Origin of the sequence: Paenibacillus sp. S-38, assembly GCF_049942825.1 — a bacterium.
In the GTDB taxonomy this organism is placed as follows: Bacteria; Bacillota; Bacilli; order Paenibacillales; family NBRC-103111; genus Paenibacillus_G.
Genome location: NZ_CP187970.1, coordinates 4,356,531 through 4,471,873, shown reverse-complemented (window position 1 = coordinate 4,471,873; position 115,343 = coordinate 4,356,531). Strand labels below are relative to the sequence as shown.

Annotated in this window: 71 protein-coding genes and 1 pseudogene (2 of these 72 cut by a window edge); 63 read left to right on the top strand and 9 right to left on the bottom strand. The window is 61.4% G+C overall.

The window, feature by feature from the left end; genetic code table 11:
• The 5 genes from ACP26L_RS19885 to ACP26L_RS19865 form a co-directional block, all read left to right on the top strand.
• Nucleotides 1-252, top strand: partial view of a hypothetical protein gene (locus ACP26L_RS19885; protein WP_426445700.1) — the 3' portion only. Its footprint begins 1,473 nt before the window's first position; only the last 252 of its 1,725 coding nucleotides appear in the window; its start codon lies off the left edge, out of view; the stop codon is at nt 250-252.
• A gap of 363 nt (nt 253-615) precedes the next feature.
• On the top strand, nt 616-1,890 hold the full coding sequence (locus tag ACP26L_RS19880; RefSeq protein ID WP_426445698.1) for a ribulose-bisphosphate carboxylase large subunit family protein: 1,275 nt from the start codon (nt 616-618) through the stop codon (nt 1,888-1,890).
• A complete protein-coding gene (locus ACP26L_RS19875; protein ID WP_426445696.1) occupies nt 1,887-3,317 on the top strand; it encodes a four-carbon acid sugar kinase family protein in 1,431 nt (476 codons plus the stop codon). The genes ACP26L_RS19880 and ACP26L_RS19875 overlap by 4 nt, the downstream gene beginning before the upstream one ends.
• 15 nt (nt 3,318-3,332) lie before the next feature.
• Nucleotides 3,333-6,518: a glycoside hydrolase family 2 TIM barrel-domain containing protein gene (locus ACP26L_RS19870; protein WP_426445694.1), complete on the top strand. Its 3,186-nt coding sequence runs from the start codon at nt 3,333-3,335 to the stop codon at nt 6,516-6,518.
• A gap of 87 nt (nt 6,519-6,605) precedes the next feature.
• Nucleotides 6,606-10,559 (top strand): hypothetical protein, encoded by a 3,954-nt coding sequence (locus ACP26L_RS19865; RefSeq protein ID WP_426445693.1) that lies wholly within the window; start codon nt 6,606-6,608, stop codon nt 10,557-10,559.
• A gap of 310 nt (nt 10,560-10,869) precedes the next feature.
• Here ACP26L_RS19865 and ACP26L_RS19860 read toward each other — a convergent pair whose 3' ends face one another.
• The 5 genes from ACP26L_RS19860 to ACP26L_RS19840 form a co-directional block, all read right to left on the bottom strand.
• The gene (locus ACP26L_RS19860; RefSeq protein ID WP_426445691.1) at nt 10,870-12,036 is read right to left on the bottom strand and encodes an RCC1 domain-containing protein; all 1,167 of its coding nucleotides are present in this window, start codon (nt 12,034-12,036) and stop codon (nt 10,870-10,872) included.
• 103 nt (nt 12,037-12,139) lie between these two features.
• Entirely contained in the window at nt 12,140-14,119 is a 1,980-nt protein-coding gene (locus tag ACP26L_RS19855; RefSeq protein WP_426445689.1) for a beta-galactosidase trimerization domain-containing protein, read from the bottom strand.
• A gap of 37 nt (nt 14,120-14,156) precedes the next feature.
• On the bottom strand, nt 14,157-15,821 hold the full coding sequence (locus ACP26L_RS19850) for an extracellular solute-binding protein (RefSeq protein ID WP_426445688.1): 1,665 nt from the start codon (nt 15,819-15,821) through the stop codon (nt 14,157-14,159).
• Nucleotides 15,822-15,950: 129 nt separating this feature from the next.
• Nucleotides 15,951-17,603, bottom strand: a complete 1,653-nt coding sequence (locus ACP26L_RS19845) for a response regulator transcription factor (protein ID WP_426445686.1) — start codon at nt 17,601-17,603, stop codon at nt 15,951-15,953.
• Nucleotides 17,581-19,356 carry a sensor histidine kinase gene (locus ACP26L_RS19840; RefSeq protein WP_426445684.1) on the bottom strand — a complete coding sequence of 592 codons (1,776 nt, stop codon included), beginning with the start codon at nt 19,354-19,356 and terminating at the stop codon, nt 17,581-17,583. Before ACP26L_RS19840 ends, ACP26L_RS19845 begins: the two co-directional genes overlap by 23 nt.
• 177 nt (nt 19,357-19,533) lie before the next feature.
• Here ACP26L_RS19840 and ACP26L_RS19835 point away from each other — a divergent pair, with 177 nt between their 5' ends.
• Nucleotides 19,534-20,442, top strand: a complete 909-nt coding sequence (locus ACP26L_RS19835; protein WP_426455018.1) for an ABC transporter permease — start codon at nt 19,534-19,536, stop codon at nt 20,440-20,442.
• Between the two features lie 31 nt (nt 20,443-20,473).
• On the top strand, nt 20,474-21,349 hold the full coding sequence (locus ACP26L_RS19830) for a carbohydrate ABC transporter permease (protein ID WP_426445683.1): 876 nt from the start codon (nt 20,474-20,476) through the stop codon (nt 21,347-21,349).
• Nucleotides 21,350-22,278: 929 nt separating this feature from the next.
• On the opposite strand, the gene ACP26L_RS19825 is transcribed toward ACP26L_RS19830, so the two are convergent.
• Both ACP26L_RS19825 and ACP26L_RS19820 read right to left on the bottom strand, forming a co-directional pair.
• Complete coding sequence (locus tag ACP26L_RS19825; RefSeq protein WP_426445681.1) at nt 22,279-24,987, bottom strand: family 78 glycoside hydrolase catalytic domain; 2,709 nt, start codon at nt 24,985-24,987, stop codon at nt 22,279-22,281.
• Nucleotides 24,988-24,993: 6 nt separating this feature from the next.
• On the bottom strand, nt 24,994-26,025 hold the full coding sequence (locus tag ACP26L_RS19820) for a hypothetical protein (RefSeq protein ID WP_426445680.1): 1,032 nt from the start codon (nt 26,023-26,025) through the stop codon (nt 24,994-24,996).
• Between the two features lie 209 nt (nt 26,026-26,234).
• On the opposite strand from ACP26L_RS19820, the gene ACP26L_RS19815 reads away from it, so the two are divergent.
• From ACP26L_RS19815 to ACP26L_RS19560, 52 genes are all read left to right on the top strand, one after another.
• Nucleotides 26,235-27,428 carry an iron-containing alcohol dehydrogenase gene (locus ACP26L_RS19815; protein WP_426445679.1) on the top strand — a complete coding sequence of 398 codons (1,194 nt, stop codon included), beginning with the start codon at nt 26,235-26,237 and terminating at the stop codon, nt 27,426-27,428.
• 13 nt (nt 27,429-27,441) lie between these two features.
• Nucleotides 27,442-28,341 (top strand): 4-hydroxy-tetrahydrodipicolinate synthase, encoded by a 900-nt coding sequence (gene dapA / locus ACP26L_RS19810; protein WP_426445677.1) that lies wholly within the window; start codon nt 27,442-27,444, stop codon nt 28,339-28,341.
• Nucleotides 28,342-28,531: 190 nt separating this feature from the next.
• The gene (locus ACP26L_RS19805; RefSeq protein ID WP_426445675.1) at nt 28,532-29,170 is read left to right on the top strand and encodes an SGNH/GDSL hydrolase family protein; all 639 of its coding nucleotides are present in this window, start codon (nt 28,532-28,534) and stop codon (nt 29,168-29,170) included.
• 144 nt (nt 29,171-29,314) lie between these two features.
• Complete coding sequence (locus ACP26L_RS19800; RefSeq protein WP_426445674.1) at nt 29,315-32,050, top strand: family 78 glycoside hydrolase catalytic domain; 2,736 nt, start codon at nt 29,315-29,317, stop codon at nt 32,048-32,050.
• Between the two features lie 46 nt (nt 32,051-32,096).
• Nucleotides 32,097-33,401 carry an alpha-L-fucosidase gene (locus tag ACP26L_RS19795; protein WP_426445672.1) on the top strand — a complete coding sequence of 435 codons (1,305 nt, stop codon included), beginning with the start codon at nt 32,097-32,099 and terminating at the stop codon, nt 33,399-33,401.
• Between the two features lie 50 nt (nt 33,402-33,451).
• Nucleotides 33,452-36,166 (top strand): hypothetical protein, encoded by a 2,715-nt coding sequence (locus tag ACP26L_RS19790; protein ID WP_426445671.1) that lies wholly within the window; start codon nt 33,452-33,454, stop codon nt 36,164-36,166.
• A 129-nt stretch (nt 36,167-36,295) separates the two neighbouring features.
• Nucleotides 36,296-38,779, top strand: coding sequence for a glycoside hydrolase family 95 protein (locus tag ACP26L_RS19785; protein WP_426445669.1), 2,484 nt, complete (start codon nt 36,296-36,298; stop codon nt 38,777-38,779).
• The gene (locus tag ACP26L_RS19780) at nt 38,779-39,777 is read left to right on the top strand and encodes a sialidase family protein (protein WP_426445667.1); all 999 of its coding nucleotides are present in this window, start codon (nt 38,779-38,781) and stop codon (nt 39,775-39,777) included. The genes ACP26L_RS19785 and ACP26L_RS19780 overlap by 1 nt, the downstream gene beginning before the upstream one ends.
• Nucleotides 39,778-39,923: 146 nt before the next feature.
• Nucleotides 39,924-42,137, top strand: coding sequence for an MGH1-like glycoside hydrolase domain-containing protein (locus ACP26L_RS19775; protein WP_426445665.1), 2,214 nt, complete (start codon nt 39,924-39,926; stop codon nt 42,135-42,137).
• A complete protein-coding gene (locus tag ACP26L_RS19770; protein ID WP_426445664.1) occupies nt 42,124-43,188 on the top strand; it encodes a sialidase family protein in 1,065 nt (354 codons plus the stop codon). The genes ACP26L_RS19775 and ACP26L_RS19770 overlap by 14 nt, the downstream gene beginning before the upstream one ends.
• Nucleotides 43,189-43,507: 319 nt before the next feature.
• The gene (locus ACP26L_RS19765; RefSeq protein WP_426445662.1) at nt 43,508-44,425 is read left to right on the top strand and encodes a helix-turn-helix domain-containing protein; all 918 of its coding nucleotides are present in this window, start codon (nt 43,508-43,510) and stop codon (nt 44,423-44,425) included.
• A 189-nt stretch (nt 44,426-44,614) separates the two neighbouring features.
• Nucleotides 44,615-45,640 carry a dienelactone hydrolase family protein gene (locus ACP26L_RS19760; RefSeq protein WP_426445660.1) on the top strand — a complete coding sequence of 342 codons (1,026 nt, stop codon included), beginning with the start codon at nt 44,615-44,617 and terminating at the stop codon, nt 45,638-45,640.
• A 142-nt stretch (nt 45,641-45,782) separates the two neighbouring features.
• A complete protein-coding gene (locus ACP26L_RS19755; RefSeq protein ID WP_426445658.1) occupies nt 45,783-46,904 on the top strand; it encodes an ABC transporter ATP-binding protein in 1,122 nt (373 codons plus the stop codon).
• A gap of 16 nt (nt 46,905-46,920) precedes the next feature.
• Entirely contained in the window at nt 46,921-49,908 is a 2,988-nt protein-coding gene (locus tag ACP26L_RS19750; RefSeq protein WP_426455017.1) for an extracellular solute-binding protein, read from the top strand.
• Nucleotides 49,895-50,869 carry a carbohydrate ABC transporter permease gene (locus ACP26L_RS19745; protein WP_426445656.1) on the top strand — a complete coding sequence of 325 codons (975 nt, stop codon included), beginning with the start codon at nt 49,895-49,897 and terminating at the stop codon, nt 50,867-50,869. Before ACP26L_RS19750 ends, ACP26L_RS19745 begins: the two co-directional genes overlap by 14 nt.
• Before the next feature lies 1 nt (nt 50,870).
• Entirely contained in the window at nt 50,871-51,770 is a 900-nt protein-coding gene (locus ACP26L_RS19740) for a carbohydrate ABC transporter permease (protein ID WP_013918423.1), read from the top strand.
• Nucleotides 51,770-53,272 (top strand): DUF5060 domain-containing protein, encoded by a 1,503-nt coding sequence (locus ACP26L_RS19735; RefSeq protein WP_426455015.1) that lies wholly within the window; start codon nt 51,770-51,772, stop codon nt 53,270-53,272. Before ACP26L_RS19740 ends, ACP26L_RS19735 begins: the two co-directional genes overlap by 1 nt.
• On the top strand, nt 53,269-54,768 hold the full coding sequence (locus ACP26L_RS19730; RefSeq protein ID WP_426445653.1) for a DUF5060 domain-containing protein: 1,500 nt from the start codon (nt 53,269-53,271) through the stop codon (nt 54,766-54,768). The genes ACP26L_RS19735 and ACP26L_RS19730 overlap by 4 nt, the downstream gene beginning before the upstream one ends.
• The gene (locus tag ACP26L_RS19725) at nt 54,740-57,100 is read left to right on the top strand and encodes a glycoside hydrolase family 95 protein (protein ID WP_426445651.1); all 2,361 of its coding nucleotides are present in this window, start codon (nt 54,740-54,742) and stop codon (nt 57,098-57,100) included. The genes ACP26L_RS19730 and ACP26L_RS19725 overlap by 29 nt, the downstream gene beginning before the upstream one ends.
• 1,251 nt (nt 57,101-58,351) lie before the next feature.
• Nucleotides 58,352-59,446: a Gfo/Idh/MocA family protein gene (locus ACP26L_RS19720; protein WP_426445649.1), complete on the top strand. Its 1,095-nt coding sequence runs from the start codon at nt 58,352-58,354 to the stop codon at nt 59,444-59,446.
• A gap of 14 nt (nt 59,447-59,460) precedes the next feature.
• Complete coding sequence (locus ACP26L_RS19715) at nt 59,461-60,333, top strand: sugar phosphate isomerase/epimerase family protein (RefSeq protein ID WP_426445647.1); 873 nt, start codon at nt 59,461-59,463, stop codon at nt 60,331-60,333.
• The gene (locus ACP26L_RS19710; protein WP_426445645.1) at nt 60,323-61,969 is read left to right on the top strand and encodes a hypothetical protein; all 1,647 of its coding nucleotides are present in this window, start codon (nt 60,323-60,325) and stop codon (nt 61,967-61,969) included. Before ACP26L_RS19715 ends, ACP26L_RS19710 begins: the two co-directional genes overlap by 11 nt.
• A gap of 14 nt (nt 61,970-61,983) precedes the next feature.
• On the top strand, nt 61,984-65,073 hold the full coding sequence (locus tag ACP26L_RS19705; RefSeq protein ID WP_426445643.1) for a glycoside hydrolase family 2 protein: 3,090 nt from the start codon (nt 61,984-61,986) through the stop codon (nt 65,071-65,073).
• Nucleotides 65,028-67,142: a hypothetical protein gene (locus ACP26L_RS19700; RefSeq protein WP_426445641.1), complete on the top strand. Its 2,115-nt coding sequence runs from the start codon at nt 65,028-65,030 to the stop codon at nt 67,140-67,142. Before ACP26L_RS19705 ends, ACP26L_RS19700 begins: the two co-directional genes overlap by 46 nt.
• Nucleotides 67,139-69,205 (top strand): beta-galactosidase, encoded by a 2,067-nt coding sequence (locus tag ACP26L_RS19695; protein ID WP_426445639.1) that lies wholly within the window; start codon nt 67,139-67,141, stop codon nt 69,203-69,205. Before ACP26L_RS19700 ends, ACP26L_RS19695 begins: the two co-directional genes overlap by 4 nt.
• Nucleotides 69,202-72,462 (top strand): glycosyl hydrolase, encoded by a 3,261-nt coding sequence (locus ACP26L_RS19690; RefSeq protein ID WP_426445637.1) that lies wholly within the window; start codon nt 69,202-69,204, stop codon nt 72,460-72,462. Before ACP26L_RS19695 ends, ACP26L_RS19690 begins: the two co-directional genes overlap by 4 nt.
• A 2-nt stretch (nt 72,463-72,464) precedes the next feature.
• Nucleotides 72,465-74,612 carry a YIP1 family protein gene (locus ACP26L_RS19685; RefSeq protein WP_426445635.1) on the top strand — a complete coding sequence of 716 codons (2,148 nt, stop codon included), beginning with the start codon at nt 72,465-72,467 and terminating at the stop codon, nt 74,610-74,612.
• A complete protein-coding gene (locus tag ACP26L_RS19680; protein ID WP_426445633.1) occupies nt 74,609-76,888 on the top strand; it encodes a DUF5696 domain-containing protein in 2,280 nt (759 codons plus the stop codon). The genes ACP26L_RS19685 and ACP26L_RS19680 overlap by 4 nt, the downstream gene beginning before the upstream one ends.
• Entirely contained in the window at nt 76,885-77,751 is an 867-nt protein-coding gene (locus ACP26L_RS19675; RefSeq protein ID WP_426445631.1) for a carbohydrate ABC transporter permease, read from the top strand. Before ACP26L_RS19680 ends, ACP26L_RS19675 begins: the two co-directional genes overlap by 4 nt.
• Before the next feature lie 45 nt (nt 77,752-77,796).
• A complete protein-coding gene (locus ACP26L_RS19670) occupies nt 77,797-78,762 on the top strand; it encodes a carbohydrate ABC transporter permease (RefSeq protein WP_426445629.1) in 966 nt (321 codons plus the stop codon).
• Nucleotides 78,763-78,799: 37 nt separating this feature from the next.
• Nucleotides 78,800-79,525 (top strand): hypothetical protein, encoded by a 726-nt coding sequence (locus tag ACP26L_RS19665; protein WP_426445627.1) that lies wholly within the window; start codon nt 78,800-78,802, stop codon nt 79,523-79,525.
• A gap of 13 nt (nt 79,526-79,538) precedes the next feature.
• Nucleotides 79,539-80,252, top strand: coding sequence for a hypothetical protein (locus ACP26L_RS19660; RefSeq protein ID WP_426445625.1), 714 nt, complete (start codon nt 79,539-79,541; stop codon nt 80,250-80,252).
• A gap of 198 nt (nt 80,253-80,450) precedes the next feature.
• Complete coding sequence (locus tag ACP26L_RS19655; protein WP_426445623.1) at nt 80,451-81,770, top strand: ABC transporter substrate-binding protein; 1,320 nt, start codon at nt 80,451-80,453, stop codon at nt 81,768-81,770.
• 44 nt (nt 81,771-81,814) lie between these two features.
• Nucleotides 81,815-82,900 (top strand): hypothetical protein, encoded by a 1,086-nt coding sequence (locus tag ACP26L_RS19650; protein WP_426445621.1) that lies wholly within the window; start codon nt 81,815-81,817, stop codon nt 82,898-82,900.
• Between the two features lie 76 nt (nt 82,901-82,976).
• Nucleotides 82,977-84,308, top strand: a complete 1,332-nt coding sequence (locus tag ACP26L_RS19645; protein WP_426445619.1) for an ABC transporter substrate-binding protein — start codon at nt 82,977-82,979, stop codon at nt 84,306-84,308.
• Nucleotides 84,309-84,339: 31 nt separating this feature from the next.
• Nucleotides 84,340-85,746 carry an S-layer homology domain-containing protein gene (locus tag ACP26L_RS19640; protein WP_426445618.1) on the top strand — a complete coding sequence of 469 codons (1,407 nt, stop codon included), beginning with the start codon at nt 84,340-84,342 and terminating at the stop codon, nt 85,744-85,746.
• A gap of 894 nt (nt 85,747-86,640) precedes the next feature.
• The gene (locus ACP26L_RS19635; protein ID WP_426445616.1) at nt 86,641-87,351 is read left to right on the top strand and encodes an ABC transporter ATP-binding protein; all 711 of its coding nucleotides are present in this window, start codon (nt 86,641-86,643) and stop codon (nt 87,349-87,351) included.
• A complete protein-coding gene (locus ACP26L_RS19630) occupies nt 87,332-88,366 on the top strand; it encodes an efflux RND transporter periplasmic adaptor subunit (RefSeq protein ID WP_426445614.1) in 1,035 nt (344 codons plus the stop codon). Before ACP26L_RS19635 ends, ACP26L_RS19630 begins: the two co-directional genes overlap by 20 nt.
• A 12-nt stretch (nt 88,367-88,378) precedes the next feature.
• Nucleotides 88,379-91,309 carry an ABC transporter permease gene (locus ACP26L_RS19625; RefSeq protein ID WP_426445612.1) on the top strand — a complete coding sequence of 977 codons (2,931 nt, stop codon included), beginning with the start codon at nt 88,379-88,381 and terminating at the stop codon, nt 91,307-91,309.
• Nucleotide 91,310: 1 nt separating this feature from the next.
• The gene (locus ACP26L_RS19620; protein ID WP_426445610.1) at nt 91,311-92,195 is read left to right on the top strand and encodes an ABC transporter ATP-binding protein; all 885 of its coding nucleotides are present in this window, start codon (nt 91,311-91,313) and stop codon (nt 92,193-92,195) included.
• Nucleotides 92,196-92,775: 580 nt separating this feature from the next.
• Nucleotides 92,776-96,177 (top strand): S-layer homology domain-containing protein, encoded by a 3,402-nt coding sequence (locus ACP26L_RS19615; protein WP_426445608.1) that lies wholly within the window; start codon nt 92,776-92,778, stop codon nt 96,175-96,177.
• A gap of 196 nt (nt 96,178-96,373) precedes the next feature.
• On the top strand, nt 96,374-97,684 hold the full coding sequence (locus tag ACP26L_RS19610; protein ID WP_426445606.1) for a Gfo/Idh/MocA family protein: 1,311 nt from the start codon (nt 96,374-96,376) through the stop codon (nt 97,682-97,684).
• Between the two features lie 3 nt (nt 97,685-97,687).
• Entirely contained in the window at nt 97,688-99,703 is a 2,016-nt protein-coding gene (locus ACP26L_RS19605; protein ID WP_426445604.1) for an alpha/beta hydrolase family protein, read from the top strand.
• A 13-nt stretch (nt 99,704-99,716) separates the two neighbouring features.
• On the top strand, nt 99,717-100,421 hold the full coding sequence (locus ACP26L_RS19600) for an aspartate/glutamate racemase family protein (RefSeq protein WP_426445603.1): 705 nt from the start codon (nt 99,717-99,719) through the stop codon (nt 100,419-100,421).
• 249 nt (nt 100,422-100,670) lie between these two features.
• Nucleotides 100,671-101,981, top strand: a complete 1,311-nt coding sequence (locus tag ACP26L_RS19595; RefSeq protein ID WP_426445601.1) for a Gfo/Idh/MocA family protein — start codon at nt 100,671-100,673, stop codon at nt 101,979-101,981.
• 46 nt (nt 101,982-102,027) lie between these two features.
• On the top strand, nt 102,028-102,951 hold the full coding sequence (locus ACP26L_RS19590) for a dihydrodipicolinate synthase family protein (protein WP_426445599.1): 924 nt from the start codon (nt 102,028-102,030) through the stop codon (nt 102,949-102,951).
• The gene (locus ACP26L_RS19585) at nt 102,948-104,741 is read left to right on the top strand and encodes an L-fucose isomerase (protein ID WP_426445597.1); all 1,794 of its coding nucleotides are present in this window, start codon (nt 102,948-102,950) and stop codon (nt 104,739-104,741) included. The genes ACP26L_RS19590 and ACP26L_RS19585 overlap by 4 nt, the downstream gene beginning before the upstream one ends.
• Before the next feature lie 655 nt (nt 104,742-105,396).
• Entirely contained in the window at nt 105,397-106,668 is a 1,272-nt protein-coding gene (locus tag ACP26L_RS19580; RefSeq protein WP_426445596.1) for a hypothetical protein, read from the top strand.
• Nucleotides 106,669-106,736: 68 nt separating this feature from the next.
• Nucleotides 106,737-107,462, top strand: coding sequence for an ABC transporter ATP-binding protein (locus tag ACP26L_RS19575; protein WP_426445594.1), 726 nt, complete (start codon nt 106,737-106,739; stop codon nt 107,460-107,462).
• On the top strand, nt 107,449-108,201 hold the full coding sequence (locus tag ACP26L_RS19570) for an ABC transporter permease (protein WP_426445592.1): 753 nt from the start codon (nt 107,449-107,451) through the stop codon (nt 108,199-108,201). Before ACP26L_RS19575 ends, ACP26L_RS19570 begins: the two co-directional genes overlap by 14 nt.
• Nucleotides 108,202-108,218: 17 nt before the next feature.
• The gene (locus ACP26L_RS19565; protein ID WP_426445590.1) at nt 108,219-109,670 is read left to right on the top strand and encodes an ATP-binding protein; all 1,452 of its coding nucleotides are present in this window, start codon (nt 108,219-108,221) and stop codon (nt 109,668-109,670) included.
• Complete coding sequence (locus ACP26L_RS19560) at nt 109,671-110,375, top strand: response regulator transcription factor (RefSeq protein WP_426445589.1); 705 nt, start codon at nt 109,671-109,673, stop codon at nt 110,373-110,375. It begins immediately after the preceding gene.
• Between the two features lie 131 nt (nt 110,376-110,506).
• Here ACP26L_RS19560 and ACP26L_RS19555 read toward each other — a convergent pair whose 3' ends face one another.
• Nucleotides 110,507-110,965, bottom strand: a complete 459-nt coding sequence (locus tag ACP26L_RS19555) for a CBS domain-containing protein (protein ID WP_426445588.1) — start codon at nt 110,963-110,965, stop codon at nt 110,507-110,509.
• Nucleotides 110,966-111,233: 268 nt separating this feature from the next.
• Between ACP26L_RS19555 and ACP26L_RS19550 the strand changes: the two genes are divergently transcribed.
• The 4 genes and pseudogenes from ACP26L_RS19550 (at nt 111,234) to ACP26L_RS19535 (ending at nt 115,039) form a co-directional block, all read left to right on the top strand.
• Nucleotides 111,234-111,968 (top strand): hypothetical protein, encoded by a 735-nt coding sequence (locus tag ACP26L_RS19550; RefSeq protein WP_426445586.1) that lies wholly within the window; start codon nt 111,234-111,236, stop codon nt 111,966-111,968.
• Nucleotides 111,969-112,067: 99 nt separating this feature from the next.
• Nucleotides 112,068-112,763: pseudogene (locus ACP26L_RS19545) on the top strand (response regulator transcription factor).
• Complete coding sequence (locus tag ACP26L_RS19540; protein WP_426445584.1) at nt 112,760-114,391, top strand: HAMP domain-containing protein; 1,632 nt, start codon at nt 112,760-112,762, stop codon at nt 114,389-114,391. The pseudogene ACP26L_RS19545 and the gene ACP26L_RS19540 overlap by 4 nt, the downstream one beginning before the upstream one ends.
• A 219-nt stretch (nt 114,392-114,610) precedes the next feature.
• The gene (locus ACP26L_RS19535) at nt 114,611-115,039 is read left to right on the top strand and encodes an SRPBCC family protein (RefSeq protein WP_426445583.1); all 429 of its coding nucleotides are present in this window, start codon (nt 114,611-114,613) and stop codon (nt 115,037-115,039) included.
• A gap of 151 nt (nt 115,040-115,190) precedes the next feature.
• On the opposite strand, the gene ACP26L_RS19530 is transcribed toward ACP26L_RS19535, so the two are convergent.
• Nucleotides 115,191-115,343: the 3' portion of a site-2 protease family protein gene (locus ACP26L_RS19530; RefSeq protein ID WP_426445581.1), read on the bottom strand. The gene runs 1,026 nt beyond the window's last position; only the last 153 of its 1,179 coding nucleotides appear in the window; its start codon lies off the right edge, out of view — the gene reads right to left on this strand; it ends in the stop codon at nt 115,191-115,193.

Sequence of the window (115,343 nt, the reverse complement as noted above, 5' to 3'; positions counted from 1 at the left end):
AACCGGCACTTCCTGCAGCTTGGGTCCGCACAGGCCGGCGAGCGCATTACCGTGACCTTCCCTCTCTCGATGCGCCGGACCATCGAGACGGCGATGAACCAGACCTTCGAAGCGCAGTGGCGCGGAGACGATGTCGTCGATCTGACGCCGAGAGGGACGAAGCATCCGCTCTACAGCGGACGCAAGGTGTTCGACCGGGCACCGATGCGGGAAGGACAGTACCGCCGTCCCGAGAAGGAATGGGTGTGGTAAGGGCAGATCTAGCGAATGGGCAGAGAGATCTAACGGGGTAGGCGAGATGATGAGAAGGATGGTCAGGATGATGAGCAGGAGTGCGGGTTGGTACAGAGCTCTGGTTCCGTCAGAGATCGGGGGAAGCGGATGGGACGATAACGCTCCTCGACGGAACATGACGATGGAACGGCGGGGAATGAGAGAACTCCGAGCTCCGAAGATCCGCAGAGAAGGAAGGAGAGATCGGCATGCAGGTTGAACAGCCGGCGGTGGTCCATAGGGCCGAACTCCCCTACTACCCGGAACGGGCCGGAGCGGCTCGATCGCAGTTCATGTTAGTGAACGGTGCCGCCGAACATCTGCCGAAAAGGAGGGATTGGCATGCAAAATGAGCGGGTGACAGCGGTCTATCTGGTCGAAACCCCGTACTCCCTTGAACGTGCCGCAGAAGTGATGGCCGGGGAGCAGTCCACCGGCACATTCACTGCAGTGCCTGGGGAGACCGCCTCCCTCAAGGAAAGGCACGGGGCCGCCATCGTTACAGTGGAAGCGCTGGAGGAGGCGGATGCCCCGTCTCTGCCCGGCACAAAGGTGCCCGGCGGGCATGATGGGAAGTACAGGCGGGGCCTCATCAAGGTGAGCTTCCCGCTGCTGAACTTCGGACCTTCGCTGCCGAACCTGATGTCAGCTGTCGCAGGGAATCTCTTTGAGCTGCAGGAGCTTTCGGGCCTGCGCCTCATGGACCTGGAGCTGCCGGAAGCTTTTGCCGCCGTCTATCCGGGGCCGAAGTTCGGCGTGGAAGGGACCCGGCGGTTGACCGGAGTCTACGGCCGGCCGGTGATTGGAACGATCGTCAAGCCGAGCGTCGGTCTCTCGATGGAGCAGCTCGGCAGCCTCGTCCGGGAGATGGCGCTGGCCGGGGTTGATTTTATCAAGGACGACGAGCTGAACGCGAATCCCCCTTATGCCTCGCTGAAGGACAAAGTGAAGGTGGTTATGGCCGAGATCGAGCGGGCGGCCGACGAGACGGGGCGCCGGGTGATGTATGCGTTCAACATTACCGGAGACATAGATGAACTGCGGAGAAACCACGATCTGGTGGTCGAATCCGGCGGGAACTGCGTGATGGTCAGTATCAACAGCATCGGGATAGCCGGACTCTCCTGGCTGAACCGCTACAGCCAGGTGCCGATTCATGCGCACCGCAACGGATGGGGGATGATGACACGCTCCCCGCTGCTCGGTATGGAATTCACGGTATACCAGAAGCTGTGCCGGCTTGCGGGGGCCGATCATCTGCATGTGAACGGACTCGGGAGCAAGTTCTATGAGAGCGATGAATCCGTGGTGCGCTCGATCCGGGCGTGCAGGCAGCCGCTGTTGGGCGGTTACGGGACCATGCCGGTGGTCTCGTCCGGTCAATGGGCGGGTACAGCCGGGATCACGTACGAGCAGACGGGGACGACCGACCTGATGCACCTTGCCGGAGGCGGCATCCTGGCCCACCCGGACGGCCCGGCGGCCGGCGTCGAGAGCATGAGGCAGGGATGGGAAGCCGCCGTCAAGGCGGTTGCGGCAGAGGAGTATGCCGTGACGCATGGAGCGCTCCGCCGGGCGATCGATCGGTTCGGAGCAGTGGAGGGACGCAGGGCATGAGGCAGGAAACCGGCGAAAGCACTCCGCTCCTCTGCTACTATGGCGATGACTTCACCGGCTCCACGGATGTGCTGGAAGCGCTCTCGTCGGCCGGGCTGCAAACCGTGCTGTTCCTGGAGGCGCCGGATGCCGAATGGATCGGCGAGCGCTTCCCCCATGCCGACTGTATCGGCGTGGCGGGGGTCAGCCGGTCCATGACCCCGCAGGAGATGGAGACGGAGCTCTATCCGATCTTGGGCAAGCTGAAGGAGCTTCGCCCCAAGCTGATGCATTACAAGGTATGCTCCACCTTTGATTCTTCCCCGGAAGCGGGAAGCATCGGCAGAGCGATCGAAATCGGCAGGTCGGTGTTCCCGGCGGGCCGGTTTGTTCCGCTGCTGGCGGGGGTACCGGCCCTGGGCCGGTATACGGTGTTCGGCCATCATTTTGCGGCCGGTTCGGGCGGCAGGGAAGTGTACCGGCTGGACCGCCACCCCACGATGTCCCGCCATCCCGTTACGCCGATGGATGAAGCGGACCTGCGGGTGCATCTGAGCCGGCAGACCCGCCTGCCGGCCGCGCTGATGGACCTCCTAGCCTTGGAGGGCCCCTTCCCGGAAGTGGAACAGCGGCTGGAGATGCTGCTCCGTCACAGCCCCGGCATCGTACTGTTCGATGCCCTCGACGAGAGCAGGCTGGCCGCCGCTGGACGGCTCATTTGGGAGGAGGCCGGGAGAACCGGCGGCGAAGCGCTATTTGCAGCCGGGTCGTCCGGCATCGAATATGCGCTGACCGGGTACCTGCGGGCAGCGGGCCGGCTGCCGGATCGTCCTTCCGGTTCCACCGGCGGGTCCCTTGGCCGGGCGGAGCAGCTGCTCGTCGTCTCGGGCAGCTGCTCGCCCGTGACCGGGACACAGATCGCAAGTGCCCTTGCATCCGGCTTCGCTGGGATTCGCGTTCCGGTGCCCGCGCTGCTGGGACTGGACGGCGGGGAGCAGGCGGCCCGCGATCTGCTGGCGGCTTCCTCGGCATGCCTGCGGGAAGGCCGGAGCCTCGTGCTGTATACGGCTGACGGTCCGGAGGACCCGGCCGTCAAGGAAGCGGAGGGGCTTGCCGCAGCCGGAGGGATGGCACCGCCCGAGTGGAGAAGACTGCTCGGCGTGCGCCTGGGCGCCTTGGCCAGGGAGCTGGTCCTGGCGCACGGCTTGAAGCGCCTTGCTGTTGCCGGCGGGGATACGTCCGGGTATGTGACCCGCGGACTCCGCATCAGCGCGCTGGAATGGCTGGCGTCCGCAGCCCCCGGAGCCCCGGTATGCCGGGCGTACAGCGAGGATTTGCGCCTCGATGGACTGCAGCTGATCCTCAAAGGGGGACAGATGGGGGGCGAAGGCTTTTTGGCGGATGTGCTCGAAGGAAGACAGATGAAGATCAACGGGCATCTGAAGTAGGGAGGGATGACACGAATGAACCAAACAGGCACAGCCGGGGTTCACGAAACGAAAGCAGCAGAAAGCCCGGCGCAAGGCCGGATAGAAGACTGGAACGATCCGCAGATGCTCGGACGCGGTGGAGGGCGGCCCCATGCGCTGTCCGTTCCGTATGCGGACGAAGAATCCGCGCTGCGCGGGGAGCGGGAGAACTCCTCCTATGTGCTGCCCCTGAATGGGGTGTGGCGCTTTTATTATGCGGAGAGTCCGATGGAGGCTCCGGAGGCATGCGAGCTGGCGGGTTATGACGATACGCAATGGACGGACCTTCCCGTACCGTCGAACTGGCAGCTGCACGGCTATGGGACTCCGCTCTATTCCAGTTGTCCGTACCCGTTCCCCGTCGATCCTCCGCATGTGCCGAGGCGCAACCCGACAGGGATCTACCGCTGCCGCTTCCGGCAGCCTGAAGACTGGAGCGGACGGAGGACACTGCTCGTCTTCGAAGGGGTGGACGCCGCCTTTCATCTCTATGTGAACGGGGAGCAGGCGGGCTACGGCCAGGGGAGCCATTACCCTCACGAGTTCGACATCACCCCGTACCTGTGTTCCGGGGAGAATACCATCGCCGTCCGCGTCTATCAGTGGTGTGCGGGCAGCTACCTGGAGGACCAGGACAAATGGCGGCTCAGCGGAATCTTCCGGGACGTGTACCTGGTGTCCGTTCCTGCGGCCGGGCTCCGGGACGCTGCCGTGCAGGCGGTACCCACCGGCAGCGGCGGCGGACTACTGACGGTGGACGTGACGTTCACCTACCGATCCTCCGATCCCCAGACCGGCTGCACGGTACAGCTGAAGCTGGTGGATGAAGCGGGGGAACCCATCCACGAATCCCTGTTAAGTGAGGCTCCCCTTACTCCGGAGCCCGGTGAGGAGGTGGAGCTGCGGACCGTTGTCGACTTGAACGGTGTACGGAGCTGGTCGGCGGAGGAGCCCGTCCTGTACACCTTACTGCTGACGACCCGGGATGCCCACGGCGCAGTGCAGGAGGTGCGGAGAGTGCCGGTCGGCTTCCGGGACCTTGCCGTGCGGGATGGGAAGCTGCTGGTGAACGGTACGCCGGTGATTCTGAAGGGCGTGAACCGCAACGAGTTCGATCCGGACCGGGGCTTCGCGGTGACCTATGAGTCGATGGTCCGCGACATTGAGCTGATGAAGCAGCACAACATCAATACGGTGCGCACCTCACACTACCCGAACGACCCGCGGTGGCTCGACCTGTGTGACCGTTACGGGCTCTACGTGATCGACGAAGCCGATCTCGAGACCCACGGCTTCGTGCTTGCCGGAGGCAACGAGAGCCGTCTGTCGGAGGATCCCGAGTGGAGAGCTCCTTATGTAGACCGGATGATCCGGCTCGTCGAGCGGGATAAGAACCATCCGTCGGTGATCGTCTGGTCGCTCGGCAACGAGTCCGGATACGGATGCAATCACGATGCGATGGCCGAGTGGGTACGGGGCAGGGACGCCTCGCGCCCGATCCATTATGAGCGCGCGTACGAAGCGCCGGTGGTCGATATCGTCAGCTCCATGTACCCGTCGGTGGAGATGCTTGAGGAGGAAGGGAAGAAGGAAGACCCGCGTCCGTACCTCATGGTGGAATTCGGCCATGCGATGGGCAATGCGCTGGGGAACCAAAAAGAATACTGGGATACCATTCACCGGTACCCGAGGCTGCTCGGCGGCCTGATCTGGGAATGGTGCGACATGGGGCTTCGGCGGAAGGGTGCAGGAGATCAGCCGTCCTACGCCTATGGCGGGGACTATGGCGATGAGCCGCACAGCGGCCACTTCTGCATCGACGGCTTAGTGTTCCCCGATCGGACGGTGAAGCCCGCTCTCATCGAATACAAGAAGGCGATCGAGCCTGTCACGGTCGTTCCGGTGGAGCTGGAGCGCGGGCTGGTGCAGGTGACGAACCGCTACAGCTTCTTGGACCTGTCGCACCTGCACACGGAGTGGACGCTGTACTGCGATGGCGACGAGGTGGAGAGCGGGGAGCTGGCGGAGCTGGCCGTGGCGCCGGGGGAAGAGCGCACGGTCCGCATTCCTTATCGCGGCGGGCCCCAGAACAGCGGCAGCGAATATTGGCTGCGGGTCCGCTTCGTCCTGCGGGAGGGCACGCTGTGGGCACCCGCCGGGCACGAGGTCGCCTGGACGGATCTGCCGCTGAAGAGGGAGATTACTGCGGTGACGTATGGCACGGGCTCCAGTAAGCTGCCTGAGCTGAAAACGGAGCTGAAAACGAAGCTGGAAGGCAGGTCTCTTGTGGCGTCCGGGCCTCACTTCCAGGCGACCTTCACGCTGGATACGGGGCAGCTGACCGGGTGGATCAGCGAAGGCATCCCGCTGCTGCAGGACGGGCCGGTCATCCGGCTGTGGCGCGCGCCGGTCGACAACGATGTCCATCTGGCGAAGGAGTGGCGCAAGGCGAAGTATGACAAGCTGAGAGCCGAGGTCCGAAGCGTGGACTACCGGACGGTGGGGAACCAAGCCGTGCAGGTCCGCGTGCGGGAGGTGATCGGGGCGAAGGGAGAGGCCGTGGCTTTCACGGCGGAGCGGATCTATACCTTGTATGGGACCGGTGAGCTGACACTGGACGTGAAGCTGACGCCAGCCCGGGAAGAGCTGCCGCCCCTGCCGCGATTCGGGGTACTCTTGACTGTACCGGAGAAGTTCGACCGCGTCGCCTGGTTCGGTCTGGGGCCCCACGAATGCTATCCCGACCGCAAAGAGAGCGGGAAGCTCGGTGTGTACGCCGGCTCCGCAGCGGAACAGTTCGTTCCCTATATCAAGCCGCAGGAGAACGGGAACAAGGCTGATGTCCGCTGGGCGGCGGTGACGGATCCCACGGGAGCCGGGCTGCTCATCGCCGGGATGCCGCTCGTCGATGTGACGGTGCATGGAGTGGCGCCGGAGGTGCTGACAGCAGCCAAGCACCGGGAAGATCTCGTGGCCGCGGACCGGACCTTCGTCTATATCGACAGCACGCAGAGCGGGCTCGGCAATCACAGCTGCGGGTATGCTCCGACGCTTGATGCTTACCTGCTGCCGGCCGGGGAAGAACGCAGTCTGCGCTTCCGGCTGAAGCCGCTCGCTGCAGGCCAGTCGCCGATGGCTGTCTCCAAGGGGGAACCGGAAGCGATCGCTTGGGAGGACTAAGGAATCGGTCGTATGGAGGATGCGGAGCTGCGGCTTGAGAACAAAGGCTAGGATTCGATAGAGGTACAAAAGAGAGGCGGGTACAGCATGGAGGAACTGAAGCGAAGGTTCGCGGAAGGGGATCCGCGGTTCGGGCCGGTACCCTTCTGGTGGTGGAGCGGCGAGACGGTCACCGAGGAACGGATTGTCTGGCAGATGAGCCAATTCCGCAGAGGAGGGCTGCGCAATATCGGGATCATCAACCTGGCCCCGACCGGGCCGCAGTACGGGTGCGCCGCCGACAGTCCCCCATATGCCAGTGAGGCATGGTGGCAGCTGTTCGCTGTGGTGCTGCGCGAAGCGAAGCGGCTCGGGATGTATGTCTGGTTCTACGACCAGATCGGCTTCTCGGGGGCGAATCTGCTCGCTCGGATCGTGGCCGAGAAGCCGGCGTATGCCGGTTATCAGCTGCGCAGAGCGGGAAGGGGCGAGGGGCTCCCGGAGGGCTCGCTGATCCTTCACGAGGACGTGGAGACGGAGACGGTCTATGCGGCTGTGCGGCAGGGCTTCAACTGGCTGGACCCCGCAGCTTCGACCGAGCTGCGGGCCAGGGTGCACGGCGAGATGGAGCGGCGGTTCCCCGAGGAGCTCGGGCGCACGATTGCCGGCAGCTTCCAGGATGAGCTGCCGCCGCTGCCCTTGTGGACGCCGGAGCTGGATGCCCGGTACCGCGAACGCTATGGCACGGAACTGGGGCCTCTTCTGCCGGCCTTGTTCGACCCGGTGCCGGATGCCGCAGCCATCCGGCACCGGGTGTACCGGCTGGCTGCTGAGCTTGCCGAGCAGTCCTGGTTCATCCCGCTCGGGGAGTGGCACCGGAGCCGCGGCATGCTCATCGGCTGTGATCAAGCCGGTCCGGCCCGCCGGGGCGATCCGAACGGCGCGCAGCGGCTGTACCTGGACTACTTCCGCACGCACCGGTGGTACAATGCGCCTGGGGCGGACATGGACGGGGAGATCAAGCCCCATTCCTCCATGGCCCATCTTCACGGCGGCTCCAGGGTGTGGCTTGAAGGATTCCATACCAGCGGGTGGGGCGGGACGCTGGAGGAGACAATGCACTGGCTCCTCCCCTGGTTCCAGGCGGGGGCGACCCTGTACAGCCCGCACTCGGTATATTACAGCACCCGGGGCGGCTGGTGGGAGTGGGCTCCTCCGGATACCGGGTGGCGGCAGCCCTACTTTGAGCACTATGCGGTCTTCGCCGATACGGTCAGCCGGGTGTGCGCTCTGCTGAGCGAGGGTACCCATGTATGCGACATCGCGGTGCATTATCCGTCCTACGCGGTCAGCGGGCACTTGTCGCTCAGCGATGGCGGTGTTACCGAGCATCCGATGGGCGTGGCCAACCGGGAGCCGAATGAGCGGGTGACCCATATGCAGCGGGTGTACCGGGAGCTGGCCTTCGGCTGGAACCGCAGGGATCAGGCGAATCCCGGCGTGCTTCGCAGAGCGCACCTGGACTTCGACATCGCCGATGACTCCGCACTGGCTCAAGCCGTGCCGCACGGCAGTAAGCTGAGGATAGCGGACGAGTCCTTCTCGGCGCTTCTGCTGTGCGGGACGACGGAGATGGATGAAGAGGCGCGTGCCCGCGTGGAAGCCTGGACCCGGCAGGGGGGACTTGTCGTGGGGGTCAGCGTACCGCCGGAAGAACAAACCCTCGCGGGAGCATTGTATGTGGACCGCGCCGAGGAAGCGCTGACGCTGATCGGCCCCTGGCTGCCGCAGAGAGTAGAAGGGCCGGGGGCTTCGCTGCACCGCCGGACGGCGGACGCCGACATCTTCCTGCTGCTGCCGCAGGATGGAGAGCTGCTTGGCATGCACGAGCCGGCCAGAGTGGACCGGCAGGGGCCGCGGAAGGCGCTGTACCGGCTGCATACGGACCGGGTGCCTGAGCTTTGGGACCCGGTAACCGGACGGACTGAGCCGCTGTCCTTCCGGCGGGAATGCGGGTGGATCGAGGTGGAGCTCACGTTCGAGTCCTGGCCGGCCGCGCTGGTCGTCTGTACGAACCAGGCGGAGCAGCAGAACGGCGATGAACAGGAAGCTGTTTCAGCTTCGGATCCGGCACGGGCTTTGATAAAAACGGAAGAAAGAGGAGCATCTTACCGGCAGCTGGCGGCTGCTCTGGAAGCCCCTTCGCTGAACCCTGCTTCTGAGAGGTATTCGGGGGAGACGGGAGAGACCTCGGCAGCCCCGTGTCCCCTCCGTGTGGAGGATTGGCAGGTCAGCGCCGTGCCCACGCTCGACAACCGCTACGGTGATTTCGATCTCCATGGGCCGGAGCGGGGGCTGCTGCCGGTCGAGCGCAGGATGGTCCGTGTGAAGACGGAGCTGTCCGGTGAAGGTGAAGGAGAAGAGGAAGGATGGCAGCTGCCGGCATGGGATAACTCCGGTTGGACCGAGCTTCTGTGGAGTGAGGCCGCCTACTTCCGGCTCTGCCGGGGAGAGCGCTTCGTGGAAAGCGAATCGGTTCCGGTGGTGTACAGCGAGACCTTCGGCGACCTGTCGGTCCGTCCCTGGGCGGGCCGGATGGGGCGGGTGCCGCGCCGGTTCCTGAACCTGGGGAAGGCAGTCCCGGGGGAAACCGTGTGGGCCCGGACCTACGTGATGGCACCGGCGGAGGGAATCTATTGGCTGCGGGTGGAGAGCAACACCGATCTGACCGGCACGGTGAACGGATACCCCATCCGATGGGAGGGCGGCCCGGAAGAGCAGACGGCAAAGCTTCCGCTGAAGGCAGGGCCGAATGAACTGCTGCTGCGAGCACTGCCCCTGGGCAAGGGAGCGATGAGGGCATCGGTAGATGTGAGTCCTGAAGCCCGCCCGCCGCTGCCGAAGTGGCTGTACAGCCGGCACCCGAACCCGGGTTCCCGCCTCTCGCGCAGGCTGCTTGCACCGTCCGGACAAGGGCCTCTGCGCGTCCGCATGGTCTTCGCCGCAAGAGGCCGCGCAGCGCTGCTCGTCAACGGGGTGAAGGTCACCGAACACGGCGACTATAACCCGTATATCCGGCAGGGCCAGGAGGAAGTGGACGTTACCGCCTGGTGGCGCGACGGGGAGAATGAGATCGCGCTCGTGCTGCCGGAAGGCAAGGGCGAAGTATTCATCGACGGAGCGGCCGAGTACACGGGAGGAGCGTCCCAGCTCTTCTTCACGGGGGCGGACTGGCAGGATGAAACCGGGTCTGAGCCCGGCATCTATCATGCTTCGGTGCTGCAGTACGCGGAGACGGAGTCTCTCTGGCTGACGCCGAGGCCGCATCCGCTGCCGGACGTCGGATGGCTGATGCCGGAGAGCGTGCCCCAGCCAGCTCCGCTTTCACTTCTGGCCGATCCGGAGGAGATCGGGCGGCCGGTTTGGCTGCGCTTCCCGCTGCCGGTGGGAGCGTGTACGATGGCACTCGACTGTGCGGGAGCATTCCAAGTGTGGGTGGACGGCAGGGAGGCTGAGGTGCACGGAGGCAGGGCCTTATTCCCTGCCCAGCGGGCAGGCGTTATGGCAGCCGTCCGCGTGGTTCCCGAGGGGGCGAAGACCGGAGCGGCCGTCCTGCGGAGCCCCATCCGCTTCGAGATCGCACAGGTCCCGGGCGATCTTGGGGACTGGAGGACGGTGCTCCATCTGCCTCATCACAGCGGAGCCGTCGAGTATGAGGCAGAGTTTGACACATCGCAGGCGCTGGCTGCAGGGTGCATTGACCTGGGCCATGTAAGGGGCACGGCCGAAGTGTGGCTGGACGGCCGGCCGCTTGGCGTCCGCCTCTGGAAGCCGTACCGCTTCCGGCTTAATGAGCTGCTGGCCGCGGACACGCACAAGCTGCGCGTTCGCATCACCAGCACGCTGGGGGCACACTACGAGATCGGCCGACCGACGCTGCTTGCCGGCGGCAGCCCGGAGATGACCTACTGGAGTAAAGGGAGAACGGAAGAAGAGGCCTGGCAGCCTTGGTTCGCCTCAGCCGGACTGTACGGCCCGGTAACGGTAACAGAGGAGGCATGATCCGCCCGGTCAGCCATGGGGCGCAGTCGAGCCGCATGGCTTGAACCGGCGGCGAGCTTGCTGCCGTCAGCATTTGACATATGACAGAGAAGCGTCCGGACGTTCCTGGCGCTTCATCAGGCTGCAGACCAAGTCCATATCCCCGTTCAATGCCTCCACTCGTAATTTTCATATAACGCATCGGAGTTCCGTTCATTCTTTGTTCTCAGATTAATAAGCATCAAAAAAGCCATCCTTCCTGCGGACCTGATCCGGCGGGAGAGGATGGCTGCTTTCGTCTTGAAAGGACGGCGAAGCCCGTTATCTTGCGTCACTTTTTACATTTGTTCTTGGAGCAAACCTGGAACGGGGTGGTGCGGTCGTAGCCGCCGCCAAAATAGCCGTCGCCGAGCTGGCCGTAGGTATTATTCCCCCAAGCCCACACGGTTCCGCCGCTTTGGACCGCCAAACCATGGAGAGTGCCCGCAGCAACGGAAGCCACGGAACCCAGCTGGGTTACCTGAACGGGAGCGGAGCTGCTTGTCGTGGTTCCATTGCCGAGCTGCCCGGATGAATTGGTTCCCCAAGCCCACACGGTTCCATCGCTCTTCAGCGCCAAGCTGTAGTCACTTCCTGAGGAGATCGCAGCGGCTGATGCCATACCGGTTACTTGAACGGGAGACGGACTGTTAGATGCCGCGGTTTCACCGCCGAGCTGTCCGCTGTCATTCGCCCCCCAAGCCCACACGGTTCCGTCGCTCTTCAGTGCCGAGCTGAACGTATTGCCTGCAGAGACGGAGACGACCGAACCGAGATCGGTTACCTGTACCGGAACGGAAGTTTCCGTGTAGGTACCATCCCCGAGCTGCCCCGACCAGTTGGCTCCCCAAGCCCACACGCTGCCGTCGGCTTTGACCGCGAGGCTGTGCCCGGAGCCCGCTGCCACAGCGACAACCGAATCGAGACCCTGCACCTGAGCGGGGGTGGAGCGAGCATCGGTGGTTCCATCGCCGAGCTGGCCGTACGTATTCCATCCCCAAGCCCACACGCTGCCGTCGGCTTTGACCGCCAAGCTGTGTGAGTAGCCCGCATCCAGGGCGACAACCGATTGGAGACCCTGGACCTGCACGGGAGTCAAGCGATCATAGGTGGTCCCGTCGCCAAGCTGGCCGAAAAGATTCGATCCCCACGCCCAAGCCGTACCATCGCTTTTGACCGCGAAACTGGCGGCTCCGCCGGCCGAGATGCCGATTACCGAATCGAGGTTCTGCACTGGAATGGGGGAATAACGGTCGGTTTTCGTTCCGTCACCGAGCTGCGCATTGCTGTTCGCTCCCCAAGCCCACACGGTTCCATCCTTTTGGAGAAAGAGAGAATGACCCGAGCCCCCGGCAGCAGCCGCCACAGGAGTCTTGGAACGGTCCGCCGCCACCGCCGTGTTGGCTGTCAGCGCAAGAGAGAGACAAACGACTGCAAACATTCGAGAGAGTCTTTTCATGGAATTTTCCCTCCAGATCAATGGGTATGGAATGGTCAGGCTCATTCAGGCTCACTTTGGATCAAATGAATGCACGCTGCATGTATCGTAGCTGTTCCTTCTTTCACACCTCCAGCACCACCATCTGATGGCCCTCGATCCTCGGCACGCGGATACGTACCGCTCCATCTGGATCACCATCGAACGGCAGCTCATCCAGCTGCGGGGCAAGGGATACCCGCTTCACCGGTACTCCCAGCCGAATCGTAACCTCCGTGTCATACAGCGGGATTACATCCTCGATGACTTCGATCCCGCCGCCACGGCGGACCGGGGAAGCATACAGCAGATGAGCCACATACCGCTTCTTCACGGGCTGCTCCATCAAGGTGACAATTCCCTGCGCCGGCAGGCTCGTCTCCAGGGTTCGGCCGGTCCCGAGCAGCCGCTCCAGTGCGTACAGCACCGTCTCCTTCTGGGCCAAGCTTCCCTTCAAGGCATAATCTTCGAAGACGTTCCATGCGATATAGATGCCGTCCCGGCCTTCGACCATCCCGGGGCCGCCGTCTTCCAGAGTGCTCGGCGTATGCTGATGAGAGCAGAAGGTGAACGCATCCCGGTTGAAGTAAGGATTCTCCCGGACGCCAAGAACGGTGCCGACGCCTGCCGCCTCCACCACACGGCCCTGAGCATAAAACACATACGAAGCCTCCGGCAGGCTGCGGAGCGCAAACGAAGGGCGGAAATAATCCGGCCTATACGGATTCTGGCCCACGTAGCGGACACCCAGATCGAGCACAAAGCCGGTGCCCTCCGGGTTCAGACCGGAAGCACCCGTGGCCAGAAGCCTGCCTCCCCGCGCGGTATAAGCATCCAGCTTGGTCTTCAGCTGGCCCCAAATCCCAATATGATCCGGCAGAACCAGGACGCGGTATCGGAAAAAATCACTGTCGGGATCAATGACGTCGAACAGCAGCTTGCCCTCGAGCAGGATGCGGACCGCACCGCTGTCGCTCACGTTCATCCGCTCATCGGGTATCCTGCCCAGGCGGGATTGCACGGCCTCCACGGACAGCAGCGCGACATCCGCTACATTCCGGACTCCTGTGCACCAAGGCTCCTTACGCTCCACATCGGCATAAGCGGCCCCGATGAGCGAGTAGGAGGCCTTGTCCATGAGCCCGGACGGATGCAGCTGGTCACCGATGGAGCAGCGAGCGCCGCTGGCCAGGCACAACGATGTCTCATACCGGAGGGCATTCGGATGCTTGTAGCCTCCGAACTCTCCCCAGGACGTATGGAACCTGCCCGTCATGCCGAGATAAGGCATACCGAGACCCTGCACATAGCGGGCGGAGAGGGGAAAGTGGTCGTAGCCCCAGCCCCCGGTAGGCAGCGATTCCAGCTCGAGATGAGTGTTCATCCCGGCCAGGTCCCGTCGTCCCCGCTGGATATGGCCGCCGTTATGAAAGACGGGAAGACCCGGCTTCACGGCATCGACCGTCTCGCGGACCCGGCGGGCATAGGCGGCGTACGTGCGCTCCCCGAGCTCCAGCACAGCCTCCGGGTCGCGTGGGTCTATGCCCTCCGCCAGCAGGGCGGCCCTGCAGGTGTGACAGTAACAGCTGCGCACCCCGGCAATATCCAGGAACAGCCCGTCGGCATCGTAGTGGCGGACCACCTCGTCAATCTGCCGCAGCAGAATCTCCAGGTAAGGGGAGTTCAGGCAGAGCAGGTGATAGCCGGGCTTCATGAACCCGTCCACCCAGCTCGTACGGTCGTCCGCGTCACGGATCAGCCATTCGGGATGCCGGCGCGCGAGCTTCTCGTCGAGTCCCGCGGAGAGATAGACGGGCGTCCGCACCCCGATCTCATGGGCCGCATCGATCATGACGCCGAGCAGATCGAACTTCAGGTGGGGATGCATTTCATTGGCCATCGAGGGATGGTAGGCCCAGCCATGGTGGCACTTGGAGAATAACGTGATGGAATCGACATGGCCGAGCCGGAGCATCTCCTGGAACTGACCGGGATCGAAGCGATCCCCGATGCCGGGAATCGCCTCCGAGGTATGAAAATCGAGATGAACCTGACGAAAACGCATGAACCATTCCTCCCGGGATTTGCGGCCGTCCTTTTCGTTATTTGTGTCCGGCGGCCTGGTACCAATCGTTGACTTCCTTCGTGATCTGGTCGCCTCCGGAGGCTTTCCACTTTGCCACGAAGTCATCGAAGGCCGTGAGCGGCTCTTTGCCGTAGATGATCTTGGTAAACACTTCGTTCTCCAGCTTGCGGAGGGCTTCCATCTTCGTGCTCATGGTCGGTGTGGTGGCCCCCTTGAACTCATTCTGGATACCGAACGAAAGCTGCTTCTGCATGATCGCTCCCGGCACATGGGCATCCTTGTAACCCACGTTCCCCTGATCGAATCCATCTCTTGGAGCGGCTCCAGAAGCCAGGTGGGCGAGGGAGTTCACGTTCCTCTCCGGGATCATCGGCGTTCCGTTGCCGAGCAGAATCTGGTCGACCCGCTGGTCCGGCACGGCTACCGGCGCGCCGTTCTCCATCTTGTAATCATAGCCTTCGATGAAGCCGTTCTCGACATCCGACCCTTTCTCCTTGCCCCCGGCCTGAAGCATCTTGTTGAGATACGCCTGGAGGGCTTCCGGCGTCTTGTAGTTCTTGTTAATCAGGTAGACGCCGAGCAGAGAGTCGCCTCCGTTAAAGCCGGGTTTGCCGCTGGGACCTGAGGGCAGCATGACCGGAAGCATGCTGGAGCCCGGCACATTCTTCTTAAGATCCGGCAGCGGCCAGATCGGCAGCCAGTAAGGGCCGTCTATGACGCCCGTTCGTCCGGCCGTCACGAGCTCGGAGGCTTTGGCGGGATCCTTCATGGCAAACTCCGGATCGAGGTAGCCCTTCTCGTACCAGAAGCGCAGCTTCGCGAGCGCCTCCTTAGTCCCCGGCTGTACCGAGCCGTGCTGCAGGGAGCCGTCCGCGCCCTTCAGCCAGTAGGTCGGGACGGTGCCGTAGGCACCAAAGATCCACCCCGTGCTCGCGAATCCCTCCAGCCAGTTGTTCTTCACGCCGAGCGCCAGCCCGTACGTATCCTTTTTACCGTTGCCGTCCGGGTCCTTGTTCACGAAGGCATCCATGACCGCCTCCAGCTCATCGATTGTGGCGGGCGGCTTCAGGTTCAGCTTCGTCAGCCAGTCCTCCCTCAGGTAGAGCACCGGGGAGTTGACGTACGGGTCGGCGGTGTGCGGGATGCCGTACCGCTTGCCGTCTTTGGCGGCAAAGGCCCACAGCTCCGTATGCGCTTTCAGAATCTCCTTGTAGGCGGGAGATGCATGCTTCTCGAAGACTTCGCCGATATCCATGAATTGGCCGGTCTCGATGAGATCGGCGAGGATGGAGCGCCCCTTGGCATCCACACTTACATAGACCACATCGGGCAGCGGCTCGTTCCCGGACAGGGAGAGACGCATTTTGGTCAGGCAGGCGTCGTTCTCCCACGGCGTGGTCCACAGGTACTGGATCTGGATGCCGAGCTTTTCCTTGACCCAATCGAGGCCTACATTTTTCTCAAAGGATTGGTTCTCCTTGTATTTGTAGGTCGCGCTGTAGCACCCCCATGAGGTCATGGTGACCGGCGGGTCGAACCTGCCGTCCTTCAGAACGGAAGCCGGTGCGGTGTTTCCGCCGGTCCCGGGCTCCCCCGCCCCGGAGCATGCCGTCAGGAGGCCTGCCGACAGCAGGACGGCCAGCGCCGCTTTGCCTGCCCGCGGCTGGTATGGGCTTCCCACATCAATTCCCCCTCTTTCAAATGAAAACAGCCTTTGCAACATTTACTTTACTGGAGCTGCCGGCGGCGGTACAGAAGAATTCCTTTACCTTTTGTTATACTTTTTATGGAAAAGGGTGGAAGAAAGGCGTCATTCCGTCTCTTCACGGCCGTCCCTGTACTCCTGGGGGGTGACCCCGTAATGCTGCTTGAACACCTTGATGAAATAAGGGGGATACTGGTAGCCGAGCCTTGCGGTGATCTCGTAGATCTTGAGCTCGGTCGAGCGCAGATAATAGGCGGCCTGCTCCATCCGCAGCTTATAAATTGTATCGCTGATGCTCTCGCCGGTCTCGAGCTTGTAGATGCGCGAGAGGTAGGACGGGTTCAGGCCCACATGCTCCGCAATGGCCTGAAGCGAGATGTCCTTGTCGAGCATCTCCTGCGCATACCGCTGCACCTTCCGCACGAGCTCGCTGCGGGAATCCCTGGCTTCCCGCTCCATTTCGCCTTCGAGCCGGGCCAGCTTCTCCCGGGACCAGTCCGCCAGCTGCCGCGCGGATCGGGGGTATCCGCCTGGCGGCAGACCGCCGGAGGCGGACCAGAGGCCCGGCAGCGGGCGGCCGTGCTTGTGGCTGAGATAGGCGAAGGCGGCGGCGATGCTCCAGAACGCTTCGAGGTGAACATCCAGCGGCCCGCCCGCAAGCCGATCCACCTCCGCCAGGATGTCCTCAAGCTTGCCCTTCGCCTCGCTCCAGCGGCCGCTCTCGAGCAGCTGGCTGAGCGTCGGGGGCTGATAGATCGACTGGAGGGATCCGGGCCGGACGCCTTCGGCGGGAGGCTCCTGGTAGGTGAACAGCAGCTCCCGTTCCCCGCCGATCCGGCTGCGGAAGCAGGTGAGGGCGGAGCCGTAGGAGGCTGCGAGCTCGCCAGGATACCGGCCCCAGGGACCGATGAGCAGGGAGAGGCCCGCCTTCAGGTAATTCTTGACGCTGCTCTGCACCTCGGCGGCAAGCTTCTCCAGCAGCTGCTGGCACAGGGCCAGTTCGGCTTCCCGCTGCAGGCCGGATTCGATCTCCTCCCGCACCGGCTGGGCAAGGAGCACAAGGTAATCGTGCGCATCCCGGCAGGACCAGAGCCGGAAGTAGGGATGAAGCACTTCCTCCGCGATGTTGAGGACGGCATATTCCAGGAGAGCAGGATCGTCCGGACCGGCATCCGGGGGTTCCCCCTCGAGGCGGATCATTATCATGCCGCTCGGCTCGCCCGGGATGAAGGGGAGCTGCAGGGTCGCCTGCTTGTGCGCCAGGAGCTCCAGCGGGAAGGTCTTTCCGCTCAGGAGATCGTTCAGCAGCCGGCTCCTCAACAGCGGAAGATGCTCCCTCAGCGCATAGACGGCGCTCAGCAGCGAATGGCGCGCCTGCCATTCCTGCCGCTTGCGCTCCAGAATGCTCCGCAGAGCCGCCGTCACGCTGTCGTTGCGGAACGGCTTCAGGATATAATCAGCCGCCTGAATCTCGACGGCATGGCGTGCGTATTCGAAGTCCGCATGGCCGGTCAAAAAGACGACGCTGATCCCTTTCCACCGCGAGCGGATGACCGCGGAGAGCTCGATCCCGGACATCTCCGGCATCCGGATATCCGTCAGGACGATATCCACGGGGTGGCGGTTCAGAATCTCCAGCGCTTCCTGAGCGGAATAAGCTTTGTGTACCGTCTCGATGTTCAGTTCAGCCCAAGGCAGGGAGACCTCCAGGCTGTCGGCGACGGACGACTCATCGTCAACCAGCAGAATGTGATACACGGACAGTCAGCTCCTTTCGGTCTTTGCGTTCCTTATTGCTTACCGGCCATTTCAATTCCACGCCTAGGCCGCCCAGCGGGGAAGGAAAGAACGAGACGCCCGATTCCGGGCCGAATTCCAGCTGGAGGCGCTGATTCACGTTCCAGAGACCGCAGCCGGTTTGCTCCGTCAGAGGGGTCTGAAGCTTTTGCTCCAGGGAGGCCAGCGCTTCCCTGGAAAGTCCCTTTCCGTTATCCGATACGATCAGGCGGCACCAGCCTTCTCCGAGTTCCCCCCGGATCTCCACCGCTCCGGCGCCGAGGCGGTTCTCGATGCCGTGCACCACCGCATTCTCGACAATCGGCTGCAGCAGGATGCGCGGGATCTCCAGCGTCTCCATTTCCTGGGGAATATCCATCTCAAAAGACAGGCGCGGCATGCGGAGCTGCTGAATGGACAGGTAGCTGCGGACGAATTCGGCTTCCTCCCGGACCGCAGCGAGCCTTTTTTCCGTACGTGTCGTGTAGCGGTAGAAGTCCCCGAGGTTGACAATCATACTCTCCACCGCCTCCACGTTGCCGAGGATCGACATTGTCTTGATCGTATTGAGGCTGTTGTACAGGAAGTGGGGATTGATCTGCGACTGCAGCTGCTTGAGCACGGCCTCGCGGGAGCGCAGCTTCTCCTCATACACATGCTCGATCAGCATCTGAAGCTCGGCGGCCATCCCGTTGTACCGGTCGAACAGGTACTCGAACTCGGCTCCCCCGCGGTGCCGGATCCGGTACGAATAATCCCCCTGCTTCAGCCGCTGCAGCGCGCGGACCAGCACCAGGATCGGCGTCTGGACGTGGCGGTGGAACAGGAGCGAGCCGATGAGGGAGATGAGCAGGAGCGAAGCGATCGACAGGTAGAAGATCGTCCGGCTGTTGTGGACAGAGGAGAACAGGGACTCTTCGGGATAGTAGTCGGCCAGATACATGCCGAGCCTCTCGGAATAGATGAGGTACACCAGATAGCTGCCGTTCTCCGTGCGGATATCCTGCGTCCAAGAGCGGTCTTCCGGCAGCGAGCCGAGCATACCCGTGATGAGGGACACAGTCTCCACGTCAGAGGTGCGGCTTCGGATCGGATTGGTTCCCGGACGATAGAAGAACGGATCACCGGGTCCGCCGGCTTTGAACTCATCGAGCATGGAGACCAGGCTCCGTTCGGGGAAACCCACCTCGATAACGAAGCTGGCATCGCGCGGCCGTACTCGATAGGAAGCAGGCTCGATCAGGTGGTAGACGAAGCCGGGCATCTGCGTTCCGTACAAGGTGAACTTCCGGCGGACCCATCCCGGCTCCAGGGGATACTCGAACAGCGATTCGTCGTAGGGGGACCCGTCCGTGGAGATGATTTCCTTCGAACCGGGGAGATACAGGTTCATATGGTTTTCCCAGGGGCTCGAGGAGCTCAGCAGCCGGAGCTTCTCCGACAGGCTCGTGACGCTTTTCCACTTGCTGAACGCATCGGAATCCAGGCTAGAAGCCTGGAGCTCGCTCATGGTGGGATCGCGGGCAATCTGGGCGGAATAGTAGCTCATCTGCTCCAGCTTTGTTTCTACTTGTGACAGGAAGAAGCGGAGGCGGCCGAAAGTGGACTGTTCAATCTCGCGCCGGATATGGCTCTCTGACACGTGATTGAAGTAGATGTACAGCAGGATGACGGGAAGGAGAAGGACGACGATCAGGATGATCATTTTGCTGAAGATGCTGCCCTTGACAGGCATGGCGACCCTCCTTCAAGGTATACCTCATGAAATCATCATGGGATGTAAAGGATTTCTTCTATCAGGCCCCCGATATCATTAATACAATATAACAAAAAGTGGAAAAGCAAAAGAGAGAAGGGGAGAAGTCCTGTGCGTGAGGCAGACGTTCCCAATCCTGGACAGAACGGGGCGGCTGTGAAGCCCCAGCCTGCGCCAAGAAAAAACAGAACCGCTGTCTTTCATCTGATGCTGCTGCCGGCAGTCCTGCTGACCCTGGTCTTCGCCTATCTTCCGATGGCGGGGCTCATCATGGCGTTCCAGGATTATAAGCCCTGGCTTGGATTCGCGGGCTCGCCCTGGGTGGGCCTGGACCACTTCCGCTATCTGCTCGAGAGGGAGGACGGCCTGCAGGTCATCTGGAATACGCTGGTGATCTCAGGGTTCAAAATCATCCTGCACCTGCTGGTCCCGCTCTTGTTCGCGCTGCTGCTGAATGAAGTTCGGCACAAGGTCTTCCGGCGCCTGGTTCAGACACTGGTCTATATGCCGCATTTCCTGTCCTGGGTCATCTTCGGCGGGCTGCTGCTCGATCTGCTGTCCGTGAACGGCCTGGTGAACCGGCTCCTCGCGGAGGGACTCGGGCTCGGCCCGCTCCCGTTCCTGAGCGACGGAGACCTGTTCCGGTGGACTGTGATCCTCACCGATGTGTGGAAGGAGTTCGGCTTCGGTGCGATCATCTTCCTAGCGGCGCTGGCCGGGGTGAACCCGGCGCTGTACGAAGCCGCCGAGATGGACGGGGCCGGCCGCTTCAGGATGACGATTCACATCACGCTGCCGGCGATTCTGCCGATCGTGATCGTGCTGCTGACGCTGTCGCTCGGGAGCGTCCTCAGTGCCAATTTTGACCAGATCTTCAATCTTTACAATGCGCTAGTGTATGACAAAGGGGACATCATCGACACGTTCGTCTACCGGGTGGGTCTGATCGACGGCCAGTTCAGCTTCGCGGCGGCGGTCGGCATGTTCAAATCCGTGGTCAGCCTGATCCTGATCGCCTCCGCGTATTGGGCGGCTTACCGGTTCGCAGGCTACAGAGTGTTCTAACAAGTAGGCGTGTGAAAAAGGAGGTTCAGCCGTGTACCATAAATCTCCATCTTACCGGGCAGCCTATGTGCTGATCCTGGCATTCCTCGGGCTGCTCGCGCTGCTCTGCCTGCTGCCCGCCGTCCACCTGCTGGCCGTGTCGCTGAGCGGCAAAGCCCCGGCATCGGCCAATCTCGTGACGCTATGGCCGATGGATTTCACGTGGGCCTCCTATCAGAAGACGCTCAGCAATGAGAACTTTCTCCGCTCCCTGTGGAATACGGCCGAGCGGGTTCTCCTTGGCGTCGGACTCGGGATGATGCTGACCGTCGTAACCGCGTACCCGCTCTCGAAGGATGACCGGATCTTTCCCCAGCGGAGCCGGTATATCTGGTTCTTCGTGGTGACGATGCTGTTCAGCGGCGGCCTCGTTCCGAACTATATCCTGATCCGCATGCTGCATCTCACGGATACGGTCTGGGCGCTGCTGCTTCCCCTACTTGTGAACGTGTGGAACATTCTGCTCCTGCTGAACTTCTTCCGCACCCTCCCGAAGGAGCTCGAAGAGGCCGCGCTCATCGACGGGGCAGGGCATTGGAGAACCCTCTTCTCTGTGTATGTGCCGGTGTCGCTGCCCGCGATCGTGACGCTGTCTCTCTTCACGATGGTGACCCACTGGAACTCGTGGTTCGACGGGATGATCTACATGAAGCAGGCAAACTGGCCGCTGGCCACCCTGCTGCAGTCGATCATCGTGCAGGTCGACTTCACCAAGCTGGCCGCGAATCCGGCGGAGTTGTCCCAGCTGTCGGACCGTTCGCTGAAGGCATCGCAGATCTTCATCGGCGCGCTGCCGGTGCTCTTGCTGTATCCGTTCCTGCAGCGGTACTTCGTCAAGGGCGTCGTGATTGGCGCCGTGAAGGAGTAGAGCGTGGGGATCCTGTTCGTCCGAATATTCAGAGAGGATCATACGCATTCGCTTCGCTTCTACGGGCGCGCTAGCAGTCTATGAAAAATAGCGGAAGTACAGTGCGTTATTCCCACTTTTCGATGGTACCTGCCAGCAATAAAGGAACTCAGATACGCTATGGTAGGGATGAGCGCGGTTTCCGGACCTTTTCCCCCAATATAAGGTATCTGAGTTCCGCTATTTTGCGGGAAATGCTGGGAAATACCCCAATAAGATACCTCGCATCCGCTATTTTAAACGAACGTTGGGGCGCCTTGCCGAAACGCTCTGGATGCCGCGATCCGCGATATCCAGTTCGAACCGGAAGGTATGCGTTCAGCCTCATCTGCCGGGCTGCGCAATCAATACGGTTAAAACTTCATGACCGAAACGCAGACGGCGCGCTCGCTCCTCAATGCGAAGACCACCGAGATCAAGCTTTACCGGCGCAATTAGCGGATCAGCTCCGGCTGCAGCTGAGACCCTCTGTCCGGCAGGCGTACTCACCGCACCTCTATCCCCGTATGAACAGCGGTGAGATAGGGATTCTGCCAGATTAGGAGCCTCCCGGCGGTCCAGGCACTTTTAATATGATTAATAAGTGCACCGTCCTCTAATGGGCGCCGACTGGCGCTCTTCATAGAGGGTTCACTCCTGTGATCCGGCTTCGTAAGGCGGGACGGAGGGAGAGTAGGAGTGAGTTTTATCCCGCTCATGACGCAAAGAGGCAGCTGCTGGTATGCAGTCTGCCTCTTTTTGCTGTGCGCGGGCGGGGAGGATGTAAGGAGATCAGTAGAGGGGGAAGAGGAAGATGGCACGCGGGGCGGGTACAAAGGTGAGGGAGGGGGGACGTGGATCAGTGGCATGTGAATAAGGGGAAACGGGAGGAGCGGTTTGCCCTGCTGCGCTTACAGAGTGCTGTGGAACCGGTATGTTCCGGAACCCAGCCGCAGCACCGCACAGCCGTCCTCCCAGGTCGTGCAGCTTATCCCATGGGCCTCCCGAAGGGGGCTGCCGTTCTCCGTAACGGCGTCCACCGATGATGCCGGTATGCGGAGCTCGGCCGTGCTGTTCATAGGGACCTCCAATTCGAGCGTGAGCCGGCCGGCCCCCGTTCTCTCCCAGCCGACGCGCACGGTGCCGCAGGGCAGCCGGTGGGAAGCGCGGACATACGACAGCCCTTCCGGGAAGGCGGGCCGCAGATCCAGAGCGAACCCTTCGGCCGCCGGGTCGAACCGGTACCGGATCCCGGCGAGACCGGCATAGAACCATTCTTCGATGTGGCCCAGCATGAAGTGGTTCTGCGACTTGCCGACGGTCGGCCCGTCCCAGGCTTCGGTGAGCGTAGTGGCCCCGTGCAGCAGCTGATAGGCATAGCCGGGGGATTCCGACTGCCGGGCCATTCCGTACACGAGGTCCGAATGCCCGGAGCGCATCAGAGCGAGCAGGACATACCGGTGGCCCACATCGCCCGCCGTGGTTCGGAGTCCCTGCCGCCGGATCACATCCGTCAGCCCGGCCAGCAGGGCGGGTTCGTGCTCTTCTGCAGCAAGCCCCAGCACCAGCGGCATCGCGTACGAGGTCTGGCTGCCCTCCGCATACCGGCGCACCTCCTCGTCGAAGAACGCCTCCCGGAACGCATTCTTGATTCGGCTGCACAAGCCTCGATAGAAGGAGGCGTCCTCCCGGCGTCCGAGCAGCTCGGCGATGTCCGCGAACACGCCGGTCATGTGGTAATACATGGCCGTCTCGGTTAGGGCCACAGGCGTGTTCTGTGTGAACCCCGGTCCGTTCGGCCCCACATCATACCAGTCGCCGAGGCCGTAATCGACCAGATGCCCCTTCGATTTTCCGGCAACATAATCCACGTAGGCTTTCATCCCGTCGTAATGCTCTTCCAGTTGGCGTCGGCTGCCGTACAGCTTGAGCAGATTCCACCCGGTCAGCACATAAGCAGCCCCCCACGAGACGGAATCGCGGAACACCTCCCACGGCTCGGGAAAGACAACATATTCGGGGGCCGTGGTTGGCACCATGCCGCCGGGCAGCTGGGCGTCCCGGATGTCCTCCATGGTTTTGACCAGCAATCGCTCAATGTCATGGTTGTACGCGGCGGCGGGCCCCATGAGATGCACCTGCTCCAACCAGCCGAGCTTCTCGCGGTGCGGGCAGTCGGTGAAGATGCTCTTGGCATTACTGAGGATGGCCATATTGATGATCTCATGCGTCCGGTTCAGGAGGGCGTCCGAGCATTCGAAGCTGCCCGCCGTCTCCATATCGGGGTTGATCATGGAGCCTTCGAGTTCAAGCAGCTCGGTGGAGGCATCCGGCGCGGAAGCGGCTTCAGGCCGGCCTGCACCACCAGAGGGCACGGCTCCTTCCACCTGCACATAGCGGAAGCCGTAATAGCTGAACCGCGGCGACCAGATCTCCTCGCCGTCCCCGCGCAGCGTGTAGTGGAACCGGTAAGGGGAACCGGTCCACTTCTGGCTGACGGTGCCGTCCTCCTTCAGCAGTTCGCCGGGGGAGAGCGTGATCCGTGTGCCGGCTGCTCCGCGCACCCGGATCCGGACCCAGCCGGCGAAGTTCTGCCCGAGGTCGGCGACATACACGTCAGGCCGCGGGCGCGTATACCCGGCCGGGTGGAAGACGCGGCGTACCTGCAGCGGCGGTGAGGCCTGCGCTTTGAGCCTGCCAGCCGGAGGCGCTGCACGGAGGGCAGAGGTCCAGCCGCCGTCTTCGGCATATTCGGCCATATCCCAGCCGGGCCGTTCAAGCCGGGCGTCGTAATCTTCTCCGCCGTAGATGCAGGAGAAGGTCAGGGGGCCTGGGGCGGTCTTCCAGCCCTCCCCGCTGACAATGGTCACCCGGGAGCCGTCGCCGAGCTCCGCCTCCAGCTGCACAAGACATTTCGGCGTGCCGAAGGAGCCTTTGTATTTCGTGTACCGGCCGCCGGCCACATGGTAGAAGCCATTGCCGAGCAGCACGCCGGCGGCATTGGCCCCTTCCTGCAGGTACTCCGTAACGTCATAGACGGAGTAGAGGCAGGTCCGGTGGTAGTTGGTCCAGCCCGGCTCGAGCACCCGGTCGCCGACCTTCCTCCCGTTGAGCCGAAGCTCATAGTGGCCGAGGCCGCAGACATAGACCCGAGCGGACTTCACCGGGAGGTCCAGCCGGAATTCGGTGCGGAAGAGGGGCAGCGCTTCCGGCTGAGAGCTTTCTGGTGCCTGATCCCCGCCGGCTGGTGCCTCCATCCAGGAGGCCTTCCAATCCGGCTCGTGCAGCAGGCCGGTCTCGAACCAGGAGACCCTGCTGCACAGCGGCTCCCCGGAGGCCATTCGCACTTCGACCCGCCAATAATACCGGGTACGGGAGAGCAGCGGGGGCCCTTCATACGGAACATGCGCGCAGTTCCGGCTGTCCGTGAATTCGCTGTCCCACACTGTCCCCGTCCCGCTGCCGGCTTCCTGTTCGCTCAGCGCAACCACGATCCGGTAGGCAGCCTGAAGCTGCCCGCGTCCGGCATCCCCGGCGAAGCTCCACCGGAAAGCGGGAGAGGGCACGTCAATCCCGAGCGGTTCCTCCGACGACTCCACGTACATGCGGTCGATATGCACCCTCGCTCAGCCTCCCTGCACCGGGCAGTCCCGCCCGATCGGCTGCGAAGCGGCTACCGAGATCGTCCGGAATTCCCGGCCGTAATTCACGGTCGGGTCGCCCGGCCGGGTAGGCCGGCATGAACAGTAAAAATGGTACAGCACCCCGTCGTGCGTGATGACGGAGGGCTTGTGGGCAAAGATCGAGTCGATGCTTCCTTCCTCGCCGACACGGAGAATCGGAAGCGGGTGCTTGGTCCAGTGGAGCAGATCCGAAGACAGGGCGATGCCCTCCTGGGCTTTACGGTAATCGAAGCCGAAGTAGTACATGATCCAGCCCGCATCGTCCTGCAGCACACACGGATCACTGACAAATCCGCTGTCCCACGCGTCCGGGGTGACCTTCAGCACAGGGTTCCCTTCATACCTCTTCCAGTTGAAGAGGTCCGTGGAGAAGGCGACGCCGGTCTGCTCCAGCCAGCGGCCCTTGTTCTTATTTTTGGCGTTATAGAACAGGTAAAAGCGGCCTTCGTGCTCGATCAGGCATTCCTTGTACAGGCCGCCGCGTTCCCAATCCGCACCTTCCTCGGGCGTCAGGATCGGATCGGGCACCCGGTGCCACTCCAGCAGGTTCTCATCCTCCGTCCAGGCCAGCCCGATCTTGGCCGAGCCTTCCTCATAGCCGTAGTCGGGATACGCATGGTAGACGAGCCAGTACTTGTTCTTCCACTTTTTGAGCACCGGCGGGGCATCAATCCGGTTCTCCTTGAGAATCCAGGTGCCCGCCACATTTCGGGCATCCCATCGGTCCTCCTCGCTTCTGGACAGGATCACGGCCAGGTGATTCCAATCGAGCAGATCATCACTCGTGGCCAGGGCCGTCTGGTACCCCGTCCCGTCGAATCCCACATACATCATATAAAAGGCACCGTTATGGCGGAAAACGAAAGGGCAGTCCACGCCATTCAGGTCAAAACTCCCGGGCTGTCCCGAGCCGACGAGTACGGGTTCCCCCAGCTTGAATGGCGTCAAATAAGGTTGGATGTTCAAAGGCCACACTCCTCGGTTTGCGTGTCTGCCGTCGCCCGCTTCCGGGCTTCGGCTGCCATCGGAATACTTTCAGGATAATATCCGTGCCTGTGTTGATGTGGGGGTGGAACGAATCCGAACTATAGGGGGATCACACCCTGAGGCTCCAACCGCATTGACTAGCGCCCGGGGCGGGCGTAGGATGGGGGCAAATCCGCAAGCGAAACAGGAGAATGCTTATGACGATAGCAAAAGAACCCGCCTTGTACGGCTTCCGGACCGCCGGCAGCATCCTGGTCGGCCGCCATGCGCTGGAGGGGCTTCCGCAGCGGCTTCGCGAGCTGGGGCGCTTCCGCCGGGCGGCCATTGTCGCTCAGCCGTCGGTGCTGAGGCAGGGGACGGTCGACCGCATGACGGCCATGCTCCGGGAGGAGGGAATCTCCTCCTTTTGTTCGACGGAAGTGCAGCAAGAACCTACTGTAGACAATATCCGGGGAGTGACGGAGAAGATTTCCGCCGAGCGGCCGGATCTTATCATCGGCATCGGGGGAGGCAGCGTGCTTGACGCCGCCAAGCTGATCTCCGTGCTGCTGACCGATCCGGCGGACCTCCATACCCTGATCGGTATCGACCGGGTGGCCCGGCCGGGACTGCCCACCGTGCTCATCCCCACGACGTCGGGAACCGGATCAGAGGTGACGCCCAATGCCATCGTTACCGTGCCGGAGCAGGAGCTCAAGGTCGGGATCATCTCCCGGCACCTGCTTCCGGCGCTCGTCATTCTCGACCCGGTGCTGACCCTGTCTCTGCCGCCGCAGATCACGGCGGCGACGGGAATGGATGCGTTCACACACGCGTTCGAATCGCTGATCTCGAACAAAGCGAACCCGCTCAGCGACATGTTCGCGATGGAATCGATCCGCTTGATCTCCCGAAACCTGCTGATTGCTTACCACGACGGCGGGGATCTCGAAGCCCGGGAGAGCATGCTCCTCGGCTCGATGTACGGCGGAATGGCCCTGACAGCCGCCGGGACAGCGGCCGTTCATGCGCTGGCCTATCCGCTTGGCGGCAAGTTCGGCATCCCGCACGGGGTGGCGAACTCGATGCTGCTGCCGCATGTAACGGCCTATAACCGGGATGCAATCGGGGGCCGATTGGTCCTGGCGGCGCAGGCGATGGGGCTGGCGGGCCCGCACCTGCCGGAGGAAGAGGCCGCAGACCGGGTGATTCTCACCCTCCAGGAGTGGACACGGCAGCTCGGCATTCCGCAGGACCTGCGGACCTATGGAGTAAGTGACGGAGACGTGGACGCGCTGACCGCGGCAGCGCTTCAAGTGACAAGACTGCTCGCCAACAATCCCAAAGCGGTGGACGCCGAAGCGGCTGCGGCGCTGTACCGCAAGCTGCTGCCTCAGCCTGCAGACCAATAAGGAGATGAAGAGAATGACTTGGAAGCCTGCCGGGATCATCCCGGCCCTGATTACCCCCTTTGATGCCGGCCAGCAGCTCGATGAAGCCGCACTCCGCCGGTTGGTCCGGCGTCTTGCCGCCTCGGGGGTGCACGGTCTGTTCGGACTGGGCACGAATGGCGAATTTTTCTCCTTGACCGAAAGCGAGAAGCTCCGAGCGGCCGAGATCATGATGGAAGAGGCCGGAGGGCTCCCGGTGTATATTGGTGCAGGCTGTGCAGCCACTCACGAAACGATCCGGCTGGCCCGTCAGCTGGAGCGTCTTGGTGCTAATGCGCTGACCGTGATTACCCCTTACTTCCTGTCGTTCACCCAGCAGGAGCTCATCGGGCATTTTCGCGCGGTGGCGGAGGCCACGAGCCTGCCGATCCTTCTCTACAATATCCCGGCACGTACAGGCAACGCGCTCGCGCCAAAGACAGTGTGGGAGCTGAGCCGCATCCCCAATATCGTGGGGATCAAGGACAGCAGCGGCAGCTACGATACCATCCTGCAGTATCTGGAGTACGCGGGGCCGGAGTTTGCCGTTCTGGCCGGTACGGATTCGCTCATCCTGTCCACGCTGATGGCCGGGGGCCAGGGGGCTGTTGCGGCTACAGCCAACGTGTTCCCGGAGACCGTGCGTTCGATCTATGAGCTCTGGCAGCAGGGGCGCCTGGCGGAAGCGGAGGAGCAGCAGCGGAAGCTGCGTGCCCTGCGGAGCGCCTTCGCGCTCGGCACGCTGCCGTCGGTGCTGAAAGAAGCGATGAACCGGATCGGGCTGCCGGCCGGCCTGCCGCGTCTGCCGGTGCAGCCGCTGGGACCGGATGCCCGGGCCGAGCTGTACGCTGTCATGGACCGTTACCTGGCGGAGGGAATGCAGCCGCAGGCATGACGCAGCTGCCGGCCGCAGCTTTTGCCGGCAGCCCGAAGGCCTGCTGGTCCGGCCTAGCAGGCATTGCAGCCAGGCCGGCATGCGGCTGCTCAGACCACTCGATAACAACCCAATAGCCCGATCATTTAACGCCCCTGTACACCGGGTGCATTTGATTTTGTCACTTTACCCTCAAGGAGGATTTCATTCCATGCCCTTCCAGGCCAAGGACCGCATCGTATTCATCGGTGACAGCATCACCGACAAGGGAAGAAAGAAAGATCCGCTGAAGCTCGGCACCGGCTACGTCCGGCTGCTCCGCGATTACCTGATCGCCGCCTACCCGCACCTGTCGCTCAGGATCATCAACGAAGGCGTATCCGGCAACCGGGTGACCGATCTCGAGAAGCGTTGGACGCTGGATGTGCTCGACCACCGGCCCCAGTGGGTTTCGATCTCCATCGGCATCAATGACGTATGGCGGCAGCTCGATTCGCCCGATATGGAGCAAGTGTATCCGCAGCGGTACGAGGAGGTCTACGCCCGGCTGCTCGAGCAGGTGAGGGAGATTCCGGGCTGCCGCCCGATCCTCATGGAGCCGACGGTGATCAAGGAATACCCGGAGTCGACAGGCAACAAGCTGCTGCAGCCTTATGTGGAGGCCGTGCACCGGCTGGCGGACCGCTACGATGCTATTCTCGTACCGACCCACAAGGCGTTCCTCGACTATCTCCGCTGCGACACCGGGCATGACCTCACCACCGACGGCGTCCACATGAACCCGCTCGGCGACATGCTCATGGCCTCCACCTGGCTGAAGGCGGTTACCGGTGCGAGCGGCCGCCTATAATCATGACCTGTTCGGCCTATAACCGGGGTGCCGTATTCCTGTAAACTGAACCCAGTCACGGCGCACCCCTCCATGGAGACCCGGCACGGGCACTCTGCAAAGGGGACGAAGTGGTTCAACTGAACGATACAGGGGAGTGAATCCATGAGAATCTTCGGGCTTCGTACGGAATATGCCGAGAACCCGCTCGGTCTTGATACCCCAGCCCCCCGCCTCAGCTGGCTGCTGGAATCCGGGCGGCATCACGATGTGCAGTCGGCTTACCAGGTGCTGGTCGCAAGCCGGCCGGGCCTGCTGCGCGAGGGAACGGCCGATCTGTGGGACAGCGGCCGGGTGGACACAGACCAATCCGCACATGTCATCTACGGGGGAAGACCTCTTGAATCGAAACAGCATTATTATTGGAAGGTTCGCGTATGGGACGGGGAAGGGGAGGCTTCCGGCTGGAGCTCCAGCGCCTATTGGTCCACCGGCTTCCTGAACGGGGAGCCTTGGCAGGCCGGCTGGATCGGGAGGAAGCTGCCCGGGACGGAAGACGCCTCGGCACACACGCTTCCGCCTGTACCTTACCTGCGCAAGGCGTTCCGGGTGCAGGGGCCGGTCCGCCGGGCGATGGTGTATGCCACAGCGCTCGGCGCGTATGAGCTCCACCTCAATGGAGAGCGGGTTGGAAGCGATTACCTGGCGCCCGGCTGGACGGATTACCATACCCGCGTCCAATACCAGACGTACGATGTCACGGGGCACCTCTCCGAAGGAGAGGCCGTAATCGGCGCGCTGCTCGGCACCGGCTGGTATGCCGGCCATGTCGGGATGTTCGGAGCCCACCGGTACGGTAATACGCCTTACCTGCTCCTGGAGCTGCATATCGAGCTGGCGGACGGCACGCGTCAGATAGTGGCATCCGACGGGACTTGGAAGGTCTTCGCAAGCCCGATCCTGTATTCGGATCTGCTCAAGGGAGAGGCCTATGATGCGCGGCTGGAGCCCGAGGGCTGGAATCGGCCCGGGTACGATGACGGAGGTTGGGATACCCCCGCCGTGCTGGAGCGCTATACGGGCATTCTGACCGCGCAGGTCGATCCCCCGGTCCGGGTCATGGGCGAGCTGCTGCCTGTCAGCATGAAAAAGACCGAGAGAGGCACCTACTTGTACGACATGGGCCAGAACATGGTCGGCTGGGTACGGCTGCAGCTGGAAGAGACCCGGGAAGGGCAGGAAGTGATCGTAGGCTGTGCCGAAATGCTCAATGAAGACGGGTCGCTGTATACGACCAATCTCCGGGAGGCGGTGCAGGAAGAACGGTACCTGCTGCGGGAAGGCGGGCCGTGTGTGCTTGAGCCCCATTTTACATTCCACGGCTTCCGGTATGTCGAGGTGACAGGCCTGACGGCCGCCCCTACGCTTCACACGGTTGTCGGCAGGGTGGTGCATTCGGGGGTGACGGACACAGGCAGCCTGGAGACGTCCGACCCGAGACTCAACAAGCTGCTGAGCAACATCCGCTGGGGCCAGCGGGGCAACTTCCTCAGTGTGCCGACGGACTGCCCGCAGCGCGACGAGCGGCTCGGCTGGACGGGCGATGCCCAGATCTTCGCCCGCACGGCGAGCTACCAGATGGATGTGGCGCGTTTTTTCCATAAATACATGCTCGATGTCATCGACGCACGCCTTCCCTCCGGAGCTTTCCCTGACGTCGCACCGGATGCCGGCTGGGAAGCGTTCAAGCATGCGAGCGAGGTGCTGAACTGGCATGCGCCGGACAACGGCGGCTGGGGGGATGCGGGAGTCATCATTCCCTGGACCGTCTACCAAATGTACGGGGACCAGCGGATTCTCGAAGCCTGCTATCCGGCCATGAAGACGTGGGTGGATTATTTGGAGCGGCATTCGCCGGGTCTGATCCGCCCCGGGTATTCGAATTACGGCGACTGGCTGTCCATCGGCGCGGATACGCCGAAGGATGTGCTCGATACGGCTTATTTCGCCTACAGCACCGCCTTGACGGCCAAGACCGCCGGGGTGCTGGGCCTGGAGGATGAGCAGACGCAGTATTACGGGCTGTTCCAGCGCATCTGCGACGCCTTCCGCACCGCCTTTGTCAGCGGAGACGGCCGGATCAAAGGGGAGACCCAGACGGTCTATGCGGTGGCACTGCAGATGAACCTGCTGGAGGGAGAGCTGCGCCGGAAAGCGGCGGATCATCTGGCCGCTAACGTGCGTGCCCACGGCAGCCGCCTGACGACGGGCTTCCTTGGCGTAGGATACCTGCTTCCCGCCCTGTCGGAGAGCGGGCATGAAGACACCGCTTTTGCCCTGCTGACGCAGGAAGCGTTCCCTTCGTGGCTCTACTCCGTCAAGCACGGCGCGACGACGATCTGGGAGCGCTGGGACGCCTGGACGGAGACCGGGGGCTTCCAGAACCCGGGCATGAATTCCTTCAATCACTATTCGCTCGGCTCGGTCGGGGAATGGATGTACGCGAACCTGCTGGGGCTTCGTCCATCCGAAACGCACCCAGGCTTCAAGCGGTTCGACATCCGGCCGCGACCGGGCGGCGGGCTCACCTATGCCAAGGGCGAGTTCAAGTCGGTCTACGGCACGATCCGGATCGGTTGGAAGCTGGAGCGGTCCCTGTTCTCCCTGCAGGTGGAGATTCCCGCCAACACGGCAGCCGACGTCTTAGTGCCGGGAACAGTGCTCCCGGACGAAGTCTCAGATGGGGACGATGCCCGTCTGATCTCTACCGGGCCGGAGGGCACCGTCTATCGGGCCGGGTCGGGCAGCTATACGTTTGTATCGCGGCTTGCAGCTGCCCATGGCGAAGCTCTCTCGGAGGGTGCTGCCGCCGATCCGGCAAGCGAAGAGATCGGAGCGTGAGCCGGGAATCCCGGCTCCGCCTATACAGACAAGGAGGAACGTGCGCATGACGTATGATGTTCAGCCGACGACCGGGGACAGCGGATGGTTTACGCGGGACCGGTTCGGTCTTTTTATCCATTGGGGATTGTATTCACTCGGGGCCAGGCATGAATGGCTGCAGTCGAGGGAGCGGTCCAGCACGGAGGCGTACGGGGCCAAATATTTCAAACGCTTCGATCCCGATCTCTATGATCCCGAGCTCTGGGCGCAGCTGGCCCAGGAAGCGGGCATGACCTATTTCGTCGCCACGACGAAGCACCATGAGGGCTTCTGTCTGTGGGACAGCGAGCTGACCGGCTTCAAGGCGCCGAATACGCCGGCCCGCCGGGATGTGCTGCGTCCGATGGTAGACGCCTTCCGGGGACGGGGGATGAAGGTCGGCTTTTACTACTCGCTGCTCGACTGGAATCACCCCCATTATACGGTCGATCCGAAGCACCCGCTGCGGGAGAACGCCGCGTTCATCGAAGAGAGCGGCAGACGGGACTTCTCCCAGTACCGGGATTACCTGTACGGCCAGACGGAAGAGCTGCTGACCCGCTTCGGAAAGATTGATCTGCTCTTCTACGACTTCTCCTTCCCGGGAGAGGGCGAGCTGGCGGGCAAAGGAAAGGACGACTGGGGCAGCGATGCTCTGGTCCGCCGTATCCGTGAGCTGCAGCCGCAGATTCTGCTCAACGACCGTCTGCAGGTGGGGGGAGACATTACGACGCCGGAGCAGTACATACCGAAGGCCTGGGTGAACGTAAACGGGAGGAAGGTCGTCTGGGAGACGTGCCATACGTTCAGCGGCTCCTGGGGCTACCACCGCGAGGAGTCCTCGTGGAAGAGCGTCGAGATGCTCGTCAAGATGCTGATCGACGTCGTCTCCAGGGGCGGCAATCTGCTGCTGAACGTGGGGCCGACCGGGCGCGGGGAGTTCGACGAGCGGGCGGTCGACCGCCTGAAGGGCATCGGGACATGGATGCGGCGGCACAGCCGTGCCATCTACGGGTGCACCCAGGCGCCCGAGTCGTTCCCGTGCCCTCCGGACTGCCGTCTGACGTACAATCCGCAGACGAACCGGATGTATCTGCATGTGTACAGCTGGCCGTTCCGCAACATCCATCTGCCGGGCTTCGCCGGCAAAGTGGAGTATGCGCAGCTGCTGCATGACGCTTCGGAGATCCGCATGAAGGAAGGCTTCGTTGCCAGCGGCATCGAAGAAGGCGCCTTCCGCGAAGGGCGGGATGAGACGACGCTGACGCTGTCCATTCCCGTGAAGCAGCCGGATGTGACCGTTCCGGTGATTGAGCTGTTTTTAAAATGAGAGGGCCGACGGTTCAGCACCGGATGGCGATAGAGAAGGGAGCACCCGAGATGAGAGCAATAACGGTCGCACTTGCGCCGGATGCTGCGCCCCGCGTGGCTTACGGGGTCCGCAAGCTCCGCGAGGCGCTGGAGACCTGCGGCTACACGGTCCATGTGGAGGAGACTTCCTGGACATGGGACGGCTACCGGGAGGTGCCAGGGACGAAGATCTATGCGGGGAACCGGAAGGAGTCCCCGCTGCTTCAGGAACTGGAGGCACGGGATGTACTCCTGTATCATACTCCGGACCCGGAGGAGGAAGGCTTCTATCTGGCCTCGCTTCCGGGAGGGCTGACGGCCGTATCCGGAGGGAACGATTCCGGGGTGCTGTACGGATGCCTCGAGCTTGCACGCCGGGTATTCGCCGCAGGCCGGCTGCCGGACGAACTGGCCTTCGGGGACGCCCCGCAGATGAAGCTTCGGGGACCAGCGATCGGCCTGCAGAAGACCACGGTCGAGCCGCCGCGGCTGACCTATGAGTATCCGGTCACACCCGGCCGCTTTCCCTGGTTCTATGACCGGGGGCTGTGGACCGATTTTCTCGATATGATGCTGGAGGAACGCTGCAATGTCGTGTACTTGTGGAGCGGCCATCCGTTCTCGTCCTTCGTCAAGCTGGACGATTATCCGGAAGCGCTCGAGGTGACCGAAGAGGAATTCCTCCTGAACACCGAGATGTTCCGCTGGATTACGGAGGAGGCGGACCGTCGGGGGATCTGGGTGGTACTGAAGTTCTACAACATTCACATCCCGCTCCCCTTCGCGGAGAAGCACGGTCTGAAGCAGCACCAGCCGAAGCCGCTGCCGATCACGGCCGATTACTACCGCAAGTCCATCGCCGCCTTCGTAAGCACCTATCCGAATGTCGGACTGATGGTCTGTCTCGGAGAAGCTCTGCAGGGACAGATCTACGGGGTGGAATGGTTCACCGAAACGATCCTCGCGGGCCTGCTCAACGGGCTGGCGCGCTCGCAGGTGAAGGAGAAGCCGCCGATCATCCTCCGTTCGCATGCCATTGAGCCGATGAAGGTCATCGAGGCGGCGCTGCCGCTGTACCCTCGCCTGTTCACGGAAGCGAAGTACAACGGGGAGTCGCTGACCACCTTCACCCCGAGGGGCAAGTGGCAGGAGACCCATAACCGGCTCGGCTCGCTCGGGTCGATCCATATTGTCAATGTGCACATCCTGGCCAATCTGGAGCCGTTCCGCTTCGGCGCACCGGCATTCATCCAGCGCTGCATGCAGGCGGCAAGATACAGGCTCGGCTCGAACGGACTGCATCTGTATCCGCTGTTCTTCTGGGATTGGCCGTATTCGCCGGACAAGGTCCAGCCCCGGCTGCGGCAGCTCGACCGCGACTGGATCTGGTTCGCGGCCTGGTTCCGCTATGCGTGGAATGCGGACCGCGACCCCGAAGCCGAGAGTGCATACTGGAGCGGGCAGCTCGCGAAGCGTTACGGCAGCCGGGAAGCCGGGGAAGCGCTGCTGGACGCCTACGAGGCGTCGGGGGCGTGCGCGCCCAAGCTGCTTCGCCGCTTCGGCATCACGGAAGGTAACCGCCAGACGATGAGCCTCGGCATGACGATGAGCCAGCTGACGAACCCGGAGCGGCATATGCCGTGGCCGGACCTGTGGGAATCCCAGTCGCCGCAGGGCGAGCGGCTGGAGGCCTACGTCCAGCGGGAAGTCCGGGGCGAGCCGCACCTCGGGGAGACGCCGCCGGAGATTCTGGAGGCGTGCCTGCGGCATGCGGAAGAAGCGGCGGACGCCGTCGAACGCGCACGGCGCCATGTGAACGACAGCCGGGAGGAGTTCGAACGGCTGGCGGACGACGTGGCGGCGATCCGGCTCATGGTCCGTTCTTACGCTTGCAAGGTTAAGGCGGCGATCCGGGTGCTGACCTACAAGCATACGGTGAAGGGCGACTACTTCCAGCGCCTCGATCTGCTCGAGTCGGCGGCGGAGCTGCTGGAGGAGAGTCTGGGATACTACCGCGAGCTGGCACAGCTGACGGCCCGGACATACTCCTTTGCGAACAGCATGCAGACGCCGCAGCGCAAGGTGCCTGTCCGGGGCGGCCTGGAGTACGGGCACTGGCAGGCCTGCCTGCCGGTATACGAAGCCGAGCTGGAGCACCTGCGCCAACACATCGGCGAGCTGACCCGCGGTGATCTGCCGCAGGCGCTTCGATCCCTGGAGGAGGCGATCACCGCGTACCGCGAGGTTCCGTTCACGCTGCTGACCAAGGAGGCCGAAGTGTACCGGGTCACCAAAGAGGCCTGCGTCTTCACCGACGGCGATATTCATATCGTCGGCACTGCGGAGGAGCTAGACGGGCTGACCGGCATCCGGTTCAGCCAGATGGCGGCAGGCCGGGAGGGCGTGGCTCTGGAGCTGGAGCTCCATCAGCCGTCTAAGGTGCTCATCGGCTACTTCAATTCGAAGGATGAGCAGTGGCTGCAGGTGCCGAGCCTCGAGGAGAACACGCATGCGGACGACCAGGGGGGCTACGCGCCCGTCCTGCGCAAGGGGCTGCGGCTGTACGCCTATCCGTCGGTGAATGTCCACGCCTTCCGTTTCGGAGCGGGCCGGCATACGGTCGACCTGGGAAGAGGGGCTTACCTTGTGTTGGGCGTGATTGCGGAGGATCAGGAGCTGCGGGCAAGAGACGTGGAGCACAAAAACAACGGCGTCGACACGCTGGATTGGCTCTACGAGGCTTGAGCCAGGAGGCAAGTCGTGCAGCTACGGAGCGGGGGAATGGGGGATCGGGGATCGGATGGTCCCGAGGCCCCCTATTCCCTTTTGCAGGAAAGGAATGGACAACAGCCTGAGAGGAAGAGGAGGACCCCTATGAGGAGCCAAAGAGAGCGATCGGTCCTGTGGTACGAACAGCCGGCCGACAACTGGTTCGAGGCGCTGCCCGCCGGCAACGGAAGGCTCGGTGCCATGGTATTCGGCGCTACCGGGCGGGAGAGAATCGCCCTGAACGAGGATACGCTGTGGTCGGGCGAGCCCAGAGATACCGTGCGGGAGGACGCACATCTCCATTTGGACCCTGCAAGAAAGCTGATCTTCGAGGGACGCCACGCGGAGGCGGAGGAGATCATCGAGCAGTACATGCAGGGGCCGGATATCGAATCTTATCTTCCGCTGGGCGATCTCGAGCTTCAGTTCGACAAGGAAGGGGAGATCACGGACTACCGCCGGGAGCTGATCCTGGATGAAGCGGTGATCCGCACGCAGTACAGGGCGGCCGGGGCGTTCCAGACCCGGGAGCTGTTCGTCTCGGCGGCCGATCAGGTGCTGGCGCTCCGGATCGAGAGCGAACAGCCGCTGAACTTGACGATCTCGCTGGGCAGTCCGCTGCAGTACGCCGTCCGCCGGACAGGAAGCAGCGGCATGGCCCTGTCGGGCCGCTGCCCCGTCCGGGTGCTGCCGAACACCGTGCGCTCGGATGAACCCGCACGGTATGAGGAGGGCCGGGGCATCGCATTCGAGGCGGCCCTTCACGTCACGGCCGAGAAGGGTCGGATCGAATCCTCCGGCGGCCGGATCCGGGTGGTCTCCGGCCGGGGCGTTACGCTGCTGCTTGCCGCAGCGACAAGCTATGACGGCTTCGACCGTGACCCGGCAGCAGCCTCGCTCGCCGGGCAGCCCCGCGCCGTGTGCGCGGAACGGCTCCGAGAGGCAGCCGGGCTGGGCTACAGCCTGCTGAAGGAGCGGCACATCCGCGAGCATGCGGAGAAGTACGGGCGCGTGGACCTGGAGCTCGGCGGAAGCGGAGCGGACTACGGAGTGGATGCGGCCGCCCTTCCGACGGACGCCCGGATCCGTGCCGCAGCCCAAGGCGCGGACGATCCGGGGCTTGCGGCACTCTTTTTCCAGTATGGACGCTATCTGCTCCTGTCCAGCTCGCGGCCCGGCACGCAGCCGGCCAACCTGCAGGGGATCTGGAACGACAAGCTGCAGCCGCCCTGGTGCAGCTCCTGGACGGCGAACATCAACGTGCAGATGAACTACTGGCCGGCGGAGGCCGCCAATCTGGCGGAATGCCATGAGCCTCTGCTGCGGTTCGTGGACGACCTGCGTGTGACCGGCCGCCGGGCCGCTTCCGTGCACTACCGGAGCCGGGGCTGGACGGCCCACCACAATATTGACCTGTGGCGGACCGCCACACCGGTCGGCGGGTCGCCGAGCTGGGCGTTCTGGCCGATGGCCGGCGCCTGGCTGTGCGAGCATTTGTGGGAGCATTACGCCTTCAGCCGGGATGAGGAGTACCTGGCCCGGGCGTATCCCGTGCTGAAGGAAGCGGCGCAGTTCGGGCTCGACTGGCTTGTGGAAGGGCCGGACGGTTTTCTGGTGACGTGTCCGTCCACCTCGCCGGAGAACCATTTTCTCACCGCGGACGGAAGCCAGGGCTGCGTCACCTATGCCTCCACGATGGACATCGCGCTGCTGCGCAATCTCTTCGGCCGGTGCATGGAAGCCAGCCGGCAGCTGCAGAAGGATACACCGTTCCGCGCGCTCCTGGAGCAGACGCTCCGGCGGATGCCGCCTTACCGCATAGGCAGGCACGGCCAGCTGCAGGAATGGGCCGAGGACTTCGGGGAAGCGGAGCCGGGGCACCGCCACACGGCGCATCTGGCCGCGCTCCATCCGCTGGAGGAGATCACGCCGGAGGGCGAGCCCGAGCTGGCCGAGGCGAGCCGGAAGGCACTAGAGAGACGGCTGGCGCACGGCGGCGCGCATACCGGCTGGAGCTGCGCCTGGATGATCTCCCTGTGGGCCAGGCTCGGAGAACCGGAGACCGCGCACCGATTCCTGGGCGAGCTGCTGGCGGGGCTCCACCCGAACCTGACCAATGCGCACCGCCACCCGAAGGTGAAGATGGACATCTTCCAGATCGACGGCAGCCTGGCGGGCACGGCCGGCATCCTGGAGATGCTGCTGCAGAGCCACCGGGGAACCGTACGCCTGCTCCCGGCCCTGCCCGAGAAGTGGCGGGAGGGGCGGGTCCGGGGGCTGCGGGCCCGCGGAGGCTTCGAGATCGACATGGAATGGAAGGACGGCAAGCTGATCCGGGCGGTGCTGATCTCCCGGGCAGGCCAGCCATGCCGCCTGTCAGCGGGTGTGCCTGTCGTGATTACAGGAGACGACGGGGCACTTGTCACCGTGGAGGCGGAGCGGGACACGATCGTCCGGTTCCCGACCGAGGCGGGAAGGCGGTATGAAATCACTGCCTCGGTCCAGCAAAGGGCATCTGACCCTCCGGAAGTCTCAACAACTTCCACCGCATCCCGTCCCTCAGCCGCATATCAAGGAGGCGAACTCTAATGACCGTTCAGCTGCGCGTGACCGATCCGTGCAAGGAATATATCTTCGAAGACGAGCGGCCCTTCGCGAGCTGCCATGCGTCCACAATTGAGCTGCTGCCGGATGGCGGCGCCGTCGCCTCCTGGTTCGGCGGCTCGAAGGAAGGCGCCGGGGACGTGGCGATCTGGGTCGCGCACCGAGGTGCCCAGGGCGGGTGGACCGCACCACACCTGGCCGCAGGCTATCCCGGCACGCCCCATTGGAATCCGGTGCTCTTCCGCAGGGAAGACGGCACGCTGCTTCTCTACTACAAAACGGGTATACGCATCGAGCATTGGTCCACGCTCGTGATGGAATCCACAGATGACGGACATAGCTGGTCAGGGCCAGCCGAGCTGGTCCCGGGAGACCGGGGCGGGCGGGGGCCCGTCAAGAACAAGCCGGTCCGCCTGACGGACGGCACCATCGCCGCACCGGCATCCCTGGAGCCGGCCTGGGACTCCTTCGTCGATCTGTCACTGGACGGCGGACGGACGTGGACCAGAAGCGGTGACGTGCCGATGCCTGCGGACCGCAGTGCGTTTCTCGGCAAGGGCATCATCCAGCCGAGCCTGTGGGAGTCGGAGCCGGGCTGCGTGCACATGCTCACCCGGAGCACGGCAGGCGCCGTCTACCGCAGCGACTCCGCCGATGGGGGACGCACCTGGTGTCCGGCTTATGCGACCTCCCTGCCGAATAATAACAGCGGCCTCGACGTGGCGAAGCTGGGGGACGGCACGCTGGCGCTGGTCTGCAATCCGACCCGGCCGGAGCCCGGCAAGCACAAGGGGCCGAGATCGCCCCTTGTGCTTCTGCTCTCGCGGGACAACGGCGTCAGCTGGTATGGGGAGACGGTGATCGACGAAGGGGAGAAGCAGTATTCGTATCCCGCAATCGTCGCGAGCGGCAGCCGGGTCCATGTGACCTACACCTGGAAGAGGGAGCGGATCGCCTACTGGTCTGCGGATCTGATCCCCTGAGCCGCTTCGCCTGTAAGCAGAATCGCCCTATACATTGAGACGATAACCACCTCGGAACAACCATTGGGATTTTTTATAATTAATGATAATAATAACCTCAGTATAGAGAGTAGGGCGAGAGAACAATGATGTCAGGAGCAAAGCGATTGGACGATGAGCTCCAGGCCGGGAGAAAATCGCTCCGTACGCTGCCGGGAGCGCTTCTGCTCGGGTCGACGGGGGCCCGCTTGTGGGCGGATTATCTGGATCCGGTCCCCGGTTTCGAGGGACGCTTTGATTTTATCCACAAGGTGAACCTTCCCCTGCTGTTCGCGGTGCGAAGCAGTCCTGCCGTAACCTTCGAGCCCTGCCGGACGAATTGGCGGCCGAGCCATCTGAGCATGGAATTCGAAGCGAGCCGGCTGGCGTTCTCCGAGCGCAAGTTTATCACCTGGAACGACTGTGCCGTCTCCTGCCAGACATGGACGAACCGCAGCGGGGAGGAGCTGGTGCTCCGCCTCGATACCTACGGGGAGGCGTTCGGGAAGCGGGAGGGAGACCGGCTGAGCGGGTCGTTCGCCATCGAGCACTACAGCTTCACGATTACGGGAGTGATTGCCGTCAGCGACCGTGATCTGCTGGACGGGGTAAGGGTGCCGCCCGGTCAGTCGCGGACCTTCATCATTGCCGCGGCCTTCGGCATCGATGGGGTGGATGAGCCCGGCACGCTCTCCGAACGCGCCGCCTCCATAGCAGAAAGCGGCCGAACCGCAGAGGAGGTCTTGGAGGCCCAGCAGAACGAATACGAAGCCTGGTTCGACCAAACGCCCGGCTTCTCCAGCAGCGACGAGCTGCTCGACCGTACCTGGCGGTACCGCTGGTTCCTGATGCGCCACAATCTCGCCGATCCGAAGTACGGCAACCTGGCCCACCCGCTGTTCTACGAGGGGCGGTCCCACAAGAAGAGCAAGACCCCCTTCGGCAAAGGGGGCTGGGAATTCAGCAAGCTCATCAACCTCTCCGTTCCCCTGCATACAATGGACGCCCGGTGGCACCATGACCCGGACTATGCGCTCGGCGCTTACCGCAATATGATGGCGGCCCCGGGGGAGGACGGCATGCTGAGCTGTCTGACCGTGGACACGGTGATGCATTCCTTCGCGAACTTCGGGAGCTGGGCGGTGTATCAGCTGTTCCTGGTCCACCCGGACCGCAAAGCGGCGGAGGAACTCCTGCCTGCCCTGAAGCGGAATACCGAAGCCTGGTGCACCGTGTACGGCAATGAGCGGGACGCCCTGATGATCGAATACAAGCATACGCGTACGGGCAAGGAATACCAGCCGAGCTACTGGTATTTTCACGATTACCCGAGGAATCCCAAGGACAAAGCGACGTACACGCCGCTGAAGCGGGTGGACCGCACCGTGTACCACTACCTTAATCTGCTCGGCATTGCGGGGTTGTGCGAAGAACTCGGCGACCCGGAGGCGGAGCGGTACCGGGAGCAGGCGGAGGCGGTTAAGGCCGATGTGCTGGACAAAATGTGGGACGGCGAGTCGCAGTTCTTCTACGACCTGCACCACGAAACCGACGAGAAGGCGCTGGTCAAAAATATCGTCGGCTTCTATCCCGCCTGGGCCCGAATCATCGATGAACGCCATGACGGCCTGATGGAGCATCTGTTCAATGAGCAGGAGTTCGGCACGCGCTGCCCGTTCCCGTCCGTCTCGGCCGACTGCCCGGCTTATGCGAAGGAAGGCGGCTGGATGGGCCACTTCGTCAAGGGGCGCAACGGCTGTGTCTGGGACGGTCCGACCTGGCCGTATACGAATTCGGTCACATTGGACGCGCTGGCGAAGGAGAGCAGGCGAAGAGGCCACCGCTATGACGGGGAGTTCGGCCACTACCTCCGTGAATATGCGTTCCTGCATTTTCAGTACCGCGACCTGAACCGTCCGGGGCTCGTCGAGCACTACAACAGCGCCACCGGCGAAGCCCTGAGTGATGAACAGGAATACAACCATTCGTATTTTATCGACCTCGTGGTGTCCCACGTCGCCGGCTTGTCGGTCGGCCGGGAAGGCATCAGGCTCGATCCGCTGGATATCGGACTGGACTGGTTTGACCTGGACCGCGTGAAGGCGGCCGGCACGATGCTGCGTATCACTTACCGCCGGTCCGCAGAGACCCCCGTTACACCGGGGGCGCCGGAGATCGAAGAAGGCTTCCGGGTCTATGCCCATGGCCGGCTCGTGTTCCAGGCCCCCGGATTGACCGGGACGAAGCTGAACTGGGAAGTCCTGAACGGGCAGGAGCCGGGGACCGAAGGAAGCGGGGAACAAATACCAAGCAGGGAGTGCTGCACATATGACCCGATTTAACGGAATTGTTACGCAACATGAAACCGATCCGAGGGTACGGGAAGCATTCCTGCCCGTCCTGCATCCGAATGACAGCCATGCGGCCAATCTGCTTGCACTGGATAACGGGGATCTGCTCTGCACCTGGTTCACGGGCAGCGGGGAAGGCAACCCGGACACGAATGTCGTCCTCTCGAGGCTTCCCGCCGGCTCGGACCGGTGGACCCCCCCCGAACAGCTGTCCTCGGACCCCGAACGCTCCGAGCAGAACCCGGTGCTGTTCCAGGCGCCGGACGGGCGGCTGTGGCTGCTGCATACCTCGAACGAACCCCACAACCAGAAAACTTCGCGCATTGTCCGGCGGCTCTCCGAGGACCGCGGGCAGACCTGGGGACCGGCTGAGGTGATCGCGGACCATCCCGGCATCTTCCTGCGTCATCCGCCGGTTGTGACCGGCAGCGGGGACTGGGTGCTCCCGGCTTATTACTGCCGGCTCGACGGCCACTACAGCGTGGTGCTCCGCAGCTCCGACCAGGGCCGGACCTGGACGGAGACGGAAGTGCCGGGCAGCGTCCACCGGGTGCAGATGAACATCGTTCCCCGCAGCGACGGATCGCTGCTGGCCCTGTACCGCAGCCGGCTGGCCGACCGCATCTACATGAGCGAATCGGTTGACGATGGACGTACTTGGAGCCCGCCGGTCAAGAGCACGCTCGCGAACAACAATTCCTCCACGCAGGCGGCAAGGTTACCAGACGGCCGCATCGCGCTTATCTACAATGACTCGACGATGGAGCGCGACCAGTTCCGCTGGGTGCAGCGAAAGGGAGAGACCCGGAAGAAGCCGCTGCGAACGCCGCTTACGCTCTCCATCTCCGAGGATGACGGCCGCACCTGGCCCCATACCCGCAACGTGCAGATGGCGGATCTGGAGTACAAGGAATCGGAGATCGGCTACTCCTATCCTTCTATTATCGCGCCGGGGGACGGCCGGCTGCACATCGCCTTCTCCTATTTGCGCAAGGGAATTAAATATGTTTGTGTTCCGGAAAATTGGTTGGTTGAGAACTGAGCGAATTCGGTGGAATGTGCCGACAGTAATCGTCAAAAACGATGCTGACGGACAGCTCTGGGAGAACTTTGCAATATTCTGCGGAAAAATACAGTCTTTTCGGCCGCCTGTCGACAATCGGTTAACCGGCGGCCGAAAAGGTTGGCTGCAGTACAGCAGGTTCTTCAGTGCACAAGAACGGTAGACGACTCAACAAATACGATTTGCGTATCGAAAAACGGAATTGATGATTGTAATGTATGCGTTTACATGTCATATTGGGGTACAACATTTCCACCGGAATACAGCCTGGGAATCCGATCGTCGGAAGGGTGTCGAAATGCAAACTTTACCTGGGGTGATGATCATGACCGGGAGAATCGGACATTTAAGCGGAGACATGTTTTTTGAGGAAGATCTCGACATCTTCGTCAACCGGGAGCAGGAGTCGTTTACGCTGTCCCAGCATACCCACGATTTTATCGAAATTTGTTATGTCGGCGAAGGCTGCGGCTACCACTACATCGAGGACCGGGTCCTTCCCGTGAAGCAGGGGGACTTGTTCGTCATTCCCCTGGGCACCTCGCATGTGTTCCGGCCGTCTTCCCCGACGCAGGACAAGATGCTCGTCATCTACAACTGCATCTTCCGCAGCGGTGTGCTCGACCGTTGGAAGGGAATGCTGCAGGAGCATTCGCGCACCTACCACGCCATCTGCCATCCGGCGGAACTCGGCGAGCCGTGGCTGCACATACAGGACAAGTACGACACCTTCCAGACGCTGATCGGCTCCATGCATAGCGAATACCTGAAGCGCAGCACCGGCTTTGAGACCGTACTGTCGGCCCTGCTGGTCCAGATGCTGGTCATGCTGCAGCGCTTCGAGCAGCAGAGTGAGGCGGAGCCTGTGCCGTCGCGCATGCTGGAGGAGGTCGTGCATTTCATCAAATCGAACTATACCCAGAACATCACCGTACAGCATGTCGCCGATTATTTCTTCCTCAGTGCCAGCCATTTTCAGCGTCTGTTCAAAAAATCAACGGGGTTTTCGTTCACGCAGTATCTCCAGAATGTGCGGATTCAGAAGTGCTGCGAGCTGCTCAAGACCACCGACATTCCGATCTACCAAATCGCCAACCAGGTTGGCTACCAGGATATGAAATTTTTCCATGCGCTCTTCCGAAAAAAGACAGGAGTCACCCCCCGGCAGTACCGGCAGAACTTCCAGGAGATTGAAGAGAACGCGTTATCCTTGTAAGCGTTAACATAGGAGAGAAACAGAGGGGAGACGAGAGAAACATCCCCGTGCAGAAATTCATACTTGCCTTACTTACCCGATGCGTACGGGGTTGAAACGACATGCGGTAAAAAAATTTTGCCGGAAGGCGCGGCACTAGAGAGCGGTGTCCGACGATTGCAGATACCAGAAGAGGAGGAGGGCGGACCCATGTGGAATCCGGATCACTATTTGGAGGAGGCCTACCAGGCGGCCCGCGGACAGGCTGCGGGGAAGCAGCACTCTTGGAAAGAGAGGCGGAGCGTCTTGCGTGCGGCCCTGCTTGAGGCACTGGGACCTGTGCCGGCTTCCGACGCTCCACTGGAGCCGGAGGTCATCGGGCGGTGGGAGCTCGGGGCCGGCAGGCTGGAACGCGTCGTCTACACGACGCACGCGGGGCTGCGGATGCCTGCCTTTGTGCTGGTGCCGGCGGGGCTGAAGGGCAGGGCACCGGCGGTTATCGCCTGGCACGGCCACGGTATCGGCAGCCGGGAGCTCGTCGGCCTGCGCACCGATGATACGCCGGCAGAAGAACGGCCCGATGGACGGCGTCCCGTGGCCCAGCAGCTCGCAGAGCGGGGACTCATCGTCATCGCCCCCGAGATCGTCGGCTTCGGCGACCGGAGGCTGGCCGCCGACCTGCCGAAAGACCCGCATACGACCAGCTCCTGCTTCGCGCTGGCCTCCCGTCTGCTGATGTGCGGGCAGACGCTGGCCGGTCTGCGCGTGTTCGAAGCGTCGCGGGCGCTTGATTATACCGCAGGACGCGGCGATGTCGATCCGCAGCGGATCGGCTGCATGGGCTTCTCAGGCGGAGGCCTTGTTGCCGCTTTTGCCGCAGCGCTGGATGACCGCCTGCAGGCGGCCCTGCTGTGCGGCTTCACGAATACGTTTGCCGGCAGCCTGTGGAAGCGGACCCACTGCATCGACAATTATTTACCCGGCATCCTGAAGGCGGCGGAGCTGCCCGAGCTCATCGGACTCACCGCCCCGCGGTCCCTGTTCGTGGAGTCCGGTGAGAGGGACGGGCTTTTTCCTGCGGCTTCCTTCCGGGAGACGGCGGCGGTACTCGAGGCCATCTATCAGGAAGAAGGGGCTCCGGAGCGCTTCGGCTCCGATCTCTTCCCCGGCAAGCATGAAGTATCGGGCCGGCTGTCGTTCGACTGGCTGGCGCAAAGTCTGAAGCGCAATGCCTAAAGCGCAATGCCCCTATAGAGTAAGCCACCACCGCCTATAATCGTCTCACAGGCAGACGATATAATGAAGGTCATTCGGGGAGATTGTAACCGTTCACACTAGAGATAGAGTCAGTAGAGAAGAGCTTGTGGGAGGTGCGGAAGTGGGAAGAATCCTGTTAAAGCAAATTGAAAAGCGCTTCGGCAAGGAACGGGGCTATGCCGTAAGAGATTTTAACCTGGAAATCAAGGACGGCGAGTTTCTCGTCATGGTCGGCCCCTCGGGCTGCGGCAAATCGACCACCCTGCGGATGATCGCAGGTCTCGAGGACATCACCTCGGGCGAGCTGTACATCGGCGACCGGCTGGTGAACCACCTGCCCCCGAAGGACCGCGATATCGCGATGGTGTTCCAGAACTATGCGCTCTATCCGAATATGAGCGTCTTCGAGAACATCGCCTTCGGCCTGCGGCTGCGCAAATCGCCCAAGCATGAGATCGAGCAGTCGGTCAAACGGACCTCGCGGACGCTGGAGATCGAACCGTTCCTGGAACGCAAGCCGAGACAGCTGTCCGGCGGGCAGCGGCAGCGTGTCGCGCTGGGCCGGGCGATCGTGCGCAATCCCGAGGTGTTCCTGATGGATGAGCCGCTCTCGAACCTGGATGCGAAGCTGAGGGTGCAGATGCGGACGGAGATCATCTCCCTGCACAAGCAGCTGGGCGTGACCATGGTGTACGTGACGCATGACCAGGTGGAAGCGATGACGATGGGCCACCGTATTGTGGTCATGAAGGACGGCCTGATCCAGCAGGTCGACACCCCCCAGCGAATCTACAACCACCCGGCCAACATGTTCGTCGCGGGCTTCATCGGCTCGCCTCCGATCAATTTCCTGGAGGGCAAGCTGCTGGAAGCGCCGGACGGCGGGCTGGAATTCCATACGAAGCAGTACTATCTTCGCGTCCCTGAGGGCGCCTCGGAGAGACTCAAGGAGAAAAAGAAAGTGAACCGCACCGTGTTCCTCGGCATCCGCAGCGAGCACATCGGGGTCGCTGCTCAGAGAGACGGTGCGCAGCCGCATGACGCCATGATGGGAATCCACAAGTTCGGCGAGCTGATGGGGGCCGACCGCTTCGTGTATGCCGATATCGGAGCCTCGAAGCTTCTCGTGGCCCGCACCCCGTCCGACCAGGATTTCGCAGATGATGAGAGGGTTATGCTGATCCCCAATATGCAGAAGGCGATCTTCTTCGACGGAGAGACCGAAGAGAATATCCTTGATTAAGAGCAAAGGCGGAGGGATGGAGTTGAAAGCGTTAAGTCGAATACGGACGCGGCTGGCAGCCCTGCTTGCCGTCGTTCTCACGCTTGTCACTGTCCTGTACGGCACGGCTGATCCTGCAGGGGCGGCGGACGGCGCCAAACCGGCAGAAGGACAGACCAAGGGGCAGGCGGCGGGCGATGCAGAAGGCGGGGCGGGACTCACCGGCCGGAACGATCCGTATTATTCGGAAGTGCTGGAGCGGTGGAAGAAGGAGGGAGCGTCCGCCGATCATACAGCGCAGATCCTCATCCCCGGTTCCCGGATCGCCGGGCATGCCGAGGGAGCGAAAGTGCAGACGGGCGCTTACGAGGGCAAAGACAATGTCCTAATCTGGAATGCGGGACGAAACGAGTGGATCGAGTACGAGGTGGATGTGCAGCAGGGGGGATTATATACCCTCACGATGTCCTACCATCCATTCGTCGATTCGAAGAACCGTAAGCCGATCGCGCTGAATATCACGATCGACGGGAAGAGCCCGTTCCTGGAGTCGAAGTCGATCGAGCTCTACCGGCATTGGAGGGATAAGCTTCCGGTGCGGACGGACGACCGGGGAGATGAGATCCGTCCGGTGGCGGAAGACATCTCCGGATGGCAGACCTGGGAGCTGCGCGACAAGGCGGGCGCTTATGCGGACGCCCTGCAGTGGTATCTGCCGGAGGGCCGGCATAAGATCCGGCTGAACGGCAGCGATCCCCTGGCCCTCGAATCGATCCTGCTGCAGCCGCCGGCCAAGACGGAGGCCTATGCAGCGGTCAGGCAGAGCCAGCCGGCTGCCGGCGCAGTAACGGCACAGCCGGTGACCATTGAGGCCGAGCGGGTGCAGTGGAAGAGCGATTCCTCTCTATCGCTGGCCTATGACAATGATATCGCCAATACCCCTTATGTCCAGGGCAGAATCACCTATAATACGATCAACGGGGAACGGTGGAACGCCGGGAACCAGGAGATCTCCTGGAGCTTCGACGCGCCGGAGACCGGCTATTACCATATTGCGATGCGGGCCCAGCAGGGTTTCGTATCGAACCGCTCTTCGTTCCGCACGGTGCTCGTCAACGGGAAGGTGCCGTTCTCCGAGCTGAAGGCGTACCGCTTCCTGTATGCGTCCGGCTGGCGCGGGCTGACGCTCGCGGACGAGGAGAACCGGCCGTATGAGTTTTATCTCGAGAAGGGAACCAACACGATCTCCATGCGGGTCACGTATGCTCCGCTGAAGCCGCTCGCTGTCGAGCTGGAAGAAGTGATCGGAGAGCTCCGTAAGCTCTTCGCAGACGTATCGGCGCTGACCGGGGGCGTGGACGACAAGAACCGGACCTGGGACATGGAGCGCGATCTGCCGGGCTTCGTCGAAGGACTGCAGGCTACCGGGGACCGGATCGACGCGATTCGGGAGAAGCTGACCGAGCTCAACGGCCGGCCGGACTCCGTCTCGCAGGGGCTGGTTACCGCGCGCAAAGATATCGACGCCATGCTCGCGGATGCGGACGAGATCCCTTATGATCCGGGCCGCCTCGTCGAGATCCAGGGCAAGGTCGCCGATCAGATCGAGGCGCTGGGCTCCCAGCCGCTGCAGCTTGACCGCCTGTTCGTAGTCCCCGCCGGGCAGCCGCTTCCGAAGATGGAAGCGTCGGCCGGAGAGAAGTTCTGGGGCGGGGTGGCCAACTTCTTCGACTCATTCAAAGCCAAGGGCAAGTGGAGTGAAGACAATGAAGAGGCGCTCGACGTCTGGATGTTCCGCGGACGGGATTACGTGAACCTGCTTCAGGGTCTGGTGGATGAGCAGTTCACGCCGCAGACCGGCATCAAGGTCAAGGTCAATCTGCTCAAGGACGAGAAGCAGCTCGTGCTCATGAACGCAGCGGGCATAGCGCCTGACGTCGCTCTCGGCATGCCTCAGGACATTCCGTTCGACTACGCGATCCGGGGCGGCATCTATAACCTGAAGCAGTTCCCGGACTTCGAGAATTTCTTCGGGCGGTTCGCACCCGGCTCCTGGACTCCGTTCTACTATGACGGGGGCTATTACGGCGTGCCCGAGACCCAGTCGTTCCAGATGATGTACTACCGCAAAGATATTCTCGACCGGCTCGGCCTGAAGGTGCCGGATACCTGGGAGGAGCTGTACCGCATCCTGCCGGTGCTGCAGCAGAACGGGATGAATTTTACACCGGTGGAGCACAATGCGTTCATGCAGATGCACGGCGCCGAGTATTATACGCCGGATGGCACGAAGACCGGGCTCGGCTCGGACAAGAGCTACGAAGCGTTCAAAATGTGGACCGACCTGCAGAACAAGTATGCCGTGGACCAGCGGATGGACAGCTTCTACATGCATTTCCGCGAAGGTTCGTACCCGATCGGCATTGCGGACATCAATACGTATATCCAGCTGACGGTAGCCGCTCCGGAGCTGAACGGACTGTGGGGGCTCGCTCCCGTACCGGGCGTCCGGCAGGCTGACGGGCAGGTGGCCCGCTGGCTCGGAGGCAGTATGCAGTCTTCGGTCATCATGAAGAATGCAAAACGGCCGGCCGAAGGCTGGGAATTCATCAAGTGGTGGACCTCCGCCGCCGTGCAGGAGCGGTTCGGCACGGATCTCGAGACGCTCAACGGCGTCACCTTCCGGTGGAACACGTCGAATATCGAAGCGTTCACGAAGCTGCCGTGGCGAGATGACGATCTGACGGCGATCATGGAGCAGTGGAAGTGGTTCCGCGAGATCCCGAACGTACCCGGCAGCTACTTCATGGAGCGGGAGCTGCGCAACGCTTGGACACGGACCGTCATCGGAGGCATGAACTACCGGACTTCGCTCGAGACGGCCGTGAAGGAAGTGGACCGCGAAATCCGGCGGAAGGTCCAGGAGTTCGGCTTCATCAGCCCGGATGGAACCGTGATCCGCCGAATGAATCTGCCGTCCATTACGAAGCCTTGGGAAGGAGTGGAGCCGTATGTCCAAAAGTGAATTGATCGTGCAGGCGCCTGGCATCAGCCTGGGGCAGCGGCGCAAAGGCAGGCTGGCGGAGCTGCTTAAGACCCTCTGGTCGTACCGCGTATCCTATTTGTTCATCGCCCCGTTCATGATCTGCTTTATCTTGTTTATTCTGCTGCCGGTCATTGCCGCCGTAGTGCTGAGCTTCACCCACTACAATTCGATCGAGCCTCCGCGCTTCGTCGGCTGGGATAACTTCCGCTACATGCTGACGCAGGATCTCATCCTGATGAAGCATGCGCTGCCGAATACCCTGACCTTTGCGCTCATCGTCGGTCCGGGCGGCTATGTGTGCGCGTTCCTGCTCGCCTGGCTGATCTCGATTTTGCCCGCCGTCTTCCGCAAGTGGTTCACGCTGGCGATGTATACGCCGTCGCTGGCGAGCCTTGTGGCGATGAGCATCATCTGGACGCCGCTGTTCTCCAGCGACCGGATCGGGTATCTGAACCATTTTCTGCTGAACCTGAATCTCATCAGCGAGCCCGTACCGTGGGTCACGAGTAAAGATCATCTCATGACGTCCATGGTCGTGGTTACCTTATGGAAAAGCATGGGCATCGGCTTCCTCGGCATGCTGGCCGGCCTGCTGAACGTCAATCCGGAGATGTATGAGGCCGGCAAGCTGGACGGCATCCGCAGCCGGCTGGAGGAGATCTGGTACATTACGATCCCGGCGACGAAGCCGCAGATGCTGTTCGGGGCGGTCATGGCGGTCGTAGGTGCGGTCCAGATCAGCGAGATCGGTACAGTGCTCTCCGGCATGAATCCGACGCCTGAATATGCGGCGCACATGATCACCACACATACCGACGATTATGCATTCACCCGCTTCGAGCTCGGCTATGCCACGGCGCTGACGGTGTGCCTGCTGACGATCGTCTACCTGGCGCAGAAGCTGTGCTGGAAGCTCTTCGGTACGAAGGAGGACGAATAACATGAATCTCGCGGCCAAACTGAGCGGATGGGTGCCCTGGCGGAGGCGTTCGAAGCTCGGGCGCTGGAGTCCGACCGAGCGGGTGGCCTTCGTGCTGCTCGTGCTCATCAGCATCTTCATGATGCTGCCGATCGTGTACATTTTCAACCACGCGTTCAAGCCCTACCAGGAGCTGTTCGTGTACCCGCCGAACATTCTCGTCCGCGATCCCTCGATCCAGAGCTTCATCGAGCTTCTGGCTTCGACGAAGACGACGGCCGTGCCGGTGACCCGGTATATGTTCAACAGCTTCGTCGTAACCGGGCTGTCCGTCACGCTCATTACGCTGTTCAGCGCGATGTGCGCCTACGCGATCTCCAAGCACCAGTTTCCGGGACATAAGGTGGTCTTCGGGACCATTCTGCTGACCCTGGTCTTCGTCCCCGAGACCGTGGCCATTCCGAAGTATCTGGTGGTGAGCCAGCTCGGTATTTTCAATACGTATTGGGGGCATGTGCTGCCGCTGGTGGCCGTTCCCACGGGGGTATTCCTGATGAAGCAGTTCATCGATCAGGTGCCCGGCGAGCTGCTCGATTCCGCGAAGATGGACGGGGCGAAGGAGTGGACCCTGTTCGTGCGCATCATTATTCCGGTCGTGCTGCCGGCGATCGCCACGATCGGCATTATCGCCTTCCAGAGCGCATGGCAGAATACGGAGACGTCGATCTCCTACATGCAGGATGAAGAGATGCGGACCTTCCCCTTCTACGTCGAAACGCTGACGAGCGGCATGGCTAACAGCGTGGCCCGGCAGGGCGCGCTGGCGGCGGCGACGCTGCTGCTGTTCCTGCCCAACCTCATTATCTTCCTTGCCTTCCAGAGCAAGGTGATCGCCACCATGGCGCATTCGGGGATCAAATGATGGAGAGGAGAACGATCGGCGTGAACAGAGTAGGGACCGCTGTGGCTGACAGCCGGGAGACGGTAGAGCAGTGGGGCCGGTTCGAGCTGGTTCTGGAGGGCCCGCAGGAAGGCAATCCGTTCCAGGACGTTCGTTTGTCGGCCCGGTTCCAGTACCGGAACCTGACGATGGAGGCCGAGGGCTTCTATGACGGGGACGGGGTCTACCGGGTCCGCTTCATGCCGGACCGGCCGGGTGTCTGGCGGTATGTGACGCGAAGCAGCTCTCCGGAGCTTGACGGTCATACGGGCGAGTTCGCCTGCACGCAGGCGGGCGAAGGCAATCATGGCCCGGTCCGGGTGAAGGGCCGGTACGGCTTCGCTTATGAGGACGGAACGCCTTATATGCCGTTCGGCACCACCTGTTATCACTGGACGCACGGGGGGAATACGGCGCAGGAGGAGCTGACCCTGCAGTCGCTCGCTGATTCACCCTTCAATAAAGTGAGAATGTGCCTGCTTCCGACCCGGGATATGCAGCCTCCGCTGCAGACGGTCTTTGCCGGCTCCTCCCCGGAGGACCTCGACCGGACGCGGTACAATCCTGCATTTTTCCGGCATCTCGAGCACCGGCTGGAGGACCTGCTGAAACTGGGGATTGAGGCGGACCTCGTGCTCTTCCATCCGTATGACAAAGGGTGGTGGGGCGTCGACAACATGGAGGGGCAGCAGGACGAAATGTACCTGCGGTACTGCATCGCAAGGCTCAGCTCCTACCGCCATGTGTGGTGGTCGCTGTGCAACGAGTTCGACTTCAACAAATTCAAGACGGTGGCGGACTGGGACCGGCTGCTGCAGCTGACCCAGCGGTTTGACCCTTACCAGCATCTGCGCTCGATTCACAACGGGACGAAAATGTACAAATCGTCCAACCTCTACGACTTCACGAAGCCCTGGATCACGCACCAGAGCATCCAGCACTGGGACGCGGAGCTTACGAGCCAGTGGCGGCTGACGGCGGCCAAGCCGATCGTCATCGACGAGATCTCGTACGAGGGCAACAGCTCGCGGCGCTGGGGGAATATCTCGGGCCGGGAGCTCGTGCACCGGTTCTGGGAAGGAGCGAGCCGGGGCGGCTTCGTCGGACACGGGGAGTCGTTCATCGACCGGGAGACCCGGGCGTGGATCTCGACGGGCGGCCGTCTGTACGGAGAGAGCACGGCACGGATCGCCTTCTTGCGGCGCATCCTGGAGGAGGCCCCGCCGGAGTGGATCGAGTCGCCGGGCGAAGGAAGCTGGCGCCTGGTGTACTTCGGACGGCGTCAGCCGGGCTGTCACTGGCTGGAGCTTCCGGCGGAGGGGGATTATCAGGTTGAGCTGATCGACACCTGGGAGATGACCATTCTGCCGCTCGAAGGGTTGTTCCGCGGGCGGTGCCGGATCGGGCTGCCCGGCCGGCCTCAGATGGCGCTGCGCGCCCGTCCGGCGGGCGCGGGATCAACGGAAGGAGGGGAGCGCGGGTGAACGTTCAGTCGAAGGTGGAACGCTGGGGGCTGTTCGAGCTGAAGCTTCGTGGCCCTTCGGAGGGGAATCCCGGCGAAAAAGTGAGTCTGTCGGCCGGCTTCACCAGCGGCAGCCGGTATGGGGAAGTGGAAGGCTTCTATGACGGAGACGGAACCTACCGGATCCGGTTCATGCCGCAGGAAGAAGGGACATGGACGTACCGGACGCAGAGCAGTGCTCCCGAGCTTGACGGCCTGACAGGTCAGTTCACCTGTGTCGGCCCGTCTGCGGGGAACAGGGGACCGGTAAGAACGCGGGGTGAAGCGCATTTCGCTTATACGGATGGCACCCGCTTTATCCCTGTCGGTACCGTCTGCAGCCAGTGGCACCTGCAGAATGAAGAGCGGCGGGCTGCGACGCTGGAGGCGCTTCGGACCTCGGCGTTCAATAAGGTGCGGATGAGCATCCTTCCGTTGAGCGGCGAGCTGTCCGGTGGGCTGCCCGGAGAGGTACCGGAGCCGTTCGGCCGGCACCCGGATGGACGGGTGGACGGCAGCCGCCTGCAGCCGGAGTACTTCCGGATGCTCGACGAGCGGATTGCCGAGCTGAGAGCTTGCGGCATCGAGGCGGAGCTGGTGCTGCTGCACCCGGGTGCCTTGGGAGCCGGGGACATGAGCACGGAGAACGAGGAGCGCTACGTGCGTCACTGTATCGCGCGTTTCGGTGCCTGCGCCGGAGTATGGTGGTCGGCAGTGGAGGAGCCTGAGGGCTTCGCCGGTCGGACACCGGGAGACTGGAACCGGCTGCTCCGCCTGATCGCGGAGCTGGACTGCGGCGGGCACCTGCGTTCGGTCCGCAGCCGGCCGGGGGCCTGGGATTTCGGCTCGCCTTGGACGACGCATATCAGCCTGGATACCCCGGATGTCAAGGCAGCATCGGACTATACCCGGGCTTACGGCAAGCCGGTGCTCATCGACGGCGCGGGAAGCGAGGGGAACCTGAATCATCCGGAGGCCAGCCTGACACCCGAGGAAATGGTGTCCCGCCTCTGGGAAGGGGCGGCCCGCGGAGGCTACGTGAGCTGCGGGGAGGCGTATGAGGAAGAGGACGGCGGGCCGCTCTGGTGTATGCATGGCGGGAGGCCCCGGGGCGAGAGTTCCGCACGTGCTGCCTTTCTTCGGCGGGTGCTGGAGGAGCTTCCGGACGGCATGCGCTACAACAGCGACCGCTATGATGCGGCCACGCTCGAGATCCGCGGCGAGTGCTATCTGCAGTACTTCGGTCCGCACCGCTTTGCCTTCCGGGGCTTCGAGCTGCCGGAAGGCCGCTACACCGTGGACCTGATCGATACCTGGCAGATGACGGTTGAACCGCTTCCCGGCGAGTATGAGGGGCGGTTTCGGATCGATCTGCCGGTGAAAGAAGACTTAGCCCTGCGCATTCGCAGAATACCCGGAGCCCTGAGCGGACCGGCGGAGGAGGAAAGAGATGGAACAACGGAGAGCATCCAAGCATGACAAGCTGTGGTACGAGAAGCCGGCCCGCGCCTGGACCGATGCCCTGCCGGTCGGCAACGGCCGGCTCGGCGCCATGGTATTCGGCAAGGTCAACCAGGAACGGCTGCAGATCAACGAGGATTCCGTCTGGTACGGCGGCCCGCTGAACGGGGACAATCCCGACGGCCGGAAGTATCTGCCCGAAGTGCGGCGTCTGCTGCTGAAGGGCAAGCAGCTCGAAGCGGAAGAAGCGGCGCAGATGGGGCTGATGTCGATTCCCAAGTCCATGCGCCCGTACCAGCCGCTCGGCGATCTTCATATTTACCATGACGGCGAGAAAAAGATGATCTCGAACTACTACCGCGACCTCGACATCGAGGAGGGCATCGCCCATGTGGGCTACTGCCTCAACGAGGTGCCGCACGTGCGGGAAGTGTTCTCCAGCGCGGTGGACGGGGTGCTCGCCGTCCGTATCACCTGCGGGCCGGACGCCAAGCTTAACCTGCGGATGAACGTCAGCCGCAGGCCGTTCGACGAGGGCACACAGCAGCTCGCGCACGATACCATCGCCATGTGCGGGGAGAACGGCAAGAACGGCGTAACCTACTGCATGGCTGTGAAAGCAGTCCCCGAAGGCGGCTGGGTCAATGCCTTCGGCGATTTCCTGGCCGTCCGGGATGCGAATGCCGTGACGATCTACATCGCAGGCGGCACGACGTTCCGCTCGGAAGATCCGATGGCCGAGTGCGTGCGCCAGCTCGAGCAGGCGGAGCGCAAGGGCTATGATGCGATCAAGCGCGACCATGTCGCCGATCACCGGAGTCTTTACCACCGGGTGAAGCTGGAGCTGGACCAGGAGCAGGTCGCGGGTCCCGATCCGTCGACGCTGCCGACCGATGCGCGCCTTCAGCGCTTCCGGGAGGGCGGGGAAGATGCGGGACTGTTCCGGCTGTATTTTCAGTACGGACGCTATCTGATGATGGCGAGCTCGCGCCCGGGCTCGAATCCCGCGAATCTGCAGGGCATCTGGAACGAGAGCTTCACCCCTCCCTGGGAATCGAAGTATACGATCAACATCAATACGGAGATGAACTATTGGCCCGCCGAGAGCTGCAATCTCCCGGAGTGCCACGAGCCGCTGTTCGACCTCATCGACCGGATGCGGCCGAACGGCCGCAGGACCGCCGAGCAGCTGTACGGCTGCCGGGGCTTCGTCGCCCATCATAACACCGATATGTGGGGCTCCACCCAGGTCGAGGGTAACTATATGCCGGGCTCGATCTGGCCGATGGGGGCGGCCTGGCTCTCGCTTCACCTTTGGGAGCATTACCGCTACGGCCTCGAGGAGACGTTCCTCCGGGAGCGGGCTTATCCGGTGATGAAGGAAGCGGCGGAGTTCTTCCTCGATTACTTGTTCGAGGACAAAGACGGGCGCCTGGTTACAGGTCCTTCCACCTCGCCCGAGAACAAATTCATCATGCCTGACGGCAGCGTGGGCACGCTGACCATCGGCCCGTCCATGGACATCCAGATCGTATTCTCGCTGCTGCGGGCCTGCTCGGACGCAGCGGGGATTTTGCGCACCGATGACCTTCTGCGCGAGAAATGGGAAGAGGTGCTGCGCCGGCTGCCCCCTCCGCAGATCGGAAGGCATGGCCAGCTGCAGGAGTGGACGGGCGACTGGGACGAGGTGCACCCGGGCCACCGGCACATCTCCCACCTGTTCGCGCTGCATCCCGGCGAGATCATCCATGTGCGGCATACGCCCGAATGGGCGCAGGCGGCACGGGTTACGCTGGATCGCCGGCTGGAGAACGGAGGCGGCCACACGGGATGGAGCCGCGCCTGGATTCTCAACTTCTATGCCCGGCTGGAGGACGGTGTGAATGCGTACGCGCACCTGCGCGCGCTGCTGGCACAGTCGACGCTGCCGAACCTGTTCGACAATCATCCGCCGTTCCAGATCGACGGCAACTTCGGCGGCACGGCAGGTATCGCCGAGATGCTGCTGCAGTCGCACCGCGGCGAGATCGCGCTGCTGCCGGCACTCCCGCCGGCATGGCGGAGCGGCCGCGTGTCCGGCCTGCGTGCGCGGGGAGGCTTCGAAGTCGATCTGGAGTGGGCGGACGGTGCGCTGGTCCGCTGCGTGATCCGGGCGGGCCGGGACGGCGAATGCCGGATCGCCTGCCGGCAGCCGCTGTCTCCCCTGCGGGTGGAGGCGGACGGAAGCGCCGTGGGCACGACGGACGAAAGCGGGCTCACCCGCTTTGCCGTCCGTGCCGGGGGCACGTACGTGCTCGCGCCGGAGCCGCTCGCCGAGCCTGCGCCGCAGCAGATTGCCGGGTCGGTGTAAAAGCATATGCAGATTGGGAGGACCGCCGGGAGGCGGTCCTTTCGCGCTGCTTGGGGAAACTGCAGGGTTAGCTTGAAGCTGGTGAGAGGCTTATGAGGCAGGAGAGGAGCGGCACGGCGGGTGGGAGCAGGGCTCACCCGCTTCGCTGTCCGTGCCGAGAGCACGTATGTGCCTGCGCCGGAGCCGCTCCCCGAGCTCGCGCCGCAGCAGATAGTTGGTGCGTGGGAGGAATGAGGGCCAGGGGAGAGGGCCCCCGGGACGCGGTCACTTACATCTTCCGGCCAGTACCGATAGCCGAACCTGAACTCCCCAAACGCATGGCAGTATGAGAGGCTGGGAAGCAGCGAATTGAAAATAAAGGAACTCAGATGCCTTATTCGTGTATTTCCCGGTATTTCCCACAGTTTAACGGAACTCAGATGTCTTATTGGTGATCGTTTCCTCAAAAACCATCATCAAATATCGAAATAGCGAACCTGAGTTCCTCTATTTCTAAAAATCACGTTCTACCTACGATCATAGCGAATCTGAGTTCCGTTATTTTCTTTGTTGGACCCGAAACTGGCTGCTGTCAGCCTTACCCCTGTGCCGAAAATCAGCTAGAGGACAGGCGGGAAGCGGTCCTTTGAAATGCCCCGTCCGCATGAGGGCTGTAGGGTGTTCCCGAAGCACCGTGCAGTGCTTATATGCCGCAGTTGCTTCCAGGCAGGACTCCTGTGTGCGGCCCATGTACGAAATTCCCTATAGGCTTGCCGGAACCCAATCAAGAGTGGCCTGCAGATAATAGTTTTATTTCCTTACAGATGGTGATCCCTTAATTGGTGACGTCCACCCGGATTTCAGCAAGCAGGCAACCTTCGTTGCACACCTTCTCGGACTGTGGAGTCCAAACGGGTCTATTAAAGGGTGACAAGCTCCTGAGTTTGAACAAACTAGTTCCCTGTGTTTTTTACTTTCGCAGACTGGGAAACTCGTGCCGGCTCATCAATCCGCAGACATTGACCCGGACTTCAGCCGGGCCGCCCCCTGCGTATTCACCCTCACATTCTTTAAGGCTCACGCCGGTTTTTGGCTCCTTTTGAACTCCACCCGATCGCAAAGATTCACGCTGTGCAAGCGTATCCACCCCGGCAGTCGAGGCCTTATTCTTATGCACCTGCCCAGGTGCACGAATGCTCCCCAATCTAAGCAGAAATCGCCTATAACCCCTTGCGCGGAACGGTGTATTGTTAGATGCAGAGAGGTGAGCTTATGGAATTCATCAGACCTGAACATTATGCACCCGGTAAGCTGAAGACAGCGGACGGGAAATCATACGGAATCGGCATCATCGGCTGCGGGAGCATCGCCAATACGGCGCATCTGCCCGCGTACCGCAAGTACGGCCTGCAGGTAGTCGCCTGCTGCGACGTCAATGAGGAAGCGGCACGGTCCACCGCCGAAGCGTTCGGCATCCCGTTCTGGACGAGCGACGTGAGAAAGCTCCTGGAGCGCGAGGATGTGGGGATCATCGATCTTGCCATCCATCCGGAGCCGAGGCTGCAGGTACTGCGGCTGATCGCCGAAGCGCCGAGGCCGGTTCTGTGCCAGAAACCGCTGGCACTGGATCCGAAGCACGCGCAGCTGCTGGCAGACGAAGCGGAACGGCTCGGGATCGTGCTCGGCGTGAACCAGCAGGCCCGCTGGGCACCGGCCCACAAAGCAATGAAAGCGGTGCTGGAGCAGGATCTCATCGGAGAGGTGTACAGCCTGCACCACGTGCTCCGCTCGTTCCAGGATCAGGCCGGCCGGTGGTGGACGACCATGAAGGATTTCAATATCGTTGACCACGGCGTGCATTATATCGATCTCTGCCGACATTTTAACCCCTCATCGGAGGAGTGGTCCCGGGTGCACTGCACAACGGCCATGCTGCCCGGCCAGAATGCGGTCGATCCGCTGATCTATTCGGCTAACGTGGAATTCGGGGCGGCAGGGGGAAGAAGTCCGCTGATGGCTTCGCTGCAATTTAACAATATCGTCAAGGCCAGCCGTTCGCACAGTCATACGTGGTGGATCGACGGGACGGAAGGCAGCCTCTGGTGCACGCAGGATACCTTGTACATGGCACTGAACAAGCACAAGAATGTCATCCACGAGATCAAGCTAAAAGGCTCGTGGTTCCCGGACGCCTTCGCCGGGTCGATGATCGCCTTCATCAACGCGGTCTCGGAGGGCCAGGCTCCGCCGGTAACGGCCCGGGACAATCTGCAGACCGTTGCCCTGACGGCGGCTATGGTCATCTCGAGCAAGGAGGGCCGGGTCGTCGAACGGTCCGAGATCCTCGGAAGGACGGTGACGGCATGAACCCGCTGGGTTTTATGAGTTACATCTATATGGGCCTGTCGGCGGAGGAGATGCTCATGGAGGCCCAAAGACACGGATTCCGGTACATCCAGCTTGATCCGAGGCAGAAGCTCGACGTGATGGACGAGGAACCGCTGTCCCCGGAACGTGCGCAGCGTCTGCGGGCCCTGTTCGAGGAAGCCGGGATCACGGTCGTCGGCTTGTCCGGCTACACCAATCTGATGCAGCCCGACCCGGCCAAGCGGGAGCAGAAGCTCCTCCAGCTCGAGAAGATGATCGACCTATGTCCCCACTATGGAACAAGGTATATTCTGACGGAAACCGGCAGCCTGCATCCGACCAACTCGTGGCGGGACTGCCCGGAGAACCGCACAGCGGATGCCTGGGAACAGCTCGTAGGGACGATCGGCAGGCTGAGAGACCGTGCGGTGGACAATGGAGCGGTGCTCGTGATTGAAGGCTTCGTGAACAATGTGCTCGGCAGTCCCCGTCAGGCGGTACAGTTGACACAGGAGCTCGGGGCCGAAGGGCTTGCAATCGTAATGGACCCGTTCAATTATTTGACGCAGGATGACCTGCTGCGACAGCGCGATGCGATGACAGAGCTGTTCGATGCGGCTGGGCACGACTGCCCGATGGCGCATGCCAAGGATGCCCTGTACGCCGAGGACGGGACGTTTACGACACCGCAGGTGGGCACGGGCCAAGCGGACTGGCCGCTCTACGCCGAATTGCTGGCCCAGCGGCTGCCCGAAGTTCCCTTAATCCTGGAGCATGCGAAGCCTGAAGAGGTGGAGGAATGCCTCGAACGGATCGCCGCAGCATTCGCCGCAGGCACGGCGCGGAGGCTGCCGGCCGGGGAAGGGACGGCCCGCCATGGCGCATAAACCGAGACTGGGCATACAAGGTCCCGTTGTGGGCTGGCCCGATCCTTGGGCGGGCGAAACATCGGATGAGATCATGCGGACTGGAACGGGAAGCCTGGTTCCATCCCAGGATCCGCGGCCGGAGCCGAAGCACTTCATGAAGGCGCTGTCGGAACTGGGAGCCGACTTCTATGTCCATCACGTAATGCCGGACGCAGAGGAAGTTCCGAAGCTGTTGGCGGACGCGGAAGAAGTGGGACTGGATGTGTGCCTCGGCAACGAATACGGCAACATCAACGGGTCATGGGTGGAAGGCACGAACCGCTACGACGTGACGGACACGGCCGTTGAGCAGGCCGCGCGGTCAGGCCGGTGCATCGGGCTGCTCTACGACGAGCCGGAGCACCTGCAGATCAACGCCGCGCAATACCGCAAAGACGGCTGGTACCCGCATTGGGGTTCCGTCGACGGCCTCGATCTGAACTCCGCCCGCCGGAGAATCGAGGAGGAAGTCGAGGCCAGAGGCCGCCAGGTACAGCATCTGCTGGAACAGGCAGGAACGCCGGTTGCGTCCATGCCGCTGATCAGCGAGCACGTCTTCCCGGTGATGTTCCACACCTTCGCCAGGGCAGGCATGGACGTATGCCCCAAGATCATGAAGGAATCGTTCCAGTCGCTCCAGCTGGCGACAGCGCTCGGGGCCGCCAAGCAGTACGGCCGCTCTCTCTGGATCTGTGCCGACCTGTGGGGGCCCGACGCAGGAGCCTGGTTCACGCGCTATCCCGGCTTCCCCGGCCACTCGCCGGAGGAATTCGAATCCGCGCTGAAGCTGGGCTACCTGATGGGACCGAGCCACCTGTTCGTCGAAAACGTGGACGTCCTGCTGCGGCACACGCCGCAGGGCTTCCGGAAGACCGAATACGGTGAGGTGTGGGAGCTCTTCACCCGCTCTTTCGTTCCCGCACATCCGCTTGCCTGGAACCACACCCAGGCGGAGGCCGATATTGCAGTGATCCACTCGGATGACGCGAACTACGGACAGAACGAGCGGGTCTTCGGGAGCCGGACGCTTGATTCCGGGGAAGCGCAGCAAAGTGTGTTCCACATCTGGCACCTGCTGAGCCGGGGAACCATTCCTTCCCATGGCAGCTGCATGCACATCCCGGGCTATGAATTCCCGCGGCATGAGCTGAAGCGCACAACGGCACCCGAGGCCTTCCCTCTGGAGAAGGGACGCGTGATAGGCGGCGAATCTGTCCATGGGCTGTTCTACCCGGCTCGCAGCGTACTCGTGTTCGATGAGAAGGTCACGGCGAAGACGCTGTGCAAGCCGAGTTTGACCTTAGCCGGGGGCAGCTCCCTCTCACCGGAGACCTTCCGGGCACTTGCTGCCCGCGCAGAAGAAGGCGGGGTTGTGATCATCGCCCGGTGGCTGCTTCCGGCGGACTGCCCTACGGAGCTGAAGATAAGCGGCCGCAGAGGAGCGGGCCGTTGGATCGTGACAGACCACTTTCTGGAGGATGTGGTGAGGGAAGCCGTGGAGCCGCACCTTGGCGAGCCGGGGTGCTGGACGCAGCGGTTCGGCGCATCGGAAGTGAGAATCACAGCGAAGAATAAGGAAGGAACCCGGCTGGAGTTTGAGATGGCAGGGAAGTGACGGGAGTGAGATTGATGAGCGTGCAGCCTGCACCACACGGGGATGCGTTCGCGGAGATTGCCTTCCGCGAGCATCCCGGCAGCCGGGACGGAATAAGCGAAATTCCGCCCGCCGCCTATGAGAAAAGCTTTTTTAACCCGTCCGCGGAAGCGGCTCCGGATAGCGCGGAACCGCCGTACGAGGCCCGGCTGCACGCTTACCGTGAAGAGCTGAAGGGTCTTCGCGAAGCCTATCGTCCGTTCATGCGCAGTCTGATCCCGCCGCCGCAGCTGCATCGCAGCAGACAGAGCTGCAGGCAATTCGATTTCCGGTATCAGACGGCCGAGGACGCCGATTTCAACCGGGTGCTCGAAGGTGCAGGAGACTGGGATTCCGTCACGGTACCCGACTTCCGCGGACCGACTGGGGAGAAGGGGCGGTGGACGGGGTTCTACCGCACGGAATTCACCCACGCTCCGGTACCCGAGGGAAAACGGGTCTACCTCGTCTTCAAGGGAGTCGACTACAAGACGGTGGTGTATCTGAACCGCAAATGCATCGGCAGCCATGAAGGCTTCTTCGCCCCGTTCGAGTTCGATGTGACCGATTATCTGCAGATGAACAATACGCTGGTGGTGGAGGTTCATAACGACTACCCGATGATGGGGGTCGGAGGCACGAAGCTCGACGGCGACAAGCTGTATGCGGCCACCGGGCCGGGCTGGGACGATCCGTACAGCGGGTGGAACCATTGTCCGCCGGGGGCCGGCATCTACAATCAGGTCTATCTGGAGGAGCGGCCGGCGCTGTTCGTGCAGGACGTATTTGTCCGCCCGGACATCGACGGGGGCTTCGTGGAGGTATGGATCGACGTATTCCAGACGGAGAGCGGGCTCAAGGAGAACTTCGGCCTGCAGCTGCAGATCATGCCGAAGAATTTCGAGGGGCCGCACCTTGGCCCGATGACCTTCCCGGTGGCCTATGCTGGGCCGGGACTGAATTATTACCGGTACAAGGTCGACTTCCCGTCCTTCCTTCTCTGGCGGCCGGAGACGCCTTACCTGTACACAGCCCGGATCGAGCTGCTGGAAGACGGCAGTCCGAGGGACAGCTTCGACCGCACCTTCGGTATGCGGAAGTTCCATATGGACGAGAGCGGTTCCCTCAAAGGAACGCTGTACCTCAATAACCGGCCGGTGATCCTGCGGGGGGCCAACGAAATGGGGCACCTGCAGCAGTGCGTCATGAAGGGGGATTACGAGCAGCTCATCGACGATATTCTGATCGCGAAGCTGGCGAACCTGAACTTCTACCGGATCACACAGCGCCCGGTGCAGGAAGAGATCTACGATCACTTCGACATGCTGGGCATGATGCACCAGTGCGATCTGCCCACCTTCGGCTTCATCCGCCGGAGCCAGTTCGTCGAGGGCGTGCGCCAGGCGGCGGAGATGGAGCGGCTGATCCGCAGCCATCCTTCGTCAGTCATGGTTTCCCTGATCAACGAGCCCTCCCGAACGGAGAAGCGGCGCAAAGGCCACCGGCATCTGCACCGCAGTGAGCTCGAAGCGTTCTTCGTCGCCTCGCGGCAGGCGATCTATGTGGAGAACCCGGACCGGGTCGTGAAGAACGCCGACGGCGATTACAACCCGCCCACCCGGGAAGGGCTGCCGGATTTTCACTGCTACAACATGTGGTACACGAACAATGGCATCTCCGTGGGCAAAATGTATAAGGGCTACCTGCCGGCGATCCGCGACGGCTGGAAGACAGGCTGCGGGGAGTACGGGACCGAAGGGCTGGACCGCCTCGAGCTCATGCAGGCCAAGTACCCTGCGCAGTGGCTCCCGGCTTCGGAGAAGGAGCGCTGGTTTCCAAACCGCATTCATGGAGCCCAGTCGTATTCCCTGCACGGGGACTGGTATCCCGAGCAGGAAACCGTGGGGGAGTGGATCGAGGCCAGCCAGAAGCATCAAGCGCTGGCGGCCCGGCTAATGACCGACGCTTGGCGTCGGAGAGCTGACCGGGTCGTATCGACGGCAATCCACCTGCTCATCGACGCTTGGCCTTCCGGTTGGATGAAAGCGCTTGTCGGTGTGGATCGTGTGCCGAAGCCCGCCTTTTTTGCATACAAAGACAGCCTGGAGCCAAGCCGCGTGAGCCTGCGCTGCGACCGCTGGAAGGCGTATGAGGGAGAAACGCTAGAGATTGAAGCCTGGCTGCTGAATGATACGCCGGAGGAGCTGGAAGGCTGCCGAATACTCGCTACGCTGCGGGATGACGAAGGGGATTATGCTCATTATGAAACCAAAGCAGGCGTGCAGGCGGCAGCGGCCGGGTATGCGGGGACGATCCGGGTGACCGTCCCGCAGACCGGGGACCGCAGGGCGATGTATGTGGATGCCTGCCTGCTGGATGCGCAGGGCCGGCGGCTGGCTCTCGAGCGCTTCGCCTTCGAAGCGTTCGCCAGATCATCGGAGGCATGCCCGAAGCCGGCCAAGGTGATCGCGGCCGACAGCGGCGCGCGGATGCTGTGCACGCTGCTGGACCTCCCGGCCGAAGGGCCGACAGGAGCAGGGCTGCCCGACGGACCGCTGCTTGTCACTTCCCATGAAGCGTATGAGGCCAACCGGACCGGGATCCTCGATCGGGTGAAGGCCGGAGGAACCACGGTGCTGGTGCTGTCCGGCGGGGCGGACAAATCGGAGTGGGACCTCGGGGGCTCCTCCGTACGGGCCGTGAAGCTCCGCGAGGTGTATACGCTCGCCTGCAGTCCGGCCGCTGATGAGGAAGCGCTCGGGTGGATGAAGGCGGATGACTTTGCTTACTTTTACAACCTCACACAGGACCGGCTGGACGGAATCGCCGGCTGCTGGCTCGAGGGCGAAGGGATCGAGCCCATTCTCTGGAGCTACCGCTCGGAGGGGGAAAAGGACGGCAAGCGCAGGCTGCCGGTGGCTGGTGTAAAGCAGCTGGGCCGGGGACGCTTGTACCTGATCTGTATGCCTCTCGCCGGAAGGGCCGGCTGCAATCCGACCCTGGACCGTCTGCTGATCTCGCTGCTGGGGAGGAAAGGAGAGTGCGAGCCGTGCATGCCATCGTCAGCCGGGACGGACGAAAGCTAGCCGAAGCGGGAGCCCATGCTGAGGGGGGCAGACTGCGCCTTGGCCGGCGCGGAGCGCAAGGGGATTCGTGGTTCCTCGATGAGCCGCTGGAGAATCTGCTGACCTTCTCAGAGGGCGTGCCTTGGCGGACCGCCGCCGTCTCTCTGGAGGATGTGTATGTCTGCCCCTCCGGAGAGGAGCCCAGGCTGCGGATCAGCGCCGTGGCCAATGGGGTGCTCCGCATCAAGCTGGAGCTTGCCTTCGATGATCACTCGCTGCTCCGGCTTCAGGTTTCGTGGACGAATATTTCCGCGCGGACCCTGCAGGATGCCGCGGCAGGCCTGCTGCTCCCTCTGCCGAAGGGAGAGCAGAGCAAAGTGACGATTCCCCACATGCTCTACAACGACAACCCCTCCTCCGATCTCCAGCGGATCGTGCCGAAGCTTGGGATGGGCCCCGGCAGAGGGGTCATCTGCGAAGAGCACAGGCTTCCGATCCCCGGGGTGAATGTCGAGTGGCAGGAGAGCAGGGAAGGGGAAACCGCCTCCTGCTTCTCGCTGTTCTCGATCCCTTCCTATTCGGAAACGGAAGAGGGGACCGTGCACTACGGTTCGCTGGGAGCGATAGACGAAGAGAAAAGCATCGTGGCCGCCGCCCTGAGCGGCGTCGTGATGTTCAACGGAGAGAAAGATGTCGTCTGTACGGCCAAAAGCCGGACGGACAACTGGCGCGGCGGTTATCTAAGCCTTGCCCCCGGGCAGACGCTGGCGAAAGAGTATGCGCTCGACTGGAGCGATGGGGTTCTTCCGGGACGTGGTTTCCGGGAGCTGGTCCGGCGGGCGCCCTATCTGTACGACCCGCGCGGGGCTGAACCGCTGACGGTGGAAGAGATCGTCCGCCTGAAGACGAACGCGCTCGACGGACGCTGGAGAACCGGCGGAGGCGGAGAGGCCGGCTATGTCAAATTCGCTCCGGAGGCCGTTCCCGGCCGGGCGCCCAAGCATCCGCCGCACTTCATGTACGGCTGGACGGGGCAGTGCCTGAAGCTGGCCTGGTGCGACCTGAAGCTCGGCCTGCGGCGCGGGGAAGAGGACCGCATCGCAAGGGCGGTGCAGGCGGCGGATTTCTACCTTCACGGCAGCCGGACAGCGGCACAGGGGCTGCGGTACGGCATGTTCAACCTCGCCGAAGGGCGGTGGGATCACTACCGCTGGAACGGCGAAGAGGTGGTTCCGAGCCGCGCGCTCGGCGAGACGATCGCCGATCTGGCCGATCTGGCGCTGGAGCTGCGCAGCCATGGCCGGGAGATCCCGGCGGGCTGGACGGAGGCGGTCCGCGAAGCGGCGGACTGGTTCCGGCGCAGCAGGCTGCCGTCGGGCGTCTATCCGGCCGCCTGGCGGACGGACGGCACCCCGGCCGACGAGATGATCACGGCCGCAGGCCTGCCCTGCACGATCGCCCTGGCCAAAGCCTACCGGTTGGGCGGAGACCCCGCCGATCTGGCTGCGGCGGAAGCCGGCCTGCGAAGCTATTATGAAGCGCATGCGGCCTCGTTCGACCGCCCGTTTGCCCGCTCAACGCTGGATGCGAGATGCGAAGACAAGGAAGCGGGGATGTACTATTTCCTCGCGGCTTATGAACTCTACACCCTAACAGGCCGTGACGAGTACCGGGAGTGGACTGAGATCGGGGCGGACTGGATCCTGACCTTTGTGTTCCACTGGAATCCGGTGTATGACCGCGGCACTCCGTTCCGGGAGCGGAACTTCCTGGCTGCAGGCTGGCCCGGGGTCAGTGTGCAGAACCATCATCTCGATGTCTATTTTCCGACCTATGAGCTGTGGAAGCTCGGCCGGATGACCGGCCGGTCCGATTATGAGCGGATGGGCCGGATGTCCTTCGGCGTCATGGGCCAGGGCATCTGCACCGAGTCCGGAGAGTATGGATTCAGCAGGGCGGGAGAGCAGGGGGAAGGATTTTTTCAGACGAATTGGAACGGCAGAGGACACAGCAACACGTGGAACCCGTCCTGGGTGATTGCGCTGGTGCTGCAGAATGCCCTGCGGTTCAGAGAGGAGGAGAGCGGATGACGGCAGTCCGGTTCGGCAAAATCCGGTTCGGCGGCGACTATAACCCGGAGCAGTTTCCAAGAGAAGTCTGGGACGAAGATATGAAGCTGTTCGGCGAGGCGGGCATCGATATCGCGACAGTCAACGTGTTCTCCTGGGCACTGAACCAGCCCGATGAAGAAACGTACCGGTTCGAGTGGCTGGACGAGGTGCTGGACCTGCTCCATGCCAGCGGCGTTGAAGTCTGCCTGGGCACCGGAACAGCAGCCCATCCCGCATGGATGGCCCGCAAGTACCCCGATATTCTGTCCGTTGCCTATGACGGGAAGAAGCGGAAATTCGGGCGGCGTCACAACTCCTGCCCGCACAGCCCTGCGTTCCGGCGGTTCGGACCCGAGATGGCGAGGCGCCTGGCGGAGCGGTACCGGGATCATCCGGCGGTATCACTCTGGCACGTGAACAACGAGATCGGCATTCGCTGCTACTGTGCGAACTGCGAAGCGGCATTTCGGGAGTGGCTGAAGCAGCGGTACGGCACGCTCGATGCCCTGAACAGCGCCTGGTACACCCGTTTCTGGGGGCATACCTATTATGATTGGGAAGACATCGTGCTTCCGAGCGGGCTCAGCGAAGGGATGCAGGGAGGCAACTCCGACCAGACCGCTTTCCAGGGGATGACGCTGGATTATTACCGGTTCAACTCGGACAGCTGGCTGGAGTGCTATCTGCTGGAAGCGCGGGCGATCAAAAGCATCATTCCGGATGCCGTGGTGACCACCAACTTCCAGGGGAATGGCACGTACAAGCCGCTGGATTACTTCCGGTGGGCGCCCCACCTGGACGTGATCGCCCTCGACATGTATCCGGAGAACGACACGCCGGCGAGCGTGATGGCGCTCCGGTACGACCTGATGAGGGGGTTAAAAGGCGGAGAGCCCTTCCTCCTGATGGAATCGACCCCTAGCGTGATCAACTGGAAGACGGTGAACCCGGCTAAGCCGCCTGGCGTCATGCGGCTGCGGAGCTGGCAGGCGGTGGCCCGCGGGGCCGATTCGGTCATGTTCTTCCAGCTGCGCCGCTCACTGGGCGCTTACGAGAAGTTCCACGGCGCGGTCATCGACCACTGCGGGCATGGGAACACCCGCGTGTTCCGCGAATGTGCGCAGCTCGGGGCGGAGCTTCACCGGCTTGGCGGCCGGCTGCCTGGAGCCCGCACGGAGAACCGGGTGGCCCTGATCTTCGACTGGGACAACTGGTGGGCCGTCGAGATGGGCGGCGGACCGTCCGCCTATCTCAAATATGTGGAGCTTATCCAGCACTATTATGACGCGCTCTTCAGCAGCGGCATCGGGGTGGATCTGATCCCGCTGGACAGCGATTACGAGCGGTATGACGTGGTGCTGGCGCCGCTGCTCTACATGGTGAAGCCGGGAATCGCGGAAAAGCTCGAAGCTTACGTCGGGAACGGCGGCACGCTGGCGGTTTCGTTCTACAGCGGCATTGCAGATGAGCATGACCGGGTCGTGCCCGGCGGCTATCCGGGGAAGCTGCGGCGGCTGCTCGGCCTGTGGGTCGAGGAGATCGACGCCCTGTTCCCGGACCAGCGCAACGGATTGCGGCTGCTGCAGGACATCGGCGGGATGCCGAAGGGAGATGAGCATGCCTGCGGCCTCGTCTGCGAGGTGGTCCATCCGGAAGGCGCGGAGACGGTGGGCGTCTTCACGGACCGGTATTACCGGGATGCGCCCGCACTTACGCGGCACTGGTTCGGCCGGGGTGAAGCGTGGTATACGGCGACCCGCCCGGACCCCGCCTTCATGCGGGAATGGCTGCGTCATCTCTGCGAAGGGAAGGGGATCCGCCCGATCTATGATGGGGTGACCGGTGTGGAGGTAACCCGCAGGGAACGGGACGGGAAAGCGTACACCTTCCTGCTGAATCACAGCGATGAACCCCGGGAGGTTCATCTGGGAAGCGCGGTGGTGCAGGACCTGCTGAGCGGAGCCCGAATCAGCGGCACCGCGGTCGTGCCGGCCCAGGGCGTCCTTATCCTGAGCGCGGAAGAAGGGGGTGACGGCTCATGAGCAGCACGGAAACCCTGCGCGGACGGTTCGATAATCCGCCGGCCGAGTTCCGTGCAGCACCGTTCTGGGCCTGGAACGACGCGCTGCAGGAAGAAGAGGTAATCCGGCAGATCGGGGAGATGAAGGAAGGCGGCATGGGCGGCTTCTTCATCCACTCCCGCGACGGGCTGGAGACTGAATACATGGGCACGGAGTGGATGAAGCTCGTCCGGGCGGCCGTCGAAGAGGCGGAAGCCCAAGGCATGCAGGCGTGGCTCTACGACGAGGACCGCTGGCCGTCGGGCTTCGCGGGCGGACTCGTGCAGGCGCGCGGCGGCGATGACTATCGGGCGAAGGGATTGACGCTCGAGGTCGTCCCGGCGGAGAAGGAAGGCTTGGGCCGCCTGGCCGAGAGGCTGGCTGACGGGGCACCCGTGGCGGTCTTCCGCGCGGTGATAGCAGAGCGAAGCCTGCTGAGCTGCAAGCGCCTGTACCTGCAGGCGGAACCCGTAAGCGAGATGGAAGCAGCAGCGGCTGCGGAGAACACCGTGCTGGCGCCGATGACGGAGCCGCAGCAAGAGCATGAAACCGTATTTCTGCTCTTCCGCGTGGAAGTATCCGAGCGGAGCGAATGGTTCAACGGCGAGGCACCCCCCGATCAGCTCAATCCGGATACGGTGCGCACGTTCATCGATCTCACCTACGAGGCCTATGAGCGGGAGATCGGCAGCAGCTTCGGGACGGCGGTGCGCGGTGTGTTCACCGACGAACCGAGCATCCATGACCGGCACTGCCGGTTCACCGCAGGCCGCGGCTGGCTGCCGTGGAGCGGATCGTTCCCGGCATTCTACCGGGAGCGGAGGGGCAGCGACGTGCTGGATACCGCCCCTTACCTGTTCTTCGACGGAAGCCTGTCGCCGCAGGCCCGCCACGACTACTGGCGCACGGTGACGGAGCGGTTCAGCGAAGTTTACTCCGGGCAGATCGGGGAGTGGTGCGGCAGCCGCGGTCTCGCTTTTACCGGGCATTACCTGTGGGAGAACAACCTCGGCACGGCTACACGAGTCTGCGGGGCGGTCATGCCGAACTACCGGTACCAGCATGTGCCCGGCATCGATATGCTTGGGGAACAGACGAATGAGACGATCACCGTCAAGCAGTGCACCTCCGTCGCCCATCAATACGGCCGCAAGGTGGTGCTCAGCGAGACCTACGGCTGCACGGGCTGGGGCTTTACCTTCGAGGGACAGCGGTGGGTCGGCGACTTTCAGTACGTGCTCGGCGTGAATCTGCGCTCCCAGCATCTCGCCCTGTATTCGATCAAGGGCTGCCGCAAGCGCGATTATCCGCCGGTCTTCCACTACAACACGAGCTGGTGGAAGTACAGCCGGGTGATCGAGGATTATTACGCGAGGCTCTCGGCGGTACTGACGGAAGGACGCCCCATCCGCGATGTCCTGGTTCTTCACCCTTCCACCACCGCGTGGAGCATGGTCGGCACGGGGCCATACGGATTCCCGGCCCGGGGCAAAGACCGGGACGTGTCCGCCGCCAACCGGTACGGGCATGAATTCAATGCCTTCCTCCGCGGGCTGCTCGGCGCCCATTACGACTTCGATCTGGGAGACGAGATCATCCTGTCGGAGATTGGGAGCGTCCGGCAGACGGAAGGGGCGGCGAAGCTGGCGGTGGGCGGGGCGGAATACCGCACGGTGGTGCTGCCGGAGATCCGCACGATGCTGCGAAGCACATTCGTGCTGCTGACCCGCTTCCTGGAAGCCGGCGGCAGGGTGGTTGCTGTGGGCCCGCCGGCCGAGCTGCTGGAAGGGCGTCCCGCACCCGAGCTGTCCCGGTTGTACGGTCACCCGGGCCTCACGCTGGTCCCGGATGACGCCTCCGCAGCCACAGCAGCCGCAGTCGCAGCCCTACTTGAGCCCATCCTGCCCCGCCGCGTCAGCATCAAGCACCGGACGCCGCAGCAGGCGGAACCCGCGGAGGCCGGCCAGATGCTCTACATGCTGCAGGAAGCGGAGAACAGCAAGGTGCTGTTCCTCGTCAACAATGACAAGGAAGAGGAACAGCAGGTGACAATCACCGTAGAGGGAGAGGGCCTGCTCGAAGAGTGGAATGCGCTTACAGGCAGGGTGACGGTCATTCCCGTCCGGCGCAGCCGAGAAGGCCTGCTGCAATTCGACGCAAGCTTCGGTCCGGCCGATTCCAGGCTGTATGTGCTGCATACGAACCGGGCAGCGGAAGAAAGCCAGGCTGCAGCGCCGGGGTCCGCAGCCGAAACGTCCCTTGAACCTGCCGTCACCATCCGTATGGAGCTCCAGGAACCTGCCGGCTTCAGCCGCACGGCGCCCAATGTGCTCACGCTGGACCGCTGCTCCTACCGTCTCCAAGACGGGGAGTGGTCCGGGGAGATGGACGTATGGCAGGCCCAGCGGGCGATCCGCGAAGCGCTTGGCATGCGCCAGGTATATGGCAACGGACTGGAGCAGAGGTACCGGTGGGTGCATGAAGCCCACCCGGGAGACGGTACGCCGGCCGCGTTCCGGTTTCATTTTGAAGTAACGGACGTTCCGGAAGGGGAAGTTCATCTGGTGGTAGAGTCCGCAGGAGACTATGAGCTGCGGCTGAACGGCACCCCGGCTCCAGCGGTGCCGGACGGCTGGTTCCTGGACCGCTCGTTCGACCGCGTGCCCCTCAGGGGGCTGCAGGCGGGCCGCAATGAACTGATCCTGATCTGCCGGTACCACCAGCGGATGGAGGTCGAGGATCTCTATCTCATCGGGGATTTCGGTGTGGATGAGGGCAGAAAGATCATTCGCGAACAGGAGAAGCTGCAGCTCGGCGACTGGTGCCTGCAGGGCTACCCGCATTATGCCGGAAGCATGGTCTACCGGTTCACGGTGGACGGAGGCCCGTCTCCGGGCGGGACGGCATGGCTCGAGCTCGGCAGCTTCCAGGCGGTCACGGCAGAGGTCCGGATCAATAGAGAAACCGCGGGCCACGTGCCATGGAGGGCCGCCGGACGGCTCGACATCAGCGGACGCCTGCGGGAGGGAGAGAACCTCATCGAGGTGGAGATTATGGGAAGCCCGCGCAATCTGCTCGGCCCGTTCCACCACACCACAGGGGATCCGTCCATTACCAGCTGGTCGTCCTTCCGGAAGGAAGGCGGCGATTACAGCCCGGCTTACCGGCTGCGGCCTTACGGCTTATTCGGCGGAATCAGGCTGTACCGCGTACAGGAGCAGGGAGGAGAGGGAGGTTAAGCATGAGAAATACTGGCAGCTGGCGGAGGCTCATTGCGGCCCTGATCATCCTGTGCACCGCGCTGATGCCGGGGGCCGCACAAGGCGAAGTGAAATATCCCACGTTTACGAAAGACAGCTACGGCAACCTGATCTGGCTGCAGCCGGCTTATTATCCGTTAGGCGTTCTCGGGGGCGACCTGACGGCGCCGGAGGGTAATGGCAGCACGGCTCGGATCCCTTCGCCGATGCGGAATCCGAAGGATATTTTTATCGATACGAACAACGAGGTCTACATAGCTGATACGGGGAACAACCGGATCGTTCACATGACGGAGCAGGGGAAGCTGATCCGCTACCTGACCCTGCCGGAGAGCCCGCTGCAGAAGCCTGAAGGGGTCTTCGTGACAAGCAAGGGCGAGATCTACATCGCGGATACGGGGAACAAACGGGTCGTCAAGCTGGGCCCGGACGGAAAGCTGCAGCAGGAATTCGGACGTCCGGATTCCCGATATATCTCGGAGACGTTCACCTATGACCCGGCAAAGGTCATGGTCGATGAGCGGGGATTCCTGTATATCGCGGTGCACGGCGGGTATGAAGGGCTGGTGCTGCTCGATCCCCGCGGCAAGTTCCAGGGCTTCTTCGGCGCCAACCGGACGGCCTTGTCCCCGCTTGACGCACTGAAGCGGATGCTGTACACGAAGCAGATGTACGCGAACGAGGTCGCGAAAAAGCCGGAGACGATCAACAGCGTGGCGACAGATCAGAACGGCTACATCTATACCGTCACCGGGGGAATGACCAAGAGTGATCAGCTTAAGAAGCTGAACACCAAGGGAGCGAACCTCCTGCGCAGCTCGGTCAAATCGTTCGGCGAGTCCCGCCCGGGTGATGCTGCGGCGGCCGCGGCGGCTGCCGCCTCCACAACAACGCAGGGGGCGGCGGCTCCACAGCTGATCGACGTGGCGGTGGACCGCAGCGGGAACATGATCGTGGTCGACCAGCAGTTCAAGTATATCTCGCATTACGACTATGCCGGGAACCTGCTGTACTTCTGGGGCGGCCCGTCCGCCGCTGGCTCTTCGCAGGTCGGGCTTCTGAAGAGCCCGGCGGCACTGGATGTCAATTCACGCAGCGAGCTGTTCGTTCTGGATGATCAGGAGAATATTGTCCAGGTGTTCCGCCTCTCGGAGTTCGGCCAAAAGGTCGACGAGGCCAACCAGCTGACGCTGGCGGGGAACTACAACGGCAGCGAAAAGCCGTGGGGGGATGTGCTGCGGATGAACGCCCAGTTCACGCCTGCGATCCTCGGACTTGCCAAGGCCGCCTTCCACAAGGAGGACTACCCGAAGGCCCAGGCGCTGTTCAAGGAAGCCGGCGACCGCGAGGGCTACTCCGAATCGTTCTGGCAGATCCGGATGCTCTGGTTCCAGAGCAACTTCTCCTGGATTGCCAGCTTGACGGTGTTCGGCAGCGTGCTCTACCTGTCGGCAGGCCGGTGGACGGCCGGTATGTCCTTCCGGGCCCGGTGGAGCCGGAGAAGCGAGCCCCGCAGCTCCTTCCTCCGCAGCCTGAAGCACGCGGTCTATATCCTGAAGCATCCGGTCGACGGCTTCACGGCCGTGCGGTACGAAGGCAAGGGCACCTATGCCAGCGCATTGGTTCTGCTCGCCGCCGTCTATCTGGCCCTGGTGTTCAAGGAGACCGTGACCGGGTTCGCCTTCAATATGACACGCATGGTAGACGTGTATACGCTTTTTCTGCAGTGCTTCATCGTGTGGGCGGGGTGGGTCTTCTCGAACCATCTCGTGAGCTCCATCTACCGCGGGGAAGGACGCTTCCGGGACATCGTCATCGGCAGCTCTTATGTGTTCGTTCCGTATATCGTCGTGGGTGTTCCGCTGGCGCTGCTCTCGAACGGCATGACGCTGTCCGAAGAGTCCGTCTACTCGATGATCCTCACCGGCATGACCCTGTGGACCGGCCTGCTCCTGTTCTGGAAGGTGCAGTTCATTCACAATTACAGCGTCGGCGAGACGGTCATCAACATCGTACTTACGCTGTGCACCATGCTCGTGATCGGCGTTCTGCTGTTCGTCACGGGCGGGCTGACCAGCGATCTGCTTTCCTTAATCCGTGAGATGCTCCAGGAGGTGGTGAACCGATGAGCAGGTTCCGAATTCCCGGTAAGAAAAACATCATCATCGCGGTCCTTCTCGCCGCCGCCCTGATCTATGGAGCCGTCAGCGTGCCCGTGGAGTTCAAGCCGGCGGCAGGCAGCCGCACGGCTCTGGGCGCGGCGGAGCAGGGGACCGCGGAGACCCCGGCGCAAGCCGTGCAAGCCCGGCTTCCGGAGGAGCAGGACTTCAAAGTGATGTCTGAGTCCGATGCCCTGAAGCTGAAGCTTGACGCGAAGACGGGGCATTTCATCATCGAGGACAAACGCACGGGAAGCGTGTACCGTTCTTATCCCGAACCGAAGTTCTGGGCGCAGGAGAAGATCTCCGAGAACTGGAAAAAGCATCTGGCCTCCCCACTGATGGTGCAGTATGTCGACTTCTCGAAGAGCAACGTGCAGGCCAAGGAGACGAACATGGCGGCAGAGGGAGGGCAGATCAAGGAAGTGAAGGAGATCCCGGGCGGGTTCTCCCTCGTCTACGAACTGCCTGCCACCGGCTTCCGGATTCCGGTCGAGGTGACGCTTCAGGGAGATTATGTCCAGACCAAGATTCCGCGTGACGGCATCCAGGAGACGAAGATGGGGCTGATCTGGGTCCGCCTGTATCCGTTCCTCGGGGCGGAATATTCCGCAGGCCAGGACGGCTACATGTTCATTCCGGACGGCGCGGGAGCCCTCATCCGGTACAAGGAGAACGGCAACAACGTCAACAAGATCTACGATGAGAGCGTCTACGGGCAGGACCAGACCTTCGCCGGACTCGGCAGCAACCGCAACAAGATCATCATGCCGGTCTTCGGCATGAAAACCGGTGCCAAAGGATTCCTGGCCGTGCTGCATGAAGGGGAAGAGTATGCCAATATCGTAGCGGCTCCCGCCGGCGTGCTCAGCGGCTACAACTGGGTGACGGCGCAGATGAATTACCGCGCGAGCTTCCTGCAGTTCACGAGCCGCAATTCGCCGGACGAATGGGGCTATGTCGACTACAACCGCGACGAGCTCTTCGGAAGCGACCGGGTCGTCCGGTATTATATCCTCGGTTCCGACAAAGAGGGATATGTCGGCATGGCACAGACCTACCGCGACTATCTCATGAAGGAGAAGGGGCTCAAGCCCCGCGAAGGCGAAGACAAGAACCTTCCCCTGCACGTCGACCTGATCGGCGGGGACCGGGAGGAGGGCGTGGTCAGCGACCGGTATATCAAGCTGACGGATACCTCCGATGCCTCCCGCATGGTCGACACGCTTACGCAGAAGGGTGTTCCCCGGATGTCCCTGACTTATATGGGCTGGCAGAAGGGCGGATACAGCTCCTTCGGCCGTTCGCTCCCGGCGGATTCGTCCATCGGCGGCAGCGCAGGAATGAAGTCGTTCATCGATAAGGCCCGCGGATACGGGTATCCGGTCTACCTCGATACGGAGCTTGCGGCTAACAATACGGGAGGCGGCGGCTTCGACGACCGGTTCCACGCCAAGGTCAACCTTGCCGGCCGCAATCTGTCGCTCGGACTGCTCTATAACGGGGAGCGGGTGCCTGCGGTCAGCGACAAGTTTGCGGAGCAGAGCCTGGTGGCCGCGCTGCCGGATTATAAGGAGCTCGGGGTCAGCGGTCTGGTCATGAACGGGATCGGGCAGCGCCTGTACAGCGACTACAATACGGGCTTCGGTGCTCCCCGGGACGAGGCACGGGATGTGCAGGAGCGGGTGCTGGGAAGGGCCAAAGAGACGCTGGGCAGCGTCGTAGGGACCCAGTCGAACTTCTATGCCCTGCCGTATATCGACCACATCCGGAAGCTGGTCTACGACCATTCCTACGATCTCTTCACGGATGAACCGGTGCCCTTCGCGCAGATTACGCTGCACGGTCTCGTTTCGTATTCCTCCGAATATGTGAACAACCGACAGGAGGACGTGAACGACTTCCTCCGTGACATCGAGTACGGGGCGGAGCCCTCGTTCATCTTCACCCAGGCACAGACCCAGGCCTTCGTGAACGCTTACGGCATCCGGTATTACAACACGTACTTCCCCGCTTGGGAGAATGAAGCTGCAGAGCAGTATAAGCGGTATAACGAAGCGCTCGGCCCCGCGCAGAACCAGTTCATCACGAACCACCGGACGCTCGCGCCCGGCGTGAAGGAGACGACCTACGCGAACGGCAGGAAGCTGATCGTGAATTACAACCGGGAGCCTTACCAGACCGCTGACTACACGGTTCCCGCACAGAACTTTGCGGTCCTCAAGGAAGGAGGGGGAGAGTCGTGAAAAACAGGCTGAGAATGAACTCATCGCTTACGGAGTATCTCGAAGGCACGCTCTTCATCGCCCCTTGGCTGATCGGGTTCCTGGTCTTCATGGCGTTCCCGATCGGCTACTCCCTGTTCATGAGCTTCCAGAACGTGACGATCACCGCCTCGAGCACGACGACGGAGTTCATCGGGTGGACGCATTATCGGACCATTCTCTTCGAGAACGGAAGCATCCTGTATAACGATCTGCTGCCGTTCCTGCGGCAGGCGCTGTTCATGATCCCGATCATCGTCATCTTCGCCCTGCTGATCGCCATGATGCTGAACCAGCCGTTCGCGGGCAGAACCCTGTTCCGCGCGATCTTCTTCCTTCCCGTCATTCTCGCGACTGGCGAGGTCGTCAAGGAATTCCTGATGCAGGGTGAAGGCGAGCTCGGCTTTATGGCCAAGTACAACGTCTCGGGCATCATCGGAGCCTACCTGTCTCCGACGTGGTCCACGCCGTTGATCTCGATTCTGAACTCCTTCGTGCTCATCCTGTGGTACTCCGGCGTCCAGATCCTGATCTTCCTCGGCGGGCGCCAGACGATCTCGAATTCGGCGTACGAAGCCGCCCGGATCGACGGGGCGGGCCCGTGGGAGACCTTCTGGAAGATTACGCTGCCGGCCATGACGCCGTTCATCTTCCTCAACATGATCTATACCGTGGTCGACCTCTTCACGTTCCCGACCAACCCCATCCTGCAGCGGGTGCGGGAGAGCGAGTACGGGCAGTACAGCGCACTGATCTGGATTTATTTTGCGATCATCAGTGTGTTCCTGACGATCATCTTCTATGTGTTCCATCTTGCGACCAAACCGCAGCGGGCGGCCAGGTAAGCCTATGCCCGCAACCAATTCATGAAGAAGGAAAGGAGGGACACCATGCTGGGTACCAAGCTGGAGAAAGGGACCAAAACCCGGCGGTCCGAGCTTCCGCTGCTGCTGGACCGGGCCCGCTGGAAGATCATCGGCAGGGAAGCCGATAAAGGGCTGCTGTTCAAATGCTTCATCTACCTCATCCTGCTCGATGCCGCTTACATCTATCTCAAGCCGGTGTTCCATATGCTGGCGACCATGCTCAAGAATCCGGGCGATCTGCTGGACCCGTCCGTGAAATGGTTCCCGAATACGCTCTATCTCGGCAATCTCCAGGAAGCGTGGGAGTGGCTCAAGTATCCAAAGGCGCTCGGGATCTCGCTGACGCTGTCCCTGTCGGTGGCCGTGCTGCAGACGATTTCCTGCGCGGTGACCGGGTATGCCTTCGCCAGGCTGAAGATTCCGTTCAAGCGGCTGCTCTTCGGCTGCCTGCTGCTGACCTTCATCGTGCCGATGCAGGTGACGATTCTGCCGAACATTATTTACGCCAGAGAGCTCGGAATGCTCAATACGATCTATCCGATCATCGTGCCGGCCTTCTTCGGCCTGGGACTGAAGGGCGCGCTCTTCGTCATCATCTACCGGCAGTTCTTCTCGACCCAGCCGAAGGAGCTGGAGGAGGCGGCACGGATCGACGGGGCGGGCGTATTCAAAATTTTCTACAAGGTGATGATGCCGCTCGCCAGACCCGCGATCCTCGTCGTCTTCCTGTTCTCGTTCGTATGGACGTGGAACGACTTCTATCTGCCGAGCATGTACTTGTCGGATATCGAAACCGCGCCGCTCTCCATGGGCATCTCGCGAATCGCATCGGCGCTCCGCCAGCAGGCCGAGGTGTACGGCCCTTCGGTCACGGACGAGGCGATCCGGATGGCGACGACGTTCCTCATGATCATTCCGCCTATGCTGCTCTATCTGTTCACGCAGCGGTGGTTCATCGAAGGCGTGGAGCGGACCGGATTGGTGGAATAGAGAGGAGCCGGAGGGTTCGGCTGAGAGGAGGAACCATATGAAACGCTTGAATGGGCGGCCGCTGGCCGCACTGCTCGCGGTACTCTTGATGCTGAGCGCATTCCTGTCCGCCTGCTCCCAGGAGGAAGCGGCAGACGGGCAGGAAGCAGCGCCCGCAGGGACCAAGAAGCTGCTCCTGCTGAAGAAAAAAGAGGGCAGCGGCGACCCCGTGCTGATCAGCCATCTGGAGAAGCTCGGATACCTCGTCATGGATATGTCGGAGAATGAATTCACGGCGCAGGCGGCGAAAGATTACGCCGTCATCTATGTCAGCGACTCGGTCAATGCTTCGCGTCTGGACGGCGGACTGAAGAACGCGTCCGCAGGCATCGTCTATGCGAAGGCCCAGCTGGCGGAGACGGCCGGCTTGGCGGGCCCCCTCAGCTACGGACATCAGCAGGGGACGGCGGTTCAGATCAAAGATGCGAAGCATCCCTTAGCAGCCGGACTGTCAGGGGAGCCGGCCGTATATAAGGCGGCCGGAAGTATGGGCTATGCCGCTCCCGGGAAGGAAGCTGCCGTTATAGCTGCGGCTCCCGGCGATGAGAAGAAGGCGTTTGTGTTTGCCTATGAGAAAGGGGCGAAGGATGCCGGCGGGCAGACTTTGCCGGGACGCCGGGTGTTCTTCTATATGCCGACCGGCGAAGAGACGAACCAGTCGGAGCAGGGCTGGAAGCTGCTCGATGCGGCGATCGCATGGGCCGCACAAACCCCAAAATCATAAGGAGGCAGGGACCATGAAACGTATGCTGGGATTGATCATGCTGGCCGGCGCGCTGCTGCTCTCTTCAGCGTGCCAGCAGGAAGAGGCCGCTCCAACAGCCGCTCCGCAGAACAACGCGAAGAAAGCGCTGCTTGTCGGCCGGGATGGCGGCGGGGACGCCATCCTCGCCAAGCGCCTGCGCGAGAAGCACGGCATGGAGGTGACGATCGTCGCGGACAAAGAGGTCACCACCGAATCCGCCAAAGGGTACGGGCTGATCTATGTCAGCGAATCCGTCAACTCGGGCAAAATTCAGGACAAATTCATCACGCTTCCCGTGCCCGTCATCTATGCGGAGGTCCAGGCGGCACCGCAGATCGGATTATCCGACGAAGAGGCCTACGGACATCTCGAGGGCTCAAATGCGGCGAAGACGCTTGAGATCAAGGACAGCGCACATCCCCTGGCCGCCGGGCTCTCCGGCAAGGTCGACGTGTACAAGGACAACGGGAAGATGGGCTATGCAACCCCGGGAGAAGACGCCATTGTGATCGCCACCGTCCCGGGTGAGGAGCAGAATGCGGCCATTTTCGCGTACGATAAGGGGGCTACGAAGGCCAGCGGACAGCAGGCGGCCGCCCGTGAGATCCTCTTCTACCTGTTCAACGGGGAGGAGATCAACCAGACGGAGGAGGGCTGGAAGCTGTTCGACGCCGCCGTGGAGTGGGCGACAGGCTCCTCCAAATAAACCGTGTGAAGGCACCTGAACAGCCTTGAAGCGAGGGGGGCCAGGATGCGCCGAATAACCTATAAAGTCGAACCGCCCCCCTAATGTCCCGTCCTTCTTTTCATACTAAAGTAGAACAAGTAAGCGGTAACATATTACGGTCATGGGCTTCGGCCAGTCATGGCACTGAAACGCAAAAAAGGGAGGTTCCGTTCAGGCATGAACAAGAAAAAGTGGATTGCCGCCGCATCGGCGCTGGCCTTGACGATGTCCGTCGCAGCAGGGTGCACCGATGCGCCTGTGGCCAGCGAGAAGGCCCCGGAGGCCAGCAAGGGCGAGAAAGCGCCGGATAATGAAATTTTCATCTACACCGTGTATCCTGCTTTCTACGCCAAGGAAGAGAACTTTGAGAAGCAGATCGGCCAGCACCTCAAGAAAAAGTTCCCGAATTTTACGTTCAAGCATGTGCACTGGGACAATCCGGGCCGGCAGTATAAGGACCTGATCGCCGCCGGTACGATTCCCGACATCATCATCGACAATGCCCGGATGAACCTGCAGCGCTACATTATGAAGAATGACCTGCAGTACGACATGTCGGAGCTCATCAAGAAATACAACTTCGATACGAGCAAATTGAACCAGGCCGCCTTCGCACAGATGAAGAATGTGACACCGGAAGGACATATCTACGGTCTGCCGTTCCAGCTCAGCGATTTTGTCCTCTTCTATAACAAGGACATCTTCGATAAATTCGGCGTCGACTATCCGAAGGACGGGATGACCTACGACGAGATCTATGAGCTTGCCAAGAAGCTGACCCGCGTAGAAGGAGAGAACACATACAAAGGGTACCAGCAGCATCCGGGACTCTATATGAACTACAACCAGCTGTCACTGTCGCCGCTCAGCCTGACGGAAGATAAGGCGGAGCTCAGCACGGACAGCTGGAAGAAGGTCGTCGATAACCTGCGTCGCTTCTACGAAATTCCGGCGAACCAGTTCACATCGGTCGATGACTTCCCGAAGGGCAAGATGGCGATGAGCGTTCACGTATCCGAGAAGATCATCCAGTGGCATGAACAGAACAAGAACTTGAATTTCGATATTGCCTCCATGCCGTCATTCCCGGATGCGCCTCAGACGAAAGCGCAGCCGAATATGTACTCGGCCTACATCACCAAGCAGTCGACGAAGAAGGATCAGGCGTTCCAGGTGATCTCCTATCTGCTGTCCGAAGAGATGCAGATCGAATTGTCGAAGGAAGGCATCATCGGTCCGCTGGAAAGCAAGGCGGTGCAGGACGCCTTCGGCAAAAACCTGCCTCAAATGCAGGGCAAGAATACGAAAGCGATCTTCGCCAGCAAGAATGCCATGCCGCCGGCGGCCCGCGCGAACGGACTTACCTATGTCGATGTACCAGTGCACAACGTATTCTCCCCGCTGATCTTCGGCGAATCGAAGGATTCGGCTACCGCCCTGCGGATGATCGAGGAGCAGACGACGAAGGGCATCCAGACGGAAAAAGCCGCGAAATAAAAGGCGGCGAATAAGAAAAGGTAATGGAAAAGGAGCTGAATTGCGTGAAGCGAGTGTTTGCCTGGCTGACCGCCGTGATCTTAGCCCTAACCCTGGCCGCCTGCTCGGATGGCGGCAGCACAAAGCCGGCCGAGACAGCCCAGCCGGCCGCTGAAGCGGTGAAGACGCCGGCGGAAAGCAGCGCCTCCACGCCTGCGGCGGACGCCGCCAAGCCGGAGACTCCAAGCAGCGATGCGGGGACGGCGGCCCAGCCGGAAGCGAAGCCGGCGGAGACGCCGAAGGCGGAGGGCCAGCCGGAAGCGAAGCCGGCCGAGGCGCCGAAGACCGAGACCAAGCCGGCCGAGACGCCGAAGGCGGAGAGCACGCCTGCAGCGAAGCCGGCGGAAGCGCCGAAGGCCGAGAACAAGCCGACGCCGCAGCCTGCAGCGAAGCCGGCCGAGACGCCGAAAGCGGAAGCGCCTGCAGCGCCCGCAGCGGCCCCAGCCCCAGCCCAGGCCCCTGAGATTTCGGCCAAGGGCAAGAAGGTGCTCTTCGTCGGCCGGGAACGCAATCCGGCGGAGGACGTGGCGGTAGCCCAGCGGCTCAAGAATCTCGGCTTTGTCGTAACGAACATTGAGGACCGCGATGTGACGGTTGACGAGGTGAAGGGGTACGACCTCATCTACGTCAGCCAGACCACGAACTCGAAGTATCTCAAAGACGGCTTCATGAAAGAGGTCGCCATTCCGACCGTGTATGTGAAGAACCACGGCATGTTTTACCTCGGGCTCTCTTCCGTGGAAGAGAACACCACGGTGATGAACTCGAAATCCATCGAGATCGTCGACAGCAAGCATAAGGTAGCCGCAGGCCTGTCCGGTACGATCGACGTGTTCAAGGAAGCCGGAGACAAATTCGGCGTGAGCTACGGGGTGCCGGGCAAGGAAGCGAAGATCATCGCGACGGTTCCGGGAGACAAGAAGAAGGCCGCCCTCTATTACTACGATAAGGGCACGAAGGCCGACAACGGATATACGACCAAAGCGAGAGTCTCCTTCTACTACTGGAGCAACGGCATGCACGAGAATTCGACGGACGCCAGCTGGAAGCTGCTTGATAACCTGGTGCTTTGGACGCTGCAGAACGGATAACCGTGATGCAGTCAGCTGCTGCCCCGGAGGACAAGGTTCACCGCACCTCCGGGGACAACAGGGAGGAGGGAAGATCATGCCCAAGCTGACGGGGGCCGGCTGTTCGGCAGCCATCGCGCTTGCTCTGCTGTGCGGCTGCACGGACGTTCCTGCGGGAACTCAGCCGGACGCAGCGAAGACCAAAGATTCGGGCACAGGGCAGCAGGCTACGACGGAGAACGAGCTGTTCATCTACACCGTCTGGCCGGCCTTTTATGCCAAAGAAGATATCTTCGAGAAGCAGATCGGGTCCTGGATCCGTAAGAAGTTCCCCGATATCAAGATCAAGCACGTACACTGGGACAATCCCGGCAGGCAGTACAAGGATCTGATTGCGGCCGGCACGATTCCTGACATCATCATGGATAACACGCGGATGAATGCCTACCGGTATCTGATCGCGAACGACCTGCAATACGATATCAGCCCGCTCGTCAAGAAGTACAACTTTGATACGGGCACCCTGAATCCGGCCTATATGGCCCAGCTGCGAAGCATCTCACCGGAGGGACAGCTGTACGGGCTTCCTTTTACGAACAGCGATTTCGTCCTCTTCTACAACAAGGATATCTTCGACAAGTTCGGGGTCGACTATCCGAAGAACGGGATGACCTACGACGAATTCTATGAGCTGGCCAAGAAGCTGACACGGGTGGAAGGCGAAATCACATACAAGGGCTATTCGCAGAATCCGGGCCATTATCTGAATTACAACCAGCTCTCGCTCTCGCCCCTCAGCCAGGCGGAGGACAAGGCGAACATGCGGGATCCGGGATGGACCAAAGCCGTCGACAACCTGAGGCGGTTCTATGAGATTCCCGCCAACCAGTTCGATACGGTGGAGAAATTCCCCGAAGGCAACATTGCGATGGCTGTAGCTACCGTGGACCGGATCGCGACCTTTCATGAGCAGAACAAGAACCTGAACTTCGACATCGTCTCCGTCCCGTCGTTCGCTGATGCGCCGAACACGTCTTACCAGCCGAATCTGTATTCGATGTTCATTACCAAGCAGTCGGCCAAAAAAGATCTGGCGTTCCAGGTCATGGCCTCTCTGCTGTCCGAGGAGCATCAGACCGAGCTGTCCCGGGAGGGCGTGATCGGTCCGCTGCAGAGCCGCACGGTGCAGGAAGCCTTCGGGCAGAACCTGCCGCAGATGCGGGGCCGCAATACGGGCGCCGTCTTCGCGAGCCGCAATGCGATGCCGCCGGCTGCGCGGGCCGAGGGCCTGCTGTGGTATGATGTTCCGCTGCATAACGTATTCGCTCCGCTGATCTTCAAGGAATCGAAGGATTCCGTCACTGCGGTGCGCATGATCGAGGAACAGTCCACAAAGGCCATCCAGGAGATGAAAGCAGCTTCTAAATAGCCTCCAAATCCAGTCCAGGAAGGTGAACTCAATGAAGAAAACCCTGATGACATTCTTGTCCCTAGCGCTCGTATGGATGACACTCCTGCCGTTCGCGGTCTCAGCCGCCTCGCCGGGAGAGGTTCGGATTGCGGCAGCCAAGACGGCCGATGATTTCAAGGATCTCGCCGGCCTGCCGAAGGATCAAAAAGACAAATTTAACTCGCTCCTCTCTGAAGGCGTATTCAACGGCCTCTCGGAGGACACGTTCGGTCTTGATGTACAGATGAACCGCGCCCAGTTCGCCAAGGTGGCGTCCATTATCTTCAAGCTGCCGGTGGACGGGACGCTGACTGCTTCGTCCTTCAAGGATGTATCTGCGGACGACCCGGCCAATGCGTATGCGCTTCCTTACATTGAGGCGCTGAAGAAGGCCGGCCTGACGAACGGCTATGATGCCGAAGGCGTCCTCTATAATCCGGCCGGTCCCGTATCCAGACAAGAGCTGTCCGCGTTCCTGATCCGCGGTCTTGGCCTTGAAGAGGCTGCTAGCAGTGCGGCGCCTGTGGCGGACGCTACGGTGGCCGACTGGGCGAAGCCGTATGTCGCGCTCGCGCTGGAGAAGAAGCTGATGACCGCCGAGGGCGCCAGCTTCGACGGAACGTCGCCTGCAACCCGCCGCATGCTGGCCCTGGCGAGCTATGAGGCGAAGAACCTGCTTGCCGGCGGCAAGACGACACCGGAAACACCTGCACCGGCAACGGGTACACCGGGCAAAGAGGAGCCTGCTGCGGGTGGAGATGACAATACGGCCAAAGACGATGAACCGGCCGGCGTGGTCTCTCCAAAAGGCAAGAAGCTGCTTATCGTAGGACGGGAGAAAGCCGCAGAGGATGTCATCATCGGCGACCGGCTGAAGGCGCAGGGCTTCGTGGTCAGCTACCTGATCGACCGCCGTCTGTCCCCGGAGCGAATCAAGGGCTTCGATCTCATCTTTATCAGCGAAACGACGAACTCCAAGTATGTTAAGGAAAACCTGGAGAGCATGAAAACGCTGGAAATTCCCGTCATCTACAATAAAGCCATCTCCATGGGCGATCTTGGCATGTCCTCCACTTCGGAGAACAGCAGCGTGGAGAAGGTTAAGAAAATTACGATCAAGGATGCAGCCCACCCAATCGCAGCAGGCGTAACCGGATCCATCGACGTGTACACCGAAGACGGCCGGATCGATTATGGCGTACCGGGCAAGAGTGCGACGGTTATCGCAACGGTTGCCGGCGATGAGAAGAAAGCGGCTGTATACGCGTATGAGAAGGGCAGCAAGAATATCAAAGGCGATACGGTACCGGCCCGCACCGTGTTCTTCTATATGGCTGCCGGCATGTCCGGCAAAACGACGAACGACGCGTGGAAGATTCTTGAAGCCTCCTTCCTGTGGGCGCTTCAGAACAAATAAAATCCTACTGACCACAAGAACCTAGCGGGCGGTAAGGATAGCAATGAATAAGGCAGCGGTTGACCAGGGAGATGATCCTTCCCCGGTACCGCTGCCTTTTTTTGAAGAGATAAGGAAGTATAAGTTTTCTGAGAAGCTGAAGCATTCTTCTTCGCAAGAAAACCTTCCTATAAACTACGGGTGGGGCGCGATTCTGCTTGCGCGCGAGCCATCTGCGAAAATAGCGGAAGTACAGTGCGCTATTTCCACTTTTTGACGGTTCTCACTAGATATAAAGGAACTCAGATGCGCTATTATTGGGATGGGGTCGGTTTCCAGGCTCATATCCGCGAATAAAGCATTTGAGTTCCGTTATTCTACGGGAAATGTCGGGAAATACCGCAATAAGATACCTCACTTCCGCAATTTCAGAAACGAGCGTTGGGGCACCTTGTCGAAACGACTAGTCACCGGCGGCGACGGCCGAACCGCCTACTTTCCGGCCGACCTGCGCGTGTCTCGGCCGCCTTTAGGCCAAACAGCCGTCCAGCTTCGCCTGAAGCGGCAGGGCTGCAGCTGGAACCCGCCTTCCGGCAGGCGTACTCTTATATCGTGCATCGCACTTAACATTCATAGAATGTATTATTTTCCGGAGTCGAACACAGAGTAGATGAGACAGGGGATGGGGGGAAGTTTACGTGCCGTCGTAAACCCACGTATGGACTGACACGCGGAGATTTTTAGAGAACGCCGACAGGCGTTTTTCTTGCAGGGGGTGCAGCCCTTTCCGGATGTTCCCCCATGGCCATGCCCCAATGACCCTATAAAATCGCACAGAACCCCCTAAAAAGGGTCACGTTTTTCATTGTATGGTTAATCTAGCGGACGGTATCGAATGGAAGAGGAAGGTGGGGGATGAGGATGGACCAATCTGTACCGGCGGCAGAGCCGCTTGTGAAGGCGGTGGGCATCACCCGGGTGTTCGGAAAAGGAAGCGCTTCCGTCAGCGCACTGCGGGGCGCAGACTTGACGATTCCGGCCAGACGGCTGATCGCGCTGCGGGGAAGGTCGGGATCGGGCAAGACTACGCTGATCAACATCCTGGGGATGCTGGACCGGCCGACGGAAGGCACGGTGCTGTTCGCCGGGGAGGATCTGGCCCGGTTTCCCGAGAAAAAACGGAGCGAGCTGAGGCGTAAGCAGATGGGGCTGATCTTTCAGTCCTTCGGTCTGGTTCCGCTGATGACCGCCTACGAGAACGTGGAATTCGGGCTGCGCATTGCCGGTGTGAAGCCGGCTCTATATAAGGAATACGGGGAGTATGCGCTGGAGCTCGTCGGTCTCAAGGCACGGATGAAGCACAGACCCTACGAAATGTCGGGGGGCGAGCAGCAGCGGGTGGCCATCGCAAGAGCCATCGCCCACAAGCCGGCTCTGATCCTGGCGGACGAGCCGACGGCCGAGCTTGACAGCAAGATGGGGATGCAGGTCATGCACGCCTTCCGGAGCCTCGTAAGGGATGAAGGAATGACCGTAATCCTGACCACGCACGACCCTGCGATCATGAACACAGCAGATCAGATCTACACACTGGAGGATGGTCGTATTGCCTACGAAAAAGAATAGGAAGATGCTCCGCGCCGCAGGCATCTGGGTTCTGGTATTCCTGCTCGCCGGCTGTTCGCTGCTGCCGGTCGAGGAGCAGGAGCTGCAGCCGCCCCTCGTTGAGCCGGTCAAGGAGACGCTGACAATCTACGAAGTGCAGCGCTCCGATATCGCCAAGAGCATCAACGGTGACGCTACGTTCGTCTCCGAGCGGATGGATTATCTGCATTTTACCGAATCCGGTGCCCGTCTTATCGCGCTGCATGTGAAGCTGGGTGACAAGGTGAAGGCCGGGGATGTCATTGCAGAAACGGAAACCAGCGACCTGGACGACAAAATCCGGCTGCAGGAGATCGCCATCGAGAAGATCGAGATCGGACTGAAGCAGGAGCTGCAGACGAAGCCGGCGGACGATCCCGCCCTCCGGATCAAGGCGCTCGATCTCGAAAGCGCTCGGATTCAGATGAAGTCTCTGCAGAGCCAGCTCAAGCGGTCCAGGCTGGTGGCCGAAGTGGAAGGCATCGTCTCGTATCTCGATCCGATCAAGCCGGGCGATGAAGTAACCGCTTACGAGGATATTGTGACGATCTCTGACCCGAAGCAGATGAAGCTGGTCTATACGGCGGCGGGCCCGAACGATCTGGCGGGGGTGCAGATTGGAATGGAAGCGAGCGTGAAGATCAAGGACAAGACTTATCCGGGTAAAGTCGTTCAGACCCCGATGAGCGCTCCGCCGACCGGGAACAAGACGGCCGATGAGATCAACGCGAAGTCGGTGGTTCTCCGCGTCGAGGAGCTGCCGGCCGATACGGCGATCGGCTCCCATGCGGACATTACGATCGTGACGGAGCAGCGGCCCGGGGTGCTCGTCATTCCGAGAGCTGGGCTGCGCAGCTATATGGGAAGAGATTACGTGCAGGTGCTCGAAGGAGAGAGCCGCAAGGAGGTCGATGTGGAGAAGGGCATCGTATCCGCAACCGAGGTGGAGATTCGCAAGGGCGTCAATGAGGGCCAGCGGATCATTCTGGACAACTAGGAGGCTGGGACGATGGCACTCTTTTTGATGATCCTGCGCAAGATGATGAACAACAAGTGGCTCGAGACCAGCCTGCTGCTCGGTCTGGTGCTGTCCGTGGCGCTGGCGAGCAGCATGCCGGTCTACACGAACGCGATCCTGCAGCGCCTGCTCATCCAGGAGCTGCGGCAGCTGCAGCTGGAGGGCAGCCAGTACCCGGGAATCTATTGGCTGTCCGCACAGCTCGGGGAAGACGCGGAGAAAAAGAAGATCAGCCTGCCGGAGACCGACGCGCTGATGCAGGAAGCGGGCGAGCGCTTCGGCCTCCCCCTGCAGGCGTATGTGCGCGAGAGGTCGACCCAGCGCTACGGCCTGCTCCCCGCCCAGTCGAACAAGGCGGACCCGAACAAGCAGCGGTCGGCTGACCTCACCGCGCTGGACGGGATGGAAGAGCATATCCGTCTCGTCGACGGACGGATGCCGGCGAAGGAACCGGTGGACGGTGTCTATGAGGCGCTCATAGTGAACGAGGCCCTGACGGAGCTGTCCATGGTACTGGACGGCGTGTTCGCGCTGCGGCTCCAGCCCGGCAGCGAGCCGGTGTATGTGAAGCCGGTCGGAATCTTCGACCGCAGCGATTACGGGGACCTGTACTGGTACAATATCCCGAGCAGCTACAAGAACAGCTTTCTGATCGATTTCGATCTGTTCGAGAGGGATTTTACAGCAGGGGGCAAGCTGAACGTCCAGGCGGGCTACTGGTACGCAGCCCTGGACTATTCCCGGATGACGCTCGCCTCGGCCTCCGACTTTGAGCGGGCGGACCGCACCATTCAGGAGCATATGGATGCCCGTTACGAGACACATAACAAGAATGCGCCGGCTATGCAGACGCTGGCCGCTTACTATGCCAAGGAGAAGAGCCTGCGGACCATGCTGTGGTCGCTTAACGTACCGGTGATGCTGATGCTGGCCTTTTACCTGTATATGGTGGCCGCTCTGATCACCGACCGGCAGAAGACCGAGATCGCCGTCCTCCGCAGCCGGGGAGCGAGCCGCCTGCAGATCATTCTCAGCTATGCTGCGGAAGGACTCGTATTAGGAGTGTGCGCTCTTCTCCTCGGGCCCTACGCCGGGGTTGCGCTGACGAAGATGCTGGGGGCCTCCAGCGGCTTCCTCGAATTCGTGCAGCGTGCGAAGCTCGAAGTGAACCTGAATGCAGACGCCTATGTCTATGCCCTGGCTGCGATCGGCGCGTCCCTGGTCATGACGCTCATCCCGGTCTTCCTCGCCACCCGGCTGAGCATCACCCAGCATAAGCAGCAGTCGGCCCGGAAGGATACGAGCTCGTTCTGGCACCGCTTCGGGCTTGACGTGATCCTGATCGGACTGGCGCTCTACGGGCTGTACAATTACCGTACGCGTATGCAGGACCTGCTCTCGCTGGGACTCTCTTCCGACGATCTCAGGTTGGATCCGCTGCTGTTCCTCATTCCGGCGCTCTTCATTCTGGGAACCGGCCTGCTCGTGCTGCGGATCTACCCATGGCTGATCATGCTGGTATACCGGGCCGGGCGCCGCTGGTGGCCTCCCTCGCTGTACGCCGCGATGCTGCAGGTCAGCCGTTCGATCGTGCAGTACCAGATCATCATGGTCTTTCTCATCGTGACGATTGCCACCGGGCTGTACGGCGCGAGCGCGACCCGCACGATCAACGCCAATACGGCGGATAAGATCCGCTATGCTGCCGGCGCCGATATCACGATGAAGATCCGGTGGGAGAACGACGCCCCTCCCGTCATTCTGTACAGCGAGCTGCAGGAGGAACAGGAGCAGGAGGCGGTGAAGCCCCAGGCTGCTGCGGAGGAGGACGCTCCCCCCGAGCCGCCGCGGAGAACCCAGTATACGGAGCCGTCTTTTCTGCCGTTCACCCAGCTTCCGGGGGTGGAGAGCGCAGCGAAGGTGTTCGTCCGTCCCGGCGCCGATCTCATCAAGGGCAAGACATCCGGCAGCGTCCAGCTCATGGGCATCGATACCAAAGCCTTCGGCGAAACGGCGTGGATGCGCAGCGGCCTGCTCGACCACCATATCCGCGACTATCTCAATCTGATCGCCTCCCGGACGTCGGCCGTACTCATCTCGAGGACGGTTGCCGAGGAATATGGGGTGAAGGCAGGCGAGACAGTCTCGATCGGATGGAAGGGAGTGGAGGCCATACCTTTTACCGTATACGGGATTATCGACTACTGGCCCTCATGGAATCCGAATCCGGGTTCCGGGTCCGGAAGCGGCACGGTGGAGGAGAAAGCGGGCGGTCCGGACGGTGCCAAAACATCCAGGCCGAAGCTGATTGTCGGCCACTTATCCTACATCCAGAACAATCTGGCGCTCGAGCCGTATGAGGTATGGCTGAAGCTGAAGCCGGGCGCACCGAGCCAGGCGGTCTATGCCGCCGTGAAAGAACAGGGCTTCCAGATCGAAGAGCTCCGGGATGCGAAGCAGGAGCAGATCAAGGCGGTCAAGGAGCCGTTCCAGCTGGCGATCAACGGCGTGATGACGCTCGGTTTTCTGATCTCGGTGTGCATCTGCTTCTTCGGCTTTCTGCTGTACTGGGTGCTGTCCCTGCATGCCCGTACGCTGCAGTACGGCATCTTCCGGGCGATGGGCATCTCGCTGCCCCAGCTCATCGGCATGCTGGCGGCCGAGCAGGTGCTGATCTCGGGGGCGGCCATCGCGATCGGCATGGGGACCGGCAGCCTGACGAGCAGGCTCTTCGTGCCCCTGTTCGAAATGTCCTTCGATCCGAAGACACAGGTGCCTCCGTTCCAGGTGCTCTTCGACCCGCGGGACGAGACGAGGCTGTATATCATCGTCGGTTTCATGATGCTCTTCGGCCTGTCGATCCTGGCCTATATCGTCTCGCGCATCCGTATCCATCAAGCCGTCAAGCTGGGAGAGGATTAAGATGATTCAATGCGACAACCTGGTCAAAATCTACAAGATCGCCGATCTCGAAGTCGTCGCCCTGCAGGGGCTGGATCTGCAGGTGGCCGACGGCGAGCTCATGGCGATCATCGGCAGCAGCGGCAGCGGCAAGTCGACGCTGCTCAACATGCTGGGCGGACTCGACCGCCCCTCGGCCGGCCGCCTTCTGGTGGACGGGCGGGACCTTCTCACGATGTCGGAGAAGGACCTCATCCGCTACAAGCGCGAAACCGTCGGCTTTGTGTGGCAGAATAACGCCCGCAACCTCATCCCCTACCTGACGGCTCTACAGAATGTCGAGCTGCCGATGCTGCTCCAGGGGCGGCGCCGGCGGGAACGGGCCAGGGAGCTGCTGGAGGCGGTAGGCCTCAGCCACCGGGTGAACAACCGGCTGAACCAGCTCTCGGGCGGGGAGCAGCAGCGTGTAGCCATCGCCATCGCGCTCGCGAATTCGCCGAAGCTGCTGCTCGCCGACGAGCCGACCGGCTCCGTCGATACGGCGATGGCGAACACGATCCTGGACTTGTTCCGCCATCTGTCCCGATCCCTCGGCTTGACGGTCGTCATTGTCACGCACGATCCGCAGCTCGCGAAGAAGGTCGACCGTGTGGTGGCGATCCGCGACGGGAAGACGTCATCGGAGATGCTGCGCCGACGTATGCCGGAAGAGGGCACGGATGGGGGGCTGGCGCCAGAGGAGCAGGGCGCCGGAGAAGAGGAATCACACGTGGAGTATGCCATCCTCGACCAGGCGGGCCGCGTCCAGATCCCGGCCGGCTTCCTGGAGACGACCGGCGTGAAGCAGTCGGGCAAGGTGCAGGTCGTGATGGAGGATGGGCGGATCGTCCTGCTGCCGCCGAAGTAGCCGTGAAGACGGACGCCGGACAGCCATGGCGAGGCGGGACAGGGATAGGGGGCGAGGAACGTGCAGCGTGCTGCTGCTGACCAAGCAGGCTTACAGGCAGCGGCTGGACAGCCGGGGAGAGGCGGGGAGTGCAGGGATAGTCGGCGAGGAACGTGCAGCGTGCTGCTGCTGACCAAGCAGGCTTACGGGCTGTGGCTGCACAGCCGGGGAGAGACGGGCCGTGCAGGGATAGTCGGCGAGGAACGTGCAGCGTGCTGCTGCCGACAAAGCAAGCTTTTAAGCGCGGTGTCTGTACAGCTGTGGAGAGACGGGCCGTGCAGGCGAAGTAGACCAGCCGCCGCTGAAGCAGGCGCAAGCAAGGATGCATGGAACGGAGCATGCGTATCTACATGCGCAAAGGCTGAGCCGCCCCGCCACTGTGCCCCGTTATACACGGTTTTGGGATACACCGGCACGGAAAGCGGACGATAGCGGGAATCCCCTATAAAGTGAATGTAACCCCCCCGTGATCCTGCCGGCTCCATAGACTACAGTGGAGTAAGCGCATACATAACTACAACTTAATCAGGAGGTGCAGGGTTTGATCAAAGAGGTCTCATCATTGGTTTCCTTCACGCTGCTCTTTTCATGTTTGCTGACCCCGCTTGCTGCAGCGGAGACCGGCACACAGCCTGTCCTGCAGGCGGAGGCTGCGCAGCAGCAGGTTCAGGATCAGAACAAGGGGGAGAACGAACAGCAGAAGCCGGAGGACACCCCTGAAGAAGGGGAAGAGACGGCGCAGGAGGAGACAGGCAGTCAGGAGACTGAGAAACCGGACGGAGCGGAAGCTGAAAAGGCCGCAGAGGACGATTCCCCTTCTCCGTTCAAGGATCTGGATGGACTGCCGGTCGAGGAGAAGAAACATATCGAAGCTCTTGTCGCCCACGGGATCTTCGACGGCATCTCCGAGGAGGCCTTCGGTCCCGACGAGAAGGTGAACCGCGCCCAGTTCGCCAAGATCGCAGCCTTGGTCTTCAAGCTCAAGGTCGACACCACGCTGCGCCAGTCCAGCTTCCTCGATGTGCTCGCGGAGGATCCCGTTCACTCGTATGCGCTGCCTTACATCGAAGCATTGAAGGAAGCTGGGCTGACGACCGGTACGGGCGTGGATGGCAAGCGGTACAATCCGTCCGGTGAGGTCACACGGCAGGAGCTGGCCGCCTTCCTGATCCGGGGTCTGGACCTGGAGAAGGAAGCCCAGGAAGCCGCTGCTCTGAAGGATGACACGGTCAGCGATTGGGCTGCAGGCTATGCCGCTCTCGCCGTGGAGAAGAAGCTGATCCCGCTGCTCGAGGACGGCACCTTCGGCGGCACGGAAGCCGCCACGCGGAAGACGCTGGCGCTTGCCGCTTATGAGATCGCGCAGCCTGCGGAAGGCAAGGACGGCGAAGAGGCCGAGGAGGAAGGGGAACAGCCCGACAAGGTCTCGATCGTTGAAGTCAAGGCGATCAAGTCGAATGTCGTATCCGTCAAGCTGGACCGCACCGTCGACACGACTGCCGAGCTCAAGATCATCAGAAAAGGCCTCAAGGAAGACGATGACGACGATGACGATTCGGAAGAAGCCGAGGAGATCAAGCCTTTGCCGGCCTTCGTTCAGTGGACCGACGAGAAACTGACGGAAGCGACGATGGAGCTGGATGAGAAGCTGGAGAAGGGCGCTTATATCGTTGAACTGACGGGATTGCCCGAAGAACAGATGAATGTCAAGGTGTTCGAGTTCGAGGCGGAGGAGGAGCGGATCGAGAAAATCGAGATCACGGCGCCTTCAGACACACTGCCTCAATCCAAGGCGATCGTTCCCTACAAAGCCATCAACCAATACAAGGAAGAGACGTCCTTGAAGGCAAGCAATGTGAATATCCTTGTCGGAGCCAAGAACAGTGCCCCGATCATGGTACCGGGAAGCCGCTATCTTGTCGTGGATCTGACAGATGAGCAGCCTGGCAGCCAAGTATTCGTCTCTCTGCTGGACCACAAGAATGCCCAGTCGGCGCAGAAGACGTTCACGGTCGGCGACAAGCCCCGTGTCACTAAGCTGGAGGCAGGGGAGCTGAAGTTCAACGACGGCCAGTCCATCTTCAAGACCGGTTTCCGGGCCTTCCTCGACTTCCAGGCCTGGGATCAGTACGGCAACCGCGTGGTCGACCCTGGAGTGCTCAACAGCGGCACGGGCATCGTGGTCTTCATGAATCCGGGCGATGTCATCAATTACGACAAGAGCGTGAACAACTTCCAGGATATAAACAATGACGGGTATCCCGAGCTTCAGCTGGTAGCCTATCCGAAGCTGAAGACCGACAAGGAAGTGACCGTACACCTCTTCGGTCCCGGCGGCGGTCAGGAGGTTACCAAGACCCTGAAGGTAGCCGCACCGAAGACGCCTGCCTCGGTCGAATTCTATGCTTGGGACAAAACGCTGGCCGATGGTGACGTGAGCAAACACGTTGAACTGCGCGTCAAGGATGCATCCGGTTATACCCTTACTGTGGATGAGATCGTATATGCGGAGCTCGAGGGACAGCTGCGAATCTCGTCCACCGGACCGCTCGTTCTGGAGTCGAATGAACCAGTACGTACCGACAGCTCTGGGCGAACCGTAGGCAGCCTCAAGATTGATACCAAATCTGGCGACGGTGATGAAGGCAAGATCCGTATCAAAGAAATCAAGGGCAGAGGACCTGCATCCGTCATCGTGCATCTGGTGGAGCTGAACAAATTCGAGACGCTGAAGCTGGATGTGCGTGAGAAGAGGGTACCGAATGCGCTTATGAACAGCACCGAGCCGAAAGATGAAGATACGGAAGAAAAAAAGCCGAAGCCCCTTCATTATTCGCTATTCTTTAATACTTCAGGGGGACCGACTCTTAAGGTCGTTGATCAGTATGGCGATGAAATCAAACCGGAACAGTCGAACTTCAAGGTGGAGCTGCGGCTGGAGCGGACGAGCGGCGAGCCTGGAGCAGTCAAGGAAGCAAAGCTGAATAATACGGTACTCTCTGACGTATACGCGACACACTTATCCGAGATCAAGAACTTTACGAGTAGGCAGGTCAAGTATTACGCTTCTCTGACCAAAGAGGGAAGCTACCAGCTGACCGCTTCTCTGGTTGAGGTGGAGGATGGCAGCCAGAAGATCATCCGTACACTGAGTTCGATGACCTCCACGGTTGAGGTCGTGAATCCTAAGACGGCCTACATCGATTATGTACTGGATATGGAGGATTCTCTCTTTGCTGCCGGAAGGTCGCTCTATGACCGGAATATGATCAGCAGCGTGACGGATGCGACTTATATTCTGAACTACTACAAAGCGTTCGGAACCGAAATGGAGGTCCGTGCCAAGAATGCGCTGGGTACAGAATATAGTGGTCGGATTCCGGTCCTTGGGATCACCTCCAATGCAACCAAGGTGATTGGTCATAACAACAGTAACAGGATCATCGGACTGGACAGCGGCAAGGCCAAAATCACCGTATTCTTCGAAGCATACGACGGCGAGATCAAATCGGTGTCTAAAGAAGTTGTCGTAAACGCGGATGACCTGTATGTCAAGGAGTCGAAGCTGAACGATAGCGATGTAGTGAAGAAAAACGGCGCTACAGTAGATCTGAACGGCCGTACGATCTGGGATTCGGAGCTTGTAGGGCCTAAACGTGAAAACTTCCAGATCCGCGACCAATACGGCCAAGAGATCGACCTTGATATTCCAATATACAATTCCTTGCTGGACGTGAGAGCATTCATTGGGAATGTGAAGTATATCGAACCGTACACCGATCCATCGAATGCCAAGCGGGATAAAATTTCCTTGGACGCCAATTTCAAAGTTACGTATATCCGTAACGGAGACGACAAGACCAAGAACAACGTCAAGGAGTTTACTCTCTACCTTGCTTCCGCCCACGGTCTCAAAAAGAAACGCTTTATTCTTTACCCTTAATCCGGTTCTTTACCGGATGGCCCTGCCGACATACGGCGGGGCTTTTTTTCATAGCGGTGACCAGCTTACCGGGGGTTCCCCTATGTCTCAGTCTAACGAGTCTAACGGCGCAATCCCCCTATATTCCGGATGGAATGCACCGCTGATGGCCGCACGGTCCGTTTGTATACTGGCTATGAGACAGGAGGGGTCCAAGGTGGCCAAAAAACGATATGTGATCTGCGGCGTCAGTGCGAGGGCGAACGGGATGTTCATTCGTGCGATGCTCGACACGTACCAGGCGCACTGCGAGATCGTGGGGCTGCTCGATGCGGACCCGGCTCGCTTTACGAACTGCTTCAACAAGTTTCCGGCACTCGCCGGACTGCCGGTCTATTCGCCGGAGCGCTTCGAGGACATGATCCGCGAGACGAAGCCGGACGTGCTCATCGTCGCCGGGGCCGACCACACCCATGCCGATTACATCGTCAAGGGACTGGAGCTGAACCTGGATGTCATCTCGGAGAAGCCGATGGTGACAACGGGTGAAGACTGCCGCCGGGTGCTGGAGGCCCAGAGGGAGAGCCGGGGGAGGCTTCATGTCGCCTTCAACTACCGGTATGCTCCGATACATACCCGAATCAAGGAGCTCATCCTCGAAGGGCGGATCGGCCGGGTGACCTCGGTCGATCTCAACTGGTATCTCGATACGTACCACGGGGCGAGCTACTTCAAGCGGTGGAACCGCAATCGGAGCCGCTCGGGCGGTCTGTCCATCCACAAGAGCACCCATCATTTTGACCTCGTGAACTGGTGGATCGGACAGCAGCCTGTGGAAGCGTTCTCATACGGAGCGCTGCATTATTACGGCTCCCAAGGAGAGCTCAACCCCTCGCCAAAGGACGGGCGGTTCTGCGGGACCTGCCAAGAGAAGACGCAGTGCACCTACTTTATGCGGTGGTCCTCGCGGAGCAAGGAGACGCAGCCGCCGGACGATCATTTGGGGAACGTGGAGGTGAAGCCGAGCAGCTACACCGGTTACCGGGCCGACGCCTGTATCTTCGACAGCGACATCGATATTGAGGATACGTATACGGCCGTGGTCAAGTACGACCAGGGGGCGCTGCTCAGCTATTCGGTCAACTTCTCCCTGCCGTATGAAGGCTACCGGCTCGCGATTAACGGGACGAGGGGAAGAATCGAGACCGCGGAGACCGTCTCCGGGCGTGCGGCGTTCACCGTCCCTCCGCAGTCGATCGACTATTATCCGCTGTTCGGCGGGAAGGAAACGATTCATGTCGTCCCCCGTCCCGGAGGGCATGGCGGCGGAGACCCGCTGCTGCTCGAGGATCTGTTCCTCGGCCCGGACCCGCTGCGTTCCTATGACATTCTGGCCGGCGCGGAGGCCGGGGCTGCGTCCGTATTGACCGGCGAAGCGGTCTGGACCTCCGTGAAGAACGGCAGGCCCGTCCGGTTGAACGAGCTGCTCGGCCCGGCGGCGGAGCCTGCGCAAACCAAGGGGGGATGAGGCTTGTACGACAAGCTGGAGAAGGGGCAGATCGCCCATTTTGACGTCAAAAGCCAGCTGCCGAGGTGGATCTACGAATCCGCCATGGAGGCGGCAAGGAAAGGAGAGCAGGCACGGGCGGCCATTACGGACCCTGCCGGTGTGGAGCGCCGGCAGCAGGAGATCCGGGATGGAATCGAGCGCTGCCTGGGCGGCATGCCCGCATCGGATACGCCGCTCAATCCGGTGGTGACAGGCACAGCAGTCGGCAATGGATTCCGGGTCGAAAAGGTCATCTTCGAACCACGTCCGCAGGTGTACGCCACGGCGAATCTGTATCTGCCGGAAGATGCCTCTGGGGAGGCGCCCCGCGGAGCCGTACTGGTGCTCTGCGGGCACCGAGAACAGGCGAAGCACTGCGACGAATACCAGAGCGTATGCCACTATCTGGTGCACACCGGGCTCGTCGTCCTCTCGCTGGACCCGATTGGTCAGGGCGAACGCTTCGGCTTCTATGATCCGCAGGCTGGTGAGGCCCCGATGACAAGCGTGACGGAGCACGAGAACGTCGGCCGGCAGTGCCTGCCGCTCGGGGACAGCTTCGCGCGCTACATGCTTCACGATGCCGTCCGGGCGGTCGACTATCTGGCGGGCCGTCCGGAAGTGGACCCGGCCCGGATCGGGGTAACTGGACACTCGGGCGGTGGCACCCAGACCGCCCTGCTAATGATGTACGACCGGCGGATCGCCGCTGCGGCACCCGGCGGGTTCATCATGAACCGGCCGTACTTCCTTCTGACGGGCAAAGCGCAGGATGCGGAGCAGAAGTGGCCCGGCTTCTCCGCGCTCGGGTTCGATCACGAAGACATCGTGCTGGCCATGGCGCCCCGGCCGGTGCTCGTGCTCGCCACCACGTATGACTCGGTGCCGATCGAAGGTCCGCGTCATACGGTGGCAGTCAACCGCCGGTTCTATGAGATGTACGAGGCTTCCGAGAAGCTGGGCCTCTTCGAGGACGTGAACGTACACAAGTTCACGGTGCCGCTCGCCCGTGCGGCCGCCCGCTTCTTCGCCGAGCACCTGCTCGGCCGCACGGCGGAGCCTCCCGAGTCCGTTGAGCTTCTGCCGGCCGAAGCGCTGCTCTGCACACGCAGCGGGCAGGTGATCGGCGAGCTGCCGGGCGCCCGGAACGTGCATGCCGAGAATGCGGAGCGGCTGGCCGGGCTGGAAGCGCAGCGTGCGGCTCTGCCCGCCCCGGTGCGCAAGCAGCAGGCGCTTGCCTGGCTGGGGGAGCGCGTTCATACCGGGCGCACATCCTGCGATCTCAACCCGCGCATATCGGGAGCGGGAGAGATCGGGTCCATGTGGGCGCTGCGCACGGTCTGGTGGAGCCAGCCCGGCCTGCTCGGGCATGCGCTGCAGTTCTTCGAAGCGGCTTCAGCGGAGCGCAGGCTGCCGGTCACGATCGCGGTGTGGGACGGCGGCACAGCCCGCCTCGAGGAGCACGCGAAGTGGATCGAAGAGACGAGCGCTTCCGGACGGATCGCCATGGTGCTGAATCCGACCGGCATCGGCGCGCTGCTGCCGCACCTGAATCATCCGGAGGAGAAGCCCTTCAAGCGCTTCGGGCTCATGGACAAGTTCACCGACGAGCTGATGTGGCTCGGCGACAGCATGGCCGCACTTCGGGTCTATGACGTGCTCCGCGCCGTCGAGCTTGCCGCAGGCTTATCCAACGTCGACATGACGGACATCCGTCTCTATGGAAGCGGCCGGTACGGGATCTACGCCCTGCTGGCGGCGCTGCTGGACCCGCGGATCCGGAGCGTACAGACTGTGAACCGGATGGACAGCCTCGCAGGCTGGATCCGGGAACCGTTCTATGACGAGACGGACTCGCTCAGCTTCATCCTGCCGGGCATGCTCCGGCACTTCGACCTGCCGGATGCCGAGGCGTGGCTTCGGGAAGATGGCAGGCTCGGGGGAGCGGCGGCAGAAGTGACAGGGCAGCGGGGTGCAGGACATCCCGCCGCAGGATAAGGAGGGAAGTAGTATGGAAACCGTTATTGCGGCTATCTATACCGGACAGGGGCTGGCTGAACGCCTGCAGCCCCTGTTCAAGGAAGAGCTCGGGGACTGCCGGATCGTCAGCATCCTCGACGACAGCCTGATCGGCGAAGTGATCCGTTCGGGCGGCGTGACGCAAGGAGTTACGCGCAGGCTCGTGCAGTACTACCGGAATGCCGAAGATCTGGGCGCGGATCTGATTTTCAATACGTGCTCCTCGGTTGGCGAGACGGCGGACTGGGCGCGCCCAATGTTCCGGACGCCGATCGTGAAGATCGACGATGCCATGGCCCGCGCAGCCGCCGGACAGTACAGCCGCATCGGGGTAGTGGCCACGCTGCCCACAACGCTGGCGCCGACCCGGCAGCTCCTGCTCCGCGAAGCGGAGCGGCAGCAGCGGACGGGCGTACAGGTGGTGGATGCGCTGGCACAGGGCGCTTACCAGGCTCTGACGGCCGGACGGCCGGAAGAGCACGACCGTCTCATCCTCGAAGCCGCCCTGTCGGCGGCCGGAACAGTGGATGCGCTCGTGCTCGCCCAGGGATCGATGGCGAGGATGGAAGACCGGCTGCGGGCGGAGACCGGCCTGCCGGTGCTGTCGAGCCCGAGGTTCGGGGTCCGCGCGCTGAAGGAAGAGCTGGCGAAGCTCCGTGCAGCCGGGCGCCAGGAGACCACGGAAAAGACAGGATAGAGTACGGCAGGAACCGGTGAAGCTTCAGTCTCACCGGTTCCTGCCGGTTCCAACGCTTTAGATTTGCGTCCATCGAGGGCCTCACATCTACTTGGGATGCGCTGCCGAACTATCGGCGGCGCATCCTTCTTTTTAACCAACATGTCATGATTCCAGGCCGATTGCCCTATAGATAGGGAACAGCAGCCCTTTTCTCCATAGGACGCCTACAGCTTACAGTTAGGTTATGCCCACGACAGGAGGAACCGCATGAAACGCAGAAAAACGTACGCGATCGTCGGAACGGGTGGAAGATCGCGATTCTTCTACTCGGCGATCGCTTCCGACTACAGGGACACCTCAGAGCTGCTCGCGCTCTGCGATGTCAATCAGACCCGCATGGACTATGCCAACCGGCAGCTCACGGAGAAATATGGCTGTCCGGCGGCAGCCACTTACAAGGCCGAGGACTTCGACCGCATGCTCCTCGAACAGAAGCCGGATACGGTGATCGTCACTTCCGTGGACCGCACCCATCATACGTACATCATTCGTGCGCTGGAGAGAGGCTGCGAGGTCATTACCGAGAAGCCGATGACCGTGGATGAGGCCAAATGCGCCGAGATTCTCGAGGCCGTAGAACGCACCGGCGGCAAACTGCGGGTCGCGTTCAACTACCGGTATGCGCCCCACCATACGAAGGTCCGCGAGCTGATCGGGCAGGGAGCCATCGGCGAAGTGTTCTCGGTTCACTTCGAATGGCTCCTGAACACGAAGCACGGGGCCGACTATTTCCGCCGGTGGCACAGGGACAAGCGGAACAGCGGAGGGCTGCTCGTACACAAGTCGACCCACCACTTCGACCTCGTCAGCTATTGGATCGGTTCGGCTCCCGATACCGTGTTTGCTTACGGGGACCTGCTCTTCTACGGCCGGGAGAATGCCGAGCGGCGGGGCGTGACCCGCTTCTACGACCGGGCAACGGGACATCCGGCGGCCGCGGACGATCCGTTCGCATTGCATCTGGACCGCAACGGCCGCCTCAAAGCGATGTATCTCGATGCAGAGAATGAAGACGGGTACAAGCGAGATCTCAGCGTCTTCAGCGACGGCATCTCCATCGAGGATACGATGGGGTTGCTGGTCCGTTACCGGAACCGGGCCATTCTGACGTATGCCCTCCACGCCTACAGCCCGTGGGAAGGGTACCGCATAGCGATCAACGGGAGCAAGGGACGGCTGGAGATGGAAATCATCGAGCAGTCCTACGTGAATACTGGCGGGGACAAAGCGCTCGAAGGCGCGCTCAAGAACAAATCGCTGCGAGTCTGGCCCATGTTCGGCGCGCCGTACGAAGTAGAGGTGGAGCAGGGGCAGGGCGGTCATGGCGGAGGCGATCCGGCACTGCTCCGGGATCTGTTCGGCGAGCCTGTCGATGATCCTTACCACCGGGCAGCGAATCATGAGGACGGTGCCCGTTCGATTCTCGTCGGCATCGCCGCCAACCATGCAATCCGTACGGGTCTGCCGGTGCGTGTCGACGATCTGGTCAGGCTGCCGCAGACTAGGGTGAGCCGATAAGCAACCGATCGCTGACCGCGATTAACTACTGGAATGAGGGATGTCTATGAGGAAGAAGCTTCAGGGGGGCGTGTGGCCCACCATGCTGACACCGTTTACAAAAGAGGACAAAGTGGATTATGAAGCGCTTGGGCGCCTCGTGGAGTGGTATATCGACCGGGGTGTTCACGGTCTGTTCGCGGTCTGTCAATCCAGCGAGATGTTCCGGCTGTCGCTCGGGGAGCGGACGGGTATTGCCGAGTTCGTTGTCAAACAGGCGGCCGGCCGCGTACCGGTAGTGGCCTCAGGCCATATCGCCGATTCGCCGGAAGATCAGGCCGCCGAGCTGACCGTAATGGCCGATACCGGCATCGATGCGCTGGTGCTGATCACCAACCGACTGGCCGGCCCGGGCGATTCCGTCGAGGTGATGGTAGAGCAGCTGAAGCGGCTCGTCGAGCGGCTGCCGCAGGACCTGCCTCTCGGACTGTACGAATGCCCTTATCCGTACAAGCGGCTCGTCTCGCCCGAGCTGCTGAAGTGGTGCGCGGATTCGGGGCGCTTCCAATTTCTCAAGGACACGTGCTGCGACCTCGAGACGCTTCGGCTTCGGATGGATGCCGTATGGGGCAGCGGCCTGCAGATCTACAACGCCAACTCTGCAACGCTGCTCGAATCGCTTCCGCTCGGCATTGCCGGCTACAGCGGAGTGATGGCGAATTTCCATCCGGAGCTGTACGTATGGCTGCTGAGCCGCTTCCAGAAGGAGCCGGAGGAAGCCCGCGGGATGATGGACTTTTTGTCGGTGGCCGCATGGGTCGAGAAACAGCTGTATCCCGTCAGCGCCAAGTATTACCTGAAGCTCGAAGGGGTCCTGGATCAATGGTCCGCCCGCACGGCGGACGCCCGGGAACTGACCGCCACACACCGGCTGGAGCTCGAACAGCTTCGCCGGCTGACCGAAACCTATCGGAGGAGGATCGCCCAATGACCCAAGTACATACAGCCAACCGCCTGCAGGGGAGCATGCCGAAGATCGCGATCCGGCCGGTCATCGACGGCCGGCGGGGAGGCATCCGCGAATCGCTGGAGGAGGTGACGATGGAGCTCGCCCGTGCCGTAGCCGGTCTGCTCTCTGCCCGTCTCCGCCACGCGAACGGGCTTCCTGTAGAGTGCGTTATCGCCGATACCTGCATCGGGGGCGTTGCGGAAGCCGCTGCGGCTGAGGAGAAATTCGCCCGCGAGGGGGCGGGGGTCTCCATCACGGTGACTCCGTCATGGTGTTATCCTACCGAAACGATGGATACGGACCCGTTCCGGCCGAAGGCGGTGTGGGGCTTCAACGGGACGGAGCGCCCCGGTGCCGTGTATCTCTCCGCCGTACTTGCCGCGCATAATCAGGCCGGGCTGCCGGCCTTCGGTATCTACGGCCGCGATGTGCAGGACATGGGCGACACGTCGATCCCGGGCGATGTGCAGGAGAAGCTGCTGCGCTTCGCGAAGGCAGGGCTTGCCGCAGCGACCATGCGCGGCAAGTCGTACCTCTCCATGGGCTCGGTATCGATGGGGATCGCCGGCTGCATCGCCGATGAACCCTTCTTCCGGCGGTATCTCGGCATGCGCAACGAGTACGTCGATATGAGCGAATTCATCCGGCGGATCGAGCGCGAGATCTACGATCCTGAGGAGTGCGTGAGAGCCCTGGAGTGGACCCGGACGCACTGCCGGGAGGGTGAGGATGTGAACCCTCCCGCCCTGAAGCGCAGCCGCAGTCAGAAGGACGCCGATTGGGAGACCGTCGTGAAGATGGCGCTCATCGCCCGCGACCTGATGGTCGGCAATCCGGCGCTGGACCGGCTCGGCTACGGCGAAGAGGCACTCGGCCGCAATGCGATTGCCGCGGGCTTTCAGGGGCAGCGGGCATGGACGGATCATTATCCGAACGGGGATTTCATGGAGGCGGTGCTTACGAGCTCCTTCGACTGGAACGGCATCCGCGAGCCTTATATGCTGGCCACGGAAAATGACACGCTGAACGGCGTCACGATGCTCTTCGGCCATCTGCTGACGGATGCCGCCCAGATCTTCGCCGATGTGCGCACCTATTGGAGCCCGGACGCCGTGAAGCGCGTGACCGGCTATGAACTGCAGGGCAGCGCAGTACACGGCCTCATCCACCTCATCAATTCGGGCCCGGCGGCGCTGGACGGTACGGGCCGGATGCGGAAGGACGGCATCCCGGTCATGAAGCCGTTCTGGGAGATTACCGAGGAGGAGGTGCAGGCCTGCCTGGAGGCGGTGAGCTGGTGCCCTGCCGTCGACTTCTTCCGGGGCGGCGGCTTCTCCACAGACTACACGACGTCGGCCGGTATGCCGGTGACCATGGCGCGGATCAACCTGGTCCACGGCCTCGGTCCCGTGCTGCAGCTGGCCGAAGGCGTGACGGTAGAACTGCCCGACGACGTGCACCGGAAGCTCGACGAGCGGAGCAACCCGACCTGGCCGACGACCTGGTTCGCCCCGAGCCTGACGGGCACCGGCGCCTTCCGCGATGTGTACACGGTCATGAACCACTGGGGCTCCAACCACGCCTCGGTCAGCTGCGGGCATATCGGAGCGGATCTCATCACGCTGGCCTCCATCCTCCGGATTCCGGTGGCCATGCACAACGTTCCGTCCGAGCGCCTGCTGCGGCCCAGCGCCTGGGGAGCCTTCGGCACGGAGGATACGACAGGCGCCGATTTTCGCGCCTGCGCGAATTTCGGGCCGTTGTACGGGTGACAGCGGGAGGCATCATACAGTACGATCCAAAAGGAAGAAGCTGCGGGACCATCCCGGCAGCTTCTTTTTTTGCTATAGTAGAATTTATCTCTCTTCAGGTGTTATTTTAAAAAGAACGCATGGACGGCCCTGTCCAAACGATCGGTCACCGGAGTCGAAGATTGAACCGCACCTCTTCCTGCTCGAACTGCGATCGCGGATCGCGGCCGTCTGAGGCACATAGCGGTTCAGCACGGTCCTAGAACCGGATCTCTCCGATACGTCCTTTATTCAGGTTGACAAGGGGTCCTTATGAAACGTTCAGCTCCCCCGGAAGCGGCTGCATCTGAAACCACCCGTCCAGCAAGCGTACTCCCCACGACGCAGTCCCCTTATGGACAGCGCTGTGGCAGGGATTCCGCCAGATCAGGTAGAAGAGCAGCCGGCCCGCCGCCTCCCACCGGTCCCGTTAGAGCTGCCGCACATCTTAATAAACTCGCATCGTCTATAAAGGTCGGCCAAACCGGCTATCTCAATGCACCATCTGCTGAACAATTGCCGACCCGGCCCAGAGTTAATCTTTTGTTAATAAGTTATTTAGAAAAAGGCAATAGCCCTCCTATATAATGAGTGGTAAGGAAACGTTTCCCCATTATGTCATGAAGGAGTTCCGCCCATGAAACTTAGCAAAAAATCACTCACCGTTCTCTCATTCACCCTTGGAGCGAGCGTGTTCGTCTCCACGGCCTTCGCCGATGCGCTGCTCGGCTCAGGGTACGACCGGCTCAAGGATTCCGTCAAGCTGACCGCATCCCAGATGGAGCAGGGGCTCGGCAGCTATACAGTCGAGGCAATGATGACGCTGAAGGATAACGGCCAGCCGCTGATGCAGACTTCCTCCACGAATAAGGTGGATATTGGAAAACAAGCGGAAGAAAGCACGAATGTCACACAGCAGGCCGGCGGTGAAATGACAACGAACTACTCTTATCACGATCCTAAGCGTTCGATTTATAAAGGCTCAAGAGACACTAATTATATGGTCACGGAGTTTGAGCAGGAGCAGAAGGATCGCAGTGCGTTTAAGAACCCCTTCAATGAAAAAGGCGCGCCGGAGATCGAGAAGATCGTGGACGCCGTGGTCGGCAACCTCAAGGATTACGTGCAGGCGGAGGAGAAAGCGGACGGCGGCAAGGTCTACTCCGGCAGCCTGTCGGAGGCACAGGTGCCGGCGGTCGTCAATGCGGTCTCGTCTTTCGGGATCAAACGGTTGATCCTCGAAGAGAGCCGTTCGGACGTGGGCTCGAAGCTTCCTGAGATCGAGAGCGACATCTACGTCAAGAAGATTGTAGGCACCGCGGAGGAGAGCAAGACCGGACTGCTCCAAAGCCTGACGGGCGACGTGACCCTCACCGGCAAAGACAAGAACGGGGCACAGCACGATCTGACTATGAGCCTTGTGTTCAAGCTCTCGGAAGTTGGAACAACCAAGATCACGCTGCCGGACCTGACCGGAGCGAACGTAGAGAAGGTCACGGATAACGGCTACGGCTTCAGCTCGAAGTACGTCGGTACGTACAAAAATAACGTGATCGTCGAGAAAGACGGGAAGTTCGTCAAGGCCGGCGAGAGAACGTTGGAGATTCTGAGTGTAGACAAGGATAAGGTGACCGGCCGGTATACCGAGACCGTGAAGCCTGGATTCGAGGCTGAATTCGGCGAGAAGTATAACTTCACGTTCGAATATGACCCGAACCAGTCGAAGCCGTTCTCGACCTTCACTTACACGAATGCCAAGGGTGAGCAGGAGCAGGGACAGCTGCATACGGGCAGCACCGGCACTCTGTATCTTGAGCTGGATATCGAGATCATCGACGAGAATTCCATCCGGTCCAATGCTTCACGCCCTTACTTCGACGGGCAATTCTACCGCGTATTCGAGGACTAAGAGAGGCAAGAAGGGAAGGGAGGCCGCGATCCGCGGCTTCCCGACCTGTTAAGGAGAGGATTATGAACATGGCCAAAGCCATTGAAATCACCGGATTAACCAAGGTATACAGCAACGGACGGGGCATCAGCGATCTGAATCTCGAGATCGACCAGGGTGACATCTTCGGCTTCCTCGGCCCGAACGGCGCAGGGAAAACGACCGCCATGAAGATGATGGCGGGGCTGGTCAAACCGGACCGCGGCGATGTGCGGATTTTCGGTGCGAGCGTCTTCGAGGACTACGTCCAAGCCATGAAGCCGGTGGGCTGCATGATCGAGACCGCCGAATCGTACCCCTATATGTCGGCGAACGACAATCTGAAGCTGTTCGCCCGGTTCTATCCGGACGTCGACCAGCGGAGAATCGACGAATGCCTGGAGATTACCGGCATGCTGAAGTACAAGAACGAGAAATCCCGAAAGTTCTCCCTCGGAATGAAGCAGCGCCTCGGCATCGCGGCGGCGATTCTGTCGAGGCCGAAGCTGCTCATCCTGGACGAGCCTCTGAATGGGCTGGATGTCGAAGGGATGCTGGATATGCGCAGGCTGATCAAGCGGTTGTCTGCCGAAGAGGGCACCACCTTTTTCATCTCCAGCCACCTGATCCATGACGTGGAGCTCACCTGTACCCGGATCGGCGTAGTCTACGGCGGGAAGCTCGTCAATGTGGACTATACCAGCAGCATCCTTTCGAATTACGCATCGCTGGAGAACTATTTTGTAAGTGAGGTGGACCGCAGTGGCCGGATTTAAAGCCGCATTCCTCAATGAAGCCTTCAAGCTGCTCAAGAAGAAAAAAATCATCGCGGCCGCAATCCTGTCCATTCTCGCCGTTGTGGTCGGACAAATTGCCGTGACTTCCATCAAGCACGGACTGGGTCTTCGGGTGGCGGGAAGCACCGAATTTCCGTTCGTGGTCCTGACACTGTTTACATACACGATCCTCCCGCTGTTCGCCACCTTCGTGGCCATCGACATGTTCAGCGGCGAATTCTCGTCCAATACGATGAAAATTACGCTTACCCGTCCGGTGTCCCGGTTCGGAGTGTTCAGTGCGAAGGTCCTGAACGTGGCGCTGTTCATAGCGGCGAACCTTCTGTTCGTCATGGTGCTGTCCCTGTTGGCCGGGTTCCTGTTTAACATGTCGTCCTTCTCTCTAATCGGCATCACCCGGGTTGTGCTCTCTTATTTGGCGACGTTCTTTCCTGTATTTGTGTTCTCGCTGCTGGTGGTCGTGCTGTCCAATTTGCTGCGCGGGGGACTGGCCGTATTCTTTCTGTCCGTCATCGCCTTCGCCGCACTGCACTTCCTGGGCATCCTGTTCTCGGGCTATTCGAGCTTCTTCATCACTTCCATGTTCGACTGGTATACGCTCTGGATCTCGGAGAAGGTGAACGGCTTCAAGATTCTCCGCCAGCTCTTCATCATGACCGGCTGTGGTATAATGTTGTTCACCGCAGGATTCTACCTGTTCGACAACAAGGATATTTAGGATGTGAAGGAATACGCATGCAGTTAACCAAACGATTCTTCCTGATGAATACGCTGGCCGTCCTGCTCTCGATCGCGCTCACGGCGCTCGCGGCTGTTATCTTTGTGGCTGCCTATACGGGGCTGTTCGGCCGCGAAGCCAAGATCCATGAATGGCAGAGAGCTTTCGAGGTGAGGACTGGACTCAGCGAGATCCAGCGCGAAGCGCAGTCTCTGGAGTTCGGACAGCTGCTGGAGCAGACCTATCAGCAGGAGCTGGCTGAACGGGTGCGGGCTCTCGGCGCCCACGCGGTCCTTCTGAAGAACAGGGAGGTGCTGTATACTACCCATACCTTCAGCAAGCTGGATATCGAGAAAAGTCTGCTGCTGACAGCAGGCTCCGATCATCAGGATACCCTGGAGCTGGGCGGCAAGACGTATATGTTCGCCCGCGCTTCTTACGAGCTCCCCTCCGGGGAAGACGGCGTGCTGCTGCTGCTGGCGCCTCTGGAACTGAATACCGGCTTTCCCCTTCTGCTCGGCAGCTTTGTTGTCGGCTTTTTCGTGCTGACCTTCCTCCTGATGAACGCCTGGGTATCCTACCGTTTCTCGCGGGGCATTATTCTCCCGGTCACCAGACTGAGGAACGCCGCCGTCCACATCAGCGACGGGGACCTGGACTTCGGCATCGCCGAGGAGGGGGAGGACGAGGTGCGGGAGCTCTGCCGGACACTCGAGCTCATGCGGATTAAGTTGAAGGAATCGGTGTACCTGCAGCGGAAATATGATGAGAACCGGAACTTCCTGGTATCGAGCATCTCACACGATCTGAAGACGCCGGTCACCTCGATCAAAGGATATATCGAAGGGATCATCGACGGGGTGGCGAGGACTCCGGAGAAGAGGGCGGAGTACCTGGAGACCGCCCGCTCCAAGGCGGTCCTGGTGAATACGATGATCGACGACCTCCTGCTGTACTCGAAGCTTGATCTGCAGCAGCTGCCGTACCATTTTGAACGGACGGATCTCTACCGCTACTTCGAGGACTGTGCCGCAGAGTACCGCCATGAGTTCGAGCTTGCCGGGATCACGCTTGAATTGATGAGCGAGCTGAGTGCGCCGGCTGCAGTGTACATTGACCGCGAAAGATTGAAGCGGGTGGTTCAGAACATTCTCGACAACGCGGCCAAATATGTGAATAAAACGGACGGAAGGGTAGACCTGATCCTAAGGGAGACCCGGACATCGGCGATCATCGAGATCCGCGACAACGGACCGGGCATCCCGGAAGGGGACCTTCCCCATATCTTCGACCGGTTCTACCGGGTCGACGCATCCCGCAAGAGTGCCGACGGAAGCGGGCTCGGGCTCGCGATCGCCAAGCAGATCGTGGAGGGGCATGGGGGGACGGTCTGGGCCCGCAGCGCTCCCGGGGAAGGCACCCGGATCATGATCTCGCTGAAGAAGAGTGGAATGGGAGAGACGACTTGAATGAAAAAGATACTGATTATTGAGGACGACCAAAGCATTGCGAATCTGCAAAGGGATTACCTGGAGCTCAGCGGCTATGCGGTGAAGATCGTGGAGAGCGGAGCGGAGGGACTGAAAGCCCTGGCCGAAGAGGAATTCTCGCTGGTGATTCTGGATATTATGCTGCCGGGGATGGACGGGTTCGAGGTGCTGAGGACGATCCGCGAGAAGGACGAGCTCCCCGTACTGCTTGTCTCCGCCCGGTCGGAGGAAATCTACAAAATCAACGGTCTCGGCCTCGGAGCCGACGATTATATCACGAAGCCGTTCAGCTCCGGTGAGCTGGTCGCCCGGGTGAATGCCCATCTGAACAAATTCCAGCGGATGAAGGAGCGCTTCGGAAGAGAGCAGGAGGAGGAGGCCGGAGCCCGGCTTCGCGTCCGCGGCCTGGAGATCCATAAGGACTCCCGGCGGGTGTTCGTCAACGGCAATGAGGTGGCGATGGCCCAGAAGGAGTTCGATCTACTTCTTTTCCTGTTCCAGCATGCCAACCGGGTATTCGGCAAAGAGGAGCTCTTCGAGCGTCTGTGGGGGATGGATGCGATGGGCGATGCTTCCACCGTCACGGTCCATATTGCGAGAATCCGGGAGAAGATCGAAGATACCCCTTCGAAGCCCCAGTACATCGGAACGGTGTGGGGGGCAGGCTACCGGTTTATCGTATAACCCATCCCACGGCCCTGCACGGCAAAAAGAAGGTGCTTCTCTGGTTGGGCTGGCTAGGAGAACAGAGATCACCTTCTTCAAGAACGGAGGCCACAGGCAAAAGGCTTCCTATGGCCATTGACGGGTGCTTCTTACAGAAGCGCCTGAAAGGAATGGCGAATGACATCTCCGCGGCTGATGATGCCGACGAGTTCCCCGTTCTGCTCTACGGGCAGCTTTTTAATATGCCGCTTGGCGAGTATCGTAGCGATCGTCTCCATCTCCTCCTCCGCCTCAACGCTGATCACTTTCTTCGTGGCCAAATCCATCACCGGCAGATCAAGGATCTTCGCAATCCGTTCATCGAACCCGAATTCATCCCCCCGGATATACAGGGAAAAGAACAATGACCCCACCACACGGTCTTCATGCTTCCCGATATACTCCATGATATCCCCGTCACTGATATAACCGACGATCTTGTTCTTGTCATTCACCACCGGAACCCCGCTGATCCGGTTCTCCAAGAATAGCTTAATGACAGAACGGACGCTCGCTTTGTCCTCCACTTTATACACGTCGCGGATCATAAAATCTTTTGCTTTCATCACTGAACTCCTCCGCATCTGATTAGGAATAGGATGTATCCCCATGTCTGCCTTTCTATGAAGAAGAGGCGGCAACAACCAACGTGAAGACCCTGCAAATATATGGTAACCTGAACCGGAAATTTTATCCAAAGCGGGCTGAGGGTAGAATATCGACCCACAATTTCCCACAATTGTGCCAAAGGCTGTCCGCAATCGCCCGCTATTCTATTCACCAAGGGGCTAAGGTTACGAAGTCCCAATCCACAACCGTAAAGGAGTGTTTTGGCGAATGGAATGGAAACGTGGGCTGATGAAAGTGAGTGCGGCGGCGATGATACTGGCGGGAACGGCGGGGGGCCTCAGCAGCGTATCGGCGGAGGAAGCTTCGGCTTCGGATGATGTGGCGGCAAGTATAGCGGGAGCGGCCAAACCAGAAGGGAAGCCGCTGGTTATCCGCTTCCAGGCGCATGGTACGGAAGCGATGAACCTGCCTATCCACCAGCGCAGCTACTGGAAGCTGCTTGTCGGCAAGTATGCGCCGGAATCGGCGGATGCCTGGACCGCCGCTTTGGAAGAGCGGAAGGCGCTCGAAGCCAGCCTGCCGGGCCTGGAACCAGGGGCGAACCGCGTCATCAAGGTGACAGAGAAGGCTCCTGAGGGCGCTGCAGAGTGGAACGGGGAGCTTCCCGAACCGACACCGGGGATCGAATCCCCCAAAGTCCTGCGCATCCATCCGGACGGCAATACGCCTGTTGAGCCTGCGCCTGCGGACGGCACGACGAAGAACGTGAAGATCTTCAAGTTCCACACGGAGACGGCAAATGGTACAATCAGCACAAAGCCTTCTCAGGAAGCGGAGCGCCTCATCAAGCTGGGTGAAGCGGTGGAGGCGGACGACGCCGAGGCGGTGCGCGCGCTGCTGCCCCAGCTGCTGGAGGACTACCGCAAGCAAACCGAGGAGCTCAAGAACCTGGCGGAGAAGATAAAAGTACTGGAAGCGGACACGCAGACGGAAGCGGAATAAGAAAGTAGCCGACAGGAGCAGGCCATTCAGGCCCTCCTGTTTGCTCATTTGTACCTGGGGACAAGGGGAGTATGGGAAACGTAAGGGGAGGAAACAGCGATGTACCGGATTTATCTGGTGGAAGATGAGGAGCACTTGAGAGGGATCCTGGAGGCCTACCTGATGCAGGAGGGCTGGTACGTGCGTGCGTTCGCAGACGGCCTCGCCGCCCGGGAGGCGATTGCGGAGCGGCCGGACCTGTGGGTGCTCGATATCATGCTGCCGGGAGGTGTGGACGGGTATCAGCTTCTTCGCGAAGTGAAGGCGGACCGGCCGCTGCAGCCGGTGATCTTCATCTCCGCCAGGGATGCGGACATCGACCGGATCGTGGGGCTCGAGATGGGCAGCGACGACTATATCGCGAAGCCCTTTCTGCCGCGTGAGCTGGTGGTGAGGACACGCCGGCTGCTGGAGCGGGTGTATCGGATTCCTGCGGAAGCGCTGGCCGAAGGCGGAGGGCGGAGGAGTAAGCTGTACCTGCGGCCTTACACGATCGATGAAGCGGCAAGGAGGGTAGAGGATGACCAGGGTGCTGTCATTGAACTGACCGTTAAGGAGTTTGAGCTGCTTCTTTATTTTGCCAGACATGCGGGTCAAGTGTAGGAACGCGAGCAGGTGCTGAACGCAGTCTGGGGGAGCGATTATTTCGGATCGGACCGTGTGGTCGACGATCTCGTGCGCCGGCTTCGCCGCAGACTGGGGGAGCTGAGGCTTGAGACGGTCTACGGGTACGGATACCGGGTGGTGGGGGGATGAGCGTGAAGCATTGGCCGCTTTCCCTCAAGCTGTGGGGTGTGTTCGCTGCCCTGACGCTGTTCATCTTCGGTCTGCTGGCCCTGCTGCTGCCCTGGATGCTTAAGGGCTTCTTCACGGACCAGCTCTACGATATTCTGGTCGACTCCCAGACGAACGTACAAATGATGCAGGGGCCGGTTCCCGCAGCTGGAGGAGAAGAGGAGCAGTCTACGGCACCACAAGCCGCCCAGCAGGCATCCGAAACGGTGCCTCAAGCCGGCGGTATGACGCCCTCCTCATCGCAGAACGGCTCTCCTGCAGCCGAGGCACATCCGGCCCCATCCCTGGAATCATCCCGCGAGATTAGGGTCCGGATTCTGCCCGACGAGTACGGAGTTCAGGATGTCGTGATCGAACCCGGGCAGGCCATCTTACGTGTGCAGAGGGAGCTGAAGGAAGAACTGGAGCCCGGCATGCCCCGGATTCAGCACTTTATGATCAGGGGGGATAGCGCGGAATTCCCTGCCCGGATGCCCATAGCCGCCCCCTTCGTTAAGGCGATCGAGAAGGACGCCCAAGCCCAGGAGCGCCCGCTGGAGAAATATACGCGGAACCTCAATGACCAAACCCTGTTCTATGTCATCCGCAAAGAGCAGGCCGAAGGGTCGACGAGCTATTACGTCTCCTACACTACCGGCAGTTACCGCAACGACCTGGTTCAAGCGATGTTCGGCAGGCTGATGCTGCTGATGGTCGGCTTGATCCTATTCAGCTGGCTGCCCTGCCTGGTGCTGGCCCGGTACTTGACCAGGCCGCTGGTCCAGATGGAGCGTCATGTCGGCCGACTTGCAGAGCGGGACTGGCATGAGCCCCTGGTGACTGCCCGGCGCGATGAGATCGGGCGGCTGGCCCGGGCCATCGAGTCGATGCGGCAGCGGCTGGTGCGGCAGGATCAGGCGCAGCAGTTTTTCCTGCAGAACATCTCCCATGAGCTCAAAACCCCGGTGATGGTGATCTCCAGCTACGTGCAGTCCATCCAGGACGGCATCTTCCCGAGAGGCTCGCTGCAGGGCAGCTTGGATGTCATCCGTCATGAGTCTGAGCGGCTCGAACGCAAGGTGCTGGATCTGCTCATGCTGAATAAGCTGAACTATATGTCGTCACGGGAAAAGGAACCGCAGTCCTTCGGGATCGGGCCGCTCATCGCAGACTCGGTACAGCGTCTTCGGTACAAGCGGCCGGACATCCGCTTCGAGGTATCGGTCCCCGAGACGGCGGCGATGCGCGGAGATCCGGAGCAGTGGGCCGTGGCGCTGGAAAATCTGCTGGATAATCAGCTGCGGTACGCGGCGACGGTCGTACGCCTGTCTGTAGAATACCCGCCGGAAGGCAAGGGGAACGACAGCCTGGCCGGCAGCGCACCGGGGGTTCCGACATTCCGGATCGCCAACGACGGGCCCCGGCTGGATGATGCATTGCTCACGCGGATGTTCGAGCCCTTCCAGACCGGAGAAGACGGGCAGTTCGGCCTTGGGCTGACAATCGTCCGGCAGATTGCCGCCCATCATGGAATGACGGTCCGTGCCGCCAATGAACCGGACGGTGTAGCCTTTTACCTGGGGCCCATGATTCCGGAGAAGGCCGGGTAATGAAGCGACCGTATCAGGGCGGCGGCGGACCGCAGGACTGCGGTCCGCATCATACGGAGTGGATGGAGGAAGCGCTTGCCTGATACGAGCCGCAGCAGCTATGGGCCGGATCCTGCTTTCGAAGGTGTTCAATGATATAACCGGGGAGCAGCATCCAATGAAGAAAGGAGTCTCTGGATGAGAATCACAATCGAACAACCCCCTGTTGTAAAAGCAGAAATGGTAATCCGAAAGCCCGCTGCCGAGGTGTACGAAGCCTTTGTGAATCCGGAAATCACGACGCAATTCTGGTTCACGAAGAGCAGCGGCCGATTGGAAGCAGGCAAGCGCGTCCGCTGGGATTGGGAGATGTACGGTGTGGGAGATGAGTTCCTGGTCACTGCGATGGAAGAGAACCGTCGCCTGGTGATCGAATCGTCGGACCGTACCGAAGTCGAGTGGGTATTTACTCCCCGCACGGAGAACGAAACCATGGTGACGATCACCCATTCCGGCTTTACCGGGGATGGGGATGCCGTTGTGAATCAAGCGTTGGACTCCATGGGCGGTTACACGATGGTTCTCTGCGGGCTGAAGGCCCTCCTTGAACACAACATCCGCTTGAATCTTGTAGCCGATAAAGCGCCTGACGCGCATGTGACACACTAGCTGAGAAGCCATGAGCCTCCCGGATTACCGGAAGGCTCATTGTGCGTTATACGGTTTTTCCTGAGTGAAGCCAGTGCTTGGCCGTATGGCTGTTTGGGTACGGGAGCAGGGGAGAATCCATCTTTTCCCGCCCTGAGCCTTCCCCCTCCCTTTACTTCAGTTTGATCTGATGGAGCTCCATCAGGTAGAAGCCATAGAACGAGAAAAGCATCAATACCAGCGTCAGAGCAAGATAAGCGGCGAGCACCTTCCACTTGACGGAGGCGGTGGAATTATAATAAGTGCGGATACGCTGCAGTTCCCC

What these genes read in the sequence shown, in the direction of transcription:
- ACP26L_RS19620 (WP_426445610.1), top strand. Translation starts at nt 91,311, where the DNA reads ATGATTCAATGCGACAACCTGGTCAAAATCTACAAGATCGCCGATCTC.
- ACP26L_RS19690 (WP_426445637.1), top strand. Translation starts at nt 69,202, where the DNA reads ATGAGCAGCACGGAAACCCTGCGCGGACGGTTCGATAATCCGCCGGCC.
- ACP26L_RS19585 (WP_426445597.1), top strand. Translation starts at nt 102,948, where the DNA reads ATGACCCAAGTACATACAGCCAACCGCCTGCAGGGGAGCATGCCGAAG.
- ACP26L_RS19760 (WP_426445660.1), top strand. Translation starts at nt 44,615, where the DNA reads ATGTGGAATCCGGATCACTATTTGGAGGAGGCCTACCAGGCGGCCCGC.
- ACP26L_RS19735 (WP_426455015.1), top strand. Translation starts at nt 51,770, where the DNA reads ATGGAGAGGAGAACGATCGGCGTGAACAGAGTAGGGACCGCTGTGGCT.
- ACP26L_RS19565 (WP_426445590.1), top strand. Translation starts at nt 108,219, where the DNA reads ATGCAGTTAACCAAACGATTCTTCCTGATGAATACGCTGGCCGTCCTG.
- ACP26L_RS19815 (WP_426445679.1), top strand. Translation starts at nt 26,235, where the DNA reads ATGACGATAGCAAAAGAACCCGCCTTGTACGGCTTCCGGACCGCCGGC.
- ACP26L_RS19750 (WP_426455017.1), top strand. Translation starts at nt 46,921, where the DNA reads ATGGAGTTGAAAGCGTTAAGTCGAATACGGACGCGGCTGGCAGCCCTG.
- ACP26L_RS19790 (WP_426445671.1), top strand. Translation starts at nt 33,452, where the DNA reads ATGAGAGCAATAACGGTCGCACTTGCGCCGGATGCTGCGCCCCGCGTG.
- ACP26L_RS19840 (WP_426445684.1), bottom strand. Translation starts at nt 19,356, where the DNA reads ATGCCTGTCAAGGGCAGCATCTTCAGCAAAATGATCATCCTGATCGTC.
- ACP26L_RS19670 (WP_426445629.1), top strand. Translation starts at nt 77,797, where the DNA reads ATGCTGGGTACCAAGCTGGAGAAAGGGACCAAAACCCGGCGGTCCGAG.
- ACP26L_RS19665 (WP_426445627.1), top strand. Translation starts at nt 78,800, where the DNA reads ATGAAACGCTTGAATGGGCGGCCGCTGGCCGCACTGCTCGCGGTACTC.
- ACP26L_RS19540 (WP_426445584.1), top strand. Translation starts at nt 112,760, where the DNA reads ATGAGCGTGAAGCATTGGCCGCTTTCCCTCAAGCTGTGGGGTGTGTTC.
- ACP26L_RS19805 (WP_426445675.1), top strand. Translation starts at nt 28,532, where the DNA reads ATGCCCTTCCAGGCCAAGGACCGCATCGTATTCATCGGTGACAGCATC.
- ACP26L_RS19715 (WP_426445647.1), top strand. Translation starts at nt 59,461, where the DNA reads ATGAGTTACATCTATATGGGCCTGTCGGCGGAGGAGATGCTCATGGAG.
- ACP26L_RS19655 (WP_426445623.1), top strand. Translation starts at nt 80,451, where the DNA reads ATGAACAAGAAAAAGTGGATTGCCGCCGCATCGGCGCTGGCCTTGACG.
- ACP26L_RS19770 (WP_426445664.1), top strand. Translation starts at nt 42,124, where the DNA reads ATGACCCGATTTAACGGAATTGTTACGCAACATGAAACCGATCCGAGG.
- ACP26L_RS19800 (WP_426445674.1), top strand. Translation starts at nt 29,315, where the DNA reads ATGAGAATCTTCGGGCTTCGTACGGAATATGCCGAGAACCCGCTCGGT.
- ACP26L_RS19600 (WP_426445603.1), top strand. Translation starts at nt 99,717, where the DNA reads ATGGAAACCGTTATTGCGGCTATCTATACCGGACAGGGGCTGGCTGAA.
- ACP26L_RS19855 (WP_426445689.1), bottom strand. Translation starts at nt 14,119, where the DNA reads ATGCGTTTTCGTCAGGTTCATCTCGATTTTCATACCTCGGAGGCGATT.
- ACP26L_RS19765 (WP_426445662.1), top strand. Translation starts at nt 43,508, where the DNA reads ATGCAAACTTTACCTGGGGTGATGATCATGACCGGGAGAATCGGACAT.
- ACP26L_RS19785 (WP_426445669.1), top strand. Translation starts at nt 36,296, where the DNA reads ATGAGGAGCCAAAGAGAGCGATCGGTCCTGTGGTACGAACAGCCGGCC.
- ACP26L_RS19645 (WP_426445619.1), top strand. Translation starts at nt 82,977, where the DNA reads ATGCCCAAGCTGACGGGGGCCGGCTGTTCGGCAGCCATCGCGCTTGCT.
- ACP26L_RS19685 (WP_426445635.1), top strand. Translation starts at nt 72,465, where the DNA reads ATGAGAAATACTGGCAGCTGGCGGAGGCTCATTGCGGCCCTGATCATC.
- ACP26L_RS19865 (WP_426445693.1), top strand. Translation starts at nt 6,606, where the DNA reads ATGGAGGAACTGAAGCGAAGGTTCGCGGAAGGGGATCCGCGGTTCGGG.
- ACP26L_RS19560 (WP_426445589.1), top strand. Translation starts at nt 109,671, where the DNA reads ATGAAAAAGATACTGATTATTGAGGACGACCAAAGCATTGCGAATCTG.
- ACP26L_RS19595 (WP_426445601.1), top strand. Translation starts at nt 100,671, where the DNA reads ATGAAACGCAGAAAAACGTACGCGATCGTCGGAACGGGTGGAAGATCG.
- ACP26L_RS19580 (WP_426445596.1), top strand. Translation starts at nt 105,397, where the DNA reads ATGAAACTTAGCAAAAAATCACTCACCGTTCTCTCATTCACCCTTGGA.
- ACP26L_RS19875 (WP_426445696.1), top strand. Translation starts at nt 1,887, where the DNA reads ATGAGGCAGGAAACCGGCGAAAGCACTCCGCTCCTCTGCTACTATGGC.
- ACP26L_RS19550 (WP_426445586.1), top strand. Translation starts at nt 111,234, where the DNA reads ATGGAATGGAAACGTGGGCTGATGAAAGTGAGTGCGGCGGCGATGATA.
- ACP26L_RS19660 (WP_426445625.1), top strand. Translation starts at nt 79,539, where the DNA reads ATGAAACGTATGCTGGGATTGATCATGCTGGCCGGCGCGCTGCTGCTC.
- ACP26L_RS19575 (WP_426445594.1), top strand. Translation starts at nt 106,737, where the DNA reads ATGGCCAAAGCCATTGAAATCACCGGATTAACCAAGGTATACAGCAAC.
- ACP26L_RS19745 (WP_426445656.1), top strand. Translation starts at nt 49,895, where the DNA reads ATGTCCAAAAGTGAATTGATCGTGCAGGCGCCTGGCATCAGCCTGGGG.
- ACP26L_RS19870 (WP_426445694.1), top strand. Translation starts at nt 3,333, where the DNA reads ATGAACCAAACAGGCACAGCCGGGGTTCACGAAACGAAAGCAGCAGAA.
- ACP26L_RS19795 (WP_426445672.1), top strand. Translation starts at nt 32,097, where the DNA reads ATGACGTATGATGTTCAGCCGACGACCGGGGACAGCGGATGGTTTACG.
- ACP26L_RS19680 (WP_426445633.1), top strand. Translation starts at nt 74,609, where the DNA reads ATGAGCAGGTTCCGAATTCCCGGTAAGAAAAACATCATCATCGCGGTC.
- ACP26L_RS19710 (WP_426445645.1), top strand. Translation starts at nt 60,323, where the DNA reads ATGGCGCATAAACCGAGACTGGGCATACAAGGTCCCGTTGTGGGCTGG.
- ACP26L_RS19780 (WP_426445667.1), top strand. Translation starts at nt 38,779, where the DNA reads ATGACCGTTCAGCTGCGCGTGACCGATCCGTGCAAGGAATATATCTTC.
- ACP26L_RS19860 (WP_426445691.1), bottom strand. Translation starts at nt 12,036, where the DNA reads ATGAAAAGACTCTCTCGAATGTTTGCAGTCGTTTGTCTCTCTCTTGCG.
- ACP26L_RS19590 (WP_426445599.1), top strand. Translation starts at nt 102,028, where the DNA reads ATGAGGAAGAAGCTTCAGGGGGGCGTGTGGCCCACCATGCTGACACCG.
- dapA (WP_426445677.1), top strand. Translation starts at nt 27,442, where the DNA reads ATGACTTGGAAGCCTGCCGGGATCATCCCGGCCCTGATTACCCCCTTT.
- ACP26L_RS19695 (WP_426445639.1), top strand. Translation starts at nt 67,139, where the DNA reads ATGACGGCAGTCCGGTTCGGCAAAATCCGGTTCGGCGGCGACTATAAC.
- ACP26L_RS19535 (WP_426445583.1), top strand. Translation starts at nt 114,611, where the DNA reads ATGGTAATCCGAAAGCCCGCTGCCGAGGTGTACGAAGCCTTTGTGAAT.
- ACP26L_RS19625 (WP_426445612.1), top strand. Translation starts at nt 88,379, where the DNA reads ATGGCACTCTTTTTGATGATCCTGCGCAAGATGATGAACAACAAGTGG.
- ACP26L_RS19640 (WP_426445618.1), top strand. Translation starts at nt 84,340, where the DNA reads ATGAAGAAAACCCTGATGACATTCTTGTCCCTAGCGCTCGTATGGATG.
- ACP26L_RS19880 (WP_426445698.1), top strand. Translation starts at nt 616, where the DNA reads ATGCAAAATGAGCGGGTGACAGCGGTCTATCTGGTCGAAACCCCGTAC.
- ACP26L_RS19635 (WP_426445616.1), top strand. Translation starts at nt 86,641, where the DNA reads ATGAGGATGGACCAATCTGTACCGGCGGCAGAGCCGCTTGTGAAGGCG.
- ACP26L_RS19740 (WP_013918423.1), top strand. Translation starts at nt 50,871, where the DNA reads ATGAATCTCGCGGCCAAACTGAGCGGATGGGTGCCCTGGCGGAGGCGT.
- ACP26L_RS19720 (WP_426445649.1), top strand. Translation starts at nt 58,352, where the DNA reads ATGGAATTCATCAGACCTGAACATTATGCACCCGGTAAGCTGAAGACA.
- ACP26L_RS19705 (WP_426445643.1), top strand. Translation starts at nt 61,984, where the DNA reads ATGAGCGTGCAGCCTGCACCACACGGGGATGCGTTCGCGGAGATTGCC.
- ACP26L_RS19725 (WP_426445651.1), top strand. Translation starts at nt 54,740, where the DNA reads ATGGAACAACGGAGAGCATCCAAGCATGACAAGCTGTGGTACGAGAAG.